The sequence below is a fragment of the Clostridium aromativorans genome (genome assembly GCF_020908015.1).
GTDB lineage: Bacteria > Bacillota > Clostridia > Clostridiales > Clostridiaceae > Clostridium_B > Clostridium_B aromativorans.
In genome coordinates this window covers 1-115343 of the sequence record NZ_JAJJPB010000005.1, presented here as the reverse complement: position 1 = coordinate 115343, position 115343 = coordinate 1, and the positions used below count along the sequence as shown (strand labels likewise).

Genomic DNA, 115343 nt, shown 5'->3' with positions numbered 1-115343 from the left:
AAAATGGGGAAATAGAGGCTAATTTCATTGAAGGCATGGGATGTATCGGTGGGTGTGTAGGTGGGCCCAAGGCAATTATACCAAAAGAAGAAGGTAAAAAATATGTGGATAAATTTGCCGATGATTCTGAAATAAAAGTCTCCATTGACAGTGACTGCATGAATGAGATATTGGATAAGATAGGCATACATTCCATAGAGGATTTTAAAGATAAAAACAAGATAAAATTGTTAGAACGATTTTTTAATTAAAATATTATTTTTCATAACACAATATGAGGTGATCGTCATGCTTGAAAATATCAAGGGAGCTATTTTTGACATGGATGGAACTCTCCTGGACTCCATGTGGCTTTGGGAAAATATAGATAAAGAATATTTAAGTGAGAAAAATATACCTTTTACCATAGAACTAAAAAACACTATTCAAAATATGACCCTTGATGAAACTGCAAGATATCTTAAAGATGAATTTAATTTAACTGAAAGTGTATCTGAGATACAAAAAGAGTGGTACAATATGCTTTTCTATGAATATTCCCATAATATTTCTTTAAAACCTGGTGCAAGAGATTTTTTACATCTCTTAAAAAAGAAAAAAATAAAAATGGCTCTCGCCACCAGCAATTATAAAGCTATAGCAGAAACAAGTTTAAAGAAAAATAAAATATACAATCTATTTGATTCAATAGTAACTACAGAAGATGTAAAAAGAGGAAAAGGATTCCCAGACATATACCTTTTAGCTGCTGATAGACTGAATTTAAATCCTGAGGATTGTGCTGTATTTGAGGACATCCTATCTGCTATAAAAGTAGCCAAATCAGCAGGTATGACCGTTGTCGGCATACATGATACATATTCAGATTATCAGTGGGAGGATATATTGGCTTACACAGATATGAGCATTTTTGAATATACAGATCTAGTGTAAAATTATATAAATTTTCATCTTTAAGTACCATATTGAATATAATGTATTAAATTAATAGATATGGAGAATATTAATGTTGGCTTTTTTGTTCATAACGCTTATAATCTGTACTTCCGTAATCCTATATAATTTTCAAAGTAAAATTTCCTCGCAGAGAAGACAGATATTATCTTTAAAATATGAAAATGACAGTTTGAAGTCAAAAATATCTAAGGAAATTCCCCCAAAAATAAATGTTAGATATATTACTCCTCAATATGTAAATGCCCTAGTCACTGTAAAAAGCAATATATATCTGGCTCCTATTTTAAATTCAGGTATAATAAATACTTTAGAAAAAAATACACCAATAAGAGTTCATGACAGCATTGAGATCTTAAATGAATTCTGGTATGAAGTTTCTATTGCAGGAAGCTCTAGAATAAACTCTAAGGGATGGATAAAGTCCAATTGCATAAAAGCAAATTCACCAAATTCCAGCAATCTATAGCTGGAGTTTGGCAGAGGATAAATTTATAAATGGGAGTATTAGCAACGGTAATCTTAGGGTAAAATCTTATTTTGAAAATATATACCCTGATATATTTTTCTATCTTTCATCCTTCTGTCAATTTCATTTAGAATCTCCCATTTTTTTAAGCTCCATTTAGGCCCTATAAGCAGGTTCCTAGGTGAATCGCCGGTAAGTCTATGAATCACCATGCCCGAAGGAATGTTGCACAGAGTCCAGCACACCATGTCTATATATTCATCTTTTGTCATAAATTTTAATTGTCCTACATCATATAATTTAACAAGAGGAGTGTGTTTCATTAAATGAAGCAAATGAATTTTTACCCCCTGTATGTCCTGATGTGAAATATATTTTACTGTATTCATCATATTAATTTTATTTTCTCCAGGTAGACCCATTATTATATGAACCACCACATCAATTCCTATTTTTCTAAGTGAAGCTACTGCTTTTTCAAAAGTTTCCAATTTATACCCTCTGTTTATTATACCTGCCGTATGATCATCTGAAGTCTGAAGACCAAGTTCTACCCAGGTATAAACTTTTCTATTAAATTCCTGCAATAGATTTAAAACATCATATCCAAGGCAATCCGGTCTAGTAGCTATAGCTAGTGCCACTACTCCTTCTTGATTTACAGCTTCTTCATATTTCTCTCTAAGTACTCTCACTGGAGCATAAGTATTAGTATACGCCTGAAAATATGCTATATACTTTCCATTTTTCCATTTTTTACTCATCATCTGTTTTATATTTTCAAATTGTTCCGTTATAGAAACTTTTCTATTCCCAGCAAAATCTCCCGATCCCCTTTTACTACAAAATATACATCCTTCCTTACTTATTCTTCCATCTCTATTGGGGCAAGAAAATCCTGCATCTAAGGATATTTTAAAAACCTTGCATCCAAATTTTTTTCTCAAATAATAATTTAGACTGTAATATGCCTTGTCACCCCACTGCATTCCCAAGTCCTATCCTTTCCAAAAATAATTCAAGTACTAAAATCAACCTACTGAGATTATATCATATCTTTGCTGCCTTAAAATTTCTCAGATCCAATTCCCATTCCCCAATTATTTGAGAAAGCTCCCCTTTACTATTGTTTTTAGAGACAACATCAAAACTCAATATTCCTTCATCAAAGGAGGAAAAAATCACATTTACCTTATCAAGAGGAAACGCTTTTTCAAATTTATAGCTTATCATATCACCAGAATCTGTCTTATATACCCGTATACAATTACCTATTGCATTGTTGGTATATTGAACTACGATAAATTTTTCATCTGGAGAGAAAGCCAAAAATTCAACTTTGGAATTTTTCAAAACATCCAAATCGGTTATATCCTTACCTATAGGCTTTTCTGCTCCCTGCTGCTCATTTTGCTGTCCACCACCACCTTGCCCTCCTGAGCTATCGCCTTGTTGATCTCCTGAATCCTGGGACTGGGTCTGCATACTTTCATTTATTCTAATTATGCCTATATATGAATCACTAGAATAAGTCACCACCGCCAGTCGATCTCCATCATAAGAAAAATCCATAATGCCAAAATTTCTCTTTGGAACAGGAACCTTTTCCACATTTGCCTTGTCATCTTTACTAAATACATAATTAGGCATACTTACAATATCCGTTATTAAATTTACAACTACGCTATTTTTACTCCTCATTTTCAGCTGATTTCTCTCCACAAATACTTCTCTATCCGGTGTATTATTGGTTTCACCGATCTTGTAATCATTACCTTCTTTTATTACCTTTATGGAATATTCATCTAGAGTTGCAAAAGGTCTGATCAAATCAGCTCTTGCAACTTTCATTTTTAAAACTCCCGATTCTCCAACTTCACTGCTGTCAATCAGATTATATCCTAAAATTCGCAAATTTTTATTTTCGTCACTACGAGCATCTTTCAAAAGATCCTTAGAATACAACTTTTTAGCATTTTCCATATCACCTTTTATGAGATATTTCATATAAATATCGGCTGTAGCCGTAGCAGATTTCATATCAAAACTTTGATTTACATTTTTTGTATCCTCTTTTTTATTTAAATTACATCCTGATACCATGGCGCAAAAAAAAACTATAAGAAAAGTCACTTGAAATAAAGCCTTTTTTTTCATGTACTTTCCACTACATGTTATTATATCTGCAGTAGAAATTCACCCCTTTCAACGTTTATTTATTCTGTTTTACTATTTTATAAATTATATTTTTCCCCTAAATAGAATTTTAATTTATAATTCATTATTTTCATATTACATTTATATAATTATATTAATAATGATTTATTTAGGGGGTACACTCTTTGAAGGAGAAAATAATTTTAATTTTCCAAATATCTGCCGTTTTTATAGGTACAGTAGTTGGTGCAGGATTGGCATCAGGTCAAGAAATAAGCCAATTTTTCACTCAATATGGATACAAAAGCTTTTTTGGCATATTAATCTGTGGTATTATATACATAATAATGTCTATTATAGTAATCAACTTAAGCATAAAATATAAGTTAAATTCCTATGATGGGCTTATTCTTTTGGTAAGCCCCGGATTTTTAGGTATGGTAACTAATTTTTTAACTACCTTTTTTTTAATTGGAGGTTCCTCAATAATATTGGCAGGAAGCGGTGCCTTAATACATCAATATTTTGGCGTATCCAGGTGGGTAGGTATATTTTTTATGGTATTCGCATCCATAATTATCCTATTTAGAGATACCAAAGGACTGATGGAAATAAATTCAGTAATAGTACCCTCTCTTATACTTGTAATATTAACTTTATTTCTGCTGCATTTAATTTTCTACAAAAATGTAAATCTATCTTTTATAAAAAGCATACCCTATTACAAAAATAACTGGCTTTTATCTTCATTAGTATATTCAGGATTCAATGTACTATGCTGCAGCGGAGTACTTGTACCCCTTAGCCTTTCCATCGGCAAGAAAAAAAGTCTTATAGCTGGATCTATTATAGGAGCTCTGGGGCTTACAATTTTGGCTTTTATAATAAACTTTTTACTGATCTCAAATATACCTTACATATTTAAATATGAAATTCCTCTGCTCTACATAGCCAACCGATTTGGCAAGCTGCTTCAAACAATGCTTCTTTTTGTAATTTGGCTTGAAATGTTTTCTACAGAAGTGTCCGATGTATACAGTGTAGGTAAAAATCTGCAGGAAATATTCAATATATCTTACAATAAGTCAGTAATCTTAATCATTTTAATCACAATTCCTATATCCCAAATTGGATTTATAAATTTAATTTCTCTATTATACCCTGCATTTGGAGTGGTTAGTTTCATATTTATACTGCAATGTATAATTTTTTATATAAGAGAATATAGTAAATAAGACTTATAAGAGGGCTATCTCAAAACTTTGAAATAGCTCTCTTTATATGATATATAACATCAATCATTAAGTCGATTATAGGTGAGTTATCCTATGTCTTTTTATAAATTTCCCATATCCTTTTTTCCCTATAAATTTATTATCCTGTACGATTATTTCTCCTCTTACCATAGTCAAAACAGGATAGCCTCTCACCTTAAATCCTTCATACATAGTATAGTCAACATTCTCGTGAAGAATGTCCCTGGTCATAGTAACCTCTTTATCCGGATCTATTAAAACTATATCTGCATCTGAACCCACTGCAATATGTCCTTTTCTGGGATAAAGTCCTGAAAGCTTGGCAGGAGCTGTGGAACATACATCTACAAATTTATTTATTCCTATTCTCCCCTTTACAACACCTTCAGAAAATATAAGAGGTATTCTTTCTTCAATACCGGGTCCCCCGTTAGGACAATCTGCAAAGTTATCTTTCCCAAGCTGTTTTTCACCTTTATAGAAAAATGGACAGTGATCTGTTGCTATGGTCTGTATATATCCATCTTTAATTCCACTCCACAATGCAGCTGTATCCCTTTCTCTTCTCAAAGGTGGACTGAAAATATACTTCAATCCATCAGGTTGCCTAAGTTTATCTTCTGTGAGTAAAAGATATTGAGGACAAGTTTCTGCATATACCATTTGCCCCCTATCTCTTGCCATTTTAATATATTCCAAACCAATTTCCGTAGAAAGATGGACAATATAAAGTGGTGCATCCCCTGCTATCTTTGCAAGGTTTATCATTCTGTTTATTGCTTCTCCCTCCACCTCAGCCGGTCTGCTTAAAGCATGATATATGGGCTGTATTTTACCCTGTTTGATAAAATATTCTTTAAGATATTTTATAGAATCATTATTTTCACAATGTACTGCAGTAATTCCCCCCAGTTCTTTCTGTCTAGCAAGGAGCCTTAAAGCTTCATAATCACTTAATTTGAAATCATAGGTAAGATACATTTTAGAGCTTGGAATTCCCTCTTCTTCCAGCAGCTTTTTCAATTCCTCCAGTCTATTATCATTTATATTCTGTATAACACCATGAAATCCATAATCTATAACAGCCTTTCCGTCTGCATATTTATGATAGACTTTTACCTGATGCGTCAGATCACAGTCCTTGGGACCAAATCCCATATGATCTACTATGCATGTAGTTCCCCCGCAGGCAGCTGCCACAGTACCTGTATAAAAATCATCACTTGCCGTTACTTTTCCAACATGAATATTAAGATGAGTATGTATGTCAATGCCCCCTGGTATTACATATTTACCTTTTGCATCAATAACCACATCAGCTCTTTTACATATATTCAAACCGATCTCTTTTATAATTTCGTCTTCAATATACACATCTCCCCTATATATATCATCTGCAGTTACAATAGTTCCGTTTTTTATTAAAGTAGACACGTGAATCACCTCCAAAAAGCTATTATTATATCTACTATACAATTAAGCAAAAATCATTCCATAGCTTCTTTACAAAATAGAGAATATATTTTAACATATTATTATATAAACATTAGGAAAGAAGTGTTCTTCATGATAGATACTCTTAAAAGCTGTAACCTATGCCCTAGAAATTGCAGGATAAACAGATTAAAAGGACACATTGGTTTTTGTAATGCTGGTAAAAATGTAAAAATAGCCAAGGTCTCTCTTCACAAATGGGAAGAACCCTGTATTTCAGGAAGTATTGGTTCAGGTACCGTATTTTTTTGCCATTGTAATTTAAAATGTGTATTTTGCCAAAATCACAGCATAAGTTCTGAAAATATAGGTAAAGAAGTATCTATAGAAAGACTCAGTGACATATTTTTAGAACAGCAGGAAAGAGGGGCACATAACATAAACCTAGTCACTCCCACCCATTATATACCCCAAATAGTTCAGGCACTTGATATAGCTAAATCAAAGGGACTTACCCTTCCCATACTTTTCAACACCAATAGTTACCAGACTACAGAAGCATTAAAAGCTCTTGAGGGATACATAGATGTATATCTTCCCGATCTAAAATACTTTAGTAATAAATATGCTATAAAGTATTCCAATGCACCTGGCTATTTTAATTGTGCTTCGAGAGCTATAAAAGAAATGTATCGTCAGGTAGGAAGTGTAACATTTAATAGTTCCGGTCTTATAACAAAGGGACTAATAATACGTCATCTTATGATCCCAGGTCTGCTATTTGACTCAAAAAAGATAATGGATTATATCTATAACACTTTTGGAAATTCAGTATATATAAGCATCATGAATCAATATACCCCCGTGTATCATGCTTACAAATTTCCAGAAATAAATAGAGCATTAAATCCTAAACATTATGACTCCCTCATAAATTATTGTATTTCACTTGGAATAAAAAATGCGTTCATTCAAGAAAACGGTACGTGTTCCGAAGACTTTGTACCTGATTTTGATCTACAGGGAGTATAATTAATTCTATTAAAAACTGACTAAAAAATATATCAAATATCTATTTATTAGTCAGTTCTCAAATTTTCATATTTTGTATTTATCCAGTTCTGATTTAAAGGATTCTGTTATCTTTTTAAACTCACCTATACTGCCCATAAGATTTTTAATGTCATTAGTATAATTGGACACATTGGCACTAACTTCCTCTGAAGACGCTGAGTTTTCCTCTGCAATTGCTGCCAGAGATTCCATATTATCATATATCCCAGATATAGAATCCGATTCTTCAGTTAGCTTATTTATAGTTTTTATCATGGAAGAAGCAACCTTCTCTATAGAATCTGTAGCTTCATAACTTATATCTCTTACATTTTGAAGCTTATCACTTTCCAGTTTCAGTATATCGAACTGTTCCTCTATATTCTTCACCAGTTCCTTTATATCTTCTGCAAATTTAACCAAGTTGGAATTTATATCTTTTACGGCATCCTGAGATTGTTCTGCCAGATTTCTCACTTCTTCAGCTACCACTGCAAACCCTTTACCCTGCTCTCCAGCACGAGCAGCTTCAATAGATGCATTGAGAGCCAATAAATTAGTCTGTTCTGAAATTCCTGAAACTATGGAAACTATACCTGTTATATCCTTTGCCTTTGATTGAAGTTCAGTTCCCATATCTCTGACTTTTTTAAAACTTTCCAAAGTACTCAATATATTTTTACTTGTACTATCTACGTTTTTATAACTGTTGCTTATTTTATCCATAGATTTCTCAAGTTCCAGCTTATTACCATTTTCATTTTGCACTATAATTTTTAAATTTTCAATGTTGTCATTCAATACAGATACCACTTTTTCTGTATTTTCTGCCTGATTTACCGCACAATTGGCCACCTGTTCTACTACATCAGATATCTCACCTGAAGTATTGTTCATTGAATTGGATATTTTATCTATATTTAACACAAATGTGTTCATTTCATCAGTTACACCTTTGAATCCCACAAAATCTGATTTTATTGTTTTCTTATGCTTCTTTAAAAGGTCATATATGTTTTCAAAAAAATCATTCGTCTCTATATCCCCATCTTCAATGTAATTATTTCTATTGATCTTATTCATCGTATCCATTATAATAGACTGAGGTTTCATAAGTATGGAACCAGATATATAAGCTCCTAAAAAAGCTACCAATGAGATTATTATAGACTTAAATAAATTATTCAACCCTAATAGTGGAACAGACACTATCAAGCACAATACCAAACTGAATATTCCAACTTTTATTCCAACATTTTTTATAAATCCCAAAGAAAGCAGTTTATTAAACCCATAAACTTTCTTATAATATATATCTTTATCAAAAGTAAATTTAAACTTTACAGAATTATTTGTTTCTTCGATTTTCTCTATTCCAAGCTTTTCTCCAAAAAATTTAGCGCTTCCTTCTATCATACCCATAAGGTAATCAAACATGGCTCTATCAGATTTATATTCAAATACAGCGGTTTTAGATGATATAGGGTTTATTACTACGAGAGGTGGTTTGGCTCCTGGAAATTTTTTAGTCATAACTACATGTACATCAAACATTGATCTCAAAAATGAATACAAGTTTTCATGTTTGAAAAAAGCTGGATAATCTTTATAAAAAGCATTTATATTATCAAGACCTATCTTTTTCCATAATGTTTTTACATCCTCATTATTATCTTTTGCTATAATTTCAATTACCTTTTTTATCTCTGCGTCATCTACATTTTCAATAGGTGAAAATATTTTAGATGCTCCCCATCCAACTTTATCCATAGCAGTATCTACAGTTTCATCACCATAAAGTTTCCTGCATGTCCTCATCCATGTGGCAATTACAGTACCTTTCATTTTTTTATCCTCCTTGTGTGACTTCATGTATAAAAAGTTCCATTTAAACTGTACAGCTTATTTATAGCATAATCTCTACTTTATCTAATTTTGCAATTACATTTAAACTTTTTACTTCAATAGTTTCCGTTCTTACAGTGTTTTTACCGCTTATAAGAAGCATTTTATTGTTATCCAATTTCTTTATCTGCCTCAGCACTCTGCTGTCATTATACTCCACCAAATATATAGAATTGTTTTCAATTTCTCCCGTAATATGTGCAAAGGCCAAATCCCCTCTCTGTATTCTAAAACCTTCCATATCATCGCTCTCTATTTTCAAATAAAAAACCTTGTCCTGTGCATATCCCTCTATTTTATTTTCAATCAGAGGAAGTTGTTTAAACCCAATAGGTTTATCCATTTCGTATTTATACACAGGTACTTTTTTCAAAACGGATCCAAAGGCTTCATTCCAAATATCCTTAACTTTTTCTTTCTTATTATTATATATCGGAGAAAATTCTTCTTTTTTGACCTCATGTGTCTGTTCTTCAAAAGACATTGTTATATCATTCATATCTTTACCTAAAATTTTAGAAATCCTATCTATTATTCCCTGATTAGCTATTTTTTTCCCTATCTCAACTTCATTTATAAATCCTTCGGAAACTCCCAACTTCTTAGCAAGCTTTTTTTGACTCATTCCCGATTTAATTCTTGCAGATTTTATTTTTTCTCCTATTCTACTCATTTTTTCCTCCCATTACTAAAAAGGTCATACTATATCATACTATTTTGAAACTTCTTTATTTTTCTTAAACCATGCTCTCTCCTGGAGGAGATGATTCAACAAATACTTAAAACTCCAATTTACAGAAGTTTCAGTGACCACGGCCAAAATAGGTGTACTCTCTATCTTAATTTTTAATTCTCTCATAATTCCATTTATCTGTTTATCCGTCAAATCATTAAATAATATTACTTTTTCATTTAAAAAATAAACATTATCCTGTTTTTTTAATTGTTCTCCTGAATTTCCAGATAATATGTCTTTTATTTTCATTTCTGTCATGTGATTTTTTATTATTTTAAAATTGCTGACATTAAATTCTCTGCCTATATCTTTTATAATCTTTTCATCATTTTTATCAAATCCATATAAAATTATGGCTTTATTACTTTGTAGAAACATGTACATCATCCTTTCAAAACATCACTTTCAAATAAAATACTGATCAATTTATCTTTTTAAAAGCTCATAGCTCAATTTTATAATGTCCTGGCTATTCATAGAATTAAATATCTTTATACTGCCCAATTTATCTATATTTTTATTTATAATGTTATACTTGATTAGTTGCCTTTTAAGTTGCTGTACAGTACCTTTGCTGCCATCTATTATAGGTATATCATTACCCAATATCTTAGATATGCTTTCCTTTATAAAAGGATAATGTGTACATCCCAATACCACAGCTGCAATTCCCTGTTTCTTCAAAGGAAGCAATTTCGGATTTAAATAATCTTCAATTACTTTTCCCTTTATTATACCCTGTTCGATGAGTTCCACAAGTCCAGGACAAGGGAGCGGCTCTATCATTGAATTTTTATCATATTTTTTCATAAGGTTATTAAATTTTTTTTCAGATAATGTCATAGTGGTCGCCATTATCACTACTTTCCCTATTCTATTAATTTCCATAGCTGGCTTCAATGCTGGTTCTATACCTATTACCGGCATGTATTTGCTATATTCTTTTCTCAAGTCTATTATAGCCGCACTAGTTGCAGTATTGCAGGCGATAACCAATGCCTTTATATCTTTCTTCAATAAGAATTTTACAGCATTAAGCGTAAGTTCTTTTACATTTTCCACAGTTCTTATACCATAAGGAGCCATTTTTGAATCTCCAAAATATACATAATTTTCATTTGGTAAAATTTTAACAGCCTCTTTTAAAACACTTATTCCACCTATTCCAGAATCAAAAAAACCAATTGGTCTGTTCTCTGACTCCATTCTATCACCTCATTAACTCCAATTGAATAAATAATATTTTATCATTTATATTATATATTATAGATTTAAAGTATACAAATATTAAAACATATGTATAAATATACACAAAATTTTTATTTTATGCTTTTAGTGAAATATACGGTACTTGTATATTAACAATATTGCAATTTTAAGTCTAAATTCCTTCAAAATGTGTTGACATACATACATATTAATTATAAAATCATAGGTATATAAAATTTAAAAATATAAACCATAAATTTATTATGCACAATGATTAGAGTATTAAAATACTCTTCTAAAAAATTATTCACAGGAGGGAACACCATGTTAAAAGATCTGATCTATATAGTGCCTAAAGAAATGCACTCTGAAGAAAATTTAAAGAAAATGTTAACTTCCCATCCAGAAATAAAATTCGTATCCCTGGTAGGTATAGACCTTTCTGGAAATGACACCGACGAAAAAATTCCCATCAAAGTTCTCCTTGAGGACATAAACGCCTTTTTAAAAGGTGCAATCCAAACTGACGGCTCATCCGTAGTACTTCCCGGAATTGCCAGCTTAAATAATGCAAAAGTGGATATGGTATGCGACTTAGATGTAAACTGGTATGTAGAATACAATACGGACAATAAGGATGCTGAAACAGGAAAACCTATCGGAACACTGAGAATTCCCTGTTTTCTGTACCATGAAAATCAAGCTGTAGATTCAAGATACACTTTGAAAAACTGTATTCAACACTTCAAAACAAACCTTCTAAATTTATTCACAGAACATCCTGATTCCCTAACGCCTTTTAACATAAAATATGACGATATAGATGACATAGTTGTTACTTGTGCTACAGAATTAGAGTTTTGGGTAAAGACACCTAACGATCAGGCTGAAATTGAGGAGCTTTCTACATCTCAGGTACTTCAGGAACAATATTGGACTAGAACAAAAGGTGTAGTTAGGACAGCCTTGGAACAAACTATTTTGACTATGGAATCATATGGCCTGGAACCGGAAATGGGCCATAAAGAAGTAGGTGGAGTAAAAGCCAAAATCGATGAATCAGGAAATTTCAATCATATAATGGAGCAATTGGAAATAGATTGGAAATATTCTAATGCCATGCAGTGTGCTGACAATGAGCTCCTTGTAAAAAGTATAGTCAAAGAAACTTTCAGGAACAATGGTCTTGAAGTTACTTTCCTTGCTAAACCAATAGATGGGGTAGCTGGCAGCGGCGAACACACTCACATAGGATTGGCTCTGAAATTGAAAAACAATAAGAGAATAAATTTATTTTCTTCAACTAAAGAACACTTTTTAAGTGTTTTTGGATATTCTTCCGTAATGGGAATACTTAAAAATTATGAAGTCATCAATCCTTTTGTTTCTTCTACAACTGATGCACTTAGAAGATTAAAACCAGGATTTGAGGCTCCAATTTGTATTGTAACCTCTATAGGACATTCTGTTGATATACCTTCAAGAAATAGAACGGTACTTATAGGTGTAATAAGAGATTTAAAAAATCCACTGGCTACAAGGTTTGAATTAAGAGCTCCAAACCCACGCACCAATACTTATCTAGCTTTGACTGCACTGTATATGGCTATGATGGACGGTATAAATTACGCTTTGAAAAATAACAAAACAGAAGATGAACTTCTATCCGAGCTCTCTAAAAAACCTGGTGAGGAAGCAGATTATCTAGAAAAAGATAGAGCTTATAGAAGTGAGGAGAATATATTTGAAGATTTTACCGATGAAGAAAGAGAAAAATTCTTTGGCAAGGCTCCTGCTACTGTATATGACAATCTCTCGGCTATTGATAAATATCCTGAGAAGAAAGCTGTATTGGTTAAAGATGATGTATTAAATGACAAATTGATAAATAGCTTTAAACTTGGTGCTACAAAAAGGTGGCTAATAGAAATAAATCATAGAATCATAAACGAATTCTGTGATGAAATAAGGGGCTATAAAATGCTTCATTCTATAGATAAAGCACTGGATCTGGATGTAGCAAATTGGATGAAAATAGAAGAATTAAGATATTATTTAATGAAAGATTCCTATTCTAAAAAAAGTTTATTTTCAAGAATAAAAATTGCATCTGAAAACAAAAATTACGAGGAAGTTTCTAAACTTCAAATAGAAGCCGAGGAAAGGATGTCCGAGTTAAGAAATTTATATTCAATATACAAAAAAAATTTATTGGACATCTAAAATATATAAATGAGAGCAAGATCAAATCTTGCTCTCATTTATATGAAATATTCTAAAAATCTTTCAAATAAAAATTTTTTATCAGCATATCCTTTTTATTATTTATCGGTTTCCACAATGCTATTCTATCAATTCTTGCCATTTTGTGGACACCTTGTCTTTTTACATTCTCACATGCAGCTGAATACTCCTTAGAACTCCATTCTCTCATAGCGTAATTGGTATTAGCCAGAGATATATGTAAATCCCATTTACTTATATCTTTTCTAACATCAAATTTATATAATCTCAATTTTTCATTTATCTGTCTAGCCAATCTTATAATATATCCTTTATTTTCTACTTTTAAATTCACAGATTTATAGGGAGGTTCAAAACAAATAGCTCCATTTATCTCCACTTTGAATTTCTTATAGGGTTTCAATATCCCTGAAACAATTTCATTAAATTTATCTATATCGGGATTTTCCACAACTTCAAGAGTTATATGTAAAACTGGCATATTTTTATACAATCTATACTTTCTACATATGTTTTTTTGTATGCGCTCAATATATGAATAAGAATCCTTATCAAACAAGGCCACTAAATAATATTTCATTATTTCCTCAGTCCCCCAAATTAATATTATACAAATGCCATTTTATAATATTATATCACAGAATCACCAGCTTCATAATGTTAAAAATTTCAATAATTTTTCAGTATATAAACTACTCAATGGTGAAAAAATATTATTGTTATAAAATTTATAAAAGAAGAGGTGCTATTATGAATACTGATCACAATAACAGTATTGGATGTATAGTCAATGAGTGCAAATTTCATGCAAAGGATACCAACCATTGTACACTTAATAAAATACAGGTCACAAAGCATGAGTCAATGGCCAAGGATGTTCAGTGTACTGATTGTGGAAGCTTTGTAAAAGAGTAATTCCTCGAATATATATTCATCTAAAATAATATTACACATAAAAATCCAGTTTTATCATTGCTAAAACTGGATTTTTATTTTCAAATAATTATTTAAACCTTCTGTTCATATTTTAAAATTTTGTGTTAAAATAGCATGGAATTATGATATAATAAATTTTGTGTAATATGAATTAAATTTTGAGATTTTCTAAACTTTATATAAATACAAATTTGTGATAAGGATGGATATATGAATGGATAAATTGGTAATTAACGGTGGAAATTCCCTTTCCGGTTCTATAGAAATTAATGGCGCGAAAAATGCTGCTGTTGCAATATTACCAGCCTCAATAATGGCTAGTAAGGGCGTATCTTCAATCGACAATATTCCTGATATAGAAGATGTTCACTGCATAGAAAGAATTCTTGAGAGTTTAGGCTGTAAAATAAAAACAGGTAAAAATTCGGTGGTAATTGATAGTACCACCATAGATAGTATAGATGCAAATACAGATGATGTAAGAAAAATGAGGGCTTCTTATTACCTTATAGGTGCTCTACTAGGCAGATTTAAAAAAGCCAGAGTTGAACTGCCCGGAGGATGCCCCATAGGTGTCAGACCCATAGATCAACATATAAAGGGATTTGAAGCTTTAGGCGCTAAAGTAGAAATTAAACATGGGTGTGTAATAGTAAACGCTGACAAATTAGTTGGAACTAACATATTTTTTGACGTGGTAAGTGTAGGTGCTACTATAAATGTAATGCTAGCTGCTACACTTGCTGAAGGTATAACTACTTTAGAAAATGTGGCAAAAGAGCCTCACATAGTAGATGTAGCAAATTTTTTAAACAGCATGGGAGCAAATATAAAGGGCGCTGGAACAGAAGCGATACGAATTGTTGGGGTAAAAGAATTGAGAGGATGTTCCTACAGCGTTATTCCAGATCAAATAGAAGCAGGTACATATATGATCGCTGCTGCTGCATGTGGCGGCGAAGTAGAAATTCAAAACATCATACCAAAACATCTGGAATCAATATCGGCAAAACTCATAGAAATGGGTGCCCAAGTAATAGAAGACGGCGATTCTATAACCGTAAAATCCAATGGGAAATTAAAGGGAGTAAACATTAAAACTCAACCCTATCCTGGTTTTCCAACTGATGTACAGCAGCCTCTCAGTGCACTTTTAACCGTAGCTAAAGGCAGGAGTATTATAAATGAAAGCATATGGGAAAGTAGATTTAAACATGTAGATGAGTTGAAAAAAATGGGTGCCAATATAAAAGTAGAAGGTAGAACTGCAATTATAGATGGAGTAAGCAAACTAAGCGGTGCCGTAGTAAAAGCTACGGATTTAAGAGCCGGTGCAGCAATGGTCATAGCCGGACTTATTGCAGAGGGTACTACTGAAGTTTTAAGTATTGAACATATTGACAGGGGGTATCCCAATATAGAAGATAAATTTAAAGCTTTAGGTGCTGATATAAAAAGGGTATCTTATTCTAAATAATTTTTATGGGGAGACTTTTAACATGATTTTTTGTCCTTTGTACAGCGGCAGCAGTGGAAATAGTATATTCTTAGCATCTCGCCATGCCAAAATTTTAATAGATGCTGGTCTTTCTGGCAAAAGCATAGAAAGAGGTCTTGCAAAAATAGGCTATAATGCCAATGAAATAGATGCAATATTAGTTACCCATGAACATATTGATCATATTAAGGGAGTAGGTGTATTATCCAGAAAATACAATATACCTATATATGCTAACACTCTCACATGGAAAGCTATGTTGAAATCTGTGGGAAAAATAAAAGAAAACAATCTCAATATAATTACGAATAATTATATTAGCATTAAAGATATGGACATAATCAGCTATTCTATATCCCATGATGCTGTAGATCCCTGTGGATATGCTGTTGACTGCAATGGTAAGAGAGCTTGTGTAGCAACGGATTCAGGATTTATTTCAGAAGAAAATAAAGCTATACTTAGGGATTCAGACGTACTGCTTATAGAGAGCAACCATGATGTAGAAATGTTAAAATTCGGTCCATATCCCTATGAATTAAAGAGAAGAATATTAAGTAAAATAGGACATTTATCCAACGATGATTGTGGAAAAGCTATCTTAGATATCTTAAATGGAAAATTCAAAAGAATTATTCTGGGACATTTAAGTAAGATAAACAACTATCCTGAGCTAGCTTATCAAACTGTAGCAACTACCTTAAATGAAGCTGGAGTTAAATTAAAATCAGATATAAATATTTCTATGGCAAAACGTGATGAGCCCAGTAACTTCATAAATTTTTAATAAAAAGGTGGTAATATATGAAAAGAATTTTCAGTATGACAATATGTTCTATAATTGCATTTTCCTTTCTGACACTGACTGCCTGTGAAAAAAAAGATGAACTGAGCATAAATAATAAACAAAAAGAAAAAGATATAGTACTTTCAAAAGGAAAAACTAACTTATTGGATCTAGATGTTTATTTCAATTCCTCAAGTAAGCCAAATACTGTTGAAATTACAAAGGAGAGCAGAGTTATAAAAGAAGATGAGCTATTGGCTGAAACAATAGTAAATGAACTGATAAAAGGTCCCTCGGTAAATAGCAGATTAGCACCTATACTTCCAAAAGAGAGTAGAGTTATGAGTATTTCCATAAAAGATAATATTGCCTATTTAAATCTAAGTAAGGAAGCTAATACTAAAATGACTCCGGTAGAAGAAGAAGCTTGTTTAAAGGGCATAGTTTTTTCTCTTGAACAACTTCCAACTGTGAAAAAAGTTAAAATTTTTATAGATAACAAAGATTCTAAAATTTGGGGGGATAATTTTGATTTATCCAAACCTCTTGGTAAAAATGATATTGAAAGCTTAAAAAAATAATAAGTGAATTTATTGAAATCACCTTTACACAAACTTTTATACCAGGATACATCTAAAATTTATTTTCAATTTTGAAAGGAGGTACTTGCTGCCAAATACTGCAGCAGGATAATATATGAGTTTATATAAAGAATGGACAGATACCGTAGTAGATTTTGTGAAGGCAAAAGGAGAAAACGCTTTTTGGAAAGAATATGGTTCAATTGAAAGAAACATTTATACAGAAATATTATCAGAACATAACTCTACCATAAGCGGAACAATAGAAAATTTAGCTAAAAAATTTAAAATATCACCGATATTTTTTACAGGGTTTTTAGATGGAATAAATCAAAGCATAGAGAAGCCATTAAATTTAGAAAATCTGAAGAGAACTTCAACTATTGACATAGAAATTAATTTTGAAAAATTATATTACAATATGTTAGATGCAAAAGCAGATTACTTATATAAACTTCCCCAGTGGAATTCCATATTTTCTAAAGAAAAGAGAAAAGAAATTCATAAAAATTGGGTTAATTCCAAAACAGTGGTTAATAAAATTAAAATAGGTAGAAATGATCCCTGTCCCTGCGGAAGTGGTAAAAAATACAAACAATGCTGTGGAAAAAATAATTAATAAGAAATCCCTACACGTTAGTGTAGGGATTTCTTATTATGTTTTAAAATTTTTTTATTATACGCCGTATCTTCTAATGGCAGCTTGGTTCTAAATTTTCCATCTAATTTTAAATATGCTCCCTGAATTGCCGGTGCTGTAGGAATGCAGGTTATTTCTCCTATTCCTTTAGCTCCACAAGCAAGAGAAGAATTATTATTTTCTATTATTATGGTTTTTATCTCTGGAACTTTCAGTGCCCTAAAAAGTCCTAAAGTACCAAATTTAGCTGTAGGTACTGAATTTTTTAATGGATAATTTTCCGTAAGAGCATATCCAAGTCCCATAACAACTCCACCTTCTATTTGTCCCTCAATATTGCTTGGATTTATAGCTTTCCCTACATCATGAGCTGCAATTATTTTTTGAACTATTCCCTTTTCATCTAAAACTGCTACCTGGGTTGCATAACCATAGGCCACATGACTTATAGGGTTGGGTTTATCTGAATTTATAGGATCTGTAACTCCAGAATACTCTCCATAAAAATCCTTATTTTCTAAACTCTCCAGCGGCTCATGTGCGAGGGCTTCTTTGAGTTTTAGCGATGCCAACCTGGCAGCTTCTCCTGTAAACACCGTCTGCCTTGAAGCAGTAGTTGTACCTGAATCTGGAGTAATTTCCGTATCAGGCGAATCCACTACTACATCTTTTGGAGTGACACCTGCAGTTTCACAAAGTATTTGAGTTACCATAGTCGCAAGACCTTGACCTATACAAGCTGCACTAGTCCTTATATGCACTTTTCCATCTACTACAGTCAATCTACATCTTCCTATATCCGGAAGTCCTACCCCTATACCGCTGTTTTTAAAACAACTAGCTATTCCCACATAAGGATATTTTTCATACTCATCCTTAACCGCCAGAAGAGTTTGCTTCAAAGCCACATCATCTCCTGCTATTTGTCCATTGGGGAGTACTTCTCCAGGTTCAATAGCATTCTTATACCTTATTTCCCAAGGTGATATTCCAACTTTTTCTGACAATAGATTCAAATTACATTCTGTAGCAAAAGCAGATTCCGTAACCCCGAATCCCCTGAAAGCTCCTGCTGGAGGGTTATTTGTATACACTGCAATTCCTTCCACTTCTATATTTTGATAATTATAAGGTCCTGCCGCATGTGTACAAGCTCTTTGAAGGACAGGTCCTCCCAAAGAAGCATAAGCACCAGTATCAGATATGATCCGTGCTTTCATAGCTGTTAAGATACCATTTTCATCACAGGAAGTCGTAAATTCCATTTCCATAGCATGCCTCTTAGGATGTACAATTATACTTTCTCTACGAGTTAAAGTGACCTTCACCGGTTTTTTAGCATACCAAGCCAGAAGAGCTGCATGATGTTGCACGCTCATATCTTCTTTCCCACCAAATCCTCCGCCAACATATTTGCTAATTATCCTTACTTTTTCAGGAGGCAATCCCAGGATACTTGAGATTTCCCTACGATCATCATATATGCCCTGAGTTCCAGTATATACCTTTACTCCATCTTCCCCATATGGCATAGCTAATGCAGACTCTGGTTCTAAAAAAGCATGTTCCGTAAATGGGACTGAATACTTGTTGGTAACTACATATTTAGATTCTGCTATAACTTTATCCGGATCTCCTCTTTTTAAAATTTCTCTTGACAATATATTTCCTTTAGAATGTATCTTAGGTGCATTTTTTGCCATAGCTGCTTCAGGAGACGTCAATGGATTAAGTTCTTCATATTCTACTTTAATTAGACCCAATGCTTTCTGCAATACTTCTTTAGTCTCCGCTGCTACCAGGGCAACAGCATCTCCTAAATATCTGGTTTCCTCTCCCTCTGCAATCATAATCGGCCAATCACTTACTATATGACCTGAATATCTTTTACCCGGCACATCTTTAGCCGTAAGAACTGCCACAACACCAGGATAATTCTCTGCTTCTGTCGTATCTATTGATTTCACTAAAGCCCTAGGATACTTACTTCTTAAAGCTGAACCATATAGCATTCCATCTACATACATATCCCCCGAATACTCTGCCCTGCCTAATATCTTGTCCTCTGCATCAACCCTGTATATTCTCTCTCCTACAAGTCCCTTAAAATTTCTTTCAGGCAGCTTGATTTTTTCTCTAAAAGCCTTAGCCGCCATTTTTATAGCTTTTTCTATTTTTACATAGCCAGTACACCTACATATATTACCATTGATAGCGGCTTTTATATCCTTAGAAGTTGGGTTTAAATTTTTATTTAGAAGAGCCTTAGCACTTATAACCATCCCAGGAATACAAAAACCGCACTGCACTGCCCCAGCTTCAGAAAAAGCCCATGCAAACACTTTTCTTTCTCTTTCTGTAAAGCCTTCAATAGTCGTTATATTTTTTCCTTCTACTTTAGACAAAGTAAACAAACATGCCCTTGCTGCTTTATCATCTAATAACACCATGCAGGCTCCACAGGCTCCTTCACCACAGCCATTCTTTACTGAGGTCAACCTTTCATCATCTCTTAGATAATCTAACAGCTTTTTATCTTCACTTACAATCTTTTGAACTCCATTTAAAGTGAATTTATACATATTACTCTCCTCTTTGACATATCTAAAATATATAAAAATTAGATATTATGATTACAATATTTATAAATTATATGCTCTGATATTCTCCATCCCATACAATTCTTCTGTATTTATCCGGATCCGTATCGCCTTCCGTACTAAATAAAAGTACCTTTGAATTTTCATCTAATTCCAGCTCTTCTCTAAGTCCTTTTAAATCGTCTCTTGTCATTATAGAACATAAAAGCCCTGTGGTAACTGCACCTGATTCTCCTGAAATAACTCTAGTATCTCCTTTCAATGGATTTCCAAGAACTCTCATTCCTTTAGCCGTAACCCAGTCGGGACAAGCAATAAATTCACTGCTATAGGACTTCAATACTTCCCAGCCTATGGTATTTGCCTCACCGCAGGCAAGTCCCGCCATTATAGTAGGCATATCTCCTCCAACGGATCTAACTTTTCCGTCATTTGCTACAGCTGATTTATACAGGCAAGCTGCCTCATCGGCCTCCACTACAACTGTCCTAGGGCAATTCTCTCCAAATGCAGATGCAAAGAACCCCTGAACCGAACCAGCCAGTGAACCAACTCCAGCTTGTATAAATATATGAGTTGGTCTTTCAACTTCTAACTTTTTCAACTGCTCCAATGCTTCTAAGGACATTGTCCCATATCCCTGCATTATCCAGGTAGGGATATCTTCATAACCTTCCCATGCGGTGTCTTGAACCATTACCCATCCATTCTCTTCTGCATGCTTATTTGCCAATCTAACTGCATCATCATAATTCAAATCCGTAATAGTTACATCTGCACCTTCATTTTTTATATTCTGAAAACGGCTTTGAGATGAGCCCTTTGGCATGTATACTACTGATTTTTGTTTTAGTTGAGATGCCGTCCATGCAACTCCGCGCCCGTGATTTCCATCTGTAGCAGTTATAAAAGTAATTTCTCCCAATTGCTTTCTTACTTTGTCTGAAGTGACTTTGGCATATCCCAATTCTGATATATCCCTATTTAATTTTTGAGCCAGGTAGTTTCCCATTGCAAAAGAACCTCCTAAAACTTTAAAGGCGTTTAGCCCAAAACGATAGGATTCATCTTTTACATATATACCACCTAAACCAATTTTTTTAGCCAAATTGCTCAGATTCACTAAAGGTGTTTCTGAATATTGGGGAAAACTTTCATGAAATTTTTTAACCTTTTCAATTTCCCTCTTACTTAAAAATTCTACAGATTTTTTTTCCTTTACTCCGATAGTATTTTTCTTCCACAATATCTTTTTATCCATTTTATTTATGTCTCCTCTTCATAATAACTTTTTACGCAATTAACTACAGCAATAATCGTTCCATAACAATTTAGAAAAACTCTATAAAAGTTGATATTTAAAATTCAAAAGATATCGCTGTATAATATGCGACAATACACAATATCTTGGTTATCATTATGATAATAAAGTATCATAATGATAACCAATAAAAAATTATTTTATGCCTCCCAATTTTCTATACAAGGTAGCTATTCCTATACCCAATTTATTTGCTGCCATTTGCTTGCCTTTCGTATCAGAGCCATACAAGTCTAAAGCCTTCAATATATATTTTTTTTCAACTTCTTTAAGTGGTTTTATCGATTCATGTGCTAAAATTTTTTCATCTATCTGACCCTTATAGTTTAAAATAGTTTCAGGAAGCATATCTACAGTTAGAATTCCACTTTTGCCAGCCATATTCATCATAAATTCTATAGTATTTTCCAGTTCTCTTACATTGCCCGGCCAGGAATAATCTACTAAGAGCTGTTTTGCTCTACTATCAATGCCATGAATTGATTTATTAAAAGCATAATTGTATTTCCCAATTATATTCATAGCAAGCAATTCTATATCCTCTTTCCTGCACCTGAGAGGTGGTACTTCCATAGGTATGACATTTAAACGATAATATAGATCCTCTCTAAATTTATTTTCCTTTATAAGTTTTTTTAAATCCCTATTAGTGGCTGCTATAACACGTATATCTAAATTCATAAGCTGGTTGGATCCAATTCTGACTATTTTTTTCTCTTGAATTACTCTTAGTATCTTCACCTGTAAATATAGTGGCATATCACCTATTTCATCCAAAAATATTATACCCCCATTGGCCAGTTCAAATTTTCCTATTCTTCCCCTAGGATCTGCCCCGCTGAAAGCACCTCTGGCATATCCAAATAATTCGCTCTCCAAAAGATTATCAGGTATAGCTCCACAGTTTATGGCTATAAAAGGCTTATTCCTCCTATCACCTTCAGAATGTATAGCTTTGGCGATCAATTCTTTCCCCGTTCCACTTTCTCCTGTTATAAGTACTGTGGATTTTGAAGAAGCCATCTTTTTTATCCTATCTTTCAATTTAATCATAACTTTAGACTTTCCTATAATATCATCAGCTTTAACTTCTCGTATTTTTGCTACCTTATACATATCCGCCTTTAATTTTTTTATTTTGTCAAATATAAATATTCTATCATAGGTGGCTAATCTCGGATATACTGGAATCAACTGTCCCATTAAATATAATTTCTTCTTGTTTACTATAACTGTATACACTTCTGTACCTGCTATATATTCACCAGTTGCAGTCACATCTATACTATGTTTAAATTTATCCGGATCTATATTAAGCTGATCTGCCGCACTGCTGTTCATATGAACAATTTCATTATTATCACTCAAAACCACTACACCCTTATTCACAGAATCTATAACCTGTTTTAAAAGATCTATCATCATATTGTTTCTCTTATTTTCAAAATGGGCATATATCTTAGCTCTTATAAAATCTGATATTTGCTCTAAAATTTCCAGATAAGATTTTATATTTTTCTTTACCCGCTGCTTTTGTTCATCATCTGAGCATATAAATCCTATAACCCCAATAATCTTTTCTTCATAAATTATAGGCATAGAAACCTGCATTTTTTCAATACAATGCTTCCTATTATTACAATTCCTACACAAAAAATTTTTACCTGGACTTTCTATTACCTGTGTTTCTCCAGTTTTAAGAACATGATTATATACATAACCTTCTGTAGAAATATCTTCATCTGTCTTTTGACTATAGATACCTGTACCCGCAATTCTTAAAAAATTCTTATCAACTATTTCTACATCTACATTTATTGTTTTTGAAATTATATTTGCATACTTGATAACTGTAGGCTGTATTTGCTTTAAAAAAGAAGTTTCCATCATTACATCAATCCTTTTTAGATCTAATAAATTATCATCTTGATATATTTATACTAAAATTATAATTTGATTTTATTATACCCTATAGCATTATGAAATTTATCAAATATACATATAATTATCAATTTGATAATGGAACTGCCTATAATATAGTTTTTTTATTTTCCAACCACAATTTTATATCCATAAATTTAAAATTAACCCTTTGCTTTATCTTTAAATTTAGCATACATAATTATTATATCAATGGCTTATCAAATACTTTAGGTATACTTATTGCTTGTATTAATAGAAATCAGTAATATATATTTAATACACTGATAAACGAGGTGTTCAAAAATTGCTGAAAGACTTGTTGGGTATATATAAAAACTGCGTTGTATCAATAGTTGGAGCTGGAGGTAAAACCTCTTTTATGTTTAACTTAGCACAGGAACTTAGATCTCAAAATAAAGTACTGTTATTTACTACTACAAAAATTTATGTTCCCTCTAAAGAACAGTATGATTTTATGGCTATAGGTAAAAAAAATTTTCTGCACTGCTGTACATTACCTGAAAAAGGTATCTATGTTTATGGTAATATATTAGATAATAATTCAAAAATATCGGGACTAGATGAAGATACATTAATAAAAGAGCTTCATAATTTTGACTATATATTAATAGAAGCAGATGGTTCAAAAGGCAAATCTCTAAAAGGTTGGAGAGAAAACGAACCTGTAATCTTCAAAGGCACCAACATTACTGTTGGAATAATTGATATAACTTGCTTAGGTAAGACAATCAATTCAGATAATATCCATAGAGTTGATAGATTTATAGAACTAACTAATTCTCACTTAGGTGAAAAAGTCTCATTAAATCATTTGATTTCACTTATACTTCATCCTAATGGTTTATTTAAAAAATCATCGGGTAAAAAAATTCTATTCATCAACAAAGTGGAAGACACAAATTCAACAGTATTTTCAAAAATATTATCGAAAAACATTAAACCTCATAATTACATAGATAGAATAATTATGGGCAGCTTAAAAAATAAAATTTATGAGGTACTTTAAAGGGGGTAAACTATAAATTAAATGATCAATGCTATTATAATGGCTTCAGGATATTCTCATAGAATGGGTACCGATAAACTGCTTTTACCTTATAAGGGTAAACCATTACTTGAACACACTATTGATGCCATAGCAAATTGTACTTTTAATCAAGTCATTCTAGTTGCACGAGATGTAAAAGTGATAAACTTGGCTAAAAAAAAGGGGTTAAATGTTGTAAAAAACAACAGGGCTTACATTGGTCAGAGTCAATCTATAAAACTCGGAATTATCAATTCAGTCCCTGCTGACGGATATATGTTTTTCACAGGTGATCAGCCTATGCTAACTTCAAATACTATAAACGATTTAGTGCAGTGCTTTAAATTTCATAGACATTTTATTATAGTACCTAAATTCAAGCTTAGGCCTGGTTCCCCTGTCATTTTTCCAAAAGACTATATAAAAGAACTTCTGAATTTAACCGGTGACACTGGTGGAAAATCTATAATAAATAAAAACATTGATAAAATAATCTTTTTAGAATTAAAAAATCAATATCCTATTTTTGATATTGATACACCGTACGATTATAAAAATATATTAAATATAAAATAAGGGTGATCTAATATGCGTAATGATATTGTGATAATTCGAGGAGGAGGAGATATTGCTTCAGGTACTGTGCAAAAGCTTCACAGATGTGGTTTTAAGGTTCTGGTTTTAGAAGTTAAAAATCCCACTTCTATTAGAAGATTGGTATCTTTTAGCGAAGCAATATACGAGGGTAAGATTACAATAGAAGGAATTACCGCTGTATATGCTAAAAATATGAAAAATATATATGATGCGTGGATAAATAACAGAGTTCCTATAATGGTAGATCCACACTGTAATTGTTTAAATACCATAAGGCCTAAAATTTTAGTTGATGCAATACTGGCTAAAAAAAATTTAGGAACAAATATAAACATGGCAGATATAACTATAGGTCTAGGCCCTGGCTTTAAAGCAGGTGACGATGTAAATGCAGTTGTTGAAACCATGAGAGGTCACAATTTGGGAAGAGTTATATACAGCGGCTGTGCCATGGCCGACACAGGATGCCCTGGAAGTATACTTGGTTTTTCTAAAGAACGAGTGATATACAGCCCCTGCAGTGGAATCATAAAAAATATTAAGCAAATTGGAGATCTAGTAAAAAAAGGCAGCACCATAGCCCTAGTAGACAATGTAAAAATAAAAGCCTCATTGACAGGAGTGTTAAGAGGTATTATAAGAGATAACAGTACTGTATTTAAGGGACTTAAGATAGCTGATATAGATCCCAGGGCTTCTGAGCGTAAGAACTGCTTTACAATTTCTGACAAAGCAAGAAATATTGCTGGTGGTGTATTGGAAGCTATTTTATATTTGCAAAACAATAAATCAAATGTGGAAGATCATTGCAGAGTACAGAATATTAAGACACATTTACAAAAGGGATTACTGCATAATTAAACTATGCAGCAATTCATTTTTTTGTACAGAGCTCGGAGTAAACTTTAAAAGTTTACTCCTTTATAATTTATATGTTATTATTTAAATGCAAAATACATTTAAATATTTTTAGAATTAAGAAAGGAAAATCTATCACCATGATGAATAAAAAATTCCTCTATATAGCTTTAATTATATTAATTTTTACTTTTGGACTCATTTACTTCAATAGCCCTCTTAGATCTAATAGAAATTATCCTATAATAACGGGAAGCTTTATACAGCTGGATATGACACAACATTGGAATAGCAATGACTGGAAAAATGAATTGAATTATCTCAAAGAAAATAAAATGAAATATATAATAATAACAAACGTGTCCCAAACTCAAGGGAATATAACAAATACTTGCTATAAAAATAATATCTCTGGATATAAAAAAATATATGGGAATATAGATCCTGTGGAATTATGTTTAAAAAATGCGGAGCACCTAAACATGAAAGTTTTTATAGGACCTAATTTTAACACTGACTGGTGGCAGGTACCTGCAGACAACTACCTGTGGCTAAACTCACAGATGGAAAGAGCTAACGTTGTAGCCGATGATCTGTATAAAAAGTATCATTCTAAATATCCAAATGCCTTCTACGGGTGGTATTTCCCCTACGAAGTCGACAACGCCAAATACACTAAAATAAGTGAATTTAAAAATTTAGCCAATGCCATTAATATTCACATAAACCATCTTAATTCCAAAGGAGAGCGTCTTCCTATACTATTATCTCCATTTATGAATTCATCTGCTGGTACTGCTAATCAATATTCTTCAAATTGGCAGTACCTATTTTCAAAAACCAATTTTAAAAAGGGAGACATATTTTGCCCACAAGACTCTGTAGGAAGTGGAAGATTAAATTTAGAGGAAGTCAATTCTTGGTATACTGCCTTAAAAAAAGCTGTAGCTAAAAAACCTGGCATGTTATTTTGGTCAAATGCCGAAAATTTCGACTATGTAAATAATTCCAGTGTACCTTTAGACAGATTCCTAAAACAACTCACATTGGAGAGCCCCTGTGTAGACAACATAATATGCTTTTCCTACAGTCACTATTACAGTCCCAATAATATAGACAGTGGATTTAATAAAGCATATTCATATTATGTAGAGCACGGAAAACTCCCTTATAAAAAATTAGACAGTCCTCAAAATTTAACTATAACAACTGTGGAAAATAACAAATTCAAAATAAGCTGGTCTGTTCCCAAAAACACCGATAACATATGCGGCTACGAAATATATAGGGACAATATTTTGATTTCAAGAATTATGCTTCAGAGAAAATATGGTGGCAACCCCAACGGGTTTTCAAAATCTATTATAGACATGCCTTTGTTAAAAGAGAATACAAAATCCTGCACTTATACAGTAAGATCCCTTGGATTTTCAGGGAATGTTTCAAAACCTTCGAATTCAGTATCCGTTAATATTGATACTTTCGCCAAATTACCACATTTGCTTTCTAAAAACTGCAAGTACTCTATTACGCCTTTGCCCCATGAAAAGTATAATGATGTACATTTTATCAAACTCACAGATGGTAAATACTCTTCTATAAACTCTTCAAAGAGCAGTGACTTCGTAGGATGGTATAACGATCCTATAGATATAAATATAGATTTAGGCAAAATACAACCCGTACAGCAATTCGTAGTGGATTATCTCAGAGATCCTATTCCCTGGGCTGAACTCCCTGAAAGGGCTTCTATTGGTATATCTGAAGATGGAATAAATTTTACCCCCGTAGGACTGTTGAGAATACCTTCTGTACCTTTTTCGGATAGAAATGGCTCAAGATATCCCATATATCTTACCTTAGACAAGCCTATAAATGCCCGATATATAAAGCTTACTTCCATCACTAAACCAAACTATTATACTTTCATAGATGAATTTGAAATAAGAAATTAAACATTTATACACTAATTGTTGACAATGTATCTTATAAATATTATAATCTTAGAATGAAGATTTATGATATTAAAACTGTATAAATTTATAAGACCATGAAGAGAAGAGTAAATATAGAATCTATTCAAAGCGAATTGGTAATGGTGGAAGTCCAATATAGATCTATATCGAAGAACATCTCGGAGTTTCTAACCGAAATCTTTCGTGAAAGTAGGCTTAGAGGTAATCAGTACCTTAAAGTGAAAGATAATAAAATATATGTTGTTATCTTAAAGTTGGTCATATTTTATGGCAAATTGGGTGGTACCGCGAGTAAAGTCTTTCGTCCCTTTAAGGACGAAGGGCTTTTTTTATTAATAATTCAAAATATAATATGTTTACAAAGGAGGACACTATGAAAACAACATTAGTAAAATCTCTGTACAGGGAAAGTGAAAAATTTTCGGGCAAAAATATTCAAATTTCAGGCTGGATTAGAACAATAAGAGATTCTAAATCATTTGGATTTATAGAATTAAACGACGGATCATTTTTCAAGAATATTCAAATAGTTTTTGATAATACACTTGAAAATTTTAAACAGATATCAAAATTGGCCATTAGCTCATCACTCTTAGTTGAAGGTATATTAGTTCTTACTCCAGATGCAAAACAGCCTTTTGAACTTAAAGCCAGTAAAATAATTTTAGAAGGCAATTCAGCTCCAGATTATCCGCTTCAAAAGAAAAGACATACTCTTGAATATTTGAGAACTATAGCTCATTTAAGGCCTAGAAGCAATACTTTTTCTGCAGTATTTAGAGTTCGCTCTATAGCAGCCTATGCCGTCCATAAATTCTTTCAAGAGAGAGGTTTCGTATACGCAAATACTCCTATAATAACGGGAAGTGACTGTGAAGGCGCCGGTGAAATGTTTAAAGTAACTTCATTTGATCTAGGCAGCATACCTAAAAAAGAAGATGGAACCGTAGATTTTTCCAAGGATTTTTTTGGCAAGGAAACTAATTTAACTGTAAGCGGTCAGCTATCTGCTGAAACCATGGCCCTGGCTTTCAGAAACGTATACACTTTTGGACCCACATTTAGAGCCGAGGACTCAAATACAGCAAGACATGCTGCTGAATTTTGGATGATAGAACCAGAAATGGCTTTCGCTGAACTAAAAGATTATATGGACGTAGCTGAAGATTTAGTAAAATATGTGATAAAATACGTACTTGAAAACGCTCCTGAAGAAATGGAATTTTTTAATTCATTTATAGATAAAGATCTATTTAATAGGTTGGATAATGTAGTTAACTCAAGTTTTGACAGAATAACTTATACTGAAGCTGTAGATATCCTTAAAAAAAGCGGAGAAAAATTTCAGTATCCAGTGGAGTGGGGAATTGATCTCCAAACAGAACACGAAAGATATTTAACTGAAAAAGTATTTAATAAACCTATATTTGTAACTGATTATCCAAAGGAGATAAAGGCCTTTTATATGAGACAAAATGAGGATGGAAAGACAGTAGCTGCTGCCGATCTATTAGTTCCAGGAGTTGGTGAAATAGTTGGGGGAAGCCAAAGAGAAGAAAGATATGATGTACTGGAAAAAAGAATAGAGGAACTCGGCCTCAATAAAAAAGACTACTGGTGGTATTTAGAACTTAGAAAATACGGGGAGACAAAACATTCTGGCTTTGGGCTGGGATTTGAAAGAATAATTATGTATATAACTGGAATGTCCAACATAAGAGACGTAATACCATTCCCCAGAACTACTGGTTCTGCTGAATTTTAATATATAAATTTATACTTTTAAAATAAATAAGGAAAGGTTTATTCAAAATAAAATTTTGAATAAACCTTTCTTTTGTTACAAATAACATTCAAAAGCAATTAAAACTTCTGGTTTTAAATAGGTTTACAATTTATATTTATATTTTAGATTCTAAAAAATTTCTTGAAATTTTTGTTGTAACCGGTTGCACATTGTTTCAATATCTATCAAATTTAGTTAAAATATAATTAAGTAAAAAAGTACTTATAAAAACTTTTTAAAAATTATATAAATATAGAAAGAAAGGAAGCCTATTTATGAACCTCACAAAATTATTTGAATTACAAGAAAATTTGGATCAGAGAATTAAAAAAAACATTTCTGTTGATAAAACTTCTTTAATTTCAAAAAAAACCCTTGCACTTCAAGTAAAAATGGCCGAATTAGCTAATGAAACTCAATGTTTTAACTTTTGGAGTAATGATAAAACTATAAATAAAAATTTAATTTTAAAAAGCTATATAAATTCCCTGTGTTTTATGCTGACTTTAGGTATTGAAAAGGGATTTACAGATATTAACGTAAAAATAAAACCTAATGAATATGATATGACATCACAATTTTTAAACCTATATATTGATATAAATGATTTTGTAATATCTTCTTCTAAAGATCATTACATAACTCTGTTTGAAGATTTCATAAGTTTAGGAAACAAATTAGGATTTTCACTAAAAGAAATAGAAGATGCCTATTATAATAATTCTTTTATAATTAAGAGATCCAATTATAATTGACTTTTAATATTCTCAAGATCTATCATCTTGAGAATATTTTTGATCCCTTCCAGATTTTATAAATAGAACTATTAAATATATAGCCCCATTATGGTTAAACTAAATTGTGGAAGGTGATAATTTATGCTTGGCATACTATATTCAATAATAGCTGGAATAAGCATGAGTATTCAAGGTGTCTTCAATACCAGACTCAGTGAAAAAATAGGTCTCTGGGCTACGAATACAATAGTCCAGGGTGTTGGGTTTATAATAACACTAATAATAGTTTTATCATCCGGAAAGGAAAACTGGGGAAATATAAATTGCTGTAAAAAATTATATTTTTTAGGTGGCGTATTTGGAGTAATTATAACCTTTACTGTGATGCAGGGAATTAAATCTTTAGGTACAACTCATTCTATTTCAATAATTCTTGTATCTCAATTGCTAGCAGCAGCTTTAATCGACTTTTGGGGTCTGTTTGATTCTCAGAAAATCAATTTCACTTTCAATAAAATAGCTGGAATAATAATTATGATTATAGGCATATTAGTGCTAAAATGGAAGGGTTGATAAATATTTAAATATATTAGACTAATTTTAAAGATAACTATATAATTAATGAAGAAACATAAATTAATTAAAATAAATCAGTTTGTTCTTAGGGGGGATGCTTAAAAATGGATTTTAAACAAATAGAGGCCTTTATAAATGTAGCTAAGTTTAAAAGTTTTTCAAAGGCTGCAAACTCCATATTCTTGTCACAGCCTGCTATTAGTTCTCATATTTCCATTCTAGAAAAAGAACTAAAAGTACAACTTTTTGACAGGACTTCAAAAGAGGTATTATTGACTCCTGCTGGAGAGTCTTTTTTAAAATTTGCCATAGAGATTTTAAATACACGTGATAAAGCTATACATACCTTAGTAAATTTTAATAAGACTATAAGTGGTAAACTTAAATTAGCCGCCAGTACAACACCATGCAATGCCTTAGTTCCTTCTCTAATAAAAAATTTTCACAGTATATATCCTGAGGTAACCTTTGATGTTTTAGAATTAAGTTCTGCCGAAATAATTAAAAATATAATAAAATTTGACTGTGAAATTGGTCTCGTAGGTGAACCGGTAAATGATGAAAAAATTAAAAGTTATAAATTGACTAAAGACGAGTTAGTTATAATATCTCCTCCTTCATTTAATATTCCAGACATCATAGATATAGTTTCGCTTTTTAAGTATAATTTCATACTGCGTGAAAAAGGTTCTGCCACTAGAAAAACTTTTGAGGATATTCTCCAGGAAAACGGATACAATATTTCAAATATAAATTCCTATTTTGAAGTAAATAATTTAGACACACTTATTCAATTTGTAAAAAATGGATTAGGTATAGCAGTAGTTTCAAATCAAGTCTTTAGAGATTATATATCCTGGGGAGTCATAAAAGAAAGTAAATTAAAAAATATATCTTTAAACAGGGCAATATATTTAATTTTAAGTTCTAAGAGAACTCTTACTCCAACAGCAAAAGCTTTTTTTGATCTGTGTAAAAAAACTTTTGCTATAAAATAACTATTTATACATTTAATTATTTTCAGCCGGAGCACATATATTATAATAATTATTATAATATATTATAAATAATTTTAAGGGGAATAGTATGTTTTCCATTAAAAATAAATTAGGATCCAATTTGAAATCATCAATAGATAAAAATTTATATAAAAACTATAGGATAATATTACAATATACTTCACTTCCAGAGACTATAGAAAAAAAAATAAAAATATACAAAGGAAAATTACTTCATGTTATACCAATTATAAATTGTATAAGTGCCATCTTAACACCTAATGCCATAAATAGACTAATAGAATTACCACAGGTAAGACATATAGAAGATGATTGTCTCGCTCTATTATGTGCTGGCAAAAGTGTACTTGTTTCAAATGGTATAATATCTGGAGAAAAGTATCGTCTTACGGGAAAAGGCATATGTATAGGCATAGTGGATTCAGGTGTCTATCCCCATCCTGATCTTTTAAGCCCTAAAAATAAAATCAAAAAATTTATAGACTTAATAAAAGGATATAAACATCCCTACGATGACAATGGGCACGGAACTTTTATGAGTGGAATCATATGTGGAAATGGAAATGAATCCGGTGGAATATATAGGGGTGTTGCCGAAAACAGCAATATTTATTCAATAAAGGCTTTCAATGCCCTCGGAAAGGGACTAGTATCAGATATCTTATTTTCTATTCAGCTTCTTCTAAATGATAGTGAAAATGAAAACATAAAGATAATTTGCCTCCCTTTTGAATTATGTGCAAATAATCATTTTATATTATCTCTATTTGAAAAAGCTTTTCAGATAGCAGTAAAAATGAATATAACTGTTATAGTACCTTCAGGCCACTGCGGCAACCTTCAGGGAAGCATAAGAGGTATAGCTATTCTTGATAACTGCATAACAGTATCTGGTATAGATACAAGTGCTAATATAATTAAACCTTATGAATATTCTTCCTGCGGACCTGTAGATAAAATCGGAAAACCTGATTTAACCGCTGCTTGTGTAAATATATGTTCCATAAATTCCAGTCCAGAATATATATCAGAAAGAAATGGAATGAAAATATATCCAAAACCTTTGGGAAATCCCTATACTTGTTATACAGGTACTTCTTGTTCAGCAGCATACGTAAGCGGTATATGTGCTCTCCTGTACGAAAACAATCCTGATCTCACTTTTAATGATTTAATGTCACTTCTTAAAATATCTTGTGATCTTTTAAATATTCCTAAATGGTATCAAGGTGCCGGTACAATAAATATAAATAAATTGCTTCCTTAAACAATATTAAAACCTTAATGTTCATTAAGTATTTGAACATTGGATTATTATATGTTATCATATAATATATACTATTATATGATAACAATTTAATTTAGGAGGTATTATTATGCTAAGCAAAAGATTAGAAAAAGCTATAAACGATCAGATAAACTTTGAATATTATTCTGCTAATATTTATTTGGCCATGGAAGCATATTTTGCAAGACAAAATCTAAATGGTTTTGTCAACTTCTTTAAAGTTCAGATACAGGAAGAAAATTTCCATGCATCAAAATTTTTTGACTACTTAAATCAAGTAGGTGGCAATATTACCATAAAAGGATTTAGCGATCCTAAAAATGACTACGAATCACCACTTGAAGTTTTTGAAACTGCCTTAAAGCATGAACAAATAGTCACTTCAAGAATTAATAATTTAATGTCTATAGCCAGTGAAGATAAGGATTATGCTTCAATAGCTTTGCTTCAATGGTTTATCAATGAACAGGTAGAAGAGGAAGATACATTCAACAATGCCATTCAAACATTAAAAAGGATAGGAGATAATCCAGCTGCACTCTACCTGTATGATCAGGAGCTTGCAGCCAGAACTTTCGTGCCACCCACAACTACATCCCCCTCTGTAAATTAAAATCAATAATTCTTACAAGCTAATAAAGATACACTAGTAGGTCCAGATATATCTCCCCTCTCTAGTGTATCTTGCTTTCATTTAAAGCTCTTTATATTTTTCAATAACCCCTGTATACATCTACTAAGTTATCTAATTTATCTCCTGATACATATCTTTTTAAATTATTATATATCATATTAAATCTTCTAATGTCAGCCCTTTCAGACACCCAGGAATTATGTGGCGTTATTATTACATTTTCAAATTCCCAAAGAGGATTATCCTTATCTAAAGGTTCTTCTTCCACCACATCTAAGGCTGCTCCTAATATCTTTTTATTCTTTACATTCTCTATAAAGGCACTTTCATCCATTATAGAACCTCTTGCTGTATTTACTATATAGACCCCATTTTTCATAGCTCTAAATGCACTACCATCTATCATATGACATGTTTTTTTAGTATAGGGAATGGTTATCACAACTATATCACATAATTTCAACATGTCCTTTATTTGCTCCGATGAAAAACACTGGTTAAAGTAAGCTACATCTTCGCCTTTTGTATTCAATCCTACTATTTTTACATCAAATGCTACCAATCTTTTGGCGGCTTCCTTTGCTATACTTCCAGTTCCAATAAAGCCTACGGTTTTACCCCATAATTCCAATATACCGGTATCCAATTTCCACAATCTGTTCCGCTGATTTTCATAAAACCTTCTGCTGTGTCTAAGCATTTCCAATATCTTTAATACTATCCATTCACCCATGGGTATGCTGTATCCACCCTTATTGTTGGTAATTAATATATGATTTTTTTTAACTACATCCATGGGAAGCTGATCTATACCGATACTGAATAACTGTATCCATTTTAAATTTTTCATGCCGCTTATATCCAGGGTCTTAAATGGATCATAACAGAGCAGTACTTCTGTATCCTTCATATTCTCTGTATAGCGAGCTCCATTTTCCCCTACGATCTTTACATCGTATCCTAATTTTTTTATATTGGCAATATTTTTATCGCCAAAATTACGCGTACACAACAATTTAATTCCCATGAAATTCACCTCTATATTAAAATATGATAATTTAATTATCTATTCTATAAATTTTCCAATGCATCTAAATTTATTATACCTTTCTTCTAACAATTCCTTCCTAGAACGCTTTCTAAGTATACCTATTTCTTCTATAAACTGACCTTTTATAACTTTAGATATCTTTCTTACATCTTTCTGCGCTCCACCTACAGGTTCTTTTAATACTTTATCTATTATACCATATTTTTTTAAATCTTGAGCTGTGATTTTCATAACCGCTGCTGCCTCTTTAGCTCTGGAGGCATCCTTCCAAAGTATACCTGCAAATCCCTCTGGAGATAAAACAGAATATATGGAATTTTCCAGCATCCACACCGAATCTGCCACGGCAAAAGCCAAAGCCCCTCCACTGCCACCTTCTCCTATTATTAAGGATATTATAGGCACTTTCAGATTAAATATATCCATCAGATTTCTTGCTATGGCTTCTCCCTGTCCCCTTTCTTCTGCTTCCATTCCACAAAAAGCTCCCGGAGTATCTACAAAACATATAATAGGTCTATCAAATTTATCCGCTTGCTTCATGAGTCTTAAACCTTTCCTATATCCCTCAGGATTTGGCATACCAAAATTCCTCTTAATATTCTCTTCAGTATTTCTACCCTTTTGCTGGGCTACTACAGTTACAGGTTCTCCATCCAAAAGTGCAATACCTCCAACTACGGAGAGATCATCTCCGAAATATCTGTCACCATGAAGTTCCATAAAAGAATCAAATACATTTTTTATATAATCTAAAGAAGTTGGTCTTTCCAACATCCTAGCTAAAGTCACCCTTCTCCATGCATCCTTAACATCAAGCTTCCTATTCAAAATTTTTTGAACCCTTCCCAATTTTTCCATACGAGAGCTTCCTTTCCTTTAGAAAATTTACATAAAAAATTTTAAAATATTACCTATTTCTGCTGTGAATCGACAGTATCTTTCCCAGAGTTCCTTTTAAATCTTCTCTTGAAACTATACTGTCTATAAAACCATGCTGCAATAGAAATTCAGAGCTTTGAAATCCCTCGGGAAGTTTTTGTTTTATAGTCTGCTCTATTACTCTTTTTCCGGCAAATCCCACAAGTGCACCAGGTTCAGCTAATATTATATCTCCAAGCATGGCAAAACTAGCTGTGACTCCACCTGTAGTTGGATCCGTAAGTACAGGTATATAAAGGAGGCCATTTGCATTCAGTCTGGAAATGGCTCCACTTATCTTGGCCATTTGCATAAGCGAAAAAATACCTTCCTGCATTCTCGCTCCTCCGGAAGCTGTAAAAATAATCAATGGAAATTTTAGCTTTATGGCTCTTTCCACTGCCCTGGTTATTTTTTCTCCTACTACAGAACCCATACTTCCCATCATAAAATTACTGTCCATTACACATATAACCGATGGTTCTTTAAATATAGTACATTGTCCTGTTATTACTGCCTCCGCCATATTAGTCTTTTTCTGCATATTTTTAATTTTATCCCTATACCCCTTAAATTCTATGGGATTAGCTGAAGTCATATTTTTATCAAATTCATAAAAGCTCTCCCTATCGGCTATAAGATCAATTCTTTCTCTTGCATTTATTCTAAAATGGTGATTGCAATATTGACATATACTATAATTGTTCTTTAAATCCTTTCTATACAATATTTTACCGCAGTTACCGCATTTTACCCAAGCACCGCTTGGTATACTTGGTCTTTTACTTAAGCTATTATCAATATTACTTAGAGCCTTCTGACTTACTGTAATATACTTTGTTTTTTTAAATAATTTATCCAACAAAATCTATCACCTCTTTTATTGAGTTGGTTGCTTAACTTAATTACCAGCTAACTTTATTGCATAAAACAAAAATATGGCTCTAACCTGTCAAATTATTTTCTATAAATTTTGTATCATAAATTCCTTTCACAAAATCATCACTATTTATGATTTTAAATTGGAAATCTATATTGGTATCAACCCCTTCTATAATAAATTCTCCCAGAGCTCTTTTCATTTTACATATAGCCTCTTCTCTATTTTTACCATATACAATTAGCTTTGCTATCATAGAATCGTAATAAGGAGGAATATCATATCCCGAATAAACTGCACTGTCAACTCTCACATTAAAACCACCTGGTACGTATAGATCTTTTATCTTCCCCGGTGAGGGTATAAATCCCTTTTGCACATTCTCCGCATTTATTCTGCATTCTATAGAATGTCCGTGAATCTTTACATCATTTTGGCAAAAATCAAGTTTTTCTCCAGCTGCAATTTTTATCTGCTCCTTTACCAGATCTATTCCCGTTACCATTTCAGTTATGCCATGTTCTACTTGAATACGGGTGTTCATTTCCATAAAATAATAATTATTATTTTTATCTAAAAGGAACTCTACCGTTCCCGCATTAGTATAATGCACTGCTTTAGCAGCTTTTACCGCCGTTTCCCCCATAGATCTTCTAAGTTCTTCTGTAACAACTTTACTGGGCGTTTCCTCCAGCACTTTCTGATTTCTCCTCTGCATGGAACAATCTCTTTCTCCCAGGTAAACCGTATTCCCAAAATTATCTGCAAGTATCTGAATTTCTATATGTTTTGGTCTTTCTATAAATTTTTCTAGATATATGGTGTCATCACCAAAAGCATTTTTAGCTTCTAGCTTGGCATTTTCATAATTTTTTATAAGTTGAGCCTCCGCATATACAACTCGTATACCTCTTCCACCGCCCCCTGCTGAAGCCTTTATCATAACAGGATACTTTATCCTCCTGGCTACCTCCAGAAGTTCCTCGCCTGAAGTAACAGCTCCCTCTGATCCCGGCACAGTCGGAACACCGTTCCTATTCATTATATACCTGGCATTGGATTTATTACCCATACTTTCAATACACTCAGGAGAAGGCCCTATAAAAGTTATATTACACTCTCTACATATACTGGCAAATTTACTATTTTCAGATAAGAATCCAAATCCAGGATGAATAGCCTGAGCACCAGATAAAACTGTTGCGCTTATTATATTTTGCACATTTAGATAGCTTTCTCTAGGAGAAGCAGGTCCTATACAAATAGCTTCATCTGCCAACTGGGTATGTAGTGCCTCTCTATCGGCCTCAGAATATACAGCCACAGTTTCTATTCCCATTTCTCTACAGGCTCTAATTATCCTAACTGCTATTTCTCCCCTGTTTGCAATTAAAATCTTACTAAACATTTTTTAAAACTCAACTCCTGACAATTAGTTTTTGTCTCCTATCATAAAAATTAATTCCGCTTCTGCAGCTTTCCTATCTTGAACATATGCTGTTGCTTTTCCCATTCCAGCAGGGCCCTTGATTTTTATAATTTCAACTTCTAGTTTAAGTATATCCCCAGGAACTACTTTTTTCCTAAATTTTGCCTTATTTATTCCTCCAAAAAAAGCTATTTTATTCTTAAATTCTTTTTTACTCAGTATAGCTACAGCACCAGCCTGGGCCAGAGCCTCTATTATGAGTACCCCCGGCATTATAGGTTCTTCTGGAAAATGCCCCGGAAAAAAATACTCATTTCCAGTGACATTTTTATAAGCTGTGACCTTTTTACCCGGCTCCATATAAGTAACTTTATCTATTAGTAAAAATGGATATCTATGCGGTATAATTTCCTTTATTTCTTTTAAACCAAAATTTACATTAAACCTGTCTTCGTCCATATATCTTTCCTCCATTCCATAGATCTTCCAATACTAGAGTCTGTAATCAACTTCAGTTATCGGTCTTTATTTTAAACAAGGGCTGCCCATATTCCACCATTTGCTCATTTTTAGCTAAAATCTCCACCACTTCTCCATCTATTTCACTTTGAATATCATTCATAAGTTTCATGGCCTCTATGACACATAGAGTATCCCCCTTTTTTACCTTACTTCCTACATTTACAAAAGCAGGTTTCTCTGGATCTGGGGAGCTATAAAAAGTACCTACAATAGGTGATGTAACTTCCTTTATATTATCTTCTTCTTCATTATTATTTTTTTCTTTCTTATCTGATTCAAGCTTATTTACTGTATCGCCCTCTTCCTCTTCACATTTATTTTCACATTTTCCCGCTGCAATACTGTCTTCACGTTCATTTTCTTTTACAATATTTATCTGCTTTATATTTCCCTTTTCTCCCTTTTTTTTCATTATTATAGATATATCCTGCCAATTAATTTCTAAATAACCAAGCTTTGAGTTATCCATAACCTTTATCATATTTTCAATTGCTTCAAAATCCATATTATTCACTCCACTTTTTTAATAAAATAACTGCATTATGTCCCCCAAACCCAAAAGAATTAGACATAGCATACTTAACTTCTAAATTTCTACCTTTATTAGGTACATAATCAAGATCACATTCTTCATCTTTTTCTCTATAACCTATAGTAGGTGGAACATAATTATCCTCTATGGATTTAGCACATATTATGGCTTCTATTGCCCCTGCTGCTCCCAGAAGATGTCCTGTCATTGATTTCGTGGAGCTTACAGGAATTTCTTTTGCATAATCTTCAAATACTTTCTTTATAGCCCTGGTTTCGGATTTATCATTGCTCACAGTGCCTGTTCCATGGGCATTTATATAGGAAACCTCTCTTTTGTCTATTCCTGCTTCCTCTATTGCCATCTTCATAGCTCTTGCTGCTCCTTCTCCATCCGGAGCTACAGCTGTTATGTGGTAAGCATCGCAGGTAGAGCCATACCCAACTATTTGAGAGTAAATATGTGCATTTCTACTTTTTGCATGCTCTAATGACTCCAATACAACAATACCTGAGCCTTCCCCCATGACAAAACCCCCTCTTTCCCTGTCAAATGGAATAGAAGCCCTTTTAGGATCATTACTTCTGCTCAATGCAGTTAATGATATGAATCCCGATATAGAAAGAGGTGTTATAGAAGCCTCTGCTCCTCCTGCAATCATTATATCGGCCCTTCCATCTTCAATGATCTTGTAGGCCTCTCCAATGGCATTAGTACCTGTAGCACAAGCTGATACTACCGTAGTACATATACCTTTGGCTCCAAATTTTATAGCTATATTCCCTGCTGCCATGTTCCCTATGATCATAGGTATAAATAGCGGCCTTATTCTGTTAGGCCCTTTTTCCACAAGGATGCTGTGCTCTTCCTCTATTGTCCCTATGCCTCCAATACCGGAACCTACTAATACTCCAAACCTGTATCTATCTATGGCATCTAAATCAAGACCTGAATCTTCTACTGCCTCTTCTGCAGAAACCAGGGCAAATTGTGAGAACCTATCAAGTCTTCTAGCCTCTCTCCTTCCTAGGCTTTTATTAGCATCAAAGTTTTTCACTTCAGCTGCTAATTTTGATTTGAAATTCTCCGTATCAAATGCTTTGATAAAATCTATTCCACAAACCCCGTCTTTTATATTATTCCAAAAAGTTTTAACATCATTTCCCACTGGCGTAACTGCTCCCAATCCTGTAATTACAACTTCTCTTTTCATAAATATCACCTGACCTTTAAAAATTTACATTACCATTCCGCCATCTATATTTATTACCTGACCCGTTATATAGTCTGAATCAGATGATGCCAAGAAAGATACCACATTTGCTACATCATAGACAGTCCCAAACCTTTTCAACGGTATAGTACGCAGCGTATTTTCTCTTATTTTTTCTGATAAGCTGTTTGTCATATCCGTTTTTATAAAACCCGGAGCCACTGCATTTACATTTATTCCTCTTGATGCCAATTCCCTAGCCGTAGACTTGGTAATTCCTATTATTCCAGCTTTTGCGGCCGAATAATTCACTTGACCTGCATTACCGGTTATACCTACTACTGAAGATATATTTATTATTTTCCCGCTTCGCTGTTTAAGCATAACAGGGCTTACATGCCTTATACAATTAAAAGTGCCCTTTAAATTTACTTCTATTACCTTATCAAAGTCATTTTCTTTCATCCTCAAAAGCAGTCCATCCCGGGTTATCCCCGCATTATTTACGAGGACATCTACTCTTTTAAAAACCTCTACTGCCCTCTTTATAATATTTTTAGCTTCCTCAAATATGCTTACATCCCCCTGTACAGCAATCACTTTACAGCCCTTATTTTCAATTTCATCCATCAGTTCTTTTACATTAGCTGAACTACTTCTGTAATTAATCGCTATGTCAAATCCATCTTCTGCCAACCTAAGTGCAATAGCCCTTCCAATACCTTTCGCTGCCCCTGTAATTATCGCTACATTTTTACTGGCAATATCCATTTCATTTCTCCTATCTATTCTTTAATATTTGTACTGCATTATTTAAAGAATCCATATCTTGAACATTCAATAAGGTAACTTTCCTATCTATCTTTTTTACAAATCCACTCAATACTTTCCCGGGTCCTATCTCCACAAAAGTATCAGCTCCCACTTTAAGCATGGTATTTATACACTTTTCAAAAAGAACTGTGCTCATAACCTGTTTTTTCAGCAGTGCTTTCACATCCTTGGAGCTTTTAATAATTTCCCCTGTAACATTTGTCACTACAGGAATAGAAAATCTCCCTATATTAAATTTATTTAATTCCAACTCTAGTTTTTCTGCTGCCGGTTTTAACATAGATGTATGAAAAGGTGCACTTACCGAAAGTTTCACTACCCTGCGAGCACCTTTTTCTTTCAAATGCTGACAGGCAGCTTCAACTGCTTTTATCTCCCCTCCAATTACTACCTGTCCAGGGCAGTTTATATTAGAGGGTTCAACTATACCCACAGTCTCGCAATCCCTGCAGACATTCTCTATTGTCAGGTAATCCAATCCCATGACAGCAGCCATAGTTCCAACACCTTCAGGCACTGCCTCTTGCATGTATTTTCCCCTTTTTTTCACTAAAGCAACCGCTTTCTTAAACTCCATGGAGCCACTGCATACAAGTGCAGAGTATTCCCCTAAACTCAATCCTGCCGCAATATCAGCCTTTATATCAAAACTTTCAAGAGCTCTTAATGCAGCTATACTGGTAGTTAAGATTGCCGGCTGAGTATTTTCAGTTTTATCCAATTCTTCTTGTGGTCCTTCAAAACACATTTCGCTTATGGGAAACCCCACTGCTTCGTCTGCCTCCTGAAACACTTTTCTAGAAACTTCTATATTATCTGCAAGATCCCTTCCCATACCTGTATATTGGGCTCCTTGACCCGAAAATAAAAAAGCTATCTTACCCATAATCTACCTCCAAATATATTTTTTACATCTTTAATATCATTTTCTGTCTGTCTGAGCATTTCCTCTATTATTTCGCTGCAGCTCTGCTCTTTGCAAACAAGGCCTGCTATCTGTCCTGCCATAACAGAACCATTATCTACATCACCCTCGCGAGCTGCCCTGGACAAGGCTCCTTTACCAAGCTTTTCATATTCCTCTAAATCAGCTCCACTTTTCTCCAAGAGCTGAAATTTTCTCACTAATTTGTTTCTAATAACACGTACTGGATGCCCTGTAGCTCGGGCTGTAACTTGTGTATCGATATCTCTGGCATTTAATACTCTGTTTTTATAATTCTGATGAACCGTACACTCCTTTGCTACCAAAAATCTAGTTCCAAGCTGAATCCCTTGCGCCCCCAGCATAAAAGCTGCTGCCATTCCTCTTCCGTCTCCTATTCCCCCTGCGGCAATTACAGGTATATTCACGGCATCAACCACCTGAGGAACTAACGACATAGTAGTCAGTTCTCCTATATGCCCCCCTGACTCGCAGCCTTCTGCTATGACAGCATCCACTCCTGCTTTTTCCATTCTTTTGGCCAGCGCCACAGATGCCACCACTGGAATAACCTTTATATTGTACTTCTTCCACATATCTATATACTTTCCTGGATTGCCGGCTCCGGTGGTCACAACTCTAACACCTTCTTCACATGCCATTTTAGCTACCTCTTCTGCAGACTCTGACAAGAGCATTATGTTTACACCAAAGGGTTTATCTGTAAGCTTCTTTGCCTGTCTAATCTCATTTCTCACCCATTCAATAGGTGCATTCCCTGTTATTATTCCAAGCCCCCCTGCATTAGATACTGCTGCTGCCAAAGAGCTATCTGCAATCCATGCCATTCCTCCTTGAATAATCGGATATTTTACTCCTATTATATCGGGGAATACATAATTAATCATGAGTATTTCCTCCTGTTCTAATTTTGTCTTTTACGATCTCTACTAGATCTCCTATGGTTTTTATATCCTCCACATCTTCTATTTCAACTTGAAATTCTTCTTCTACTTCAATTATTATTTGAAATAATTCCAATGAATCTATGCCCAAATCTTCAAAAGAAGTTTTTACATCTATGTTCTTTTCTCCCAACTCAAGTTGATCTGCTATTATTTTTTCTATTCTTTGAATTATCATTATTATCCTCCAAAATCCTCTATGAATTTATAATACCTCAATCATAATTCCTCCATAGGTTAATCCTCCTCCAAAGCCTATAATGAGAATTTTATCCCCTCTTTTTACTAAGCTTTTTTTATATACTTCATCTAAAGCTATCCCAATGCTGGCAGCCGACGTATTACCGTAAAGATCCAGATTGGTATAAAATTTATTTGAGTTTATCCCTAATTTTTTAGCAGCACATTCTATTATTCTATAATTGGCCTGATGTGGAATTATATATTTGATTTCTTCTAGATCACAGTTTGATTCATCAGCCAGCTCCTGCACTAACTTTACCAGAACTTTCACTGCAAATTTAAATATCTCTTTTCCATCCATGCTCACCGTACTTTTATTTAAGTACATTTCATTTCCGGATAAAAAATTATTTACCGGTACTGCCGGGCAGATTAATGCCCTTCCCTTGCTGCCATCCGAACCTGTTTTTATGGAGAGTATCCCCTCTTCTTCTCCCTTTCTTAAAACAACAGCTGAAGCACCATCTCCAAATAAGATGCAGGTATTTCTATCCTTCCAGTCAATTATCTTGGAAAGAGTTTCGGCTCCTATAACAAGTGCCGTATTAAACCTTCCTGTTCTTATAAACTGTGCAGCTGCATCTATTCCGTATATAAGCCCCGAACAAGCTGCTGATATATCAAAACAAGTTGCATTAACTGCCTTTATATTTTTTTGTACTATACAGGACGTTGATGGTATAAAATTATCTGGAGTAGCTGTAGCTAATATTATAAGTTCTATATCACTTACTTCTATTTTTGCAGATTTTATGGCATTTATTGCAGCCTTCGTAGCCATATCTGAAGTATCCTCTCCTTCTGATATCCTCCTCTGCTTTATCCCCGTTCTACTTATTATCCACTCATCACTCGTATCTACCGTATGACTCAACTCATTATTATCCACAATTTTAGAAGGTACATAACTTCCTGTACCTATAATTTCAACCTTATTCATTATTCTTCTCCTTCAATCCGGATTTAAGATTATATTTTGATCTAAAGAAATTATTTAGCTTTTCCAGTGATTCAACCAAAACTTTCTCTTCCTGCTCCGTCAATCCTCTTATGGTTTCCTTAACCATATCGGAGTGAAATTTTTGATGGACTCTAAAAGCCAGTTTTCCTTTTTTTGTCAATTTTATAAATACAATCCTTCTGTCATGCTCGCTGCGTTCCCTTATAACGTATTCTTTTTTTACCAGATGATTTATAGCCGTAGTTAAAGTGCTGAGGGTTATATCTAATTGACAGGCTACTTCTGTCATAGTTCTGGGTTTATACATACCTATAGCTTCTATGGTATGTACTTCTGTAATAGATAGATCTTTAAATATGGAATATTGAAGAGATTTTTGTTCTATTGCTAAAATATCATTAAAAAGATCCACCAATAATTCATTTACAATATTTATACCCTTGTTCATCAAATCACCACTTTAACAAATTTACTGCTTTATCATTTACATATAGATCCTCTGCTTCTGTAATAAGTTCCCCTATAAGTTCTTTAACCTTAACTATCTTATCTATTCTGTAGGCGTTGCTTCCAACAAACACAAGTCCCTTTTCTATTTTCCCCCTGACTGAATTAATTAAAGCTTCAGATATACAATAGGGGGTCTTATTGGGATCACATTTTTTTAAGCAATTGTAACATTTACAGGGTACAATTCTATTTTTTTCAACTTCTTGTATGAACTTATTTCTCAAAGCTCTTCCAGGAAGGCCTACAGGACTTTTTATTATCTTTATATCCTCTTTTCTCGAGTTTATATATGCTCTCTTAAAATTTATATGTGCATCACATTCTTCAGTAGCCACAAAACGACTTCCCATCTGAACTCCACTTGCCCCTAATCTTAAAAACCTTACAATATCCCCTCCCGTATAAATACCGCCTGCTGCTATTACTGGAATATTTTTTTCACATTTTAACGAATTCACAGTTTTAATGACATCGCACACTATATCATCCAAATGCTCTTTCCCTTCTTTAAGCTGTTCTAGATGAAATCCCAAATGTCCTCCTGCTTCTGGTCCCTCCACTACAATTGCATCCGGTATTCTATTATATCTTTTAATCCAGCTTCTTATTATAATAGAAGCTGCTTTCCCTGAAGAAACTATAGGTGCCAGCTTAACATCACTCCCTACCGCAAGTCTAGGAAGACTAAGTGGAAGACCTGCACCTGATATAATTATATCAACCTTTTCTTCTATAGAAGTTTTTACCATATCTTCATAGTCACTTATGGCTACCATGATATTTACTCCAATTATACCTTTAGGAGACAACTTCCTGGCTTTCCTTATTTCCTTTCTCAAAGCTCTGATATTCGCTTCCTTGGTATTTGTTTCAAAATCTGGTTCTCTGTATCCTATCTGCACTGTAGAAATCACGCCAATACCACCTTCATTTGCCACTGCCTGTGCAAGCCTATATCCAGAAATACCCACACCCATACCGCCTTGAATAATGGGTATAGTAGTTTTCAAATTTCCTATAATCAATGGAGGTAATTTCATATAACTCTCCCCTTTTAAATTTTTGATAATCAAATATTTTGATAATCAAAGTATATATTAAAAAATTAAAGCTGTCTATAGTTTTTATCAATAAAATCAATATTTTTTCCTATTTATGTATAAATTATTTTACAAATATATTTTCAAAATTGTTTAAAAATATATTATTTAAACAATAATTTCATTGCTAAAATATTGACAATATTTTTTTAATATTGTATGATCAGAAGTAATAACTTATTGACTAACTAGTTAATTAATTTTATTAAAATTCTTTTACTCTTATGGAAATTCTTTTATATGCTACATTTATATTAGAATTGCCATTTTAATAATAAATATCAAATAACCATTAGGTTCAAGTAGAATTCATGCATAAACAGAGTTCTTTGCTTCAGGTAGGGTTTTTGACACCATCTGAAGTTTAGAAATCGTTATCCAGGGGCGTAGCTGCCCTTATCTGTCACTTATAGAAGTGGCAGTATTAGAGCAGGTAGCTATCGGATAAAGAATGCTTTTCCTATATGAACCTTAGAAAAACTTATCTAGGCACATATTTAAATATCAGCGTTCTATTTTGGTAGATTTTGGTTATTACCTAAAATTACCATTAATTGATATTTACTCCTTTCACTTTGAACTCTGTAATAAATATGGTAGCCCTTAGATAAAGATTATATTTTAAAGGAGGACTATACATGACAGAAAAAGATGTAAAAAAAGTAGACAAAGTAAATCAAATGCTGCCAATTCCTCAACTCGCCACTTTAGGACTTCAACATGTACTTGCTATGTATGCAGGTGCTGTAGCAGTACCTTTGGTAATTGGCAGCTCTGTAGGGCTGACTCCACAACATCTATCGCTTTTGGTAGCCGCAGATCTATTTACCTGTGGTATCGCAACTTTACTACAAGCTATTGGTATTGGAAACTTTATAGGAATAAGACTTCCCGCAATTTTGGGATGTACATTTGCAGCAGTTGGTCCAATAATTATTATCGGTAAAAATTTTGGAATGCAAACGGTTTACGGAGCTATAATAGTATCAGCTATATTTATGTTTCTGGTCGCTCCACTATACGGGAAAATATTGAAGCTCTTTCCCAATGTAGTAATAGGAACTGTCGTAACTATGATCGGTCTTTCATTAATCAATGTAGGCGCTACCAGTATTGGAGGTGGCAGTGGTGTAAAGGATTTTGGAAATATAAAAAATCTTTTATTAGCTGGATTTGTAATCGTTATAGTTTTATTATCAAATAAATACTTAAAGGGATTTTTTCAATCCATATCTATCTTAAATGGTATTGTGATTGGTACTATAGTAGCATCCTTCATGGGTATGGTTGACTTTTCTGTAGTCACAAACGCTAAATGGCTGAGCTTTGTACATCCATTCAGTTTTGGTATACCTAAATTCAACATAGGTACAATAATCATGATGTGTTTTGTAATGCTTACAGTAATGATTGAATCCACCGGTACCTACCTTGGAATAGGTAGGGTCTGTGACAAGGATATAAGTGAAAAGGATATTGTTCGTGGAATAAGAGCAGAGGGTATTTCCTCACTTTTAGGTGGCATATTCAATTCATTCCCCTATACTACATTCAATCAGAATTTAGGTCTTTTAGCTCTGAGCAGGGTAACAAGTCGTTTCGTAGTAGTGGCTTCTGGTATCATCCTCATTGCTCTTGGATTAATTCCGAAATTCGCCGCTTTAGCTACTATTATTCCTCAGCCTGTTATAGGAGGAGCAACTATCATAATGTTTGCAATGGTTGCCGTTGCAGGTATTCAAATGCTTTCTTCCGTAGACTTCAACAAAAATTCAAACATGCTGATAGTTGCCTGTTCTATAGGATTAGGTCTTGGAGTAACTATGGTTCCAGATTTATTAAAAAATACTCCTCAGATATTTAATTCCATATTCAGTAGTGGAATTGTAACAGCAACTGTAACAGCTGTAATTCTCAACGCCTTTTTAAATCACGGACATCATGAAAGCGCCGTCAAAAGCAGTAATAATTCACAGAATATAAAAAATACTGAAATTAAATAAACTAATCTATGTATTTAAAGAACTGCCTAAAAATACTTTAAGGCAGTTCTTTTTATATTATTGTAAATCGGATAAAAATACATAATCTCTCTTGATCAAAATAAAAGTAAAGTACCTGCTGTAATAGGTACTAAAATCATTGCAGTTTTTAGTATAGGTACAGGAACCCGCCTTGTAAGTTTGGCACCTATATAAGATCCCATCATTGTACCTGCTACCACTTCAATCAGCAAATGAATGTTTAAATATCCCAAATGATAATATCCAGCTCCACCAGCTAAAGCTATGGGAACGATTACCATCATGGTAGTTCCAGCAGATTCACGTATTGACATTCCCAGTATAAACATTAAACCAATTTGGATGAAGGAAGCAGAACCTATACCACACATACCTGAAATAGCACCAGTAATCAAACCTATGCTGCCGCATGATATCCAGAATTTCACTCCATGAGGTAAGTCACCAGACTTATCTATATTTGCATAGTTGCGTGAAACTATAAACATACGGATCCACAAGACCACCGCTGACAAGTACAACATTCCAGAAGTAATCCATTTCAATTTATCAGCCGGTATGAAGTATGAAAAATTAGAGCTAGTCCACGCTCCTATTGCACCAAATAGTCCAACTGCAATCCCAACTTTCAATACGGCATTTCCCTCTTTATAGTGGCTTAAAGAACCCGAAATGGATGAGAAAATCATTGCTGCAAGGGCTGTTCCAAGAGATGTATGGATTGGATAATGGAATATTACAGTTAGAATTGATATTATGAATCCTGAACCTCCCGCTCCTACAAATCCTAAAATAGCACCTGTTATAAACATAACTACTATAATTTCTAGTGTCAATTAAAATTCCTCTTTTCCTATGATAAATTAATGCTTAAAAATGGAAATGAGCTTAAATTCACATAAGATAACCCGCACTCATTTCCAAATTATATATTATAAATAATTCTACTTTTGAAAAATTTCATCAAATATGAGCTTTTCCGCTGCATTAAAATATTTATCCAGATCAAATTTCCCCTCATCTATAAGATATTGTAATGAACCACCCAGCATTAAAGATACCATTATAAACGGTAACATATTTTTGATTTCATCATTCACTTTTTCTATGGATTCACCTTTTTCCAATATTTCATTTACATTATTTCTCCATATGTTAAAGGTATTCTGAAATTTTTTTCTTATCTCTTCATTTACTGTTCCCTGGACCCAGTAGTCAAATTGAATATATTCCAATTCTTTTCTATTCATAATTTCATCTTTTTTCTGATCAAAAAGACCCTTAATATTCTCTTTAGCATCTTTATTTTTTAAATCAATATAATTTTTACGTAAAGCAGAAAATTTTTCTTGTACCTCATCTAAAAGTGATGTCATTATGTCATTTTTAGTGGCAAAATGATAATGTAAATTACCCTGGCTCATTTTAGCCTCTTCAGCTATCATATACATACGTGTTCCACTTATTTTTTCCCTGGATACCACTTTCATAGCAGCATCTAGTATCTTTTTTTTTATATCTTTTGTCATATTATCAATAACCTCTCTTCTCTTAACAAGTTACACATTAAATGAGTTCGACATTTAACAATAACTCCATATACTCCAAATTTTAAAGTAAAATGAATTTAATTTCAACATAAAGATAAATTCCGGCAAAAATTTATCTTACCGGAATTTATCTTTATAAAATCAATTTTTAGAAACGCTTCCAAAGGTTATTTGCAAGTTCACGGCTCTTTGCCATAATACCTTCCTCATCAATATCAATAAGTTCTCTGTCTTCCATAATGACTTTTCCATTTATAATAGTTGTATCTACACATTTCCCATTAACACCAAACAGCAGATGGCTGTTGACATTATCTTTATTGATAGGAGTAGGTGGATTATAATCAACTACAATTACATCAGCTAATGCTCCCTCTTTCAATATTCCTACCTGTCCATCGATAAATCTTTCAGTTATCTTCCTGTTGTTTTCAAACAACATATTTGGTATTTCCGTATACGCCACTGTTGAATCTTTTTTTACATGTTTATGAATAAGATTTCCGACTTTATAGGATTCCATCATATCTGTAGTATACCCATCCGTTCCAAGTCCAAGTAATATTCCTTTTTTATACATCTCAAGTACAGGAGAAGCTCCCACTGCATTTCCCATATTGGACTCCGGATTATGGACTACTATGGCATTCTTCTTTTTGATTAGATCAAGTTCTTTCTCAGCCACATGAATACAATGCACCAAAATAGTCTTATCACAAAGCACCCCCGCATCATACCATCTCTCTACAATTCCCTTACCATATTTAGCTTTTGAATCTATCATATCTTGAACGCCTTCACCAGTGTGAATATGAAATCCTGTATTCAGACCTGAAATAGCATTTAAACATTTTTCTAAAGTTTTATCCGATATTGTCATGGAAGCGTGAAGTCCAAACATAGCTTTTAGCATATCATCATTTTTACGGTTGCAATACTTAATAAACTCTACATTCTCAGCAATACCTTCATCAGCTATCTTTTCTCCATCTCTATCAGAAGTTTCATAGCACAAATTACTTCTAATCCCTATCTTCTCCGCAGCTTCAGCAATTTTAAACAAACTTCCTCTAACTGCATGTGCACTGGCATGATGATCAAAAACCGTTGTCACTCCATTTTTTACTTCATCTATCATGGGAACTATGGCACTGTAATACACATCTTCCAGTGTGAGAGTCCTATCCAGTCTCCACCATAGCCCTGTAAGTATATCAACTAAATTCTTAGCAGGTGGGCTGTCATTGGCCATGCCTCTAGCAAAAGTACTGTAATAATGCATATGAGTATTTATAAATCCCGGCATAATGAGCCTATTTTTTGCATTTATAAATCTGGCATCATCGTATTTTGTCCTCAAATTCTCTGTGGTTCCAACCTCCATAATTTTGTTCCCATCAATTGCAATACAACCATTATCTATAATGGGTCTGATTTCATCTCTAGTAATAACCTTGCCATTTCCAACAAGATACATTTATCCTTCCTCCTAACCTATAAATTATTTTAACATATAATTATATTTCTTCATGCAGGTATTAATTATGGATTCCATCTCCTTTGAAACAACATTCTTATCCCCAAGTATATAATCGGTAACCTGTCCATTTTCTTTTCTAACTTTAAATAGAGACTTTTCCCTATCCAATATGACAAAGCCCTTATTTGTACTATTTTCAAAATCTCTCACTGACCAGAAAAGAGTCACTTTATCTTTGTAAGGGTTACCATCGTAAGGGCAGAAGATACCACAATTTCCACACTCATTACACATTCCATCTACATGTAAAATCTGATGTTTGGACTCGAAATTTTCTTCAACTTTGATCAGTACATTGGCCCTGTTCGGACACACATCAACACATAATTCACAAATATGGCTGCAAGCAAGACATCTTTCCGATTCATATTCTTCGCAGACAGGATCTCTAAGTATTCCCTTTTTGTTATATAATTCTTTTATATCTAAGGAAATATTTTTATCTGCAAAATCATTATTTAGGTTTTCCCTTGTCAATATATTTTTAGCTATTATCTTTCCATCCGCTATAGCACTTACAATAGTAGATGGTCCTTTTTTAACATCTCCTGCCACATATACTTTTGGGATACTGGTTTCACAAAAATCATTTATCTCAGGAAATCCTCTGTCATTCAATTTTACTCCATTACTGGACAATAGGTCCGTATCTATTTGTTCTCCCACTGCAAAAATAACTGTATCCGCCGGTAGTTTTTTAATTTCCCCTGTTACCTCGGGTCTCCTCCTACCCGAGCTGTCCTTTGAGCCCAATTTCATTACATCACAGACAAGTTCACCTTTTCTCACAGCTTTAGGTGAGAGGAGTTCTTTAAACAGAATGCCTTCTGAGCTGGCCAATTTCAATTCTTCCAGTGTAGCTGGCATGTATTTTCTCGTTCTTCTATAAACTATGGATACATTCTCAACGCCATATACTCTCTTGGCAGCTCTAGCAGAGTCCATTGCGACATCGCCGCCTCCGATAACGCAAACATGCTTTCCTAATCTTATGCTTTCTTTTTCTGATTTGAATTTTTCCAGAAATGCCAGGGCATCAACTACTTTCTCCTTTCCTTCCTCTAGTGATATCTTCCCAGGCTTCCATGCACCTGTTGCAATCACTATATAATCGTATTCTTTCTTCAATCTATTTATATCAAAAACTCCGTCTATACCAAATTTAAATTTTACTCCATGCTTTTTAACCAATTCAAAATCCTTCCTAATCATATCTGAAGAAATTCTGAATTCCGGAATTACATATTCTACTATACCATAAGGCTTTTCCCTTTTATCCATTACCGTTACATCAATGCCATTTCTTCTGAGAAATGCAGCTGCTGAAAGTCCTGCCGGACCTGCACCTATAACTGCCACCTTTTTATTACTCTTCAATTCTACCGGTTTGATATTCTCCACATACCTATCTTGAGAATTTATCACTGCTATTTTCTTCATATTCCTAATGAGCACAGACTCGTCATAATCAAGCCTTGTACATTTATACTGACAATTATGATTGCAAATTGTACCTGTAATTGCTGGAGATGTATTGTCTTTTGCAATTATGGAAAAAGCTTCGTCATACTTTTTCTTTCCTACCAAATTCACATATTCAGGAATTTGCTGATTTATAGGACATCCTATACTGCAAGGCGCTATGGCACAATCATAAATTGGAAGTTCTTTAGAAATCTTTCTGCTGTCCACCGTTCTCAATTCTTTGAGATGATGTTTGTCCTTTAATGAATGTTTCGCAAGTTCCTCCAATTGAATCACATTAATACAGGAAATGCTTCCTTTAAGCTGTCCTTCCACTTTTTTTGCCATCTGGGTTATTCTCTCGTATCCACCTGGTTTTAAAATAGTTGTAGCAAATGTAATCGGTTGTATACCTACAGCTAAAATTTTATCTACATTGAAGAAATCAACTCCTCCCGAATAAGATATCTGCAAATCCCCATTAAATTCTTTAGACAATCTGCTTGCCAGAGTTATCGTAAGTGGAAAGAGAGCTCTCCCGGACATATACATTTCTTCACCTGGAAGTTCGTCATTTACTATTTTAACTGGCAGTGTATTGGTTAATTTTACTCCTATTTCCAGATTCAATTTTGATGCCTTATCCTTCAATCGCCCCAACATAGCTATTCCATCGGCATATTGCAGATCTTTTGTAAAACTGCTTGAATTTAATTCTATATAATCATAACCCATTTTATCAAAGGTATTTTTGACAAATTTCTCTCCCAACAAAGTAGGGTTCATCTTTATAAATGTATTTAAATGCTTTTCCTCAAGAAGATAATTCGAAATCTTTTCTATTTCTTCAGGGGGACATCCATGTAAAGTAGACAATGTAATAGAAGAACATATAGTAGAATCTATATTATCTAAATCTTTTTCGCTAAATTTCTTAAATAAATTCATATTTAAAGAAAGTACTTGTTTACATTCTTTCCATATTTCCGTATTGACAGCATTTCTCATTCCCTCGATATAGGCATCTATTTTAGGAGACTTTATGCCTTTTAGATCATAACCCACACTCATATTGAACATAAAATCCCTTTTTTCACTTAAATCAAGCTCTTTCATTAGAACATGAAGTAAAAACCACGCCTTTATATATTCATTAAAAGCTTCCTGAACCTTCAATTCAGTAGACCATTCAACATTGTAACCTTCGTCCTGAGCATGAATACATGGTTTTGCTACAGGCAAATCCTCTCCATCTATAACTTGTACTGTTTTTAGTTCAATAAAACGGCTTCCTGTCAAATATGCCGCTATAATATTTTGAGCAAGTTGAGAATTAGGACCTGCTGCCGGTCCCAAAGGTGAAGATAATTTTTCATTAAATATTACAGCAGATTTGTGTTCTTTATTTTTATAAAATTTGCCTTTATGAATTCCGAATATAGTGCCATTTTCATTTAATTCTGTAATGATCCAATTAATCATTTTTTCAAAAGAAATGGGGCACATTCTATCACTCATTTTTCATTCTCCCTCCAAACAAAATAAATTTTCAATAACATCTCATAGATTATTTTGACATTATATGAATTGAGTGTCTCAAAATAAATTTGAGTCACTCTTTAATGTAATCTGTTCTTTACTTTCCTAAAAATCTAGGTACATTTGAATTCAAAAGCTTATTAAGTACCTCAATTGGATTTTTAACCTTACTGAGCATTATCATTGCTGCAATAATATATGGCTTATATCCAGCTTGTTTATATAGTGGATCACGATAGCGATCAAATACCGAAGCCGCTACTTCTCCTTCTTTACAGCTCACACCGCTTATATCTGCTGGAAGGCAGTGCATATAAAGAGCTTTTCCACTCTTGGTGAGTTTCATCATATCTTCAGTGCATTCCCACTCTTTGTGTTTAGCATTTTCTGCCAATAGTTCATTTTCAAGAACTTTTATCTCATCAAATTTACCTTCTCCATATAAGTTGGTTCTTTTTTTCATAGCAGCAAAGGATGCCCAACTCTTAGGGTAAACAACATCAGCATTCTTAAATGCTTCTGTCATTGAATTAGTTTTAACAAATTTACCACCACTCAGTTCTGCATTTCTCGCAGCAACCTGTTCTACTTCCGGCATTAGATCATATCCTTCTGGATGAGCCAGAGAAACTTCCATACCCATTCTTGTCATTAATCCTATGATTCCCTGCGGAACTGACAAGGGTTTCCCGTAAGAAGGTGAATACGCCCATGTCATTGCTATTTTTTTACCCTTAAGATTTTCTATGCCACCAAAATAATGTATCATATGCAATAAATCTGCCATACACTGAGTTGGGTGATCTATATCGCACTGAAGATTTACAAGAGATGGACGCTGCTGCAATACGCCGTCTTCATAGCCTTGTTTAACCGCATCAGCTACATCATGCATGTATTTGTTGCCTTTACCTATGAACATGTCATCTCTTATTCCTATAACTTCAGCCATAAAAGAAATCATATTTGCCGTCTCACGTACGGTTTCACCATGTGCAATTTGAGATTTAGATTCATCTAAATCCTGTACTTCAAGTCCAAGTAAATTACAGGCACTGGCAAAACTAAACCTTGTTCTTGTGGAATTGTCTCTAAATACTGAAATACCAAGTCCACTTTCAAAAATCTTTGTGGAAATATTATTTTGTCTCATTTCGCGAAGAATATCGGCCACTGTAAACACGGCTTTAAGTTCTTCATCTGTTTTCTCCCATGTTAGGAAAAAATCATTATTGTACATTTTTTCATAATTCAAATTTCCCAGTTTTTGAATTAAATTTTTAATTTCAGACATAATTACCCTCCTAATTTTAAATTCATTTATGAACTTATAGAAATCCACGCTAAAACGGGAACTAAATTTTATTAAATATTTGATTAACTAGTTAATTAAATATTATAATAATATACTTACTTTGTCAATATTCTAAGACTGTTTTTTCAACATATGAATTGCAATTTTATTAGCCTCTCTAAAAACCTTATCACAGTCAATTGTCAGAATTTTTCCATCCATTGATACAACTTCCCCATTCACTATAGTCATTTTAGTAAAACAACTGTTACCAAGACACACCAAAGATATCAATGGATCATGACAACCAGCATATTCAATTTTGTTCAGATCAAATAGTATAATATCAGCTGCTTTTCCCACAGCCAATCTTCCTGTATCCGCTCTTCCCAGTACATCAGCTCCTCCTCTAGTAGCAATTTTCAATATGTCGTATGCACTCAACCCATAATTACCATATTTCAAATGATTTAATAAATATGCTCTTTTTACTTCCTCCCACATATTGGAACCATCGTTACTTGCACTTCCATCTACTGCAATGCTCAATTTTCCTGATGCTTTTACAATATCAGTAGTTCTGCAAATCCCACTTCCCAATTTCATATTTGAAGATGGACAATGAGCTATACCAGTTCCCTTTAAATTGCTGATTTCTCTATCATTTAAATATATACCATGTGCAAACCACACGTCTGAGCCAATCCATCCAATATCTTCCATGAGCTCAAAGGGTCTTCTCCCGTATTTTTCAATACAGAATCTTTCTTCATCCTTGGTTTCAGCTAAATGAGTATGCATCATAACTCCCAGTTGTCTCGCCAATTTTCTCGTCTCTATCATTAAATCTTTAGTCACAGAAAATGGAGAACATGGTGCAAACGCTATTCTAATCATAGAAAAGTCCTTTGGATCATGATATTCATCAACTAACCTATTACAATCTTCTAATATTTTATCCTCTTTTTGAATAACACTTATAGGAGGCAGCCCTCCTTTATCTTTTCCCAAAGACATTGAACCCCGGGTGGCATGAAATCTAATTCCTATTTTACGTGATGCTTCTATTTCCATATCAATTAAATTCTCAGGCTGATCAAATGGAAAAACATAATGCTGATCTGAAGTCAAAGTACATCCTGTTCTTAAAAGTTCGCTGAATCCTACCATGGCACCATAATAAACTGCTTCTGGGTTTATATTCTTCCAATAACTATAGAGCTTTGTAAGCCAGGGAAAAAGTGGCTGCTCTTGTACTTCCTTAATTCCCCTAAACAAACTTTGATATAAATGATGATGAGTATTTACAAAGCCCGGAAGTGCCACAAGTCCTGTGCAATTTATTTCTTCACATTCATGATCTGGTAAAATATTTCTCCCCATTTTTATAATTTTAGATCCTTCAATAAGAATGTCGCAATTTGTAAACACATTATCTTTATCATCGAAAGTATACACAGTACTGATATTTTTAAGAATTATCATTTTTATTTTCTCCCCTGATCCATTATAATAAAACCTTTACATATAGATAAAATATACATTCTGAATTCAGTATTATTAACAATTAGTTAAGAAAAATCTGAATATTAAATTAACTAATCAATCTAATTTTAGCATGATAATTAACCTTTGTCAATATACAGTAATTTCCACAATAGCTATCCATTTCATTGTTATACTTTTCTTATTTTGATATAATGATTTATTATAGTAGCTTTTTAAAAATGGAATTTATAAGAGGCAGGTAAAAAATATGAGTACTTTTGTATTTAAAACTAATGAAACAAACTATACACCTGTAAGCAATATCTTTATAGATAAATTTATGCCTAAGGCCCGGGGAGAATTTGTCAAAGTATATCTCCTGGGACTAAAATATTGCAAATCTGGTGAATTAGGTGTCAGCTCTCAAGTTATGGCAAGTGCTTTACATCTTTTAGAAACTGATGTATTAAACGCCTGGAATTATTGGAATGACGAAAATGTTATTAAAATGATTCCTATTGACAACATGGGAAATTACAATATAGATTTTCTAGATTTAGCCGATAGAAAAACAGAAAATGAAAATAGCATAAATTTATTAGAAGAACTAAGTAAAGATTCTATAAAAGATATGCTGGAAGATATAGAAAAATCCACGGGAAGACCTCTATCTTCAGAAGAAATGACTATGTATATAAGCTGGATAAATGACCTCAATTTTTCCCCTGAAGTTATACTTCTCCTAGTTCAATACTGTACATCAAAGGGTAAAACAAACAGCAGATATATAGAAAAAACTGCTCTATCCTGGTTTGATGCAAAGATAAAGAATGTAAATGATGCTCAGATTTTTATAAAAAACCGTGAAGATAGATGGATTAAAATAAGAAAAATTCTAAATTATCTTGGTATAAAAGACGGAGAAATAATGAAGCCACAGGAAGAAATGCTTTCAAAATGGATTGAAAGCTATAATTTTTCTCTAGAAATAATATTCAAAGCTTGTAATATATGTTTTGAGAGAATAAATAAAGCTGATTTTAAATATATTGACGGAATATTGACCAGTTGGAATAAAGATAAAATTAGAACTTTAGAAGATATTGAAAAAAAAGATGTAAAAAAAACACCTCATAATAACTTTAGAAATAGCAATAAAAATATTGGAAATAGAAATTCTAAAAGTACTTTCAATAATTTTAAACAGAGAAATTATGATTTTGACGATCTGGAAAAAAAATTGTTAGGATGGGATAAAAATGATTAAGAGCTACCATTCACAAATAATTAAAATGTATGAAAAAATAAGAGAAGAAGATGAAAAATCTTTGAACATACGAAAAGAAGAAATCAGGAGAAAACTTCCTGAGATAATTGACATACAAAGATCTATAGGAAAGCTCAGTCTAGAATTGTCAATAAATATATTAAATAACGTCGAAAACAAAGATAAATATTTAAAAGAGTTAAAAGAAAAAATTACAGATTTGAGAATTAGGAAATCTGAACTCTTGGCAATTAATAATTATCCTGTAGATTATCTCGAAATACATTATCAATGTCCTAAATGTAAAGACACTGGATTTATAGGCCACCAAAAATGCAGCTGTTATAAACAGAAACTTATCAAATTATACTATAATAATTCTGATTTAATAAATATATTAAATAAAAATAATTTTGACAATTTTAATTTTCAAGTATATTCTTCTTTAAAAAGTAAAGGAAATCCGACCAGCCCCAGGAAAAACATAGAGAGAATAGCCTCTATATCCTGGAATTACATAGAAAATTTTTCTTCTTCTAAGGAAAACTTGTTATTTTACGGCAATCCAGGCACGGGTAAAACCTTTTTATCAAATTGCATATCAAAAGAATTGCTGGATAGAGGTTTTTTAGTAGTTTACAGAACTTCAGAAGATCTAATAGAAGACTTAAAAAATATAAGATTTAAAAATGATACTAATTTAGAAGATTTCCTTATGAACTGTGATTTACTTATAATAGATGACTTGGGTTCAGAACAAATAACAGATTTTTCTAAAACTGAACTATTTAACATTCTAAATAGAAAATTATTAAAACAAAAAAAAATGCTTATATCGACTAATTGTGACTTAGAAGAACTTTTAAAATCCTATTCTGAAAGAATTTCCTCCAGATTACTGGGAGAGTTTACCCTATGTAAATTCTTCGGAGAAGACATACGCATAAAACAAAATATACAAAATAAGAATTTAAAATAAAATCCACTTTATCTAGATAGGGAGAACAGGCATGGGATCATATTCTAAATTGATCTGTGCCTATTTCCCTTATATTTTTTAATTCTCTAGAAAAATATTCAAAGTTCTATTTTCATTTATTTAAATGGGATTTCAACTTCTACAGTCATACCAGACTTTAATATCCCAGTTTTATCTTTTATGGCAATTTTTATCTTAGTAGTTATATGATCCTTATCTGAAGTTGATTGTTTATCTTTAGGTGTGTATCCTTTCTTAAGATCAATATAATTTATCTTTCCCTTCTGTATTCCCAGTGATGTTTTTACATTCACATACTGATTATAGTGTATTTTATCCAAATACTTGTCCGGCAGATAACAGATGACATACAGATCGTCTGTCACCGCTATGTCCGCAATATTACTTCCCGCAGTCACTATATCACCTAATTCAAAATTTTTACTTATTATAATTCCATCGGACAATGCGGTTATATTGTATTTGTTAAGCTCATTTTTTGCCTGGCTAAGCTGAGCTATGGATTGATTTAGATCTTCTTGTGACGCCTTGATCTCATCGTCGGTAGGGCCATTTTCAAGAAGTTTCAGCTGGGCGTTTGCTGCCTCATAATTTGCACTGGCAGTTTCAATGGCCTGAGAGGTAGAGCCCTCCTGCATTAAATTTAACTGCTGTCTGGCATTGTCCAATTTTGATTTTGCAGACAGGAGCGTATAACTTGAAGTATCCATTTTTAACTTAACATCTTCCAGTTCTTTTTGAGATATGGCTCCTGATTTATTTAAAATCAAATATTTTTCGTAATCTGATTTGGAGTTATCATATTGAGTTTGAGCAATATTTAAATCCTGCTGTGCAATTGAAACATTGTTTTGTGACTGATTTATCTGTTCCTGTCTATTCCCCGATTTTAATAAATCAAGTTGGGCACCTGCAGCCTTGACTTGTGCTTTAGCCTGTTCAATTTGTTCAGTACGGGTGCCTGCATTTAATGAAGACAATTTTGCCTTTTTCATATCAACCACTGCCTGTAATTGAGCCACCTGATATTTTTGACTTGAATTATCTATAAGAGCAATTAGATCACCTTTTTTTACTTTTTCACCCTGATTTTTATTCATTTTTATTACCTTGCCGCCAACAGTGCTGCTTACAGAAACAGTATTGTCAGCAATATCACCTTTTAAAGTTATAGAAGATTTACTTCCACAACCTGTTAATATAAATGCCGCAAATAGAATACATATATATATTCGTTTCATAAAACTCTCTCCCTTATCATCCTAAAATAATTCTATTTTAAATTCTGCGATATTTTTTGAGTGCCAATATATTTAATACAATAAAAACCATACAAATCCCTATTAAAATAAAAATATCTGTCCAGATCGAAGCCATTCCCCTGCCCCGTATCATGATCTGTTTTAAGGCGTCGGCTGAATAGTACAACGGCATAAATTTCCCAATTACTTGAAGCCAGGTATCCATAGTACTCATATCAAATAGCCCGGAAAAGAACACCTGCGGAACTACAACAAGTGGTATAAATTGTATCATCTGAAGTTCATTTTCCGCAAATGCAGATAGAGCAGTTCCCATAGTTAATGCTACCATGGCAGTTAGAAATGTAATTATAAGTACTAAAATAAAAGATCCCACCATCATCATATTTATAACATTGATTGAAAACCAGGCTATAAGAGCTGCCTGTATTATAGTAAAAATACCAAACCCCAAAATATATCCCAGTACAATTTCCCATCTACGTATTGGAGTAGCAAGCAGTCTCTCAAGAGTTCCCTGGGTACGTTCTCTTAGAAAAGAAACTCCAGATATTAAAAATACAAAGAAAAACACAAAGAAACCAATAAGTATAGGTCCAAAATTGTCAAATGAAGTCATATTCTCATAACCATATAAATAAGTTACATCTGGTTTAATACCTAGGTTTGCATCTTGAATACTGTTTTGAACCAGTACAATAACTGCTTTGCTTTTCCCCGGATCGCTTCCCTCAAGCGTAATATATGGAATTCCTCTCTTATAATTTATGACCGCATCCAATTTTGATTCTCTTATAAGCATATCTGCTTCACTTTCGCTGTACCTGCCTACAACTGCATACCTGCTCTCCAATCTGTCTATAAAGCTCTCAGGTGCATTTATAACGCCTATTTTTGGATCATACTGAACTCCATTAAAAATATATGACATCAACGTCAATACAAAAATAGGTGCCAATATCATAAGTGCAATAGTCCTCCGGTCATTTCTAAGCTGACGCAAGATACGTATAGTAAGTGCGGCAATTCTCATCATTTAGCACCTCCATAGTACAGAAAGGCTTCTTCTATTGTATTGGAATCAGTATTTTTTTTAAGCACATCAGGAGTGCCTGCTGCAATTACCCTTCCATTACGTATCATGCAAAGGTTATCACATTTATCAGCTTCGTCCATCACATGAGTTGTAATTATGATGGTAGTACCCTCTTTGCTTAACCTGTCCAACTCATTCCATATAGATTTCCGAAGCACAGGGTCGATGCCTACTGTAGGCTCATCCAAAATAAGTACTAAAGGCTGATTTAACATTGCAATAGCCAGTGACAGACGCCGCTTCATTCCACCAGAATATTGATTGACTTTCTTCTTTAAATGTTCAGATAAATTTACCAATTCCATGACTTCATCAATACGCTTTGTACAATTTTCTTTAGATATATTGTACATGGCAGCAAAAAACTTCAGATTTTCCTCTGCAGTTATATCTCCATAAAGGGCATCAGACTGTGCCATATACCCAATTTTATTCATCATTGAAAGTTTAGGCATTTCCTCTCCCAGTACATAAACCTGTCCCTTTGTAGGCACATCAATTCCCGCGATCATTTTAACTAGAGTTGTCTTGCCTGAACCTGAAGGTCCTAGAAGTCCGAAGATCTGTGAACAGGTCACTTTCAAGTTTATATTGTAAAGTATTTGATGCTTTCCAAAGCATCTATCTACATTTTGAACTACTACACTATAAGAACTATGCTCCATAGTATTCCTCCTCATATGCTGATTATACTACAGGGATGACTCTACATAATAAACATTTTCTCCAATTCTGTTGATTTTTATTTTACTTTACGTGTAAAATGTTAATGAATTCAACTGAAAGCGAAGTGAGCATCCATGACTTCAAAAACAAACCAGTTACTTAAAGACACCTTTATTGAACTATATACACATAAGCCTATAAACAAAATAAGCGTAAAGGAACTATGCCAGAAATCCAGTTTAAACCGCGGAACATTCTACAATTACTATGAAAATATAGATAATCTGTTGGAAGAAATAGAGGAAGGATTACTTTCCGACTTAGTAAATATAATAAAAACAGAAAATATTATAATCCATAAACAGCAGGATCTTGATATTTTTTTAGAAACCATAAGAAAAATATTCAACTACATAAAACAGCACAGTAATTATTTTAAAGCTCTCCTTGGTAAAAATGGAGATAATCTATTTACATACAAGATAAAAAGTACCATGAAAAAGAAACTTTCTATAAAATTCAAAGCAGAAAAGAGAAATGTAGGAAATTTAAATGAATATCTGCTGGAATACATATCTTCTGCGAATATAGGAGTTATAACATATTGGGTTGAAACAGGAATGAAAACAGATCCGGAAGAACTAATAGGCTTGATGATCAAAGTACTGTTTAAAGGACCTTTTAATATAAGATAATAATGTATTTAAATAAAAAATAGGCTTTACAGCTAAGTACTGTAAAACCTATCCATGGTGCTGGCAGTAAGCTTCGAACTCACGACCTACTGATTACAAGTCAGTTGCTCTACCAACTGAGCTATGCCAGCGTACATGGCGACCTATTTTGGACAAGTAGACCACCTATTTATTGTTTTTTAACATGATCTTAGTATAGCATGACTGTTTTTTGATTGTCAATAGTTTATTTTTACCTCTGAGACAGTATATTTTGTCCCTACCTTCTATATGACGTATACAGCCCGTTTAAGCCCTATTACGATTTTGCATACCTCTATGATACCTGTTTTAATTTTAAACGGCAAATAAAGACAATCTGACGTGATGAAATTGTGACTTTATAGATAAAAAAAATTGAGGAACAAGTTTTTACGCTCATTCCTTAATTCTTTCTCTATGCTTCCTCAATGGCTTTTAAAAGTTCGTCAACATCCACATCTTCATGCTTGTCTGTTTTTCTTAAAATTTCTGCAACATCTGATGTATGTCTTAAAATTGTTTGTGAGGCGTCAATTAAATTTTTGTTTGAGGATTTTGGATCCTTTAATATCCTTCTCAAAGTCTGTATAGCTTCTCCATGTGCAACAGATAATAGTTCATTCATTCTATCGCTATACATCTTTTTAAATTCGGGGGAGTTTCTTATTTTACCTATTGTCCACCTATCTACCCCCAATTCTTTACTTAATTGGGCATTGCTATATCTGAAGTCATAACAAATATATAAAAGTAACACAGCACACAGCTCGTTTTTATTATAGCTGGTTCTCTGAAGGTTAACTTCAGGTAGTTCTTTACCTTCCTTAAATTCTATAATTCCTTTATCCTTCAGTTCTTTCATATAGTCTTTTGTTTTACTTTTACATAAAGTAGATAATATGGGTAATTTATCTTCTTCATCAGATTTTCTAATATTCATACGTGAGGGTTTTACCTCCTTTCAAAAGTTTTAGCGTTGTATTCCTCTTTTAGCATAATCAAACTTTTGAAGGATATTACTAGTGTTATCCGTGTTAGGAAATAAAATTCCTGCTTCTGGTGCTACTGGATTCACCATTCTCAAATTTTTATGAAAATCTATTCCAGTTGTTAAATCGTTTCTTCCTGCTGTATACTTGCATATTCCATTAAATTTCCCTACAGCATTATATACTGCACTTCTTGCTGTAATAAGTTCTCTAAATAGTTCTTCCTGCTGATTCCTTAAATCTGCTAATTGATTCCAGATAGCTTTTTCATCTATATTTTTAAAGGTTGCTACATCTTCTCTTATCTGTGCAGAATAGGACTCTAATAATGATTGAAATGTGCTATTTTCTTTAGGTATTTTTTCAAGTCCTGCCAGTCTCTCTTTTTCCTGTGAAATAATCGTTTCATAGTTTGATATAGTGGCTTCAGATTCATTGATATCTGTCCTGTAAGTATCTGACGGACTTAATAAATTTTGAGCATACAGATTTTTTAAATTCTCTTTCTCACTTGTTAAACTTGTTTCTGCCTGTGATATCTTCTGTTTTGTTGCTTCTACCTCTGCTTTATAGTTAGTTAAAAAAGTTTCTATTTCTGACATATCTAGTATGGAAGTTTCTCCATCTTTTAATAATATACCTGACATTAATTATCTTCCTCCTTTAAAAATTGTTTTAATGCTAAAATTCTGGTATTCAGTTCTTTTATCTTTTTAACTGCAATAGGTGAACAATCGACAGTTTTATGCTCCTGTATAGATTTGTACAAATTCATTATAAGAGCCACATCAAATTTTATTTGCTGATCTATTGCATATTTTACATGTTTATTTAACACTATTATTCTTGTTCCTCCTGTCCTGCGGATTCCTTAGCTTTCTTTAATTCTGCCATATATAAACCTAACTCGAGCAAGCTAGCAGGCTTAAGTTTCTCACCTCTGGAATAAGCTTCTTTTAATTTTTTGTATCTTTTTTCTTTTAATGACAATTCCTTTATTTCTTCGCCATAACCTTCAGTTAATTCTTTCAACCGTTCAGCTTGTTTTTTATTACGAGCCATTATATCCCCTTTTGTTTTTTTAATATTTAATTCTTCATTCATTGTTGCTATCTTCCTCCTTCTCTTTATATACTGCAACAGCTTGCTTGTATTTTACAGACATTTTCTTTTTTAAATCTATAATTTTATAGACTTCCATAACATCATCATACGAAAGCCCTATTTTGTTAAAAAAGATATCATTCAGATGATCCTGTACCTGTGTTGAAATATTATTACGATTCTGAATAATTTGATATAACAAGTTTGGCGAATATTCCCAAAGTCCACTTTCTGTAAAATGTTTAGTATCAGTATTACAATATGAAAGCAGCTCTTTTATAAGTGTACTAGAAAATCTAATCTTTCTTATCAATCCGTTATTACCTCCCTTTCTTTAACATTTAATTTATATAATCCTTGTTACTAACATTTAAAAAAAGTTCAGGGAATATCCTTAGATACCCCCATGCTACACTATGTCAATTTATCTGACACAACAAACAAACAAACGTATTAAGAAGAAAACCTAAAAGATTTTAAAAAAATATAAATTTAAGCAAGTAGTTTGACAGACACTTGCTCATTGTATAATATAGGTAAAATAACTTTTTATAACCTATAATATCAATTTAAATTGTCTAAAAAGTAATCTATGCTACCCATAAACCCATCTTTAAATTCTTTACTCTTTTGGAAGCCTTTGTTAGATCCCTTTATTTTAAAATTTAACCATAAATACATTTTGAACATTTTTCTATTTTTTATTATATTTATATCGGTTTTTTCAGGTATTAATTTCTCTGAGATATGCATGATCATGCTGGCAGTACCTTGTGCAAATCCCATTAGATATTTTACCCCTCTGGATTTTCCTTCATTTGCCTCCATTACATATGCAGATATGATAGTCTCTAAATCATATAGGGAAGTACCCTGTAATCTTTCATTTATAACCTTTTGTGCAAGTTTACATGATTTTCCTTTATTGTATAGCCTTATCATATATTACAATCTCCCTTCTATTTGTTTTCCTTATTTTCTTGAGTATATTTTTTATGAGCAATTTCATATTTCTTTGAGTCAAAAAATTCCAATTTTGGATCTTCTAAAGACATTTCTCTTTTTCTGCGAAGTAAAAGTTGGTCGTACCCAAGTACCGGGAATTCTTCATTTGTAACTTTGTCTGAACTTCTATCATTAAAATAATCTGCAAGTAAAAAATCAGCGCAAGCGGTCAACATTTCTGGACGTAATTGTCGACCTCCTGTAGCTCTTTCATACCAGCTGTTGAGGTGAATAATTTCCTGATTCCGTTCGTCGGGTGTAAAATTCTCACTATCATTTAACAATAGAATAATGTATTCCCAAACTTCACTATCAATGCTGGACAAGCTTCTACCGCTTAACCTTTTTTGGTACTTTTTAGCTGTTTTATCATCAATATTCAGTGTTAGGGGAGATCCTTTGGCTTCAGAATTAATTTTATATCTGTAAAATATATTTGCTTCTCTAATTCTTGCCATTATAAATTTAAGTCCCAATCCAAAGCGTCATAAAATTGTTCACGTCTAAAAAGATTTTCTATTGCCTTATATACTCTGTTACTTACATTTACATGACCATGCACGATTAAAGAGAGTTGTTTACAGGATATTTCAAGCTGCTTAGCTATTTCCTTCCATGTTAAATCATGTCTAGTTTTATAAAGAATTAATTTCTCTATTTCATTTGTAATCAACATCTATACCCACTCCCTTCTCTACTAATCATATAATAAAGATCCTGCTGCTCGTTCTCCTCTTTCCTGTAACTTCTTTATTCTTCTAGCTAATTCCTGAATATCTTCATTTGATCTTATTGCTGCATTGATATTAAAGGTTTGATTAAAGGTGGTATTTCCTGTGCTTTCTTTTGTCGCTTCTGGCATATGACTTGCAATATTGGCTCCTAATTTACCCAAAACATTTGAGTTTAGTGGCAAAATTGCTTCATTATCTTTTTCACCAACGCCGATTAAACTCGCTTCTGTTGCAAGTCCACCCTTTTTATACCAGTTTACTGATATTTTTGGGATCTGTGGTGGATTAAGAGACAGCTTACCTGTAATATTAAAATGTGGTAAAGGTATGTGCGGTATTTGAAAATTAAACGCATTTTTAAAACCTGCTTTTATGTCTGCATATACTTGTTTAATTGTGTTCCACGCTTTCTTGAATGGCGCAGTTATTACTCCCCAGATTGTTGCAGCAACACTTTTAATTGTGTTCCAAGCAGATACAAAACCGTCTCTTATTCCGTTCCATGCCCAGATTGCTGTTTCTTTGATTGCCTGCCAGTTTTTAACTGCTAGTACCGCCAAAGCTATTATTGCCACGCCTACAAATCCTATTGTGCCTATAAAAACACCTAAAGCCCCTATAATTGCACCAACGACGGATATTATTGTTCCTAGACTAGCTATAAAGATTCCCAGATACATTATCAAAGGCATAATCACAGCAACTACACCAGCAATAATCAATATCCATTTTTTTGTAGTATCTGATAACGAATTGAACCACGTGATAAGTCCGCTTATTACGCTCATGACCTTCTGGATTACCGGTAACATAATAGTAAATAAACTTTTTGCTACATCTGCAAGTTGAGCTCTTAAGTTTTGAATTTTGTTTTGATACTGGTCGGCTTCTCTTGCCGCCTGTCCTTGAGCGTCTTTGGACTGATATATTGCTAGATTATACAGTAATTGCATTTTAGTGGTCTGATCTAAGTCTGAAAACTGTCCCTGTAGACCTTCCCTCATCATTTCCTGCTTTATTGTAGTCTCATTTATTGCCAGTCCTAAGGCTTCAGCACTGTCATATTCACCTCTAAACATAGCCATTAGCCTGTCACCTGCTTCTGACATGTCCATGTTTTTAAAAGCGGCGAGATCCGCAGTTAAAGAAGTCATTTTCTCAGAAAAATTTAATGCTGATTTTCCAGTCATTCCCATGTTCTGGCTGTAACTCTGAAAATCTAACAAAGATTGTTTAATAACTGTAGAGTTTAGCCCTATACTTTTTCCAAAACTAGCAGACCAACTATTTGCTGAACTTGCTAATCCTTTAAATACTTGTTTATACGTCGCTTCAAAAGACACCATGTTAGAACCAACGTCTAATATCTGTTTTGTCAATCCTGCAATAGGAAGTGTGATAGCTACGAATCCCTTCGCACCTACATCAGCCATTGAATTACCTACATTCTTCATGCTGTTTCCGACGTTCTTCATACTTGTAGATATTGCAGTAGTACTCTTATTCATGTTATCCTTAATACGTGACATAGTTTGTGTTAATGAATTAAGAGCTTGTATAGCCTGTGAAGTATCGGCTTCTACAACTATTCGTGGATTTTCTGCCATTTATTTCCTCCTTTATATAAGGTAAGTAAAATTCATTACTTTTTTAAAGTTAAACTCTTATATTTAGGTAAATTTCATTACCTTTTAAAAGTTTAACTTTTTCCTACTACTACTTACCCTATATACGATCAAAGGTGAGAGCCTCTTTTATAACCTGTTTTAACTCAAAAAAAGAAGGTATATCAAATTGTGACCTAATTTTCTATTTTTTTCCTCCTCAAATTCTTTAAATGTAATATCTGCAAATTCTTTACCATATATTAAAGCATATTCTTCTTTCGTACACTCTCCATCTTCTAATGCTTCATCACCGCCTAAATCTTCCCAAATTATACTAAAGCGCCTTTCTAATTCTTTATCTATTACATATTTAAGAAGTATTACCCCTATTCTGCTGATATGATAGTATTTTATTTCACTATCGCTAAAATCTTTATAATAATCCAGTATGAAATGTTTTTTATAATCTTTTGCGAGATCCTCTGCTTCTATTCGAAATATCCCTTTTTCTCTGTTTTTTCTATCCTTATCATTTTATTCTTCTACCCCTTCTATATCCTCATCTAACAGATCTGCTTTTAAAACATCTACAATAGCTGAAAAAAGATAGTCTATTCCTGCACTTGACACTAAATAACCTGTCCTATCCTCAATATAAAATTTCTTCACTTCTTCATCTGTAAAACCCTTGTAATCCTTCAATTCCTCAATTAATACTTTAATATCGTATAGTATTGTGTCCAAGTCTGCTCTTATAAAATTAGCAATTTCTTCAGCTGTACAATATTTTTCTTTTGTTCCTCCAATTTCAATTGTTGTGCTCATTATTCATCTTCCTTCCCTTCATCTTCTAATCTTCCATATACATTATTTAGCAGAACATCTAAATTATTTTTAATTTCAGTTATTAAAATTTCTGCTCCTTTTGGTGCTATTCCATAACACAAATAAGAAGCATTGTTATAGCCTAAATAATCACTATCAATAAAATATTCTGGATCATTTAATTCCTCATAACTATCAATTATATTACTGATTAGCCAATATAATTGCTCGTGGTTCAATCCTGCCATCTCTGCAAAATCCCTGCTATTTATATACTTTTTTCCATCTTTTTCTAATTTGCTTAATCCTCTTATATAAGTATCATCATCAAAATTTTTTCTTTCTATCATCTTTTTTTTCCTCCTTTAATTTCCATTTATACCCTCCAGCAGTTTTGTATTTTCCTTTACAAACCTGTGAAATGCTTCTGTAGTCTGTTCCTGTAGCTGCTGCTGCTTGTGACATACTCTCAAATGTTCTAATATATTCGCCTGTTTGCCTATTATATTGACGTACTGGAATTTTATTTTGATAAACTCCCATCCTGTTTCTTTCCCCCTTTCATAAATACATGTAGTTAAATATTTAAACTTGTGACGGACAAAATAAAAAAATATCGGAGAACTTTTTTATTCCCCGATAAAAAATTTTTAGCTATTCTTACTCGCCTAATAACCACTCCGTAAGAAGTCCCCTCATTCTTGCAGACGGTACATAAATATTGATCTTTTTGCCATCTCTTACAGCACTCCTAAAAATCCACTGTAACATCTCATTTAAAGCAATTTTTTCATCATCTATATTGACGCCTTGAGCCTTGAAGAACTGTTTTACATAAGGCTCTGAGAACCTATTTACAGTATATGCTAAAGTATCTCTATCTCTATACTTGTTTGTGGCTCTGGCGTTACATGATAGAAAACCTTTTGTATATCCTTTTCCTTTGAGTACATTTTTATAGTCCTTGAAGGTTGTCCAGAGTATTTGACTACTTTTTGCCTTTATTACATTATGAAAATAGTTGAATAAATTGCCTTTTAACATCTCCAATTTCTTTGATCTTCCCTTGTTGTATTTCTGGTAATAAGTTTTTGACAAAGAATAATCTTCTTCCCCACTCTCATTCAATCTACCTTCATATATATTTATTAGATCTTTATATTTTGAAGTGTCTGGCTTTTTGTACTCCGTCAGCTTGCCATTTTCAACTGATTTCAAATTATACTGAAGATCAAACAGATCAAAATAATTCTTCATTAAAGATCCTTCAAACATATAAGTTAGTACATAAATATTCCTAAAACTCTTGAAAATTTGTACGGGAAATGTCCACATAAAAAAGTCCTCGCCATAGTGATATACATTGTTCATAAAACATTGCTCCATAACATCACGTAAACCACCTCTATAGCTTCTATCTGTGCCAACCCATTTTATCCATTTATCTTTTTCAACGATTGTTTCAGACTTAAAAAGGATCTTAATATCTTCCTTTACAATATCCATCTTTTGCACAACCTCTGCAACTTCATCAACTATAAGATTGTAGCCATAACCTTCAATGAGTTCTGCCACTTCCTCATCACATCTTTTAAAGAGGGCATGAGTAGTGACAATGTTTACTCCAAGCCTTAACAATATCTTTAGCCCTTCCAGTTTTGTCCCCTTGCTATTGTTTGTTTTAGGTGTATAGAAGTTTCTTTCTGGCAATTCCTTTTTAATTCTGTCTATTTCATCTATAAATGGAGTAACAAAAATAAACCTTTCCTCTGGTTGTGAGTGTCTTATTAAATCAAAGCTGTAAGTAGTCTTTCCAGTTCCCATTAAGCTATCAATTACAGTAATATCTGACAATTTATAGCTCTTCTATTCCATTTATTTTTAAGGTATAAACTGTCCCGTCTACCTTGTCTAATTCTGCCAGTCCCTTAAAGTCTACCTTTTTTACCTGTAAATAAATATTTTGAACACCTGTACCAGTTATAGCTTGCATATTCTTTTTACTGATTACAATATTTCCACCTTGTGAAAGAGCATAAGTAAAAAGCTTTAACTCAAAATTCTTTAATTCCCTTGTAGCTGTCTCCAATAGTTCCGCCCAGTTCCTCACATTAATAAGATTGTAGATTTCTCCTGTTTTCTTGTTGATCATTGTTTGCATATTAAATAATCTCTCCTTTTTTTAATTTGTTTGAGATATTAAAACTTTTTACATTTTTCTACCTCAAACATATAAAAAGCTAAACGAACTTTTTATAACCTTAATATTAAAAAAATTTATAAATTTTTATAGTTTTTTATAATAGGTACTCGACTAAATCAGGTTTGAAAACAGTCTTAACACTTTTGTAAAATAAAAAGTGTTAAAATGAAAAATAAATGGCTCAACTGCAACGTTTATAAAGGTCAGCTCTTAAAAGAAAGAGTAGTTATAAAAAATAAAAAACTGAGTTCTTAAAGATATATAAAAAGGATATATGAAAGGTTGAGATACGAGCCATAGGCGAGTAGCTCACGAGCGTAGCGAGGTATAAAGGTCTAAACGGGTAATACTAGCAATATTTAAATTAATAACTTCGCTTCGCTCCGTCATGAATTTAAAATTGAAAAATACCCCCTAAAAAATACCTAATTGATCTTTCTTGTTTTAACAACATAGATAGTAATTAAAGGTACTAGGCGGATCTACTGTAATATAAAGGCTATGCAAGTCTTATGGAATATGCTTGTTATACAATCAAAAAAGATTAAAACTGATTTTGTCAGATATCTCTGTATCTTATGTTCAATATCTATAATAGGTGGGTAATAAGACTTGTCCATGTAACTGTCATAATTGCTTTCCCATTTAAAAGGAGAGGAGAATAATGTGGTTTAAGAAGTACCTATGTAACTGTTATACATCCTTGATATTTGCAGAGGTCTCTCCCTCCGCTGTTTAAGAAGCACCTATGTAACTGTTATACCCCTACATCTTGTGGTTGTGTCTTAACTACTACACTATATATTGATAACTGTTATATAACATGTCGAACACTCAAAAAACCCAAAGACTACCTCTAGCATAAGTCATTTAAAAACTTCCATATCACTTGTAAAAATATTCCAGTATTATCCCAACATCTACCATATCCAAAATTATACATATTTGTTCAACTGTATTAGTGTTATTACATAATCTGTACTAGCCTTATCACTGAAATTGATTCTCAGGTAATAAGCGGATATGTCCATCTGCAAAATAATGTATGTTCTCCTTTGTTTTCCTATCATAAAATCTTTGGAATGATTCTTGCTTGTTGCCTGTTACTCTGTTTTAGGTATTGACTATGTGGTCAACTTCGCTAAATATTCTTTTTACGAAGTTAAGTTTTAATAGTTCATAACCTTCTATCCCTTGGTATAACTAGACTATCAGCTTCAAGTATAAGATCATTTACAATTATTAGGAGGTTATTCAACATGTTTTCCAATTCATAATTACCATTTTTGTAAATATATGTAATAAATGTAGCCTTCTTTGTTGTAGTACATCTGTTTGATATGTAACTAAATGTTAACATTATGTAAACATCTTATTCTTTCCCAACTTTTGGAGAAACACACCATGTATATGTCGAGCTAACCTTCTTATACCTCTTAACCGCCTAACCTGTCTTATTCATCCCCTCTGTAAGTTTTAACGGGTGCTCTCTATAAACATAACTACACCCTTACTATCTCCCTATCCTGCTGCCTACCTACTTATCCTCATGTTAGTGTCTATCTGTATTCAATGTTTACTTAACACTATAACTTATTACTACTCGCCCTCCTCTCCTCCTGCCTACTAGTCCTACCTCCTACCCTATCCCCACTACTGTACTAATCTATATTGCCAAACTGTATTAATTACTTTTATTTACAAATTTATTTTATTTTTCCTTTTTATATTCCTTATATTTCCATATTATAATTTATTTTCAATTCCTACAAACCCTACCAACGGTGGAAGCCCCTGGAAAATACGTGGATCTTACCCTCTTAACAAATACGACACAATTTAAACTTCAACTAATACTCATTATAGCTGTGCTATTGTTTTTCAACTGTGCTTCCATCTTATTAAATGCTGTAAATGCTTTAATGGCTAAATCTGGATTGTTCAATAATTCTTCTGTGGCATACATACCGTCTAAATCAGACGGTTTAAGAAGTAGCTTATCATTAATTTGAACCACCAGTCCCCTAAATCAGGGTAGTGGTTTTAACTCCTCACCGTTGCCACTTTTGGCAACACTTATACACATTTAATCCACAGTATCATCTGGCAATAGATTTTAAGCAATGATATAGTTTGCCCTAGTTAAAGGACAAAACTGCGTCTAGTACATCTGTACATGAGTTTTGAAGTTTCTGACACACTGCTATTGTAATAAGGTTATCCCATGCAAATACCGCCCTGCACATCACCTTATTGCCTAAATCGGTATACCTCTCCTATCTAATTTATTAAACGGACAGATACACCCGTTTGAGGAACATCGATAGAATAGCAGAACTACACGTCATATCCCTGTAGACTTTCTGCATCGGCTCTACAACACCTACTGTATGTCCTTTTTAACGTTGCTACAGTGCATAACAACTCACATATACTCCCTTTAAAAAAGTGAGTCCTGACGAACTCAAAAAAGAGCATAGGAAACACACCCCTTGACATCTTAAATTTTTTGAAATAAAATAGAGACATCAAGAACAGAGTATTTATTGATATTTAATTGTAGTAGAGCATTAATTGATATTCTGTTTTTAATCGTGTAAGAGTAGAATCCAGTTATTACCCATTTCCGGATTCTACTTTTTAATTTCAAATACAAACTAACTATAAAAGATCTTAAAGGTTATATTACTGTTATATAGATACATGCTGGATTGACTAAGTGAAATATGTTATAGACGTTGATATTATCACATTCTCTATGTCCTACGAAATTCATAAGTACCTATATATAAAATGTGACTAGTATATCCCGATTGCTTCGGCAGCTTGTTTCATTGCTTTCTTCTGTTTTTGTGTTGTTGCCCTGTTGATAACATCAAGGGCTTCTTTTTCGTTCTTCGTCCTCAATAGCTGTAATAAAGCCTTGTTATATGGCTTGTTGTTATCCACAATTACCCAAATATAATCGTCTTTAATCATAAGCTTATAAAAGATATCCCAGTATTCTAATTCTGATAAAATAATGTCCCGTTCTTCTTCGTTCTCTGTCTGAATATATGCTATATTATAGTCCAGTACCTTTTTTATAGTTCTTTCACTGTCCCGCATGTTCTGTGGCTTTTTAATTTTAAACATCTATATAACTCCCTGTATTTTACTTATTTCAACATCATTTAAAATGATCGACTCTGTATTTATCTTTGTTATGGGTGCTTCTAATTTTCCATGACCTTTTGTAAGAATAATTGCTGATTTTCCTTTTTCTTTTTCTACAACAAAAATATCTACCCAACATTTGAAAATTTTTACTTCCTGTATGACTATTTTATCTTTATCTATGCAATTATCTTCAAGAAACTTGTTTAAAAATTTATATTCACTGTTGTTCTTTGTTTCCATTTTTTACCTCTCCTTCTTTCCCTGCAATGCTAACTCCTTCAGCTTTTAATTTATTGTAGCTCTGCTGTGCTTCCTGAATTTGACCATTTATAACTTCCATAGCATTTCTAACTTTTATGTTTGAATAGGTCTGTGGCTCCTCTAACATCTTTGAAATTAATCCTAGTTGAGCATAGGTAGTTAATAATCTTTCCTTATATTCGTTTCTTTTGTTTTGTACGGAGATTTTATCAGCAAAATTAGTTTCTAGCTTCTTTAGGCTCGTGATATTAAATTGAATATTGTCATACAGCTTGTAGGTATCTGTATTATCCTTAAAGGTGTCTTTGGTGTTCTTAATCCCATTATCACATATCATCATATTTCTTTTATCCTGCCATGATAAAACTTCACTCTGCTGCTTTTGATCTCCATCTGGTGAATTGGCACAACTTTGTAACCCTACTACACAAGCAATTAAAATTATTATGAATACTACACCTGCTGTAAATTGTTGAACTTTCTCTATATCGACTTTACTATTTTTCATTTATTTTTATCTCCTCCTCCTCATATCTATAAATTCTTTTTTATTCGTATGATTCAATTGCTCCAGTGGGTTCACCTCGTCAAATCCTTTTGATAAATCGTCAGTAAACATATTTATATACTCTCGTACCATCTGTAAACTGCTATGCCCCAAAATCTTCTGCAATTTAAAAACATCACCACCATTTAAAATCCATTTCTTGGCAAAAGTATGTCTGAACCTATGAACTCCAGTTGTTATTACTCCTCTACGCCTGTTATATTTGACTAAATTATGAGATAACTGATCAGTCCTTAGATAACCACCATAAGAATTAACAAATAAATAATCCTCTGGTTCTCCTCCTCTGTAACTCAGATATTCAATCAGTACCATCTTTAAACTACGTGACATAGGTATAATTTGTTGTTTTCTATTCTTCGTATGTGTATAGGTTATAAGTAGATTTTCAAAGTCCAAATCCTGAATCTTCATGCTACACAAAGTTTGCGCCCTGCAACCTGTAGCAATGAGAAAATTTACACATACCCAACACCGATATTCAAGGAATGTACAATTTCGCACATCTGGCTTTTTTAATAATAGCTTCAATTCTTCATCCGTATAAGTTTCTATAATCTTTTTATCCGTCTTTACTAAATGAATTTTAAATCTGTCCATATACCCCAATTTCATACAGTAATAAAGTGTAGCTCTGAGTGTAACCAAAGTTGTATTAATGCTAATATCACATTCTTTTGTCCGAGTTCTCAACGATATTATGAATTGTTCTACAGTATGAGGATTTATTTCCTTTAATTTTGTATCTGGCTTTATGAACTTGAATATTATTTGTGACATTCCCCGATAGTGTTTTATTGTAGCAGGTCTTAAATTTTTAGCTCTACAATATAAAATAAATTCCTCGAATCCTTCGCCTAGTGTCTTGTTTATTACTCTTTTATTCAGTTCTACACGCATAAAAAATGACCACCTACTTACTGTTTAAAATTAACAATAAATAGATGGTCATTTAACCGATCTTATTAAATTTTTACTGACATTCCTCAATCTTCGATTACAAGTCAGTTGCTCTACCAACTGAGCTATGCCAGCGTACATGGCGACTCAGAAGGGTATCGAACCCTCGACCTCCGGCGTGACAGGCCGGCACTCTAACCAGCTGAGCTACTGAGCCACATTAAAACAATTTCACATGGTGGGCACAACAGGGCTCGAACCTGTGACCCTCTGCTTGTAAGGCAGATGCTCTCCCAGCTGAGCTATGCGCCCATATGATTGTGGTGACCCCTAGCAGACTTGAACTGCTGTTACCACCGTGAAAGGGTGGTGTCTTAACCACTTGACCAAGGGGCCCTTATTTTATAAAATTAAAAAACACATTACAATCCTCAACTTAAATGAGTAAGCCTCCCTTCTAGAGTAGACTTCTCATTTAAGTCAATTCATTATTTGCTCTACAAATATATAGATATTTGTATACATGGCGACTCAGAAGGGTATCGAACCCTCGACCTCCGGCGTGACAGGCCGGCACTCTAACCAGCTGAGCTACTGAGCCACATTAAAAAGCTCCACATGGCAGACCCACGGCACTCAAACTATTATGAGTATCTTGCTTATAAGGCAGATACTCATTTAGCTGAGTATGTACCCATATAATTGTGGTGACCCCTAGCAGACTTGAACTGCTGTTACCACCGTGAAAGGGTGGTGTCTTAACCACTTGACCAAGGGGCCTTATACATTCTTCTATGTTATATCCCTGCGACCTGACATAGTCTATAATACAAAATATTCTTTAAAGTGTCAACACCTTTTTCCCAGATTATAAGATTCATTTCCCTATATTTTCTCTAAAATCCTTATATATCAACACTTTAAGAAAATCTTCGAGTTTAAAATTAATTATTCAACTTTCTGCTTACCTTAATAGTTTTTTGTACCTACATACCCTATATACTCCATTATAATAAGGGCGGTATCTTCAATAGCTCTTTTTGTCACGTCTATTACTTTGCAGTGTAATTTCTTTATAAGCCTGTCCGAAAACTCCAATTCCTGAAGAACTCTCTCTTCATCAGCATACTTCAATTTTGTAGACATCATATTATATCTATCCATTCTATGTTTTCTTATTTCTATCAGATGTATAGGATCTATAGTAAGAGCCACAATCTTTTTTCTATCAACTTGAAACAGTTCCTCTGGTATCGGTACTTCCGGCATAAGTGGTATATTCAAAGCTTTTATTCCTTTATTAGCTAAATACATACAAAGTGGAGTCTTAGAAGTTCTAGAAAGTCCCAATAATACTACATCAGCATATCTTATGCCCGAATTATCCTTACTGTCATCATACCTAATAGCAAATTCCACTGCCTCTATCTTTTTATAGTACCGGGAATCTATTTCCCATACAGCACCCGGCCTGTATTCAGGTATCTTATTTAAAAGCCTAGATGCCATACTTATACAGGGCCCTAAGATGTTATTTACAGGTATACCAGATTCTATACACCTCTGAACTAAAAATTCTCTCACTTCTACAAGTACGATAGTAGATATGATCATAATATTTTCTTTGCTATCCAAGCCATTTATAAATTTATTTACATCACTACAGCTTTTTATATACGGTACCCTATGCACTTCTATATCAGAATAAAATTGACAGGCAGTTCCTTTAGCTACAAGTTCTGCAGTCTCACCTATGGAATCGGATACTGCATATATTTTTAACATAAATTAAAACCCTCCTACCTTTGATGTCTTTTAGATAATTCTGCAAGTGCACATCCACAGACAGCATCTATTCCGTTATTATTGCAAAAGTCCAATATTTCCTGGCTTTCTGCTCCAGGTTGTACTAATATCTTATCCACTCCCGCTTCATTTGCTATCTTAACTATATCAATTCCTTTGCTGGGATTTATACACAAATCCAGTACATGGATCTTTGAAAATGCCTTTTTTATATATTCGTGAGTATCTCCAGCAATATTTCTGGGGTTTATTCCAATCACATCATATCCTGAATTTTTTAGAGAATTTACTATTTTAAAGGCATATTTCCCTTCCGTAGAAACATTTCCAATCACCGCCCAATTCTTATAATAGAGAAAATTAGAAGCTTTCATACTCATACACTCCTCATAAAATAATTTCATTCTTAATATTATTATAAACAATTCTCCATAAATATATATATTTTATGGCAATTTATAATTATAAACTATACTAAAAATATCATAAGTAAGTTAAAATATACACTATAGGCTTTATTAAAAAGGAGGTATACCTTTTGTTTCATAATATAATTGTAATTGGTGCAGGTGCTTCTGGCATTATGGCATCAATTACTGCAAAGGACAATGGAAAAGATGTGGCAATATTAGAATCCAAAAATAGGATGGGCAATAAGATCTTATCTACTGGAAACGGCAGATGTAATATAACAAATAAAAATATAATTTTCACTAAATATCACAGTAGAAATCTTGATTTTGTTAAAAATATTTTAAATAAATTTTCCGTTAGGGACACAATCACATTTTTTGATTCTCTAGGACTTCCTCTAACAACTCTGGAAAACGGAAAAATGTATCCTCTTTCCCTTCAAGCCTCATCTGTACTGGATATATTAAGAATGGCAATTGAAGATAGAAATATACCAATTTATTTAAATTCCAAAGTTACTGATATAATTCGCGATAAAAAATATTTTAAACTTTTTTGCCGTGATAAGGTTTATAAATGCAACAAAATCATATTATGCACTGGTGGTAAATCTGCTCCCCATACTGGTTCTGACGGCTCAGGTTTTAATATATGCAAAAATTTAGGCCACAGTATAATAACCCCTCTTCCCGCCCTGGTGCAGTTAAAATTAAGATACGATCACTTAAGAGCTCTATCTGGGGTAAAATTCAATGGATACGTTGAGATATTAGTAGATAATGAGATACAGCAGCGAGAATACGGCGAAATTCTATTTACAGACTACGGCATATCAGGTCCTCCTATATTGGAAATAAGCCGTATAGCTTCCTGTAATTTATTGAATAAAAGATCCGTAAAGATCAGAATTGACATGCTTCCAGATTTAAAAAGAGAAAGTCTGTTAGAATTTTTAGAAAACCATTGGGGAACTTTCAATTACAGGAGCGTTTATAACTCACTTATAGGAATAATAAACAAAAAAATAATACCAATACTTTTAAAAGAAGCTGCAGTAAATGACATCCATAAGCCCTGTTATGAGCTGAGTTGGCGTGAAAAAAAGAGCATATGCAATTTGTTGAAATGCTGGGAATTCATGGTATACGATACTAATTCCTTTAAAAATTCACAGGTCACCTGCGGCGGTGTCAGTACTGATGAAATAGACTATAATACACTTGAATCTAAAAAAATAGAACATCTATACCTAGCTGGTGAAATACTAGATGTAGATGGATGCTGTGGTGGTTTTAATTTACAATGGGCATGGAGTTCTGGTTTTGTAGCAGGGACAAGTGCTGCTGAATCATAATTCATCAGCATTTCTCTCTTATTTTTCATTGGCATCCCAAATAGCTTCTATTACAGATAATTCCTTTCCATTGTTATCAATAATTTTATGTAAAGATATATAACCTTCATCTTGTTTTTTTAATTCAGTAAATATCTTTATTTTTTCACCGTATAGTGCTTCCTTTTCATAAGTTATATTTATGTGCTTTATGTTGTATTCAAGTATTATATTCAGAGGAATAGTTTCCAAAATCCAATCTATATATTTTACATTATTGACATGCTTGTTGGTATCTATGTCACTATATCTTACATTGAAACTTTTTTCTATGGTAAATTTTTTAGGTAATTTCACATTTTTGATTAATAGAGGCTTATTGTCCTTTTCCGTCAATCCAAAAATTTTATACATATCTTCAGTTATTCTCAATATTTTTCTCTTATTGGTATCTATTAAAAGCCATATTGAATTGGCTTTTGCTATCATATTGTCTTCTTTATCAAATACTTCAAAAGTTCTGTAACCATAAAATTTTCTAAAAGAGCAGGCATTGGTCCTCACCCTGATTTTTTGACCATATTCAGGGTAGTGCTTTATATCTATATTCCACTTATACAGCACCCATGCCACTCCATTTTTCCTCGAATAACTCAGTCCACCTCCAACATTTTCAGAATGCTTGGTAGCTATATCTCCAAAGTAATTCACAAGACTGGTTATAAGCAGCCTCTCTTTATAATCTATTTCATAGTAGTTCACTTCATATTCCTTTTCAGCAACTGATCTATTCATTATCTCTCATTCCCCTCAATTGTAATATTTAAAATATAATAGATAAATTTATTTTCATCTCCAGCCACATACTATAATTAATATTATAATACAATATTCACTTTTTCCATAGAATAAGATATCATCTTTAAATAAGTCTTATTACAAAAACTTACTTAAAGATGATATAAACTAATTCTTTAAATATGGCTTACATCTATTGTTTGATCCCTACCTGGTCCTACAGAGACTATAGATATCTTTGTATCTGTGAAATCTTCTATTTTACTCAAATACTTTTTAGCAGCACCTGGTAATTCATCATAGGTCCTTGCATTCTCTATACTCCTGTTCCACCCTTGAAATTCTTCGTATACGGGTTCACATCTAGCCAAATCCTCTAGACTTGCAGGTACATAATCTATAACCTTTCCATTAAGCTTATACCCTATACATACTTTTACTTTTTCAAGTCCTGCCAGAGTATCTATTTTAGTAATTGCAAAACTTGTAAGTCCCGAAAGTCTGGCGCTGGTCTTAAGTATCACCAAATCCAGCCATCCACACCTTCTGGCTCTACCCGTAGTAACTCCATATTCATGACCATTTTCCCTAAGCCAATTTCCTGTCTCATCAAAAAGTTCTGTGGGGAAAGGACCTTTTCCTACCCTTGTAGTATAAGCTTTTGCCACACCTACTGCACCCGTTATCACAGTAGGTCCAATCCCTGAACCAATACAAACTCCTCCTGCAATAGTACTGGAAGAGGTAACATAAGGATAAGTGCCATAATCCACATCCAGCAGAGTTCCCTGTGCTCCTTCAAATAATACTTTTCTTCCATCTTTTATATTTCTATAAACCTCTACTGATATATCTTTTACATAAGGTTCCAATGCTTTTCCATAATTAATGTACTCATTGTATATCGAGTCAAATTCCAAAGGCTTTTCTCCATATACCTTTGTTATTATATCGTTTTTTACTTTTAAATTTTCCCTCAGTTTTTCCTCGAATACATCTTGATGTATGAGATCACATATTCTTATACCGCTTCTCTCCATTTTATCAGTATAACAAGGTCCAATTCCCTTTCCTGTCGTGCCTATATCTTTTTTGCCTCTGGACCTCTCTTTAATACCATCTAAAACTTTATGATAGGGCATCACAAGTTGGGCTCTATCGCTAATAATTAAGTTTTGAGGTGATATATTAACATATGCTTTTTTCAAATAGTCTATTTCTTCAAATAAAGCTTTTGGATCAAGTACCACGCCATTACCTATTATATTGATTTTATCCCCATAAAGTATTCCCGACGGTATAAGATGAAGTTTATATTGTTTGCCGCCTGTTTCAACCGTATGTCCTGCATTGCTGCCACCTTGAAACCTAACAACAACATCTGAATTTTTAGCAAGGTAATCTGTTATTTTACCTTTTCCCTCATCACCCCATTGGGCTCCCAAAACAATAAATGCTGACATAAGAATTTCCTCCCCTTTTTATATAGGTTAATATTTAAATAAATAATTATAATAGAAGCAGATATTTTAGCTATTTTTTAGTTATATCCCTAGCCACTACTACTCCAGTTACCGAGGCCTGCATAAGCCCTCTTGTAATTCCGGCACCATCTCCTATGGCATATAAATTTTTTATAGATGTTTCAAATTTGTCATTGGTTTCAAATTTGCTGGAATAAAATTTTACTTCTACACCATAGAGCAGTGTGTTTTTACTGTAAAGTCCTGGTGCAACATTATTAAAAGCTTTTAATGCTTCAACTATAGATGTCAAATATCTCTGGGGTAATACAAAACTTAAATCCCCAGGAACTGCTGATTTTAAAGTTGGTATAGTAGTGGATTTCTTAAGTCTTGAATAATCTGTTCGCCTTCCATTTAACAGATCTCCCAGTCTTTGAACCATAATCCCTCCTCCCGTAAGCATGTTCCCAAGTTTCGCAATATATTTACCGTAGGTTATGGGTTGATTAAACGGTTCTGTAAAAGATGTAGAAACCAGCATAGCGAAATTAGTATTTTCTGTTCTGAGCTCTTTTTCCTCATAGCTGTGTCCATTTACTACAGCTATGGTACCATCATAATGTTCTTCCGATACAACTCCTCCTGGATTCATGCAAAAAGTTCTAACTTTATTATCAAAAGTGTCTGAATAATATATAAGTTTTGCCTCATATAGATCTTTTGTAAGGTTATCCATTATAGAATTTGGAACTTCCACTCTTACTCCTATATCTACAGCATTGTTGGTGGTTTTTAATTTCAGTCTTTTGGACTGAACTGCAAACCACTCTGCACCGCCTCTACCTGGAGCCACTACTACATAATCTGCCAGAATATTTTTTTCTCCATCTTTATTTTTAATAGCTACCCCTATAACTTCACCATTCTCAACCAATATATCCTTCACCGTGGTAAGCTCACTGAATTCTATATTTATATTATTTAAAAGATGATAATACATTTTTTTCAATACATCATAGGCTAATTCCGTTCCCAAATGTCTAACCGGACATTCTATAAGCCTTATATTATATTTGCTTGCTTCATATTTCACTTTATCTACTTTTTCATTATTTAATCCATATACAGTTTTATTGGCTCCAAATTTTAGATATATATCGTCACAATATTTTATTAATTTCTTACATTCATCTTCTGAAAAATACTCTAAAATCCTTCCTCCTACTTCTGGACTCAGTGAAAGCTTTCCATCAGAAAAAGCTCCTGCACCTGACCAGCCAGAAGTAATACCACATGGATTGCAATTCATACATTTTCCAGTCGTTCTCGCAGGGCATTTCCTGTTTTCTATATTTCGCCCTTTATCAATTATCAATACACTCATGTTCCTATTAAGTTTAGTAATTTCCAAAGCAGTAAATATTCCTGCAGGGCCAGCTCCAACTATTACAACATCATATTTTTCTTTCAAGTAGCATCCCTCCTTCAACATGGTATCAAAATTAGACGCTCCAGTCAACAAAATATACGAATATTTTTCATGAATTTTGAATAAAAATTCGTAAATTTTCAAAGTATACACTTTTAGTTAAATAAAAATTACAACTTTACATTATAATTTTATTAACAATTTTAGCTCTATTTCCATAATATATTATTGTAGTAAATTTTATGGAGGTATTTAATGAACAACGACAATAAAGATATCAACGAGGAATCCATGGAAAATTATGATTATACTAGAAATACTTACCCCTATTATTGCCCCCTTTACAATTGTCCCTATGCTCCGTCTGCAGCGGACCAATATGACGATGAAAGCATAGAAGAGCCAATTGATCTTGACTCAGCATACAGACAACACGGCCGAAGAAGGCGCAGGAGAAGGCGCAGACGTAGACGTCCATATTATCCTGGATTTGGTCCAGTGATATTCCCAATCATATTTCCATTTGATTTTGACGATTGGGATTACTAAATAAAAGCTTATTTCATTTACATTATACTATCAACCCATATCATTTAAATAAATAAAAGATGCTTTGAACTACCATAAACTAATTCAAAGCATCTCTTGCTTTTATACCCGTAGAAGTTAAAAAATATAAATTCACTATTATAATAGACAAAACTTGGCACAAAAAAATCTATACTAAATCTTTCAATTCAGGTACCATATTGGGTACAGTCTTTCCAAGTACTGCTTTTACTAAATTTTCCGCAGCAAGCATTGCCATATCAAAACGAGTTTTCGCAGTAGCTGAACCAATATGAGGCAAAGTTATAACATTGGTCATTTTTAAAAGAGGATTTTCAGGATCTATTGGTTCTGTTTCATAAACATCCAGTCCTGCAGCAAGTATTTTATTGTTATTTAAAGCATCCACCAATGCCTTTTCATTAACCGTCTGCCCTCTAGAAGCGTTTATGAAAATCGCTGACTTCTTCATTAGATCAAATTCTTTATAATCAATTATATGATAGGTATTCTTATTATATGGAACCATTACTGAAATAAAATCAGACTTTTTAAGTAAATCATCAAGGCTTTCATATTGTACACCTAGTTCATTTTCAATATTTAACCTTCTATTTCTATTGTGGTATAAAACATTCATGTTAAAACCAAACTTTGCCTTTCTGGCCACACATTCACCTATTCTACCCATTCCTATGATTCCCAAAGTGGCATGATTTATATCCACTCCAAAAAGATTGCTGTCAATATCTTTTTTCCATTTACCTTTTTTTACATAGGAATCCAATTCAGAGATTCTTCTAGCCGTAGACATAATAAGAGTCATTATAAGATCTGACACGGTTTCATTTAATACAAAAGGTGTATTGGTTCCTATCACTTTCCTTTGTTTCATAGCATTTATTTCAAAATTATCATATCCGACAGAAATATCACTAACAACTTTAAGCCTAGGTGAATGTGCCAAAATTCTATCATTGATTTTAGTTCCTGAAGTTAAGAGGCCTTCAACATCCTTTAAATTTTTAATGAGTTCCCCTTCAGATATTTCTGAATCGGAATCCCATTTTTTATAGTCACAATATTTAGCAATAAACTCTTCCACCTCTTTAGGAACAGGCTTTGCTATAAATACTTTAGGCCTATCCATAACTTACCTCCTTAATCTTTCAATATTTTTATCCCTTTTTATTTTATATTTATAAATTCCCTTATTTTATTTTTTATATTTTCATCTGCTTCGATACTGTAATTTTTTAAAGATGTATTAATATTTATATTTAAACGCATACCTACTGCTTCTTTCAATGTTATCATAAATGGATCCATGAGATTATATATTCCCATCAATTTATTTATCTTGCCCTGACAGATCATCAATTTGTCAACATCCTTTTTCTGAAATGCTTTATAAGCATCAATAAATATTTTGGCATTTATATTTGTAAGTCCCCCTATAATCCCTGAACCCTGTGACAGTAAATTGGGTATCAGGTATTCTTCAAATCCTGAAAATATAGAAAAACCACTTTGGGAATTTTTGAATTTTTCACTATATTTTCTTACATTGCTTATGGAATCAATGGTATCCTTTATACCAACAATGTTATCAAAATCAACGGCCAGTTTAAACACAAGATCAGGTGATAAATTAGTCCCTGTTCTATCTGGAAAATTATATAACAATATAGGCAATTTTGTATTTCTGGCTGTTATAGAATAGTATTCATAGAGATGCTGATCATTTAAACTAAAATAATAAGGAGTTACAATCAAAACTGCATCCGCACCTATGCTCTCTGCAAACTTATTTAATTCCAGCACTTCTTCTATGTTATTGGAGCCTGTCCCAACTATAAACTTAACTCTCCCTGCAATAACTTCACATACAAATTTCACATAATCTTTTCTCTGCTCAAGCGACATACTAAAAAATTCTCCCGTACTTCCAAGAGCTACAATACCATCAATGCCATTAGAAATTAACTTTTCAATTAAAATCCTAGTAGCTTCTTTATTAACACTTCCCTTATCATCAAAAATAGTGACCATTGGTGTATAAATTCCTTTAAACATTAAAACTTCCTCCTCATTTTATCCTTAGAATTATTTTTATATATAATATGCTTTTAGCTTATTATCTCAAAATAATTTTTCTCTTGTATATCCAAGTTTCTTTGAAATTTCTAAAGCTGCCTTTATTATAAAATTCTTGTTTTCTTCCACATTTTCATCATATTTTTTAACTTTCAATTTTGAAGTAGATACTGCAGCTATAGCTTTTCCTACATTATTATATACCGGAACGCCTATGCAGAATATACCATCTTCATTTTCCTCATCAGATATGGAATACCCTCTTTTTCTCGTTGCCTCTAAATCTTTTAGCAAGTCTTCAGGATTTACCAATGTACTTTTAGTCCTTGGTATCAATTTAACTTTGGATAGATATTCACTAATTTCTGCTTCACTATAAGTAGCCAAAATAGCTTTCCCTAAACCTGTAGAATAGAGAGGCATGATTGATCCCAAATCAGCAGTTGTTCTCAATGCTTTTTTTGATTCTTTCTTATCTATATATACAAGCTCATTATTGTTTACTACTGCTAAAAATACAGTTTCCCCTATATTATCAGTTACCAATTTTAAGATGGGATCTGCAATATTAATCAATTCGGTTTTATTTAAATATAGACTTCCAAGCTTAAATGCACCAATACCCAATTCATAGCTCTTCAACTTTTTATCCTTTATCGAGAGAAAATCTCTTTCAACCAGTGCATTTACAATATTAAACACACTGGTTTTAGGTATATTCAGGCTTCTACTTAATTCAGCTATAGTAACAGGTTCTTCCCTTTCACCGATAAATTTTAAAATATCTAAGCCTCTTAAAATTGCCTTGTTCAAACAATTCACCTCACTATTCTATATATGAAACGCTATTCCATATTTTAAATACATTATAAATATTTACTATCCCAATGTCAATAATAAAATCACGGCCATTATTTAAAAATTAGCCGTGATCTCAAATTTTAACTATGAAAATCATACTACAATACTGTTAATCGCGTGTCCATATCAAAAATATGAATTTTACTTGTATCCAAAGCCAATTTGACTTTATCTCCGGATTTAAAATTCACTATGCCTTCTACCCTGGCTATAACATTGGATTCACCTTTAGATAAATATATATAGCTTTCCGCTCCCATAAGTTCCGTTAAGTCCACATTGAATTCCACCAGACATTCATTTTCTGTGTTTTCTCCAGGTATTCTTATATTTTCAGGTCTTATTCCAATTATAATATTTTTACCCACATAACCCTTCTTTTCCAGAACATTTGATATACTATCCTGCAGAATTATCTGTTCTCCTTCGAATAAAACTGCAAGTTTTCCATTTACATGATCCAATTTGGAATTTATGAAATTCATCTGTGGGCTTCCAATAAATCCTGCCACAAATACATTTTTAGGGTGATTGTATATCTCCTGCGGAGTATCCACCTGTTGTATAACCCCGTCCTTTATTACCACGATTCTTGTACCCAGTGTCATTGCCTCTGTCTGATCATGGGTTACATATATAAAGGTGGTCTGAAGCTTCTTATGAAGTTTTGATATTTCTGTCCTCATCTGAACTCTCAATTTGGCATCCAAATTTGACAGAGGTTCATCCATTAAAAATACTTTTGGATTTCTGACTATAGCTCTCCCCATAGCCACTCTCTGTCTTTGTCCACCTGATAATTCCTTAGGTTTTCTTTTAAGCAAATCATATATATCCAGCGTTTTAGCAGCATTTTTTACTTTTTGATCTATTTGAAGTTTTTGTACTTTTCTCATTTTAAGTCCAAAGGCCATATTATCATAAACAGTCATATGCGGATACAATGCATAGTTCTGAAATACCATAGCAATATCCCTATCCTTGGGTGTCACTTCATTCACAAGCTGATTATCTATATAGAGCTCTCCACCGGTTATCTCCTCAAGCCCTGCAATCATTCTAAGAACAGTGGACTTTCCACAGCCTGAAGGCCCCACGAATACTATAAATTCTTTATCCTTTATTTCCAGATTAAAATCTTTAATGGTGTCAACATTACCTGAATAAGTTTTGCATATGTGCCGCAGGGATAAATTCGCCATCTTTACTATACTCCTTCCTTTTAAACATCATTTCCTAAATTAATTTTTTAAGCACATTAGGATAATTCGTTATTATACCATCTACTCCCAAATGAATAAGCTTTTTCATATCACTTTCCTTATTTACAGTATAGGTATTTATAAGTATACCATTTTCCTTTATATCGCCAATTATATCCTTATCCATAATAAGGGAAAAGAGAGGATGGAGTGCATCAGCCCCTATCCTCCTTGCATATTCTCCCGGTTTATGAATTGGTAATCCATACAGCAGCCCTGTCTTAATACTGCTGTCATACTCTTTTACTTTCTGCATAGAATAATGATTGAAAGATGATATTATCACATTTTTTTCTAATCCATATTGATGAATCTTGTCTATTGTATATTTTTCTAAATCCTTATAATGTACAATATCATTTTTAAGTTCAAGATTTAGGAGAAGATTTTTATCCTTCATATAATCTAACAGCTCATCCAAACTTGGAATTCTTTCTCCATGTCCGGCATTGAACTTCATAAGCTCCCGACAAGTATAATCCTTTATGAACCCGGTTCCATCCGTAGTCCTGTCTATTGTCTCATCATGACAGAGAACTATTGCGCCGTCTTTTGTGATATGGAGGTCTGTCTCTATTCCATCCGCACCTGTTTCCACTGCTTTTCTAAAAGCCTGCATGGTGTTTTCAGGATACATTCCGCTGAATCCTCTGTGTGCAATATTTAAAGTTTTGACCATTACCACTGTACTCTCCTTTTTCTCCTCATATATTACTTGTTATTCTGATTATATTTCTCTATAGCCGAATTTATGCTGTCTGTCGAATTCTTAACAGCCTCTTCCGGAGATTGTTTACCCTGAAGCATCTGCTCTATATTTGTCTCAACAGTCTGTCTTGCCTCCGGGAATACAGACATAAGTGCACCTTTAGCTGTGGAAGGAGAATTATGAAGTTGATCTATGGCTGTCTGGAACTGAGGTTTTTTCTTCAGATTATCCTTCATTGTCTGAACATCATAAGCTTTTTTGGTAACAGGGAAATATCCTGTCTGACTGGCCCAGTAAGCCTGCTCTTCCGGTGACACCATGTACTTTATAAATTCCCAGGTTGCTTTTTCCTTGGCAGTGTCCTTGCTGTCAAGTGCCCACAATGAGGCTCCTCCTATTGATACACCGCCGTCCTTTATTCCATCAAAAGATGGTAAAGCTGCAGTTCCTACTTCAAATCTTCCTCCTATGCCACTTAGTACAGCCGACAAATCTGCTGTAGATTCAATGTACATAGCTGTCTTGCCTGCTATAAATGCATTTTCCGTATCATCTTCATTTCTTCCAAAGTTAGCTGCATTACCGGATTTAACTAGTTTCTGCCATTCATCCAATACTTTTACGCCTGCTCCATTTTTATCAAACTCCACAGCTGTAGGAGCTTTCTCTCTGCCGTTGCCATTATTTGCATAATTTTGTCCCTGCTTAACTATGAATTGTTCAAAGAACCATCCATATATGGCCATTGCATAACCATACTGAGTTACCTTCCCTGAAGCGTCCTTCTTAGTAAGCTTTGCCGCTGCACTTTCCAGTTCTGAAAATGTCTTAGGAGGGTTTTCAGGATCCAGCCCTGCAGCTTTAAAAGCATTCTTGTTGTAGTAAAGTATTGGAGTTGATGAATTAAACGGCATAGAGTACAATTTATTGTTCACAGTATAATATCCTGCTATGTTAGGTTCCAAGCTGGATGTATCGTATTTTTCACTGTCTATGAAATCCTGCATGGGCTTTACCCATCCGCTGTCTATCATAAATCTGGTACCTATATCATAGGTCTGCATAACATCAGGCCCATTTTTTGCTCTCTCCGCACTCTTTAATTTATTTATAGCCTCATCGTATTTCCCTTGAAATTGCGCATTGACTTTAATGTCTTTATGGGAACTGTTGAAATCATTGACCATTTTGGTAAGTGCCTGCCCGTTTTTACCTGACATGGAATGCCAGAATGTAATCTGAACAGTTTTGCCGGATCCTGAGGATTGACCTGAATTGTTGCTTCCACATCCGGTAAAAATACCTCCTACCATCAACGAAGCTAATAATAAACTTATGAATTTCCTTTTCATTATTTTTCTCCTCTCAAAATTAATTATTGGCATATTTTTTATATGAATTTTACAACTACCCCTTTACTGCACCGGAAGTCATGCCTTCAATAAGCTGCTTCTGACCAAATATGAAAATTATAATTGAAGGTAAAAGCACCATTATAATACCTGCCATTATAAGTCCAAAAGATTGGTTCTCAGAGAACTGCAGCATACTTATACCTATCTGAACAGTTCTTGTACTGTCCTTGCTGGTTACAAGCAGAGGCCATAGATATTGATTCCAGGTAACTAAAAAAGTATATACACCAAGAGATCCTACAATAGGCCTCGACATGGGAAAAACTATTCTGGTAAAAAATTTAAAATTGCTGCAGCCATCCATCTTTGCGGCTTCATAGAGTTCCCTCGGAAGAGTGAGATAATACTGTCTCATCATGAATATTCCCATGGCGGCGCTTAAATAGGGAATGATGAGAGCTTTATAGCTGTCCAGCCATCCAAAAGATCCTACCGTCAAATAATTTGATATCATAATGGATTCCGCCGGTATCATCATAGTGGCTATTACAATTACAAACAATACCTTTTTACCTTTAAAATCAAAAAATGAAAACGAAAAAGCTGCCAGACAGGATGTGAAAATCTCACCTATAGTTACCCCCAGAGATACTACAAAACTGTTGACTATAAATTTCATTATGGGAGCAGCATTCAAAGCATCTGTATAATTATTTAAATACAATTCCTTAGGTATCAATTTGGGCGGATAGGAAAATATTTGCTCCGGCGGCATAAAACTAACAGCAAGGGCATATAAAATAGGCACTATAGTTATAATACCAAATACTGTATTCACAATATAAAGAATTATTTTATTTATATTTTTTTTCATGTACCATTACCTCTCCACATTTATTTATAAAAAATCTTTTTATCTTCATATCTGAATTGAAGCAGGGTTATGACAAACATAAGCAGGAACAAGACTATGGATTCAGCACTGGCGGCGCCAAATCTGCTGTTAAAAAACGCATTTCTGTAAATGGAATATACAAGAACATTAGTGGCTTCGGCAGGCCCTCCCAGAGTCATTATATTTATCTGACCAAAAGTTTGAAATCCATTTATGATATTTATAATGAGTACAAAAAAAAGAGTTGGAGAAAGACAGGGCAGTATTACATTTTTCAACCTTTGAAGATAATTTGCTCCATCTATTGATGCACTTTCTACTAGTTCTTTCGGTATATTTTGAAGACCGGAAGTTATAAAAATAAAATTTATACAGGCATTTAGCCATACACCTACTATGGATACTGCTATAAATCCCCAGAAGGGACTTGTAAGCCAGCCAATACTCTTTCCCAGGAGAAAATTAACAAAACCTATGCTTGGATTAAACAAAAGCATCCATATTATTGCCGCAGAAGCAGAGGATACTGCCATGGGCATGGCATACATAGTGCTGAAAAGTCCCTTGAACTTCAACTTGTTATCACATAAAAGTGCAAGCATAAGTCCAATGAGTATAGCTGATATTGTAGTCACAATTACATATTTAAAAGTCACAACGACACTATTTATAAAAGAGGGATCCTTAAATAAATCAATATAATTGGAGAAACCTGCAAAGGAGCTTGGCTCTCCCTGGGCATTAGTACTGAACAAACTTAAATATATAGTTTTAAAAAAAGGAAAATAGGTAAATCCCAAAAATATGACTATACATGGGATAATATACAGATAAGGTTCCACGATATTTATAATTTTTTTACTTTCAACGGTCTTATTCTGAATCAAACAAACTTGCTTTGATGCTTTTTCCATTTAATTACCTCCATTAATTTTCTTTACGGATATATATTATCTCATCAATATTAATAAAGGTTTATATTACGGTTAAATATATTTAACACATTGTTCTGGAAATAATTACAGCCTAAAAATAGAAGTATCAATTTAGCACATAACAGTCCAAGTATGGCTCCTGATATTATATCAGTGGGATAATGAACACAAAGGTATACCCTTGAAAACGCTATTAAAAATGCTATTAACAAAAATATTACCTTATATTCACTGAACTGAGCTGACAAAACACCTGCTACTGCAAAGGAAGAAAAGGTATGACCTGATGGAAAGGAATAAGAAATGGGTCTTGAAATTAAAAGTTGAAGATCATTTTTACAATTACAGGGCCTTATTCTTCTAACCAAGTGCTTCATTATTCCTTCTCCAAATATAGTACTTATAATTAAAGTAACCAATACCATAATTCCCGTTGTCTTATAATCCATGCACAGCATTAAATACAGAGCTATTGCAATCCAAAGTACTCCTCCATTTCCCAAAGCTGTAGTAAACATCATAGCTTTATCCACAGCTGGTCTGCGCATATTATCCTGTATGAATTCCAAAATAAAATCGTCGAACTTTTTTATCAAAAGTATCACCTTCTATATTGGTTTTTTCATTATCACCAATTTTATTTTATACAATCAATATTACTAAAAGATTAATAACACATTAAAAAGTCTTAATAATATTAACTTACCAATAAATTTTCATTATTTCAATAAAAAAATAAGGCATTGCAAACAGTCAATGTCTTATTTTTAAATTATAATTTTAAGGGGGTAATGCTACAAACTTTACTTACAGTATCTTCTGGAGGTTGCACTTGAATTTACCGTGCCCTGCAACCACAGACACCTTTTGGTAATTACCAACATTTCCATTTATATGTTATGTTCAAATACATCATTTTCAATTTCGCTAAGATATTTCCTTAGGACACTTATTATTATATATGGTATTTGTTACGTCTTAATGTCATATTTATAAACTATTTGTGAACAATCAAGTATTTTTCTGGACTTAGATAGAGTTTCCAAACTGCAGCTGACTTTTGCTTTTTGTATCACCACAGCCCCGGCCGATACCGTTTGGTATCGGCCGGGGCCGTGGTTTTTGTCATAGTTCACGATCTGGATTCTGTCGCAGCTATTCTTTACATCTGCTTGCATAATCGCAAACTGCGTAGTTCAAAGCAAGCTCCGCCATGATGACAAAGGATTGGTCAGCTTCAGACAGGGTGCCGTTGTCGCTTAACAGTTTTGCAATGGCATTACGCTGCGGCAGACCTGCCGTAACAACTGCTTTGCCCTTCATCAATTCACACAGTGCATTCATACATGCGTGAAGTATGGGCAACTTCGCGTCGGAAGAAAGATAACCAATTTCAGTAATAAGCTCCCGTTCCGTCTTAAAGCCCAATATAACTAGACGGTCATCTCCCTGCACGCAGCCGGTGCATTGCGCATCCGGCGGCATAATGTTCTCCATCTTTGCGTAAGCGGCAAGCTTTTCCGGAACTGTAGCCATAGAGAAATCCCCCCTTATATTTCGGTTTCATGAGCACAGGGCGAATAATGTCCTGCAAAAAAGGCACGACCTGTATCTGGCTCACAGTTTAATTCGTTTTCAATAAAGTGTTGTACCGCACGTCTGGCATTTCCATAAACGCCTGCAAATACAGCTACACCAGCTACTGCCATATCACGACGCGTCTGGTTCTGCAGCATACCGCAGAGAACGGCATCCACCTGATGGGAACGCAGCTGGCGACTCAAATTTGCTTCGAGTTCATGGTCAGTAATGCTGATGATGGTTTTGCCATCAACATTAAAAACTTGATAGAGCGGAGCATTTTCCAGTGTCAAACTAATGGAATCCTTATTGATCGGTACTGCGATTTTGCTCATGGCATCCTCCTTCAGACAACATCAGGTCGTCCGGCGTTTTATCATGCCTGACGTTCTGCAAAACGTCACTGTTTTTTTGACTTTTGTCAGACGCCGGAATGGCTTCAGAAAATTTTTTAAAAAGCGTACTCCCACAGGCAGCGCCTAAAGCGATCAGAATGATGTTCAACAGTCCAACCAGAATCAACGGTGTCACCGAACCGGTCTTGACCAGGGTGGCGCCTGCACTGTAAGCTGCGTTACCACAGCCCAGCGCAGTTACGCTCACACCGCCGGCGCCAAGACTATTTAAAAAATCAATTACGCCGAGTTTAGTCAGAACGCCTCCACCGATGGCTATCAGCAGGATTGCCACAAGAGGAAAAGATATTTTGATTTCTGTCAGAAATTGTGTCAGCGCACAAATGAGTCCGCCAATCAAAAATGCATACAAAAAAGCCATGATTCACCCTCCTTAGCACAACAGCAGGCCAAGTATGAATGCAATGACAAATCCTGTGCCCAGGATCTTCAATACATTCCAAAAGCCTACAATGAAAGCCTTCTCTAATTTTGCACCGGCCTTTTGCGCAGCCGCCGCTGAGGTAGCAGCGCCAAACATCAGTCCGCAAACTGGAATTGCGGCGCCGCTATCACCGAACTCGGCAACCTTAAAGTAGAAACCGTTTGCAATTATTACCACAGCGATAACACCAAAAGCGAGAATACTTACCATAATAACCATAGTTGCATCGGAAATAAATATTGCGAACAAGGCAATCAGTAACTGACCGATCAAGCCAAAACAGCCACCTACCAAAAATGCTTTCAGAATTTTCCGTATAGCAGTCAACTTCTTACCTCCTTTATTCTATCATGAAAGCTGTCCCGAGGACAGCGTAATCCATCAGGGACAGTAAACAACTTTACAGTAACGCTTCCACGAAACGACTGACGATGGCCCGCGCCGTATTGACCTTGTAGTGGTTCATGGACATGGGGATGACATCCTTCACGGCCAAAGCACCTGCTTCTTCTGCCAATTCCCGGCTGAGCGTCTTACCCTTCAGCAGTTCCTCCACTTCATCCAGCTTGACTGGAATCGGCGCTACGCCGCCCATAACCAGCGATACATCCACAAGCTTGCCGTCCTCCAGCTTATATGCATAAGCCAGGCTGACCAGAGCAAAATCTATGGCTTCACGGATGCGCATCTTTTCATAGCCTGTCACATAATCGGGTCTGTCAGGTAACTTCACCGCGGTGACAAGTTCATCCTGATCCAACATATCGTAGGCCTTTAACTTGGTCGCGAAGAAGTCGCGTGCTGCGATTTCCTTTTTTGTGGTAATCACTTTACCGTCCAACGCAACCAGCACAGGGGAAATGTCGGAAGCGTTGACGCTGTAGCAGCCACAGTTCATGCAACGTCCTGCCTCAGCCTGCGCCTCTTCCAGGCTTAGAGACGAGGCATCCTCGTCTGTCAGTGAACGTTCACCCAAAGCATGTTCAGTAAGCTTTTTGCTCTCCGTCTTTTTGATGCCGTTTATATCGTAGGAGAGGAAGGCCTTGCTTTCAGCGGGGGCTTCCACTGGATAACCCATTTTCTTGCTCATGGTTTTTGCCGCTATACCACCTGAGCAAATAGCGCGAATGGCAATGTCGGGACCGGTGACTGCATCGCCGCCTGCAAAGATTTTGTCGTTCTTTGTCTGATATGTCTCCATGTCAACATCAAACAATCCACGAGCCGTCTTGAGCTGCGCACCAAACTTGTCACCCAGAAAGCTGGTATCCACACGCTGACCGGTAGCCAGAATGATGGTAGTCGCATCAAATACACAGGTCTCGTTCTCATCATAGACAGGACTGAAACGATGCTCCTCATTGAAGACGGATACGCACCTCATAGATTCCAGGCCAATCACTTTTCCGTCATCATCAGTTACAACCCCCTTCAATCCCCAGCCGTTGAAGATTTCAACACCTTCCTCCTTTGCAAGGGCGATCTCTTCCGCTGTCGCGGGCATTTCCTTTTCCTGCTCCAGACAGACCAGACAGACATGCTTTGCACCCATGCGCTTCGCCGTCAGCGCCACGTCCATAGCCACGTTACCACCGCCGCAGACCAGAACATCATTGTCGATAGCTTTCTTCAGGAAGGTATTGACCTCTACCAAAAAGTTCAGGCCGAACTCAGTCAGTTCCTCTCCCTGAATGCCAAGTATAGGCTGCTTCCATGCGCCGGTGCCAAAATAAATACTGTCATAATCCGTCACCAGCTCATCCATGCTGATGTCCTTGCCAATGGTAGTATTCATGATGAACTTCACACCCATATTGGCAACAGCCTGTACATAGCCCTCAACAATACTCTTTGGCAGACGATAATGAGGAATACCGTAATACAGTACACCGCCGGCCTTCTCATGGGTATCGAACACAGTTACGCTATGTCCCTGAGAGCGCAGGAAGTAAGCGGCAGTCAGGCCACCGGGACCTGCGCCGACAACGGCTACCCGCTTGCCGGTTTCCCTGGTGGGTTTCACATAGAATCTATCGACATTTTTGAGAATGTAATCACCCAGAGTGCGTTCAACACAATGGATACCTACATTCTCGCCGTACTGACACTGGTTGCAGTTGTCCTGGCAGGGATGCGGGCAGATACGGGCAGTACACATGGGCATAGGGTTCACCCTCAGAATAATCCTTGCGGCCTCATCCCAGTTACCCTTGCGAATCTGCTCCATATAGGCCGGAATATCGATGCCGGCCGGACAGCCCTTGCCGCAGGGATTCACATGCGTCTTCATGCCGCCATAGATAGAGTGATAGCGGTTTTCTCCCTGCAATGCATAACAAGTTGCGCCGCCCTTGCGGGAGCAGTCCATGCGCCCACCGATTTCATGCGGATAGCGATAATACCAGCAGCGTACATCCTGGCAGATATTTCCGCCAATAGTGCCGACATTGCGAATCAAAGGCGTGGCTACAGAATGGGCAGCATCAGCCAGAGCCTTTGCGCTACGCTGAAGAACAGGAGACTCAGCAACATCGGTCAACCTGGTCAAAGCCTTAACCGTAATACTCCCCTCATTTTCCACAATACCCGCAGCATCAGGAATTGTCTTAAGGTCGACAACACTTGCGGGGCTTTCGTTCAGAATGGCATGCTTATAAACATTAATCAGATCCGTCCCGCCGGCCAAAATATCAGCATTTCCCCTGGCCAGCATTGCGGAGGCTTCTCCAAATGAAGTTACACTCGTATATTCAAATTGTCTCATGATTTATCCTCCTTACAGTTTGCCCAGGGCCTTGAGAATGCCCTCGCGGCTTGCTGGATACTCGCAGTAATCAACGCCAATGGCGTTGGAAATAGCCATCATCATCGCGGCGGGACCGGGAGCTCCTGAGATTTCGCCGAGGCCGACAGCCTTCCAGCGGGAAACTTCAGGCAGCGATTCCTCAATCACGATGTCCATCGGCGGAAAGGCGTTAAAGGGACGCCACTTGTAATCGATAAGATTGCCTGTTAGGAGACGGCCATTCTTTTTATCAAGGACGTTTTCCTCCATCAAACCGGTGTCCGCGGCTGCGGCACCAAATCCTCCCTGAAACTGCATCTCAAGTGTGGCTGGATCGATAACCTGTCCGACGTCGGAGCCAACAGCCACGTCAACAAGCTTAGCTTCGCCGGTTTCCAGATCTATCTCAACCTCGGCAAAATAGATGCAGTAGTTGGACTTGGTATAATCATGATAGTACTTGCCAATGCCGTGCGCCTGATAGGCAAACGGAACAACCTCATTCCAGCGCCATCTCTTTTCGGGGCGGTGCCTGTAGAAAATCATACTGTCATGTGTATCCAAATCCTCCGGAGAGGCGTGCAGCTTCTCGGCTGCCTCTTCAAGCAGCTGACGGCGGGCGTCCTCCGCCGCACGTGTAACGGCAGTAACGCTAGTTATAGTTCCACGTGATCCTGCAGGGCCCTGCCCATAGCCGCTGTTTTCCGTGTTTTCTTCAACAACGTAGACTTTTTCGATCTCCATATCCATAACTTCGGCAACAATCTTTCTGAGGTTGCTGCGCTGGCCGCAGCCCTGTTCGGCAACATCGGTATGAATATATGCACAGCCCTGGAACGGATCGAGGCGGACATAAGCAACACAATCATCTTCACCGACGTCGGCATTTCCATGACAGGAAACGCCAACGCCATAGGCCTTGTTGCCCACGACTTTAGTCGGCTTCATCCAGCCTTTCCATTTGTCCTTCCAGCCGAACCTCTTCTCCGTGGAATAGGTAACCGGTGCGTAGTCCTGCTCGCGGCATTCGTACCATAACTTATTACGCCAATACCAACCGTCGCCGGTCTGAGCAAAGTTTTTTGCAATGAAATCAACAGGATCAAGCCCTGCCTTGCGAACCAGACGCATAACAACGGGCATCATGGCACACTTGATCTCCTGACCACCGAAGCCACGCACCGGGCCTGTCATAACATGGTTTGTGAAAACCATTTTGCCGTCCAAATCCCAGTTCTTGCACTTGCCCAGAGCGATCTGTGCTTCCCCGAGACCGACACCCATCTGCCACTGTCCGCAGGAATTATATGCGCCGCAGTTTAGATAAACATCGCCTTTGACCGCATGTACATAGCCGTCCTTTAAGCCAACCTTAATCTTCATGTACATACCGATGCGCACATCGAAGGCAGTAAGCTGTTCACTCTTGGTTAAGCACACTTTGCAGGGACGCCCTGGGTTTGCGACCGCCATGATGGCAGCATACTGCGTCGGCGTGGCCATAGGGGCCTTATTGCCAAAGCCGCCGCCAACATTGAAAACTGTGGTGTCGTTGGGCATACCGTCCTGCAGAATCATAGCGTTCAGACGATAGCCGTGGGGCGTCTGGGTCGTGGCCCATGCCTTCATTCTGTTATGCCTGCTGTCATACTTGAAAACAGTAATCGGGGGCTCCATAGCAGCAGGAGAGCCAAGAGAGTTGTAATCCGCCTCGCTCTCATCTACAAAATCACATTCCTCAAAGGCTTTGTCCACGTCACCGCGTTTGAGATGCATCATCATATCCTCACCTACAAAGGGGACAACGGGCCACACGATATTACCACGCGGGAACGCCTTGGGATGCACTTTTGGCGCATCCGGCCTAATAGCTTTTTTAATGTCAAAAACAGGGGTACGCTGCTCATACTCGATTTCAATCAAATCAAGCGCACGCTCTGCAATGTTTGGATCTTCCGCCGCGACCAGTGCGACAGCATCACCAACATAGCAGCCGTAATCGTGCAGAACCGGAACCAGCGGCGGCATGTTAAGTCCCCAATTTTTACAGATTTCAGGCATATTGCCATAATACATGACATTGGCAACGCCGGGATATGCCTCGGCCTTGCTGATATCAATCTTCTTGATTTTCGCACTCGGATATGGACACTTGAGCGCTTTCACATAAAGCATATCCTTCATTTTGAAATCGTCCAGATAAATAGTCTTGCCTGTGACAATTTCTTTCGCTTCCATACGCTCTGTATTCTTGCCTATGTAGCGATACTCAATCTTGCTCATTTCGTTCCTCCTTTACGCATTTTGCTTCATATACAGCTCTGCTGCATTAAAGACATGATACTGACTTATACATCGACACATGTTGCCGGAAAGCGCTTCACCAATTTCTTCCCTACTGGGATGCGGGTTGTTGATAAAGAGCCCTTTAAGCGCCATAATGATACCGGGCGTACAATAACCGCACTGAAAGGCATACTTGTCGATGAACGCCTGCTGTAGCGGGTCAAGTTCACCGGTCTTGGGATCATGTAGGCCTTCAATTGTTACGACGTCAGCGCCGTCACAGGCGGCAGTCAGAATCTGACAGCTGGGCACGGCCACATCATTCATCAGCACCGTGCAGCATCCACACGCTCCCTGACCGCAGGCCAGTTTCGTACCTGTCAGATTCAGACGCTCTCGCAGCGTTTCGCACAGTGTTTCCTCATCGGGAATGATCCCGTACCCATCGTCATGTCCGATGTGGAATACTTCTTTTTTGCCATTGATAATCATCCGAATGGTTTTGCTCATACTTTTCTCCACCTTTCATTCATGTTGCATTCGGCAGCTTAAATAATCAGAATAATTTAAATTATCCTAATTATTTAAGTAATTAAAGAATAAGAGAAAAAAATCTTTTTGGCAATGTCTAACAAATTAAAAAAGCTGGAGGAAATTTGGCCTGAAAACCAAACCCAAGTAATACAAATACTATTATATTTTCATACTCAATTGTTATAATGTTAATAATAGGTATCACAATTTTATAGATTCAATAATGGGGGTAATGGGTATGGATGCAGATATGATGAAAATCAGAAGTGAATATCTGGAAATACTTACAAATGGGGCAGGTTTGGCTGATTTGTGTGAGGTAACTGCACAGCATTGCGGCACACCGGTTTGTATTACTTTAACAACACGCACAATCATTGCCAAGTCTGCAAACTACACAAAAGAACTGGTGGATGAATACATGAATCACTTGCTTCTGTGCACAGAAGCAGAAGTGAGGAAGCGTTGTACTGAAGTAGAAAAAAATCTATATATGCGCAAAACTTTGGTGAGCTGTTATCCTTTTATGCGATATAAACATATTAACTGCGGCTGCTTCCATCATACCTATATGCTTGGCGTGCTGGACTGCCCAATCACGAAGAAAATCGACACGAATGCAGCCATTGCCATTATAGAAATGGCTGCTCCTATCTTCATGACAGCACTGAAGCTTGGCGGATATCTGAACGATGAGACGACGATGGCCATGCAAACGTATTTACTGGGTATCTTGCATGGAAACCCGAACGAATGGTACCAGGAACACAATATCTATGAGCCTCCGTTGGAGAACATCGCGTCATGGAAGCTTGTATGGAGCCCTTCTATAGGTGAATTGTGGGCCAGACAACGCCGTAACGAACTGGGACTGTATTGTGCCTGTCATGAGCATATTTGGTTCGTAGAGTATGAAGGCGGCGCTGTGATTTTAATGAATGCGGAAAAACAGTACGACCTGAATATGCTGGCAGATAAATGCGGAAAAATCAGCCCAATCAGTGTCAGCGAATCGTTTTCTAAGCTCCGTGAGATGACAAAGCACCTCCATGCAGCACAGACAACATTACATCTGGCTGCTTTTGAAGAAAACAGTGAAAGAATTGTACTTGTTCAAAACTACAAATCAGTGATGGCTTATTTGTTTTTGAAACAACATCATCCGACCTCCTTGAAACTTGTTCATCCTGCTATTTTACAAATAAAAAAATATGACCAAGAGCATAGCAGTGAATATTATGAGACCCTGCGTGCCTATTTGCTTTACCATAGGAACTACAGTTTGATGGCAAAGCGCCTGCACATACACAAAAACACGGTTTCATACAGAATGCAGCGACTGATTGAATTGTTTGAGATTGACCTGACGGACTGCCGGACTATTACAGCGCTTTATTTGGGACTATTTGAAGACTATAAGCAATAAGAGCCTCTTTCGCTTGCAAAGCCTTTGCAATAGCTGACTTGAGGCTGTCCATGGAATAAAAAACCTCATTTGAGAGCCAGGCAGGCGATCACAGCAGCAATTTTCCTAATCATGCCTTTAACAGACAGCTTACGCTTTGACTTTCGAACCTGAGCCGGCATGATCTCAGTGGAATAATAATCCCCCAGTGTCTCATTCATAGGCCTTGTTGTACGCCCGACTGGAATCGAACCAGCAGCAACACCTTTGGTGTTCTATAGAAAGCTCTGCCTCCTCCTGGCGACAAAGCCATCGTCAATTATTTAAGGGAGCAGCTTATTGTCACCACCAGAGCGATAATCCAATACTAGTTAAAAGATATCGACATATTCAATGGGCATCTCTATTCGGGGACGATGCTCTTTCCCTGAACTCTTTCTGTTGCTGATTCATACAGTGTATCTAACCAGAAAAAAAGATAGCCATCATAAGGATGACTATCTTTTTTTCTGGTGCTTCCAACAGGAGTCGAATCTGTGACCTACTGGAACTTGAATATTAGAATAACTTATCCAAGCGCATAGCAGTGCTTATCTCTCACTTTAAAGGAACTGGGAGTATTAGCAATGGTAGCGATCAAATAAAGTTATAATACTTCTGCAATGTAATTTATTGAAAAAAGGTCAACTGTCCAAATGGATCAACTGCCTTTATCTATTCTGTTGAAAGTTATACGATTTCAAATACTGCGGTAGTTCTCAATTTCTTTTAATATACACATGCCTACAATTTCTTTATTTAGTTTAATCCTACAGAAATATCGAAAATTTTTCTTTTTATATTGTTGAAATTTAACTTCAATTAATCTAAAATTATAGTGTTCATACTAAAGCTCCTTTCTATATTTGCTTTCTCAATGTTAATTATATAAAGTCTTTAGTATGAATAACAGATTTCCTTACAAGGTAATTGCGGATTAACCTCTTTTATTTTTTGTCTAAAAAACATTTTACTTATTTAAGCCCCCTGCCTATCATTAACATTAGAACGTATAGATTTAACTTTCTCCTTAGGCAGTTTAATTGTCACAAAGAAACCTAATATACTAAATATCATAAGAAAAATGAATACGGAATTCACTCCATAGCGACCCATTAAAATCCCAACTACATTATTGGAAATAAATCCACCAAAGCTGGCAAAAGCGTTAATAATAGCAAGACCAACTGCTGCAGCTTCTTCAGCCAGGAATACTGTAGGCATAGCCCAGAAACATGGGTATCCACCATATAAACCAAGTATGGTAATAATAAGCGCTACAAACCTTAAGATAACATTACTGCTTGCTAAAATCATTATAAAACCACCAGTGGAAATCAATAGCATTATTGCTGTATGCCAGCGTCTTTCATTATGGATATCAGAATGGCGTCCCCATATATACATAGTAATAGCAGCGATTGTATACGGAATTGTAATAAAGACTCCTATAGAAGTCAAAGATAAGCTTTGCGCTAAACCCTTTACAATCTGCGGCAACCATAACATAAGAACGTTACCACCGAGAACGTAACAGAAATATACGAAAGTTAATTGCCAGATTATAGGATACTTAAAAGTATCTTTGATGCTCATCTGCTCAGATTTCATCTTATCTTTATTAGCATCTATTTCTCTTTGAAGTTCTGCTTTAAGCCAGGCTTTTTCATCTGATTGAAGCCATTTTGCTTTATCTATATCATCTACCAGATAAAATATCGTTACAACTCCAGCTACAATAGCAGGAATGGCTTCAATACAGAACATCCATCTCCACCCGGAAAGTCCCATCCACTGTACGTTCTGCATAACCCATGTAGAAATAGGGGATCCAATTACCGATGAAATAGGTATGGCAAGCATGAAAAACGAAATTGCTTTTGCACGCTCCTTTTCAGGGAACCAATAGGACAAATAATAAACTATTCCAGGGAAGAAACCAGCTTCAGCAATTCCAAGCAATATACGGATAGCAACTAAGTGAACGAAGTTGTCAGCGAACATGGTAATAAAACTAACGATACCCCAGGAAACCAATATACGGCAAATCCATTTTCTGGCTCCCACTTTGTGAAGCATGACATTGCTTGGTACTTCAAAGATAACGTATCCAATAAAGAACAGACTCGAAAGTAACCCAAAGGCTGCCGAACTAATTCCCAGCTCTTTATTCATCGTCAATGCTGCATAACTGAAATTAGAACGATCAATATAACATATGATGTAGAGTATAAGCATAAACGGAAGAATATGTTTTTTGATCCTACTTACAGTACGTTTTTCAAGGTCAGAATCCATAAGGATTCCAATTTTGTTCATAATTATACACTCCTTTTAATTTTTATTGATTTTTTTATATATTTACAAGAATTCTCCCAATAATTGTAGATTTCTTAATTGCCAACTCAAAAACAAACAAAAGGGAGAATTCCAGTGCAAATTAAAATTATAAAAAATCAGTATAGATGATTTTTTATTTTAAATTAATAAGAAATTTTGCTAGTGTTTGTCCAGATTCCCATTCTCTCGGCTTCTTTAATCAACTGTTCTCTATAATCGGGATGAGCAATGGAAATTAAAAGTTCACTTCTTTCCCAAGTTGACTTTCCCTTTAAATTAACAGCCCCATATTCAGTTACAACATAATGTGTGGCTGATCTAGGTACACTGACAATTGAACCTTCGGCCAATCTTGGCTTAATAAGTGATTCAATGCTTCCATCTTTCTTTTTTCTTGTTGACGGCGTGCAAAGAAAACTTTGACCTCCTTTTGATTTAAATGCGCCCATTACAAAGTCAAGCTGTCCTCCTGTTCCACCAATATGCTGCAAACCTGCTGATTCGGAATTAACTTGTCCAAATAAGTCTACCTGCAAGCAGCTATTGATTGAAACGACTTGATCATTAGCCGCAATTACTTCTAATGCATTGACGTAATCAACAGGAGCTGCACATAAAATAGGATTATCATCAATAAATTCATAGAGTTCCTTTGAACCCTGTGCAAAAGTATAGACCATCTTGCCTTTGTCAATATTTTTATTACTTGTAATTTTTCCTTCCTTATACAAGTTCAGATATGCATCAACAAACATTTCTGAATGTACACTTAAATTGTTTATATCTGACTTTGCAATCATTGCGCCTATATAATTTGGAAGCCCTCCTACACCAAGCTGCAGCGTACTTCCGCTTTTAATTTTTTCAACTATATATGATCCAATTTTTTTATCTACTTCACTCGGTGTTTTCGCTTTAATAATAGGCAAATCCGGATTTGTCCCTTCTACAACATAATCAATTTGTGAAAGATTTATCGTATTTTGATAACCATGGGCTATTGGCTGTTTTTCATTTACTTCTACGATAACAACTTTCGCTTTTTTAAGAATTCCCTGATAGTCAGCTACCTGAGGTCCAAAATTAAAATTACCATATTTGTCCATAGGTGCTACTTGAAACATTGCAACATTTATGTCACCTACATTTTCACTCCAATACTTTGGATTCTCTCTAAACTGCACAGGTACAAACCAACAATTACCCTTCTTATTAGCTTTTCTGTCTAAAGCACTGAATTGGGTACTTAAGTATTTAATATGTTTTGATTCTGGATCCGCAACCAAGATTTGAGGTGGATCGGGATAAGACCATATAGAGGTCATTACAAGTACGTCCTTAAGCTCCCCAACTCTTTTAGCTAAAGCACGGTCAAGATCAAAGACAAGCCCGTTGAAAAGTCCATAATGAACTCTGTCCCCTGATTTAATCACTTTTACAGCTTCATCTGCCGATACTAATTTCTTCTTATATTCTGTTGATAGTTCATTCATTTTGTACATAAATTCATCCCACCTTATTTATAATATTATATTTCTACTATTACTGCTGTTCCCATTCCCCCACCTGCACAAAGAGATGCAAGTCCATAGTGATTACCTCTTTTTCTCATCTCATAGATTAGTGTAATTACAAGCCTGCTTCCTGTGGCGCCTACTGGATGTCCAAGTGAAATTCCACCACCATTTACATTGAGAATTTCACGCTTAATCCCCAGCGTTCTTTCACAAGCCACGCACTGTGCTGCAAAAGCTTCATTAATTTCAAACAAATCGATATCTTCAATTTTTAGCCCTGCTTTTTTAAGTGCTTTCCGAGAAGAACTAATCGGGGCGATACCCATTATTTGTGGATCCACTCCAGTAGTTGCAACAGATACAATTCTTGCTAAAATAGGCAGCTCTAATTCTTTAGCTTTTTCTTCTTCGACCAAAAGTACTCCTGATGCTGCATCATTCATACCTGATGAATTTCCAGCAGTTACTGTACCGCCCTCTTTGAAAACTGGTTTTAATTTTGCCAGCCCTTCTAATGTCACATTTCTTCTTGGGTATTCATCTGTATCATAAGTGCTATCCCCTTTTTTCCCAGAGACAGTTATCGGAATGATCTCATCCTTGAACTTTCCAGCATCAATTGCAGCTATTGCTCTTTGTTGACTTAATAGTGCATATTCGTCTTGATCTTGCCTTGTCACGCCATATTTTTCTGCAACATTTTCTGCTGTAATGCCCATAGCAGGACCAATTCCTAGGTTTGTTAATGAGTCCCACATAGAATCCCTGAGCTCGCTATGTCCAAACTTTTTCCCATATCTTGCATCAAACATCATATGAGGTGCTGTGCTCATGCTATCTGCCCCTCCTGCCATAATACAGTCAGCTTCTCCGGCCTTAATCTGGTAATAACCTATTTGTATTGATGACATAGATGAAGTACAATTTCTATGAACAGTTATACCTGGAACAGTAACAGGAAGGCCAGCCTTAACTGCCGCTACTCTAGCTAGATTGTTTTCCTTATACGTTCTCTGGTAGTTACAACCCCAGATAACATCATCAATTAGTTTTGGATCAATTCCTGATCTCCTTATAAGCTGTTTCATAACAGGCATGGATAGATCCAGAGAAGTAATTGTTTTAAATTGCCCTCCTATTGTTCCAATTGGTGTTCTACATCCTGCTACAATTACTACATTTCTCAATTATTATTCCCCCTTCTTATTTACCTTGATAAATTGGTTGTCTTTTTTCAATAAAGGCTCTCATACCTTCTTTTTGATCTTCTGTATTAAATAAATCTGCCCAATTCTCATACTCTATTTTTATTGCATAATTCAGTTTTGGTTCTGATATCCCAGCATCTATGGTTTTTTTTGCAACCCTTAGTGCCACCGGTGGTTTTTTGCAGAGTTTTTCCGCCCATTCCATAACCACCTCCATAAGTTTCTCCTGTTCCACTATTTTATTTACCAATCCCATTTGCTCTGCCCTATCGGCACTTATCATCTCACCAAAGAATATTAATTCCTTTGCTCTAGATACGCCAAGCAGCCTTGGTGCTCTTATCGTACCCCCTGCACCTGGCATAATTCCCAAATTGATTTCTGGAAATCCAACTTTTGCATTTGTTGAAGCAATTCTAAAATCACATGCTAATGCAAGTTCTAAGCCACCTCCTAAAGCATATCCATCTATTGCCGCTATCGTAGGAATTTCTAAATTATATATCTTCTGAAATGTCTTAGAAAATGAAAAATCTTTAGCTTCTTCTACATTACAGTTAACCATTCCCTTAATATCCGCACCCGCTGCAAAATTATTATCACTCCCGATAATCAACACTTTAATTTCCGAATCCTTCTTAATCTTTTCAATGAGCTCATCTAATTCCTCTACTGTCGGCTTATTTAATGCATTAAGTGCCCTAGGCCTGTTTATCCTGACTACTCCTATCCTACCAATCATTTCAAATGATAAATTTTTCATAGCTGCCCTCCCATCTACTTATTTGTATAAATTAGCTTGTTCTACTTGTATTGATAAAAACCTTTTTTTGCCTTTCTTCCATATTCTCCTCTGGCATATCTTTCCACAATTGCCGGACTTGGTTTATCAGACGGGTTCCCTGTCATTTTATATTTCTCAGTCAGAACATTAAATTCAAGATCAATTCCTGTCATGTCAAGCAATTCAAAGGGACCCATGGGGTGTGACAATCCATACTTTACTGCTTTGTCAATATCTTCAAAGGAAGCAACGCCCTGATCATATATGTAGCAGGCCTCCTTGGTAATTGCACTGAAAATACGGTTTACGATAAAACCGTAAATTTCTTTATTTACAATGGCAGGAACCTTATTGATAGATTCTACAAATTTAACCATAGTTTCAACGGTTTCCCTACTGCAATGAGGACCTTTTACAACCTCAACCAGTTTCATTACGAGAGCCGGATTAAAAAAGTGCAAGTTCAGAACCTTATCAGGATGCGCCACTACATCACAGAGCTTGGAGCTTACTATATAAGAGCTGTTAGTAGCAAAAATAGTATGTTCAGGAGTCAGTTCATCAACCTGTTTAAGCACCGATCTCTTTACATCCAAAATTTCTGCCACCGCTTCGATAACCAGATCTGCATCCTTCACAGCTTCGGCAAGATCCGTTGTAAATTTTAAGTTACTCTTGCTCTCTGCCACTGCTTCCTCAGTCATTTTCCCCTTGGTTATCTTTTTAAAAAACCAGTCATTTGAAAAAGCTTCCGCTTTTTTCTTTTCATCAATTGTTTCATTTTTTATACCATAACAACTCACTTTATATCCTGAAATAGCCACACGCATTGCAATTTGGACTCCCATCGTACCTGCACCTACAACTGCAACTTTCTTAATATTCATCTTTTCCTCCATTTCTAACAGGCTTTTATCCCTGTAATATTTTTTTATATTTCGTGCTATCCATATTACTTACTTCTTAGTCTATTTCTAAAGCATAAATTGCTGCACCTAAAGCACCTATGATCTGAGGATCTTCAAGTCTTATAATTGGATGATCAATCTCATTTTCTACTGCTGTTACTGCACTATTATTTAATGCAACTCCACCCGTCATAACCACATCTTCCACAACCCCAACTCTATTACATAAGCCTGCAATTCGTTGTGCAATAGATTTATGCGCTCCTAGAGCGACATCCTCTATGCTTTTTCCTGATGCAAGTTGAGAAATAACCTCTGATTCCGCGAAAACCGTACAGGTGCTACTGATTGCTACTCCTGGCTTACCCTTTGCTGCTAAGCTTGCCAGTTCACTTATACGACAGCCTAATACCCTTGCTATTACTTCTAAAAATCTGCCTGTTCCAGCTGCGCACTTTTCATTCATAACAAAGTTCTCAACATTGCCATTCATCGAAACTCGAATCACTTTGGCATCCTGCCCTCCAATATCAATAATTGTACTTACAGTAGGGCATAAAAACTTTGATCCTTTTGCATGGCAGCTTATTTCTGTAATCTGCTTATCTGCACTTTTATACATCATTCTTCCATAACCTGTTACTACACACTTTTTGATGTCTTCTCTTTTGATACCTGCCTGCATCAACGCTTTTTCTGCAGATAGCTGAGGTCCCTTACTGCCTGTCCCCATATTGAAAATTCCTTCTCCACATATAACTCCATCAGCATTGATAACCACTGCTTCTGAAGATGATGAACCTATATCCACTCCTAAATACATACCAATACCCCTTCTCAAATTTGCATTCTATGCAAGCATTTCAGCAAAGCTCTGTATCCTGGTTCTCAATTGCTCTAGGGAATCCATTTGCTGTTCTATTTCTACATATAAAGTCGGTATTTTTGCTGCTTCTAGCTCTTTCTTTATAATAGGATAATCAAACTCCTCCGGGTCACAAAATTTTAGCTGGCATACTACAACAGCATCGGCTTTATATTTATTTCTCATATCTATCAGCATCTGTCCTCTGCTCTTTGCTTCGTCATGTAAGAATGCACATCCATCCTGAAGTGCAATTCTTTCTACCATTCTATTAAGCGCATCTCCTTTTTTAGGAGCAATTGTTCTAAACTGCCTGGATTCGTGCGCTAAATCATCTGCTACGATGAACATATCATTATCTGTAAATATTTCCAGTAATTCGGTCGGTTCACTAATCAAACCCGTTATAATTATTTTTTTCTTCCTGCTTTTTTCCTCCGGCAATTCCTTTATTGCTTTAATTAGCTCTTTCATTTTTGTTGTATAAATCTTCTTGTCCATAAAATACGATGCTTTTATGATTAAGTGTCTGCTCTCTGCATTAAGCATAGTTGGATAATGTTGAACAAGTTCTACAAATTCTTGCATTGTTTTTCTATAATCATCATAAATTTCAACGCTCTCCTCTAATGCTTTCTCTGTTATTTCCTCTCCCGTAACCTTTTCAAGCGCTTTCTTTACTCTTATAAACTCTTCCCGCATGAATTCTTTTCCCACTTTTATCTTTCTATTTTGGGGATAAACCATAGGAATAATGTTGAGTTGGGGTGATGAAATCTTCCAATTTTCTGCAATACACTTTAATGTGTCACAAAAAGTTGGGATAATAACTGCTGATAAGAAGTCATATTTACCCATTAATGCCTGTTCTGTATTTGCTTTCATAGTGGAACAGCAGAAGCTTTGCAAATAATGACTTGATAATTTTCCAATAGTCTGTCCGCCCCACATGCCAATTGGAAGCAAACCTGCTGCATAAACGATTTCATCTGGCGTATAGATAGGGAAGCATCCAATGGCTTTTTTTCCTGTCACTTTCATTTCTTTTAATGTAGAACGACTTGGATTTGCTCCAATGTCCTCCAATTCATTTATCATGTCAAGAGCACTGCTCATTATCTTGTCCCCCCATTCTTCTTTCTAGTTTCCATCATTTCAACCAATGCCTGAATTCTTGTTTCATACTGTGCAAGTGAAAACGCTCTTGGATCTGTCTGATCTCCATCAAACATTACGGAAGGGATTCCCGTGGCTGCTTCTACTCTTCTCTGCACTTCAAACTGTCTAAAATCCATAAGCTTACAGCTTCTATTTGAATGGTATATAATCCCATCAAGACTAAAATCCCTCACTAATTTTTTTATATTATCCACTCCAAAATCAATATTTCTATTAGCATAATTTGAACTGTATGCCCTCGCCATTGAATCAATATCACCTGCATCATATACAATATGCCAAGAATCTGGATAAGTGGAGGTCACCATATTAATTCCATACTTTTTTAAAACCTTGTAAGTAGCACTTAAATATGGCCAACATGCGATGCCATCCCACATCACCCTATATTTCTCCTCCTTATCCTTCCAAGGTCCAATTCCTTTTTCCATTTTTTCTTTTAGTTCATCATGCCACAGTTTAAATAATTTTAAGCCTTCTTTTGTTCCTCTCATGCATACGATGATTGCCATATAATTAAAAAGATCAAACCCATTTAATGGGGATGGCTTTGCCCTAGCCAACAGTGATGCTTTTTTCCACCATTGTGAGGTTTCTGAGGAAATTTTCATTACTTCAGAAAATCGATCATAGTCAAATTTTTCTCCAGTAATTTCCTCAAGCTTCTCAATTGCATGAAGTATTTGTCCTTTAATATATTTAACGTTTTGGTCATTAACTTCATATTGATGATTAAAGGGCAAATCAAATAAAATCATTGGAATTTTTAATTCCTTAGCAATATTTTCATACCATTTAATTACTGTATTGCAAATATTGTTGCAGCAGAAAATTAGATCTGGTAAAGGAATATTTGCTGCTTCACATTCCCGTATATCCATATATGCAAGGTTCACCCTAGCATAAGAACATATATCCGCTGAATACCCATTTCCCTCTGAATAGTTGATGAATTGCTGCGAATGTTTTCTTGCTCCAATTGCAGCCGCATGATTTTCCGGATAAACTACGTGAATTCCCATCGTTTCTAACAGCTCCTGAGGCGCAATAGAAGTAGACCAAGCGATTATTTTCCCATCTGCCTTTGCCTGAAAAGCATCTGCATAATGTTTATCTAGTAATTCTCCCAGCAATTGCTTTGATGTCTTTTGATTTTCCAAGATAATACCTCCTTTTAGTCTATATTAATTTACACCAAACCTTTGAGCAATTAACGTGCCAACTTTTTTTTCAATAAAATTTTATACACAAAAAAAGCCAAAGAATCTATGAGTTGGAGATTCTCCGTTATCTATATTTTTTAGATTTTTTTAAATTATATAATATATTTCAATTTTCTTATTAAACATTTTGATGCTGCAGTGCATCTCTTTCCTCTTAAAAAAACTAAATCTGCATCACAAATTATATTTTTTCATTTTTCTTACAATAGTAGACTGATTTACTTTTAAAACCTTCGCCATCTTTCTACTAGATCCATATTTTCTTTTCGCTTCAATAAGAATTTTCTTCTCAGCCCGCTCTAATGATTCTTTAAGTGATGGGGGATTATTCTTTTTTGCTTTAGCTTCTATGGCTTCACACGAGATCCAAGGTAAATCGTTGAGCTGTAGATATTCATTGTCACTTATTACAACCATACTTTCAATCGTATTTTTCAGCTGTCGAATATTGCCTGGCCAAGAATATGCCTCGAGTTCTTTCATTACCTCATAGGTAATTTTTTTATTTTGCCCATACTGCCGATTAAATTTACGTATAAACTTTAAAGCTAGCGGCGCGATATCGCTAGTTCTTTCCCTAAGAGGTGGAATCTCTATACTTATTACATTTAATCTAAAAAACAGATCTTCTCGAAAGGTGCCTTCCTTAACCTTTTCTAGTAGGTTCTTATTTGTCGCCGCAATTACCCTAATGTCTATTGATAAAGGATGCGATGAGCCCACCCTTCTTACCGTTCGTGTTTCCAGAACTCTAAGCAATTTTACCTGAAGTTTTAAACTCATCTCACCTATTTCATCTAAAAAAAGAGTCCCTCCATCAGCTGCTTCAAAGAGTCCTGCCTTACCTCCCTTTGCTGCACCTGTAAATGCTCCATTCACATATCCAAATAATTCTGATTCTAAAAGATTCTCAGGAATCGCTCCACAGTTAACTGCAATAAATGGCTTATCTTTTTTCAATGCATTTTTTCTATGTACATAATTTGCCACTATTTCTTTTCCAACCCCAGATTCTCCGGATATAAGTACCGTAATATTAAAATTACTTATTTTTTTTGCTAAAGAAAATATTTCTCTCATCTTCTCATCATTTACCACAATGTCACTATTTTCATTAGCATTATGTTCATCATCGTCAGGATCTTGCTGAAAATAAATTTTTTCCATTTCTCGTGCCTTTGAGAGTTGATCACGAAGTTTATAAATTTCAGAAATATCCCTACAATTAATAACCACTTTCTTAATATCATTTTTCTCATCAAAAACTGGAGTTCCAGTTACCATAATATTCTTTCCACGCTTTGTTGTATGATATAATGAAATAGGTTTTTTCTGCTCTATTACCAAAAGTGCAACCGAATTTTTCATCCAAATAGGATTAATAAGTTCCCTCATATTATGCCCTATCAGCTCTTCTTTTTTAATATCCGTAATTCTTACATAGGATTGATTTACAAGCAAAACGTTAGCTTCACCATCTGTAACAAGGATTCCGTCAAAAGAACCCTCAATTATCTCTTGCAGCTCATTTATTACGTACTCTGTCTTTTCCAGATCTGTAATAAGTGCTAAGGCTTCATAATAATCATACATAATAAATACCCGATTCCCTTGAGTATAGCCCCTTTCATCACGATTTTCGAAATTACGGATGCATAAACTCTTTCCATTAATTAAAATTCGATTTATTTTATTCTCGTTCAAGACGTCATCACTTGGTTGCATTTGCGGAAACACATCAAAAAAACATTTGCCTAAAGCTTTATCTTTTTTAATGCCAGTTAATTGTTCAGCTGCAGGATTAAAGTATTTTATAATAAAATGATTATCTGTAAATACTATACCGTCTGGTGATTGTTTAATTTTTATTTTATTGTTCACCTTTTTAGAACTCATTGTCTTAATCCTCCTTAGTCAGGTTTTTTTATTTTAACTCACTATGAAATTTAATTATATTACTTTACATAAAACAGTTATATAACCCTATGCGCTATGATTCAGGTTACAGGTTTTATCACTAATAAAAAAATCGTTTTCAAATTATTTTATATTTTCTAACCTCCAATCATTCAACACTAATTTGGATACTTTTAGGAAAATACGGTGAAAATCAACCTTATCCTAACAAAGAGTTGAAATATTTGTTATTATTTATTCTTCGCCTTTAAATATAACTCTTTTTTGTACAAGTTATCAAAAGTTATCAATAAGTTCATAAATCTTTTTTGAAAAAATAGACACTTCAGATTTATGAATTTTATCAATATCGCATGATTATTATTTTGTAATCAATTATAATATTCTGTATAAAATTATCCATAATACCATTAAAATTTTGGATTCTTTTCTAAACGTGAGATGCTGTCCTATTTCTAGGATCAAATATGAAAAAACTGTTGTGATGCAGAAAGCCATCAAATATATTGAACAATATTCATCATATGAGTAAAAGAAAATGCAAATCTTCGAGAAGTATAGTAAAAAAACTAGAGATATATAAGTCTATAGCTGCTGAAAAATTTAAAAAATATAACATATAATTAAAATGATGCAATTTAGCACACAATACGAGTAAATAATAGCACAATTACATCTAATATTTGTGAAAGCTGCACAAAATAATAATAAAAGCCTAAATAAAGCCCTCTTTAATTATTTTTGAAACAATTAGAGATGTAAAAAACTTGTTCTTATGATAACTATCAAATTTATAAAAATAGTTTCTAACTTGACACTTTACTTGTTGGCACAAGTCTTGCTGTCATATTGTTATATAAACAATTTTAAGCTATGAAAGGAATGAATTCAATGACTTTAATGACGGGAAAACAATATTTAGAAAGTATCAGCAAATTAAACCTAAACATATACATGTTAGGAAAAAAGGTGGACAATCCTGTTAATAATTCAATTTTAAAACCGTCTCTTAATTCTGTAAAAATGACTTATGATTTAGCTCAAATTCCTGAATATGAAAATCTGATGACAGCGACTTCAAACTTAACGGGAGAAAAGATCAATAGATTTACCCACTTGCACCAGAGCACGGAGGATTTAGTTAAAAAAGTAAAAATGCAGAGATTATTAGGACAAAAAACAGCTTCGTGTTTTCAGAGGTGTGTGGGAATGGATGCCATAAATGCCGTTTACAGTACAGCTTATGAAGTAGATAAGGAATATAATACTAATTATCTTGACAATATTACTGGCTTTATAAAATATGTGCAGAAAAACGATCTGACTGTTGACGGAGCCATGACAGATCCAAAAGGTGATAGAAGCTTGTCACCGAGTAAACAGGCAGATCCGGATTTGTTTCTAAGGGTAGTTGAAAGAAGACCTGATGGAATTGTAGTGAGGGGGGCGAAAGC

Annotated in this window: 112 protein-coding genes, 6 tRNA genes and 1 other annotated feature (1 of these 119 running past the window's edge); of the genes, 29 read left to right on the top strand and 89 right to left on the bottom strand. The window is 34.5% G+C overall.

All coding sequences use genetic code 11. The annotated features are described in order from the left end of the window. The 3 genes from LN736_RS06585 to LN736_RS06575 all read left to right on the top strand — a co-directional run. Positions 1-251: the 3' end of a [Fe-Fe] hydrogenase large subunit C-terminal domain-containing protein gene (locus tag LN736_RS06585; protein WP_179978182.1), read on the top strand. The gene continues 1099 nt to the left of window position 1, outside the view; 251 of the gene's 1350 nt are visible here — the last part of the coding sequence; its start codon lies off the left edge, out of view; the stop codon is at positions 249-251. Between the two features lie 37 nt (positions 252-288). Next, the gene (locus LN736_RS06580; RefSeq protein WP_150357210.1) at positions 289-933 is read left to right on the top strand and encodes an HAD family hydrolase; all 645 of its coding nucleotides are present in this window, start codon (positions 289-291) and stop codon (positions 931-933) included. Positions 934-1006: 73 nt separating this feature from the next. Beyond that, complete coding sequence (locus tag LN736_RS06575) at positions 1007-1423, top strand: hypothetical protein (protein WP_150357209.1); 417 nt, start codon at positions 1007-1009, stop codon at positions 1421-1423. A 53-nt stretch (positions 1424-1476) separates the two neighbouring features. Here LN736_RS06575 and LN736_RS06570 read toward each other — a convergent pair whose 3' ends face one another. Continuing rightward, on the bottom strand, positions 1477-2412 hold the full coding sequence (locus LN736_RS06570; RefSeq protein ID WP_150357224.1) for a TIGR01212 family radical SAM protein: 936 nt from the start codon (positions 2410-2412) through the stop codon (positions 1477-1479). Between the two features lie 61 nt (positions 2413-2473). Continuing rightward, complete coding sequence (locus LN736_RS06565; RefSeq protein ID WP_150357208.1) at positions 2474-3580, bottom strand: hypothetical protein; 1107 nt, start codon at positions 3578-3580, stop codon at positions 2474-2476. Between the two features lie 185 nt (positions 3581-3765). Between LN736_RS06565 and LN736_RS06560 the strand changes: the two genes are divergently transcribed. Then, complete coding sequence (locus tag LN736_RS06560; protein WP_150357207.1) at positions 3766-4815, top strand: YkvI family membrane protein; 1050 nt, start codon at positions 3766-3768, stop codon at positions 4813-4815. Between the two features lie 75 nt (positions 4816-4890). Here LN736_RS06560 and hydA read toward each other — a convergent pair whose 3' ends face one another. Further along, positions 4891-6270: a dihydropyrimidinase gene (hydA, locus tag LN736_RS06555; RefSeq protein WP_150357206.1), complete on the bottom strand. Its 1380-nt coding sequence runs from the start codon at positions 6268-6270 to the stop codon at positions 4891-4893. 132 nt (positions 6271-6402) lie between these two features. Here hydA and LN736_RS06550 point away from each other — a divergent pair, with 132 nt between their 5' ends. Beyond that, positions 6403-7302: a radical SAM protein gene (locus LN736_RS06550; protein ID WP_150357205.1), complete on the top strand. Its 900-nt coding sequence runs from the start codon at positions 6403-6405 to the stop codon at positions 7300-7302. A gap of 66 nt (positions 7303-7368) precedes the next feature. Here the strand turns inward: LN736_RS06550 and LN736_RS06545 are convergent, their stop codons facing one another. The 4 genes from LN736_RS06545 to murI form a co-directional block, all read right to left on the bottom strand. After that, on the bottom strand, positions 7369-9168 hold the full coding sequence (locus LN736_RS06545) for a heme NO-binding domain-containing protein (RefSeq protein ID WP_150357204.1): 1800 nt from the start codon (positions 9166-9168) through the stop codon (positions 7369-7371). Between the two features lie 61 nt (positions 9169-9229). Beyond that, a complete protein-coding gene (locus LN736_RS06540; protein ID WP_150357203.1) occupies positions 9230-9901 on the bottom strand; it encodes an XRE family transcriptional regulator in 672 nt (223 codons plus the stop codon). Positions 9902-9940: 39 nt separating this feature from the next. Continuing rightward, complete coding sequence (locus LN736_RS06535) at positions 9941-10342, bottom strand: DUF3783 domain-containing protein (RefSeq protein ID WP_179978184.1); 402 nt, start codon at positions 10340-10342, stop codon at positions 9941-9943. Between the two features lie 48 nt (positions 10343-10390). After that, positions 10391-11170, bottom strand: coding sequence for a glutamate racemase (gene murI / locus LN736_RS06530; protein WP_150357201.1), 780 nt, complete (start codon positions 11168-11170; stop codon positions 10391-10393). A gap of 327 nt (positions 11171-11497) precedes the next feature. On the opposite strand from murI, the gene LN736_RS06525 reads away from it, so the two are divergent. After that, positions 11498-13396, top strand: coding sequence for a type I glutamate--ammonia ligase (locus tag LN736_RS06525; protein WP_150358011.1), 1899 nt, complete (start codon positions 11498-11500; stop codon positions 13394-13396). Positions 13397-13448: 52 nt separating this feature from the next. On the opposite strand, the gene LN736_RS06520 is transcribed toward LN736_RS06525, so the two are convergent. Further along, positions 13449-13997: a 2'-5' RNA ligase family protein gene (locus LN736_RS06520; protein WP_150358010.1), complete on the bottom strand. Its 549-nt coding sequence runs from the start codon at positions 13995-13997 to the stop codon at positions 13449-13451. A 170-nt stretch (positions 13998-14167) separates the two neighbouring features. On the opposite strand from LN736_RS06520, the gene LN736_RS06515 reads away from it, so the two are divergent. The 5 genes from LN736_RS06515 (at position 14168) to LN736_RS06495 (ending at position 17838) form a co-directional block, all read left to right on the top strand. Continuing rightward, positions 14168-14332, top strand: coding sequence for a DUF1540 domain-containing protein (locus LN736_RS06515; protein WP_150358009.1), 165 nt, complete (start codon positions 14168-14170; stop codon positions 14330-14332). Between the two features lie 235 nt (positions 14333-14567). Further along, positions 14568-15830 (top strand): UDP-N-acetylglucosamine 1-carboxyvinyltransferase, encoded by a 1263-nt coding sequence (locus tag LN736_RS06510; RefSeq protein WP_150358008.1) that lies wholly within the window; start codon positions 14568-14570, stop codon positions 15828-15830. Positions 15831-15852: 22 nt separating this feature from the next. Next, entirely contained in the window at positions 15853-16638 is a 786-nt protein-coding gene (locus LN736_RS06505) for an MBL fold metallo-hydrolase (protein ID WP_150358007.1), read from the top strand. A gap of 17 nt (positions 16639-16655) precedes the next feature. Further along, positions 16656-17219, top strand: a complete 564-nt coding sequence (locus LN736_RS06500) for a GerMN domain-containing protein (protein WP_150358006.1) — start codon at positions 16656-16658, stop codon at positions 17217-17219. Positions 17220-17334: 115 nt separating this feature from the next. Continuing rightward, positions 17335-17838, top strand: coding sequence for an SEC-C metal-binding domain-containing protein (locus tag LN736_RS06495; RefSeq protein WP_150358005.1), 504 nt, complete (start codon positions 17335-17337; stop codon positions 17836-17838). Positions 17839-17855: 17 nt separating this feature from the next. Here the strand turns inward: LN736_RS06495 and xdh are convergent, their stop codons facing one another. The 3 genes from xdh to LN736_RS06480 form a co-directional block, all read right to left on the bottom strand. Next, positions 17856-20441 (bottom strand): selenium-dependent xanthine dehydrogenase, encoded by a 2586-nt coding sequence (gene xdh, locus LN736_RS06490; RefSeq protein WP_229981240.1) that lies wholly within the window; start codon positions 20439-20441, stop codon positions 17856-17858. 67 nt (positions 20442-20508) lie between these two features. Then, positions 20509-21720, bottom strand: coding sequence for a diaminopropionate ammonia-lyase (gene dpaL / locus LN736_RS06485; protein ID WP_229981239.1), 1212 nt, complete (start codon positions 21718-21720; stop codon positions 20509-20511). A 195-nt stretch (positions 21721-21915) separates the two neighbouring features. Further along, positions 21916-23670: a sigma-54 interaction domain-containing protein gene (locus tag LN736_RS06480; RefSeq protein WP_347562623.1), complete on the bottom strand. Its 1755-nt coding sequence runs from the start codon at positions 23668-23670 to the stop codon at positions 21916-21918. A 337-nt stretch (positions 23671-24007) separates the two neighbouring features. Here LN736_RS06480 and yqeC point away from each other — a divergent pair, with 337 nt between their 5' ends. The 10 genes from yqeC to LN736_RS06430 all read left to right on the top strand — a co-directional run bounded on the left by yqeC (position 24008) and on the right by LN736_RS06430 (position 34201). Further along, the gene (gene yqeC / locus LN736_RS06475) at positions 24008-24730 is read left to right on the top strand and encodes a selenium cofactor biosynthesis protein YqeC (RefSeq protein ID WP_236035256.1); all 723 of its coding nucleotides are present in this window, start codon (positions 24008-24010) and stop codon (positions 24728-24730) included. A gap of 21 nt (positions 24731-24751) precedes the next feature. Then, on the top strand, positions 24752-25327 hold the full coding sequence (gene mocA, locus LN736_RS06470; RefSeq protein WP_179978187.1) for a molybdenum cofactor cytidylyltransferase: 576 nt from the start codon (positions 24752-24754) through the stop codon (positions 25325-25327). A gap of 12 nt (positions 25328-25339) precedes the next feature. After that, a complete protein-coding gene (gene yqeB / locus LN736_RS06465) occupies positions 25340-26209 on the top strand; it encodes a selenium-dependent molybdenum cofactor biosynthesis protein YqeB (protein ID WP_179978188.1) in 870 nt (289 codons plus the stop codon). Between the two features lie 137 nt (positions 26210-26346). After that, positions 26347-28161 (top strand): DUF4434 domain-containing protein, encoded by a 1815-nt coding sequence (locus LN736_RS06460; RefSeq protein WP_229981238.1) that lies wholly within the window; start codon positions 26347-26349, stop codon positions 28159-28161. Positions 28162-28247: 86 nt separating this feature from the next. Continuing rightward, positions 28248-28494 (top strand) — a binding site (T-box leader). A gap of 61 nt (positions 28495-28555) precedes the next feature. Beyond that, the gene (asnS, locus tag LN736_RS06455) at positions 28556-29947 is read left to right on the top strand and encodes an asparagine--tRNA ligase (RefSeq protein ID WP_150357999.1); all 1392 of its coding nucleotides are present in this window, start codon (positions 28556-28558) and stop codon (positions 29945-29947) included. A 296-nt stretch (positions 29948-30243) separates the two neighbouring features. Next, positions 30244-30723 carry a dUTP diphosphatase gene (locus LN736_RS06450; RefSeq protein ID WP_229981237.1) on the top strand — a complete coding sequence of 160 codons (480 nt, stop codon included), beginning with the start codon at positions 30244-30246 and terminating at the stop codon, positions 30721-30723. Between the two features lie 123 nt (positions 30724-30846). After that, the gene (locus tag LN736_RS06445) at positions 30847-31278 is read left to right on the top strand and encodes a DMT family transporter (RefSeq protein ID WP_150359037.1); all 432 of its coding nucleotides are present in this window, start codon (positions 30847-30849) and stop codon (positions 31276-31278) included. A 107-nt stretch (positions 31279-31385) separates the two neighbouring features. Then, positions 31386-32279, top strand: coding sequence for a selenium metabolism-associated LysR family transcriptional regulator (locus LN736_RS06440; protein ID WP_229981236.1), 894 nt, complete (start codon positions 31386-31388; stop codon positions 32277-32279). An 88-nt stretch (positions 32280-32367) separates the two neighbouring features. Beyond that, a complete protein-coding gene (locus tag LN736_RS06435) occupies positions 32368-33567 on the top strand; it encodes a S8 family serine peptidase (protein ID WP_179978191.1) in 1200 nt (399 codons plus the stop codon). Between the two features lie 109 nt (positions 33568-33676). Next, positions 33677-34201 carry a ferritin gene (locus tag LN736_RS06430; protein ID WP_150358353.1) on the top strand — a complete coding sequence of 175 codons (525 nt, stop codon included), beginning with the start codon at positions 33677-33679 and terminating at the stop codon, positions 34199-34201. Positions 34202-34301: 100 nt separating this feature from the next. On the opposite strand, the gene LN736_RS06425 is transcribed toward LN736_RS06430, so the two are convergent. The 14 genes from LN736_RS06425 to LN736_RS06360 all read right to left on the bottom strand — a co-directional run bounded on the left by LN736_RS06425 (position 34302) and on the right by LN736_RS06360 (position 46248). Then, a complete protein-coding gene (locus tag LN736_RS06425) occupies positions 34302-35249 on the bottom strand; it encodes a phosphoglycerate dehydrogenase (RefSeq protein WP_179978192.1) in 948 nt (315 codons plus the stop codon). A gap of 39 nt (positions 35250-35288) precedes the next feature. Next, positions 35289-36134 carry an acetyl-CoA carboxylase carboxyltransferase subunit alpha gene (locus tag LN736_RS06420; protein WP_150358355.1) on the bottom strand — a complete coding sequence of 282 codons (846 nt, stop codon included), beginning with the start codon at positions 36132-36134 and terminating at the stop codon, positions 35289-35291. A gap of 49 nt (positions 36135-36183) precedes the next feature. After that, a complete protein-coding gene (accD, locus tag LN736_RS06415) occupies positions 36184-37059 on the bottom strand; it encodes an acetyl-CoA carboxylase, carboxyltransferase subunit beta (RefSeq protein ID WP_150358356.1) in 876 nt (291 codons plus the stop codon). Positions 37060-37138: 79 nt separating this feature from the next. Further along, complete coding sequence (locus LN736_RS06410; protein ID WP_150358357.1) at positions 37139-38482, bottom strand: acetyl-CoA carboxylase biotin carboxylase subunit; 1344 nt, start codon at positions 38480-38482, stop codon at positions 37139-37141. 24 nt (positions 38483-38506) lie between these two features. After that, the gene (gene fabZ, locus LN736_RS06405) at positions 38507-38962 is read right to left on the bottom strand and encodes a 3-hydroxyacyl-ACP dehydratase FabZ (protein WP_150358358.1); all 456 of its coding nucleotides are present in this window, start codon (positions 38960-38962) and stop codon (positions 38507-38509) included. 52 nt (positions 38963-39014) lie between these two features. Continuing rightward, positions 39015-39530 (bottom strand): acetyl-CoA carboxylase biotin carboxyl carrier protein, encoded by a 516-nt coding sequence (accB, locus tag LN736_RS06400; protein WP_150358359.1) that lies wholly within the window; start codon positions 39528-39530, stop codon positions 39015-39017. 1 nt (position 39531) lies between these two features. After that, positions 39532-40770 carry a beta-ketoacyl-ACP synthase II gene (fabF, locus tag LN736_RS06395; protein WP_179978193.1) on the bottom strand — a complete coding sequence of 413 codons (1239 nt, stop codon included), beginning with the start codon at positions 40768-40770 and terminating at the stop codon, positions 39532-39534. A gap of 24 nt (positions 40771-40794) precedes the next feature. Beyond that, on the bottom strand, positions 40795-41541 hold the full coding sequence (gene fabG / locus LN736_RS06390; RefSeq protein WP_150358361.1) for a 3-oxoacyl-[acyl-carrier-protein] reductase: 747 nt from the start codon (positions 41539-41541) through the stop codon (positions 40795-40797). Between the two features lie 10 nt (positions 41542-41551). Further along, on the bottom strand, positions 41552-42490 hold the full coding sequence (fabD, locus tag LN736_RS06385; protein ID WP_150358362.1) for an ACP S-malonyltransferase: 939 nt from the start codon (positions 42488-42490) through the stop codon (positions 41552-41554). Then, positions 42478-43437: an enoyl-[acyl-carrier-protein] reductase FabK gene (gene fabK, locus LN736_RS06380; RefSeq protein WP_229981235.1), complete on the bottom strand. Its 960-nt coding sequence runs from the start codon at positions 43435-43437 to the stop codon at positions 42478-42480. The genes fabD and fabK overlap by 13 nt, the downstream gene beginning before the upstream one ends. Then, on the bottom strand, positions 43430-43672 hold the full coding sequence (locus LN736_RS06375; protein WP_229981234.1) for an acyl carrier protein: 243 nt from the start codon (positions 43670-43672) through the stop codon (positions 43430-43432). Before LN736_RS06375 ends, fabK begins: the two co-directional genes overlap by 8 nt. Before the next feature lie 27 nt (positions 43673-43699). Beyond that, entirely contained in the window at positions 43700-44677 is a 978-nt protein-coding gene (locus tag LN736_RS06370; RefSeq protein WP_150358365.1) for a beta-ketoacyl-ACP synthase III, read from the bottom strand. Then, a complete protein-coding gene (locus LN736_RS06365; RefSeq protein ID WP_150358366.1) occupies positions 44670-45146 on the bottom strand; it encodes a MarR family winged helix-turn-helix transcriptional regulator in 477 nt (158 codons plus the stop codon). The genes LN736_RS06370 and LN736_RS06365 overlap by 8 nt, the downstream gene beginning before the upstream one ends. A gap of 4 nt (positions 45147-45150) precedes the next feature. Continuing rightward, the gene (locus tag LN736_RS06360) at positions 45151-46248 is read right to left on the bottom strand and encodes an NAD(P)H-dependent flavin oxidoreductase (RefSeq protein WP_179978194.1); all 1098 of its coding nucleotides are present in this window, start codon (positions 46246-46248) and stop codon (positions 45151-45153) included. Positions 46249-46946: 698 nt separating this feature from the next. Between LN736_RS06360 and LN736_RS06355 the strand changes: the two genes are divergently transcribed. After that, positions 46947-48311 (top strand): nucleobase:cation symporter-2 family protein, encoded by a 1365-nt coding sequence (locus tag LN736_RS06355; RefSeq protein WP_150358476.1) that lies wholly within the window; start codon positions 46947-46949, stop codon positions 48309-48311. Positions 48312-48406: 95 nt separating this feature from the next. On the opposite strand, the gene LN736_RS06350 is transcribed toward LN736_RS06355, so the two are convergent. From LN736_RS06350 to LN736_RS06325, 6 genes are all read right to left on the bottom strand, one after another. Then, positions 48407-49168, bottom strand: a complete 762-nt coding sequence (locus tag LN736_RS06350) for a sulfite exporter TauE/SafE family protein (protein ID WP_150358475.1) — start codon at positions 49166-49168, stop codon at positions 48407-48409. Between the two features lie 108 nt (positions 49169-49276). Then, complete coding sequence (locus tag LN736_RS06345; protein ID WP_150358474.1) at positions 49277-49861, bottom strand: TetR/AcrR family transcriptional regulator; 585 nt, start codon at positions 49859-49861, stop codon at positions 49277-49279. 169 nt (positions 49862-50030) lie between these two features. Further along, the gene (gene ssnA, locus LN736_RS06340; RefSeq protein WP_150358473.1) at positions 50031-51359 is read right to left on the bottom strand and encodes a putative aminohydrolase SsnA; all 1329 of its coding nucleotides are present in this window, start codon (positions 51357-51359) and stop codon (positions 50031-50033) included. Positions 51360-51383: 24 nt separating this feature from the next. Beyond that, positions 51384-54404, bottom strand: a complete 3021-nt coding sequence (ygfK, locus tag LN736_RS06335; protein WP_150358472.1) for a putative selenate reductase subunit YgfK — start codon at positions 54402-54404, stop codon at positions 51384-51386. Between the two features lie 118 nt (positions 54405-54522). Then, positions 54523-55719, bottom strand: coding sequence for a knotted carbamoyltransferase YgeW (gene ygeW, locus LN736_RS06330; RefSeq protein ID WP_229981233.1), 1197 nt, complete (start codon positions 55717-55719; stop codon positions 54523-54525). A 132-nt stretch (positions 55720-55851) separates the two neighbouring features. Beyond that, a complete protein-coding gene (locus LN736_RS06325) occupies positions 55852-57204 on the bottom strand; it encodes an 8-oxoguanine deaminase (protein WP_268253789.1) in 1353 nt (450 codons plus the stop codon). A 271-nt stretch (positions 57205-57475) separates the two neighbouring features. Here LN736_RS06325 and LN736_RS06320 point away from each other — a divergent pair, with 271 nt between their 5' ends. Both LN736_RS06320 and LN736_RS06315 read left to right on the top strand, forming a co-directional pair. Beyond that, positions 57476-58474, top strand: a complete 999-nt coding sequence (locus tag LN736_RS06320) for a DnaD domain protein (protein WP_150358469.1) — start codon at positions 57476-57478, stop codon at positions 58472-58474. Further along, positions 58467-59453: an ATP-binding protein gene (locus LN736_RS06315; protein ID WP_179978196.1), complete on the top strand. Its 987-nt coding sequence runs from the start codon at positions 58467-58469 to the stop codon at positions 59451-59453. Before LN736_RS06320 ends, LN736_RS06315 begins: the two co-directional genes overlap by 8 nt. Positions 59454-59569: 116 nt before the next feature. Here LN736_RS06315 and LN736_RS06310 read toward each other — a convergent pair whose 3' ends face one another. The 3 genes from LN736_RS06310 to LN736_RS06300 are packed head-to-tail and all read right to left on the bottom strand — an operon-like array spanning position 59570 to position 62497. Then, positions 59570-60715, bottom strand: coding sequence for an HlyD family secretion protein (locus LN736_RS06310; RefSeq protein WP_229981232.1), 1146 nt, complete (start codon positions 60713-60715; stop codon positions 59570-59572). 37 nt (positions 60716-60752) lie between these two features. Continuing rightward, positions 60753-61772, bottom strand: coding sequence for an ABC transporter permease (locus LN736_RS06305; RefSeq protein ID WP_229981231.1), 1020 nt, complete (start codon positions 61770-61772; stop codon positions 60753-60755). Further along, positions 61769-62497 carry an ABC transporter ATP-binding protein gene (locus LN736_RS06300; protein ID WP_150356491.1) on the bottom strand — a complete coding sequence of 243 codons (729 nt, stop codon included), beginning with the start codon at positions 62495-62497 and terminating at the stop codon, positions 61769-61771. The genes LN736_RS06305 and LN736_RS06300 overlap by 4 nt, the downstream gene beginning before the upstream one ends. Positions 62498-62632: 135 nt before the next feature. Here LN736_RS06300 and LN736_RS06295 point away from each other — a divergent pair, with 135 nt between their 5' ends. Beyond that, on the top strand, positions 62633-63193 hold the full coding sequence (locus LN736_RS06295) for a TetR-like C-terminal domain-containing protein (RefSeq protein WP_150356490.1): 561 nt from the start codon (positions 62633-62635) through the stop codon (positions 63191-63193). A gap of 55 nt (positions 63194-63248) precedes the next feature. On the opposite strand, the gene LN736_RS06290 is transcribed toward LN736_RS06295, so the two are convergent. The 26 genes from LN736_RS06290 to LN736_RS06165 form a co-directional block, all read right to left on the bottom strand. Beyond that, positions 63249-63324: transfer RNA gene (locus LN736_RS06290), tRNA-Thr, on the bottom strand. 305 nt (positions 63325-63629) lie between these two features. Further along, positions 63630-64154, bottom strand: coding sequence for a hypothetical protein (locus LN736_RS06285; protein WP_229981230.1), 525 nt, complete (start codon positions 64152-64154; stop codon positions 63630-63632). A 30-nt stretch (positions 64155-64184) separates the two neighbouring features. Continuing rightward, on the bottom strand, positions 64185-64850 hold the full coding sequence (locus LN736_RS06280) for a hypothetical protein (RefSeq protein ID WP_229981229.1): 666 nt from the start codon (positions 64848-64850) through the stop codon (positions 64185-64187). Continuing rightward, a complete protein-coding gene (locus LN736_RS06275) occupies positions 64850-65041 on the bottom strand; it encodes a hypothetical protein (protein ID WP_229981228.1) in 192 nt (63 codons plus the stop codon). Before LN736_RS06275 ends, LN736_RS06280 begins: the two co-directional genes overlap by 1 nt. A gap of 2 nt (positions 65042-65043) precedes the next feature. Beyond that, complete coding sequence (locus LN736_RS06270; RefSeq protein WP_229981227.1) at positions 65044-65307, bottom strand: hypothetical protein; 264 nt, start codon at positions 65305-65307, stop codon at positions 65044-65046. Then, on the bottom strand, positions 65300-65620 hold the full coding sequence (locus tag LN736_RS06265) for a hypothetical protein (RefSeq protein WP_229981226.1): 321 nt from the start codon (positions 65618-65620) through the stop codon (positions 65300-65302). Before LN736_RS06265 ends, LN736_RS06270 begins: the two co-directional genes overlap by 8 nt. Before the next feature lie 251 nt (positions 65621-65871). After that, positions 65872-66249 (bottom strand): hypothetical protein, encoded by a 378-nt coding sequence (locus LN736_RS06260; protein WP_229981225.1) that lies wholly within the window; start codon positions 66247-66249, stop codon positions 65872-65874. Positions 66250-66266: 17 nt separating this feature from the next. After that, on the bottom strand, positions 66267-66770 hold the full coding sequence (locus LN736_RS06255) for a hypothetical protein (RefSeq protein ID WP_229981224.1): 504 nt from the start codon (positions 66768-66770) through the stop codon (positions 66267-66269). Further along, complete coding sequence (locus tag LN736_RS06250) at positions 66770-66988, bottom strand: hypothetical protein (RefSeq protein WP_229981223.1); 219 nt, start codon at positions 66986-66988, stop codon at positions 66770-66772. Before LN736_RS06250 ends, LN736_RS06255 begins: the two co-directional genes overlap by 1 nt. A gap of 21 nt (positions 66989-67009) precedes the next feature. Continuing rightward, positions 67010-68653: a phage tail tape measure protein gene (locus LN736_RS06245; RefSeq protein WP_229981222.1), complete on the bottom strand. Its 1644-nt coding sequence runs from the start codon at positions 68651-68653 to the stop codon at positions 67010-67012. 534 nt (positions 68654-69187) lie between these two features. Next, a complete protein-coding gene (locus tag LN736_RS06240; RefSeq protein WP_229981221.1) occupies positions 69188-69478 on the bottom strand; it encodes a hypothetical protein in 291 nt (96 codons plus the stop codon). After that, positions 69478-69828 carry a winged-helix domain-containing protein gene (locus LN736_RS06235; protein ID WP_229981220.1) on the bottom strand — a complete coding sequence of 117 codons (351 nt, stop codon included), beginning with the start codon at positions 69826-69828 and terminating at the stop codon, positions 69478-69480. The genes LN736_RS06240 and LN736_RS06235 overlap by 1 nt, the downstream gene beginning before the upstream one ends. Beyond that, positions 69806-70021 carry an NUMOD1 domain-containing DNA-binding protein gene (locus LN736_RS06230; protein ID WP_229981219.1) on the bottom strand — a complete coding sequence of 72 codons (216 nt, stop codon included), beginning with the start codon at positions 70019-70021 and terminating at the stop codon, positions 69806-69808. Before LN736_RS06230 ends, LN736_RS06235 begins: the two co-directional genes overlap by 23 nt. A 117-nt stretch (positions 70022-70138) precedes the next feature. After that, positions 70139-71332, bottom strand: coding sequence for a DEAD/DEAH box helicase family protein (locus tag LN736_RS06225; protein WP_229981218.1), 1194 nt, complete (start codon positions 71330-71332; stop codon positions 70139-70141). Between the two features lies 1 nt (position 71333). Beyond that, positions 71334-71639 (bottom strand): hypothetical protein, encoded by a 306-nt coding sequence (locus tag LN736_RS06220; RefSeq protein ID WP_229981217.1) that lies wholly within the window; start codon positions 71637-71639, stop codon positions 71334-71336. A 2841-nt stretch (positions 71640-74480) separates the two neighbouring features. After that, positions 74481-74816, bottom strand: a complete 336-nt coding sequence (locus tag LN736_RS06215; RefSeq protein WP_229981216.1) for a hypothetical protein — start codon at positions 74814-74816, stop codon at positions 74481-74483. Beyond that, positions 74817-75080: a hypothetical protein gene (locus LN736_RS06210; protein WP_229981215.1), complete on the bottom strand. Its 264-nt coding sequence runs from the start codon at positions 75078-75080 to the stop codon at positions 74817-74819. Then, positions 75058-75609: a hypothetical protein gene (locus tag LN736_RS06205; RefSeq protein WP_229981214.1), complete on the bottom strand. Its 552-nt coding sequence runs from the start codon at positions 75607-75609 to the stop codon at positions 75058-75060. The genes LN736_RS06210 and LN736_RS06205 overlap by 23 nt, the downstream gene beginning before the upstream one ends. Before the next feature lie 6 nt (positions 75610-75615). After that, complete coding sequence (locus tag LN736_RS06200; protein WP_229981213.1) at positions 75616-76569, bottom strand: tyrosine-type recombinase/integrase; 954 nt, start codon at positions 76567-76569, stop codon at positions 75616-75618. A 140-nt stretch (positions 76570-76709) separates the two neighbouring features. Continuing rightward, positions 76710-76786, bottom strand: a tRNA-Asp gene (locus LN736_RS06195). A gap of 19 nt (positions 76787-76805) precedes the next feature. Beyond that, a tRNA-Val gene (locus LN736_RS06190) sits at positions 76806-76881 on the bottom strand. A 9-nt stretch (positions 76882-76890) separates the two neighbouring features. Then, a tRNA-Glu gene (locus tag LN736_RS06185) sits at positions 76891-76965 on the bottom strand. Between the two features lie 128 nt (positions 76966-77093). After that, a tRNA-Asp gene (locus LN736_RS06180) sits at positions 77094-77170 on the bottom strand. A gap of 104 nt (positions 77171-77274) precedes the next feature. Beyond that, positions 77275-77349: transfer RNA gene (locus tag LN736_RS06175), tRNA-Glu, on the bottom strand. A gap of 189 nt (positions 77350-77538) precedes the next feature. Next, entirely contained in the window at positions 77539-78354 is an 816-nt protein-coding gene (locus tag LN736_RS06170) for a pyruvate, water dikinase regulatory protein (protein WP_150356489.1), read from the bottom strand. A 14-nt stretch (positions 78355-78368) separates the two neighbouring features. Then, positions 78369-78749 carry a CoA-binding protein gene (locus LN736_RS06165; protein ID WP_150356488.1) on the bottom strand — a complete coding sequence of 127 codons (381 nt, stop codon included), beginning with the start codon at positions 78747-78749 and terminating at the stop codon, positions 78369-78371. 164 nt (positions 78750-78913) lie between these two features. Between LN736_RS06165 and LN736_RS06160 the strand changes: the two genes are divergently transcribed. Continuing rightward, complete coding sequence (locus tag LN736_RS06160; RefSeq protein WP_150356487.1) at positions 78914-80143, top strand: BaiN/RdsA family NAD(P)/FAD-dependent oxidoreductase; 1230 nt, start codon at positions 78914-78916, stop codon at positions 80141-80143. Positions 80144-80161: 18 nt separating this feature from the next. Here LN736_RS06160 and LN736_RS06155 read toward each other — a convergent pair whose 3' ends face one another. From LN736_RS06155 to LN736_RS06145, 3 genes are all read right to left on the bottom strand, one after another. Beyond that, entirely contained in the window at positions 80162-80917 is a 756-nt protein-coding gene (locus LN736_RS06155; protein WP_229981212.1) for an acyl-[acyl-carrier-protein] thioesterase, read from the bottom strand. A 179-nt stretch (positions 80918-81096) separates the two neighbouring features. Further along, complete coding sequence (locus tag LN736_RS06150) at positions 81097-82383, bottom strand: adenylosuccinate synthase (RefSeq protein ID WP_150356485.1); 1287 nt, start codon at positions 82381-82383, stop codon at positions 81097-81099. A gap of 70 nt (positions 82384-82453) precedes the next feature. Continuing rightward, complete coding sequence (locus LN736_RS06145) at positions 82454-83857, bottom strand: NAD(P)/FAD-dependent oxidoreductase (RefSeq protein ID WP_150356484.1); 1404 nt, start codon at positions 83855-83857, stop codon at positions 82454-82456. A 213-nt stretch (positions 83858-84070) separates the two neighbouring features. Here LN736_RS06145 and LN736_RS06140 point away from each other — a divergent pair, with 213 nt between their 5' ends. Next, positions 84071-84364, top strand: a complete 294-nt coding sequence (locus tag LN736_RS06140; protein WP_150356483.1) for a hypothetical protein — start codon at positions 84071-84073, stop codon at positions 84362-84364. A 169-nt stretch (positions 84365-84533) separates the two neighbouring features. Here LN736_RS06140 and LN736_RS06135 read toward each other — a convergent pair whose 3' ends face one another. From LN736_RS06135 to LN736_RS06060, 16 genes are all read right to left on the bottom strand, one after another. Next, positions 84534-85514 (bottom strand): 2-hydroxyacid dehydrogenase, encoded by a 981-nt coding sequence (locus LN736_RS06135; protein ID WP_150356482.1) that lies wholly within the window; start codon positions 85512-85514, stop codon positions 84534-84536. A 38-nt stretch (positions 85515-85552) separates the two neighbouring features. Then, the gene (locus LN736_RS06130; protein ID WP_179978197.1) at positions 85553-86440 is read right to left on the bottom strand and encodes a dihydrodipicolinate synthase family protein; all 888 of its coding nucleotides are present in this window, start codon (positions 86438-86440) and stop codon (positions 85553-85555) included. A 66-nt stretch (positions 86441-86506) separates the two neighbouring features. Next, the gene (locus LN736_RS06125; RefSeq protein WP_229981211.1) at positions 86507-87283 is read right to left on the bottom strand and encodes an IclR family transcriptional regulator; all 777 of its coding nucleotides are present in this window, start codon (positions 87281-87283) and stop codon (positions 86507-86509) included. 137 nt (positions 87284-87420) lie between these two features. After that, positions 87421-88524 carry an ABC transporter ATP-binding protein gene (locus tag LN736_RS06120; RefSeq protein ID WP_229981210.1) on the bottom strand — a complete coding sequence of 368 codons (1104 nt, stop codon included), beginning with the start codon at positions 88522-88524 and terminating at the stop codon, positions 87421-87423. Positions 88525-88558: 34 nt separating this feature from the next. Then, positions 88559-89263, bottom strand: a complete 705-nt coding sequence (locus LN736_RS06115; RefSeq protein WP_179978199.1) for a glycerophosphodiester phosphodiesterase — start codon at positions 89261-89263, stop codon at positions 88559-88561. Positions 89264-89295: 32 nt separating this feature from the next. After that, positions 89296-90645 carry an ABC transporter substrate-binding protein gene (locus tag LN736_RS06110; RefSeq protein ID WP_229981209.1) on the bottom strand — a complete coding sequence of 450 codons (1350 nt, stop codon included), beginning with the start codon at positions 90643-90645 and terminating at the stop codon, positions 89296-89298. Positions 90646-90700: 55 nt separating this feature from the next. Next, entirely contained in the window at positions 90701-91522 is an 822-nt protein-coding gene (locus tag LN736_RS06105) for a carbohydrate ABC transporter permease (protein WP_229981208.1), read from the bottom strand. Between the two features lie 20 nt (positions 91523-91542). Further along, entirely contained in the window at positions 91543-92457 is a 915-nt protein-coding gene (locus tag LN736_RS06100; RefSeq protein WP_229981207.1) for a carbohydrate ABC transporter permease, read from the bottom strand. 50 nt (positions 92458-92507) lie between these two features. Beyond that, a complete protein-coding gene (locus tag LN736_RS06095) occupies positions 92508-93083 on the bottom strand; it encodes a phosphatase PAP2 family protein (RefSeq protein ID WP_326839067.1) in 576 nt (191 codons plus the stop codon). A gap of 550 nt (positions 93084-93633) precedes the next feature. Continuing rightward, complete coding sequence (locus tag LN736_RS06090; RefSeq protein WP_229981206.1) at positions 93634-94014, bottom strand: hypothetical protein; 381 nt, start codon at positions 94012-94014, stop codon at positions 93634-93636. Between the two features lie 14 nt (positions 94015-94028). Then, positions 94029-94394 carry a NifB/NifX family molybdenum-iron cluster-binding protein gene (locus LN736_RS06085; protein ID WP_229981205.1) on the bottom strand — a complete coding sequence of 122 codons (366 nt, stop codon included), beginning with the start codon at positions 94392-94394 and terminating at the stop codon, positions 94029-94031. Then, positions 94366-94836: a SpoVA/SpoVAEb family sporulation membrane protein gene (locus LN736_RS06080; RefSeq protein ID WP_229981204.1), complete on the bottom strand. Its 471-nt coding sequence runs from the start codon at positions 94834-94836 to the stop codon at positions 94366-94368. The genes LN736_RS06085 and LN736_RS06080 overlap by 29 nt, the downstream gene beginning before the upstream one ends. 12 nt (positions 94837-94848) lie before the next feature. Continuing rightward, positions 94849-95226 carry a SpoVA/SpoVAEb family sporulation membrane protein gene (locus tag LN736_RS06075; RefSeq protein WP_150356472.1) on the bottom strand — a complete coding sequence of 126 codons (378 nt, stop codon included), beginning with the start codon at positions 95224-95226 and terminating at the stop codon, positions 94849-94851. Positions 95227-95299: 73 nt separating this feature from the next. Further along, positions 95300-97663, bottom strand: a complete 2364-nt coding sequence (locus LN736_RS06070; protein ID WP_229981203.1) for an FAD-dependent oxidoreductase — start codon at positions 97661-97663, stop codon at positions 95300-95302. A gap of 12 nt (positions 97664-97675) precedes the next feature. Further along, positions 97676-99967, bottom strand: coding sequence for a xanthine dehydrogenase family protein molybdopterin-binding subunit (locus LN736_RS06065; RefSeq protein ID WP_179978206.1), 2292 nt, complete (start codon positions 99965-99967; stop codon positions 97676-97678). A gap of 12 nt (positions 99968-99979) precedes the next feature. Beyond that, positions 99980-100480 carry a (2Fe-2S)-binding protein gene (locus LN736_RS06060; protein ID WP_150356469.1) on the bottom strand — a complete coding sequence of 167 codons (501 nt, stop codon included), beginning with the start codon at positions 100478-100480 and terminating at the stop codon, positions 99980-99982. A 262-nt stretch (positions 100481-100742) separates the two neighbouring features. Between LN736_RS06060 and LN736_RS06055 the strand changes: the two genes are divergently transcribed. Next, positions 100743-101930, top strand: a complete 1188-nt coding sequence (locus LN736_RS06055; RefSeq protein ID WP_179978207.1) for a helix-turn-helix domain-containing protein — start codon at positions 100743-100745, stop codon at positions 101928-101930. Positions 101931-101995: 65 nt separating this feature from the next. Here LN736_RS06055 and LN736_RS18940 read toward each other — a convergent pair whose 3' ends face one another. From LN736_RS18940 to LN736_RS06010, 10 genes are all read right to left on the bottom strand, one after another. After that, positions 101996-102130: a hypothetical protein gene (locus LN736_RS18940; RefSeq protein ID WP_268253787.1), complete on the bottom strand. Its 135-nt coding sequence runs from the start codon at positions 102128-102130 to the stop codon at positions 101996-101998. Between the two features lie 796 nt (positions 102131-102926). Continuing rightward, on the bottom strand, positions 102927-104267 hold the full coding sequence (locus LN736_RS06050; RefSeq protein ID WP_179978208.1) for an MFS transporter: 1341 nt from the start codon (positions 104265-104267) through the stop codon (positions 102927-102929). 164 nt (positions 104268-104431) lie between these two features. After that, positions 104432-105790 carry an acetyl-CoA hydrolase/transferase family protein gene (locus LN736_RS06045; protein WP_229981202.1) on the bottom strand — a complete coding sequence of 453 codons (1359 nt, stop codon included), beginning with the start codon at positions 105788-105790 and terminating at the stop codon, positions 104432-104434. Positions 105791-105816: 26 nt separating this feature from the next. Then, positions 105817-106992 (bottom strand): thiolase family protein, encoded by a 1176-nt coding sequence (locus tag LN736_RS06040; RefSeq protein ID WP_179978210.1) that lies wholly within the window; start codon positions 106990-106992, stop codon positions 105817-105819. 16 nt (positions 106993-107008) lie between these two features. Then, a complete protein-coding gene (locus LN736_RS06035; protein WP_229981201.1) occupies positions 107009-107776 on the bottom strand; it encodes an enoyl-CoA hydratase/isomerase family protein in 768 nt (255 codons plus the stop codon). Between the two features lie 41 nt (positions 107777-107817). Next, positions 107818-108684, bottom strand: coding sequence for a 3-hydroxyacyl-CoA dehydrogenase family protein (locus LN736_RS06030; protein ID WP_229981200.1), 867 nt, complete (start codon positions 108682-108684; stop codon positions 107818-107820). 76 nt (positions 108685-108760) lie between these two features. Then, complete coding sequence (locus tag LN736_RS06025) at positions 108761-109528, bottom strand: acyl-CoA dehydratase activase (protein WP_150356462.1); 768 nt, start codon at positions 109526-109528, stop codon at positions 108761-108763. Positions 109529-109555: 27 nt separating this feature from the next. Continuing rightward, positions 109556-110686: a 2-hydroxyacyl-CoA dehydratase subunit D gene (locus LN736_RS06020; protein ID WP_229981199.1), complete on the bottom strand. Its 1131-nt coding sequence runs from the start codon at positions 110684-110686 to the stop codon at positions 109556-109558. Next, positions 110686-111909 (bottom strand): 2-hydroxyacyl-CoA dehydratase subunit D, encoded by a 1224-nt coding sequence (locus LN736_RS06015; RefSeq protein WP_229981198.1) that lies wholly within the window; start codon positions 111907-111909, stop codon positions 110686-110688. Before LN736_RS06015 ends, LN736_RS06020 begins: the two co-directional genes overlap by 1 nt. A 237-nt stretch (positions 111910-112146) precedes the next feature. Continuing rightward, positions 112147-113868, bottom strand: coding sequence for a sigma 54-interacting transcriptional regulator (locus LN736_RS06010; protein WP_229981197.1), 1722 nt, complete (start codon positions 113866-113868; stop codon positions 112147-112149). 912 nt (positions 113869-114780) lie between these two features. On the opposite strand from LN736_RS06010, the gene LN736_RS06005 reads away from it, so the two are divergent. Further along, positions 114781-115343 (top strand): 4-hydroxyphenylacetate 3-hydroxylase N-terminal domain-containing protein (locus tag LN736_RS06005; protein ID WP_326839066.1); only part of this gene is annotated, 563 nt, incomplete at its 3' end.

Coding starts and splice junctions, on each gene's coding strand:
- LN736_RS06270 (WP_229981227.1), bottom strand. CDS start 65,307: ATGAATGAAGAATTAAATATTAAAAAAACAAAAGGGGATATAATGGCT.
- LN736_RS06030 (WP_229981200.1), bottom strand. CDS start 108,684: ATGAATATTAAGAAAGTTGCAGTTGTAGGTGCAGGTACGATGGGAGTC.
- LN736_RS06115 (WP_179978199.1), bottom strand. CDS start 89,263: ATGGTCAAAACTTTAAATATTGCACACAGAGGATTCAGCGGAATGTAT.
- LN736_RS06545 (WP_150357204.1), bottom strand. CDS start 9,168: ATGAAAGGTACTGTAATTGCCACATGGATGAGGACATGCAGGAAACTT.
- LN736_RS06255 (WP_229981224.1), bottom strand. CDS start 66,770: ATGGCAAGAATTAGAGAAGCAAATATATTTTACAGATATAAAATTAAT.
- LN736_RS06535 (WP_179978184.1), bottom strand. CDS start 10,342: ATGTTTCTACAAAGTAATAAAGCCATAATTTTATATGGATTTGATAAA.
- LN736_RS06375 (WP_229981234.1), bottom strand. CDS start 43,672: ATGATAATTCAAAGAATAGAAAAAATAATAGCAGATCAACTTGAGTTG.
- LN736_RS06055 (WP_179978207.1), top strand. CDS start 100,743: ATGGATGCAGATATGATGAAAATCAGAAGTGAATATCTGGAAATACTT.
- LN736_RS06200 (WP_229981213.1), bottom strand. CDS start 76,569: ATGCGTGTAGAACTGAATAAAAGAGTAATAAACAAGACACTAGGCGAA.
- LN736_RS06440 (WP_229981236.1), top strand. CDS start 31,386: ATGGATTTTAAACAAATAGAGGCCTTTATAAATGTAGCTAAGTTTAAA.
- LN736_RS18940 (WP_268253787.1), bottom strand. CDS start 102,130: ATGAATGAGACACTGGGGGATTATTATTCCACTGAGATCATGCCGGCT.
- LN736_RS06205 (WP_229981214.1), bottom strand. CDS start 75,609: ATGAAAAATAGTAAAGTCGATATAGAGAAAGTTCAACAATTTACAGCA.
- LN736_RS06505 (WP_150358007.1), top strand. CDS start 15,853: ATGATTTTTTGTCCTTTGTACAGCGGCAGCAGTGGAAATAGTATATTC.
- LN736_RS06370 (WP_150358365.1), bottom strand. CDS start 44,677: ATGAATAAGGTTGAAATTATAGGTACAGGAAGTTATGTACCTTCTAAA.
- LN736_RS06120 (WP_229981210.1), bottom strand. CDS start 88,524: ATGGCGAATTTATCCCTGCGGCACATATGCAAAACTTATTCAGGTAAT.
- LN736_RS06360 (WP_179978194.1), bottom strand. CDS start 46,248: ATGAAATTACCTCCATTGATTATAGGAAATTTGAAAACTACTATACCC.
- LN736_RS06410 (WP_150358357.1), bottom strand. CDS start 38,482: ATGTTTAGTAAGATTTTAATTGCAAACAGGGGAGAAATAGCAGTTAGG.
- LN736_RS06260 (WP_229981225.1), bottom strand. CDS start 66,249: ATGATAAGGCTATACAATAAAGGAAAATCATGTAAACTTGCACAAAAG.
- ygfK (WP_150358472.1), bottom strand. CDS start 54,404: ATGAGTGATAGAATGTGCCCCATTTCTTTTGAAAAAATGATTAATTGG.
- LN736_RS06445 (WP_150359037.1), top strand. CDS start 30,847: ATGCTTGGCATACTATATTCAATAATAGCTGGAATAAGCATGAGTATT.
- LN736_RS06020 (WP_229981199.1), bottom strand. CDS start 110,686: ATGAGCAGTGCTCTTGACATGATAAATGAATTGGAGGACATTGGAGCA.
- fabZ (WP_150358358.1), bottom strand. CDS start 38,962: ATGGACGAAGACAGGTTTAATGTAAATTTTGGTTTAAAAGAAATAAAG.
- LN736_RS06565 (WP_150357208.1), bottom strand. CDS start 3,580: ATGAAAAAAAAGGCTTTATTTCAAGTGACTTTTCTTATAGTTTTTTTT.
- LN736_RS06500 (WP_150358006.1), top strand. CDS start 16,656: ATGAAAAGAATTTTCAGTATGACAATATGTTCTATAATTGCATTTTCC.
- ygeW (WP_229981233.1), bottom strand. CDS start 55,719: ATGTCTGAAATTAAAAATTTAATTCAAAAACTGGGAAATTTGAATTAT.
- LN736_RS06010 (WP_229981197.1), bottom strand. CDS start 113,868: ATGAGTTCTAAAAAGGTGAACAATAAAATAAAAATTAAACAATCACCA.
- LN736_RS06210 (WP_229981215.1), bottom strand. CDS start 75,080: ATGGAAACAAAGAACAACAGTGAATATAAATTTTTAAACAAGTTTCTT.
- LN736_RS06100 (WP_229981207.1), bottom strand. CDS start 92,457: ATGGAAAAAGCATCAAAGCAAGTTTGTTTGATTCAGAATAAGACCGTT.
- LN736_RS06425 (WP_179978192.1), bottom strand. CDS start 35,249: ATGGGAATTAAATTGTTGTGTACGCGTAATTTTGGCGATAAAAATATT.
- LN736_RS06540 (WP_150357203.1), bottom strand. CDS start 9,901: ATGAGTAGAATAGGAGAAAAAATAAAATCTGCAAGAATTAAATCGGGA.
- LN736_RS06310 (WP_229981232.1), bottom strand. CDS start 60,715: ATGAAACGAATATATATATGTATTCTATTTGCGGCATTTATATTAACA.
- LN736_RS06575 (WP_150357209.1), top strand. CDS start 1,007: ATGTTGGCTTTTTTGTTCATAACGCTTATAATCTGTACTTCCGTAATC.
- LN736_RS06495 (WP_150358005.1), top strand. CDS start 17,335: ATGAGTTTATATAAAGAATGGACAGATACCGTAGTAGATTTTGTGAAG.
- mocA (WP_179978187.1), top strand. CDS start 24,752: ATGATCAATGCTATTATAATGGCTTCAGGATATTCTCATAGAATGGGT.
- LN736_RS06315 (WP_179978196.1), top strand. CDS start 58,467: ATGATTAAGAGCTACCATTCACAAATAATTAAAATGTATGAAAAAATA.
- LN736_RS06430 (WP_150358353.1), top strand. CDS start 33,677: ATGCTAAGCAAAAGATTAGAAAAAGCTATAAACGATCAGATAAACTTT.
- LN736_RS06300 (WP_150356491.1), bottom strand. CDS start 62,497: ATGGAGCATAGTTCTTATAGTGTAGTAGTTCAAAATGTAGATAGATGC.
- xdh (WP_229981240.1), bottom strand. CDS start 20,441: ATGTATAAATTCACTTTAAATGGAGTTCAAAAGATTGTAAGTGAAGAT.
- LN736_RS06045 (WP_229981202.1), bottom strand. CDS start 105,790: ATGTACAAAATGAATGAACTATCAACAGAATATAAGAAGAAATTAGTA.
- LN736_RS06295 (WP_150356490.1), top strand. CDS start 62,633: ATGACTTCAAAAACAAACCAGTTACTTAAAGACACCTTTATTGAACTA.
- LN736_RS06240 (WP_229981221.1), bottom strand. CDS start 69,478: ATGAGCACAACAATTGAAATTGGAGGAACAAAAGAAAAATATTGTACA.
- LN736_RS06170 (WP_150356489.1), bottom strand. CDS start 78,354: ATGTTAAAAATATATGCAGTATCCGATTCCATAGGTGAGACTGCAGAA.
- LN736_RS06515 (WP_150358009.1), top strand. CDS start 14,168: ATGAATACTGATCACAATAACAGTATTGGATGTATAGTCAATGAGTGC.
- LN736_RS06550 (WP_150357205.1), top strand. CDS start 6,403: ATGATAGATACTCTTAAAAGCTGTAACCTATGCCCTAGAAATTGCAGG.
- LN736_RS06570 (WP_150357224.1), bottom strand. CDS start 2,412: ATGCAGTGGGGTGACAAGGCATATTACAGTCTAAATTATTATTTGAGA.
- LN736_RS06105 (WP_229981208.1), bottom strand. CDS start 91,522: ATGAAAAAAAATATAAATAAAATAATTCTTTATATTGTGAATACAGTA.
- fabF (WP_179978193.1), bottom strand. CDS start 40,770: ATGAAAAGAGAAGTTGTAATTACAGGATTGGGAGCAGTTACGCCAGTG.
- LN736_RS06085 (WP_229981205.1), bottom strand. CDS start 94,394: ATGAGCAAAATCGCAGTACCGATCAATAAGGATTCCATTAGTTTGACA.
- LN736_RS06050 (WP_179978208.1), bottom strand. CDS start 104,267: ATGAACAAAATTGGAATCCTTATGGATTCTGACCTTGAAAAACGTACT.
- LN736_RS06510 (WP_150358008.1), top strand. CDS start 14,568: ATGGATAAATTGGTAATTAACGGTGGAAATTCCCTTTCCGGTTCTATA.
- LN736_RS06080 (WP_229981204.1), bottom strand. CDS start 94,836: ATGGCTTTTTTGTATGCATTTTTGATTGGCGGACTCATTTGTGCGCTG.
- LN736_RS06460 (WP_229981238.1), top strand. CDS start 26,347: ATGATGAATAAAAAATTCCTCTATATAGCTTTAATTATATTAATTTTT.
- LN736_RS06140 (WP_150356483.1), top strand. CDS start 84,071: ATGAACAACGACAATAAAGATATCAACGAGGAATCCATGGAAAATTAT.
- LN736_RS06110 (WP_229981209.1), bottom strand. CDS start 90,645: ATGAAAAGGAAATTCATAAGTTTATTATTAGCTTCGTTGATGGTAGGA.
- LN736_RS06065 (WP_179978206.1), bottom strand. CDS start 99,967: ATGAGCAAGATTGAGTATCGCTACATAGGCAAGAATACAGAGCGTATG.
- LN736_RS06245 (WP_229981222.1), bottom strand. CDS start 68,653: ATGGCAGAAAATCCACGAATAGTTGTAGAAGCCGATACTTCACAGGCT.
- LN736_RS06090 (WP_229981206.1), bottom strand. CDS start 94,014: ATGGCTACAGTTCCGGAAAAGCTTGCCGCTTACGCAAAGATGGAGAAC.
- LN736_RS06580 (WP_150357210.1), top strand. CDS start 289: ATGCTTGAAAATATCAAGGGAGCTATTTTTGACATGGATGGAACTCTC.
- ssnA (WP_150358473.1), bottom strand. CDS start 51,359: ATGTATCTTGTTGGAAATGGCAAGGTTATTACTAGAGATGAAATCAGA.
- LN736_RS06525 (WP_150358011.1), top strand. CDS start 11,498: ATGTTAAAAGATCTGATCTATATAGTGCCTAAAGAAATGCACTCTGAA.
- LN736_RS06305 (WP_229981231.1), bottom strand. CDS start 61,772: ATGATGAGAATTGCCGCACTTACTATACGTATCTTGCGTCAGCTTAGA.
- fabG (WP_150358361.1), bottom strand. CDS start 41,541: ATGGATATTGCCAGTAAAAATGTAGCGATAATTACAGGGGCAGCGAAA.
- LN736_RS06135 (WP_150356482.1), bottom strand. CDS start 85,514: ATGGATAGGCCTAAAGTATTTATAGCAAAGCCTGTTCCTAAAGAGGTG.
- LN736_RS06215 (WP_229981216.1), bottom strand. CDS start 74,816: ATGTTTAAAATTAAAAAGCCACAGAACATGCGGGACAGTGAAAGAACT.
- LN736_RS06035 (WP_229981201.1), bottom strand. CDS start 107,776: ATGAAAAATTTATCATTTGAAATGATTGGTAGGATAGGAGTAGTCAGG.
- LN736_RS06450 (WP_229981237.1), top strand. CDS start 30,244: ATGAACCTCACAAAATTATTTGAATTACAAGAAAATTTGGATCAGAGA.
- LN736_RS06155 (WP_229981212.1), bottom strand. CDS start 80,917: ATGAATAGATCAGTTGCTGAAAAGGAATATGAAGTGAACTACTATGAA.
- LN736_RS06325 (WP_268253789.1), bottom strand. CDS start 57,204: ATGATAATTCTTAAAAATATCAGTACTGTGTATACTTTCGATGATAAA.
- LN736_RS06230 (WP_229981219.1), bottom strand. CDS start 70,021: ATGGGAGTTTATCAAAATAAAATTCCAGTACGTCAATATAATAGGCAA.
- LN736_RS06235 (WP_229981220.1), bottom strand. CDS start 69,828: ATGATAGAAAGAAAAAATTTTGATGATGATACTTATATAAGAGGATTA.
- LN736_RS06345 (WP_150358474.1), bottom strand. CDS start 49,861: ATGACAAAAGATATAAAAAAAAAGATACTAGATGCTGCTATGAAAGTG.
- murI (WP_150357201.1), bottom strand. CDS start 11,170: ATGGAGTCAGAGAACAGACCAATTGGTTTTTTTGATTCTGGAATAGGT.
- LN736_RS06150 (WP_150356485.1), bottom strand. CDS start 82,383: ATGTCAGCATTTATTGTTTTGGGAGCCCAATGGGGTGATGAGGGAAAA.
- dpaL (WP_229981239.1), bottom strand. CDS start 21,720: ATGGATAAAAAGATATTGTGGAAGAAAAATACTATCGGAGTAAAGGAA.
- accB (WP_150358359.1), bottom strand. CDS start 39,530: ATGGATTTTGAAGCAATTGAAAATATGATAAAGGTTATGGATAACTCA.
- LN736_RS06365 (WP_150358366.1), bottom strand. CDS start 45,146: ATGAACAAGGGTATAAATATTGTAAATGAATTATTGGTGGATCTTTTT.
- fabD (WP_150358362.1), bottom strand. CDS start 42,490: ATGGGTAAGATAGCTTTTTTATTTTCGGGTCAAGGAGCCCAATATACA.
- LN736_RS06220 (WP_229981217.1), bottom strand. CDS start 71,639: ATGCAAACAATGATCAACAAGAAAACAGGAGAAATCTACAATCTTATT.
- LN736_RS06355 (WP_150358476.1), top strand. CDS start 46,947: ATGACAGAAAAAGATGTAAAAAAAGTAGACAAAGTAAATCAAATGCTG.
- LN736_RS06320 (WP_150358469.1), top strand. CDS start 57,476: ATGAGTACTTTTGTATTTAAAACTAATGAAACAAACTATACACCTGTA.
- LN736_RS06025 (WP_150356462.1), bottom strand. CDS start 109,528: ATGTATTTAGGAGTGGATATAGGTTCATCATCTTCAGAAGCAGTGGTT.
- fabK (WP_229981235.1), bottom strand. CDS start 43,437: ATGATTAATTATGTATTCCCCGATATAATAGGAGTAAAATATCCGATT.
- LN736_RS06520 (WP_150358010.1), bottom strand. CDS start 13,997: ATGAAATATTATTTAGTGGCCTTGTTTGATAAGGATTCTTATTCATAT.
- yqeB (WP_179978188.1), top strand. CDS start 25,340: ATGCGTAATGATATTGTGATAATTCGAGGAGGAGGAGATATTGCTTCA.
- LN736_RS06060 (WP_150356469.1), bottom strand. CDS start 100,480: ATGAGCAAAACCATTCGGATGATTATCAATGGCAAAAAAGAAGTATTC.
- LN736_RS06285 (WP_229981230.1), bottom strand. CDS start 64,154: ATGAATATTAGAAAATCTGATGAAGAAGATAAATTACCCATATTATCT.
- LN736_RS06280 (WP_229981229.1), bottom strand. CDS start 64,850: ATGTCAGGTATATTATTAAAAGATGGAGAAACTTCCATACTAGATATG.
- LN736_RS06435 (WP_179978191.1), top strand. CDS start 32,368: ATGTTTTCCATTAAAAATAAATTAGGATCCAATTTGAAATCATCAATA.
- LN736_RS06480 (WP_347562623.1), bottom strand. CDS start 23,670: ATGATGGAAACTTCTTTTTTAAAGCAAATACAGCCTACAGTTATCAAG.
- LN736_RS06130 (WP_179978197.1), bottom strand. CDS start 86,440: ATGTTTAAAGGAATTTATACACCAATGGTCACTATTTTTGATGATAAG.
- LN736_RS06165 (WP_150356488.1), bottom strand. CDS start 78,749: ATGAAAGCTTCTAATTTTCTCTATTATAAGAATTGGGCGGTGATTGGA.
- LN736_RS06250 (WP_229981223.1), bottom strand. CDS start 66,988: ATGTTGATTACAAATGAAATAGAGAAATTAATTCTTTATAAAACTAGA.
- asnS (WP_150357999.1), top strand. CDS start 28,556: ATGAAAACAACATTAGTAAAATCTCTGTACAGGGAAAGTGAAAAATTT.
- LN736_RS06420 (WP_150358355.1), bottom strand. CDS start 36,134: ATGGAAAAATTGGGAAGGGTTCAAAAAATTTTGAATAGGAAGCTTGAT.
- LN736_RS06070 (WP_229981203.1), bottom strand. CDS start 97,663: ATGAGACAATTTGAATATACGAGTGTAACTTCATTTGGAGAAGCCTCC.